The organism is Novosphingobium sp. 63-713, assembly GCF_001898925.1.
Taxonomy (GTDB): domain Bacteria; phylum Pseudomonadota; class Alphaproteobacteria; order Sphingomonadales; family Sphingomonadaceae; genus Novosphingobium.
This window is the reverse complement of the sequence record NZ_MKVS01000008.1, coordinates 1-115343: the sequence shown is the minus strand read 5'-3', so window position 1 is coordinate 115343 and position 115343 is coordinate 1. Positions and strand designations below refer to the sequence as shown.

Genomic DNA, 115343 nt, shown 5'->3' with positions numbered 1-115343 from the left:
TGGATTATGTCGATGGCTTTGGCCTGACCCTGCATGAGTTCGAACTGGTGCGCGCGATGCCCGATGCGGCGCGATGCTTTCTGGTCAAGCAGGGCGGGGAAAGCGTGGTCCTGCGCCTTGCAATGAAGAATGGCGCGCGCTGGCTGACGGTGTTGTCGGGGCGTGAGGCGCATGTGCGGCGGCTGGATGCGATCCGGGCTGAGGTGGGGGATGATCCGGCCTGCTGGCTGCCGCGCCTGTTGGGGGATGGATGATGGCCGATTGCGGAGCGTTCGATCCTTCCGGGCCTTATGTGGGCGGGGTTTTGGCGCTGGCCGATTGCCGGGTACTGGGGCTGGCGCAGGATGGCTGGCGGGTGTTGGGCGGCGGCGCTTGGTTAACTGCCGCTTTGACGATTGCCGTGGCGTTGATCGGCTATCGGTTGATGCTGGGGCAGGCGCGCGGGCGCGACGGGCTGATGCTGGCGCTGCGCATCGGGGTTGTACTGGCGCTGACCACGCAATGGCCCGCGTGGGAGGCGGCGGCCTATCGCGTGGGGATCGAGGGGCCGGAGAGCCTGGCGCTCTCGGTGATCGGCGCGGATGGTGCGCGTTATGGTCTTGCGGCGCGGTTTGATGGAATCGCAGGCGATCTGGACGAGGCCCTGCGCGTGGATGCGGCCCAGACCGCCGAGGACAAGGTGCAACAGGGCGGCCATGTCCTTTCGAGCGAGGCGCGTGGCCAAGTGGCATGGGCCAGTGGCTGGCTGACGGGGGCGGCGCTGGCGGGGCTGATGGCGCCGCGTTTGGTGATCGCGCTGCTGCTGGGGCTGGGGCCGCTGTTTGTGGGGGCGCTGCTGCTGGTGGGCGCGCAGGGGCTGTTCGTGGGCTGGCTGCGGGCCGTTGCAGGGGCGATGCTGGCGGCGTTGGCGGGGGCGATGGTGCTCGGGCTGGAACTGGCGGTGATCGGGCCGCAGGTGGCGTCGCTGCTCGGCGCCTTGGGGGGCGATGGGGCCAATGCGATAGCGGGGCGGATCGCCTCGGGGGCGGGGCTGTTTGCGGCTTTGCTGGCGGTGGTGGCGCTGGGGGTGATGCGCGCGGCCTGGACGATCCGTTTGCCCGAAGGCGCGACGATTGAGGAGCGGGCGGTTTCGTCTCCCCTCCACCCCGCAGTATCAGCGCAGACGCCCGGTTCGCACCGGACCCGGCAGACCTACAGCACCACTCGCGCCCAACATATTGCGCAGGCCGCGATGCGCAGCCTGCGCCGCGAGGAAATGCACATTGAACGAAACAGCGAGCGAGGGAGAGCCGCATTGGCACCATTGGGCCAAACGGGCGGCGCGGCGGCGCGGCGGAGGGGCCGGATCTCCGGCGCGGCGCGGCAACGGGATACGCGAAACGGGAATGGGGCGGCATGAGCGAGGAAACGAGGATCGCCTATTATCAACAGGCCGACAGTTGGGCGCGGCAGCGTGATACGGCCTATGCCCGCTCGGCGCGGCGGGCGTGGATCGTGGCGGGCGTCGCGGTGGGCGTGGCGGGGCTGGAGGCGCTGGCCATGATCGCGCTGGCGCCGATGAAGACCGTGGTGCCCTATACGCTGCTGGTCGACAGCCACACCGGTTTTACCCAGACGCTGGAGGGCATCCATCCCCAGACGGTTCGCCCGGACGCGGCGCTGACGCAATCGCTGCTGGCGCAATATGTTATCGCGCGCGAAGGCTATGATGCCGCCACGGTAGAGGAGCAGTATCGCAAGGTCGCGCTGTGGTCGGCCGATGGGGCGCGGCGCGATTATCTGGCGCTGATGCAGGCGGGCAATCCGCAGGGGCCGATCAGCCTCTATGGCCGCGCCAAGGTGGTGCATGTGGGCGTGGAGAGCGTGACGCCGATGGGCGCCGGTCAGGCGATGGTGCGCTATTGGTCGGATCGGGCGGAGGGGCGCGATTATTGGGTGGCGCTGGTGCATTACCGCTTTTCCGGCGCGCCGCAGCGGATCGAGGACAGATGGGTTAATCCGCTGGGCTTTCAGGTGACCGCCTATCGCCGGGATCAGGAGGCGCCTCCGGCCGCGCCTGTCGCCCTGCCCGCCGCGCCGCGCCCCGTGGCCTTGGCCCCTGCGGAAACAGTGCGGGAGGTTGCGCCCACAGTGGTGCAGCCGCGCCCCTATCCTTTCCGCAATCCTCACCGGGCGCCCCAGATCGTGCAGCCGGGCGGAGGAGAGCCATGATGCGCCTGCTGCTCGCCTTTGCCTTGATGGGGGGCACGCCCGCCGTAGCCGAGATCACGCCGCGCGCGGGCGGCGGCGATCCGCATGTGCAGACGGTGGCCTATGACCCGGACGAGGTGGTGGCGCTGCGTGTGGCCAACGGCTTTGCGTTGACGGTGCGGTTCGGCGCGGATGAGCGGATCGAAACGGTGACGCTGGGCGATGGCGCGGGATGGGTGGTGCAGACCAACAAGCGCGCCGACAGCCTGATTATCAAGCCGGTTGGCTATGCGCCGACCACCAATCTGACGGTGCTGAGCGATGCGCGGGCTTATAATTTCACCCTCTATGGCGCCGCGCCGGGCGAAGGGGTTCAGCCCTATCTCCTGAGCTTTACCTATCCCGCGCCGGTGGCGGCGGGGCCGGTGGTTGTGGGGCGCTATCGGCTGGGTGGGGATCACGCGCTCTGGCCGGTGGAAATTGGCGATGATGGTGCGGTGACGCGGATGCGCTGGGCCGAAGGGGCGGCGATGCCTGCGGTCTATGGCGCGGGAGCAGGCGGGCGGGCGCTGGTCAATGGCGCTATGCGCGATGGGTTCTATGTGGTGGAGGGGGTTTATGCGCGGCTGACCTTCATCGCGGGCCATGCGCGGGCCGAGGGGCGGAGGATCGCGCCATGAGCGGCCGCGATATTCGCCCAAAGGTGACCCCGCCGCGCGATATGCTGCCCCTGCCGGTGATGCTGGGGGTGGCGGGCGCGCTGGGGTTGGGCCTGTTCGTCTGGATGCAGGGGCAGAGGAAGCCGCCGCCTAAACCGCAGGCGCAGGTCATGCTGAGCGTGCCGCCGCCGCCGCTGGTGCTGCCGGTTGAACGGACGTCGGTGGTGGCGCCGCATCCGGTCATGTTGCGACGGATTGCGCCGCCTGTTCCGCCGCCGGTGGCCTATATGCCTCCTGCGGTGGCTTTTGCCCCGCCAGCCTATGCGCCGCCTGCGCCGCTGCGTCCGGCGGCCAATCGCGAATCTGCGTTGGTGATCGACAATACGGCGGGCATGGGGGCGGCGGTTCAGGGCGCAAAGCCTGAAGGTTCCGCGCCGGTTGATGACACCGCCCATGCCACTCTGATCCGCAGCCGGGCCAGCACCATCCCGCAAGGGACGATCATGGCCGCGACGCTGGAAACGCCGCTCAATTCCGACCGGCCGGGCCTGGCCCGCGCGATCATCAGCGCCGATGTGCGCGGGTTTGACGGGACGCGTGTGCTGATCCCGCGCGGCAGCCGGTTGATCGGTGAGTTCAAGGCCGACAATAGCGCGGGCAAGCGGCGGGTGATGGTCTTGTGGAACCGCTTGATCCGGCCTGATGGGGTGGCGATCCGCATTGCCTCGCCCGCCAGCGACGCGATGGGCGGGGCCGGGATTGCGGGGCGGGTGGATACCCATGCGATTGAAAAGATCGGCAGCGCGGTTTTGCAATCGGCGCTGACGCTGGGCGTCAATGTCGCGACGGCGGAGGTCAGCCGGGGCGGGACTGCGGTCTATCTGGGCGGCGCGGGGCAAAGTCTGGGGCAGCAATTGGTGCCCTCGGTCAATCGCCCCGCCACGGTGAAGGTGAGCGAGGGGGCGGTGATCGCAGTGCTGGTTGCGCATGATCTCGATTTTGCCGGAACCCCGGGGGGGCGATGATGCTGATGGCATGGCTGGCTCCGTTTGCGCCCTTTCTGGCGCAGGGGGATGTGACCGATATTTTCGTCAACCGGCCCGGTGAAATCTGGGTGGAGCGGATGGGTGGAGGGATGGAGCGCCATGATGTGCCGGAAGTGGACGAGGTGCGGTTGTGGCTGATCGCGCGGGGCGTGGCCGGGATCAGCCATCAAGGCATCAGCCGCGAGCATCCGCTGATGGCGGCCACACTGCCCGACGGCGCGCGGGTTCAGGTGGTGGCCCCGCCCGCCGCGCGCGAAGGGATGGCGTTGGCGATCCGCAAACATGTGGTGGCCGATCTGGGGCTGGGCGATCTGGGCGCGCAGGGGATGTTTGACGGAGCGCAGTTTCGGCAGGGGATGGCGCCGTCTGCGCCTGTACCCGCGCCGGGGGATGGGCAGGGGATGGGCGATTATCTGGCCGCGATGGTGCGCGAACGGCGCAATATCCTGATTTCGGGGGGGACGTCGAGCGGCAAGACGACGCTGCTCAATGCCCTGATCCGTGAGATCCCGCATGGGGAAAGGTTGGTGACGATCGAGGATACGGCGGAGCTGAGTGTGCCCCATGCCAATGCGGTGGGGCTGCTGGCGGTGCGCGGGAGCATGGGCGAGGCGCAGGTGGGGGTGGAGGATCTGTTGCAGGCATCGCTGCGAATGCGGCCTGACCGGATCATGCTGGGCGAGTTGCGGGGGCGGGAAGCCTACAGTTTCCTGCGCGCGGTCAACACCGGCCATCCCGGTTCGATGACCACGATCCACGCCGACAGCCCGGAGGGGGCGATTGAGCAATTGGGGTTGATTGTCCTGCAGGCCGGGCTGGGGCTGGGGCGGGAGGATATTATGGATTATGCGCGATCGGTGGTCGATGTGGTGGTGCAGTTGGAGCGGCGCGACGGCGTGCGGCGGGTCAGCCGGATCATCACCACGCGGGGTGCGGCATGAGTGGTCGCGTGGGCCTGTTCATTGCCGGAGGGCAGAAATGCGGGACCACCAGCCTGCACGCCTATCTGGCGCAGCATCCCGAAATTTGCGCGGGGCCCAAGGAGTTGCATTTTTTCGACGATGAAGGCGTCGATTGGGCGCGGCCCGACTATGCCGCCTATGAGGCGCGGTTTGTCGGGCCGGGGATGCGCGTCGATGCCACGCCGATCTATGGCTTCTGGCCCGGCGCGATGGAGCGGATTGCGGCCTATAATCCGGCGGCGCGGCTGATTTTTCTGAGCCGCGATCCGGTGGAGCGGGCATGGTCGCAGTGGTGCATGGAATATGCGCGGGAGGATGAGGCCATGCCCTTTGCCTGCGCCATCCGCGAAGAACGCGGCCGGATCGCAGCGGGAGAGGTGGGCTTGCGCCATCACTCCTATATCCAGCGCAGCGCTTATGGGATGCAGGTGGCGCGGGCCATGGCGCTGTTTCCCCGGCGGCAATTGCTGTTCATTGAAAGCGCGGAACTGGCGCGCGATCATAAGGGCGTGTTGGCGCGCGTGGCGGCTTTTGCCGGGGTGTCGCCGTTTGGCGCGGTGGAGCCTTTGCGGCGTAATGCGCGGGCCCAGATGGATTATCCGGCCCCGCCGGACGCGGCGGATCGGGCCTATATTATGAAGAGGCTGGCCCATGATCGGGTGTTGTTTGAACGGTTGACCGGGATTGGCGGGGCGCGCGCGGTTTGATAGGGCTGGCCCGATATGACCGAGGATACGCCAGCCCAAACCCGCGCGCGCCTGTTGCTGGCGGCCGAAACGCTTGTTGTGGGCGAGGGTGTCCATGCGCTTTCCGTGAGACGGATTGCCGGGGCGGCGGGGGCTAATTCGGCGCTGATACGTTATCATTTTGGCGGCACGGACGGGTTGCTGCGCGAACTGGCGCTGCGCAATGGGGCGATGATTGCCGATGCCCGGGCCGACTGGCTGGCGCGCGGCGAGGGGTTTGAGGCCAGCGTCGATGCGCTGATCCAGCCCCTATGGGCGCAGGCGGCGATGAGCGGGGATTATCGCGCCATCGTGGTTTTGGACGAGATTTTTTCGCGCGCCGCGCCTGCGCTGCATGACGAGATATGGGCGATGTTTGCCGATGGCGTGGCGCAGGTGAAGGCGCAATTGGCCGCCGTACTGCCGGGGGTGGATGAGGCGACGCTGGGCTGGCGCATCCGGTTTGTTACGGCGGCCGCGTTGGATGTGCCACCCCGCGATGCACGGCGCGAGGGGCGCGAGAGCCGGGATGAAAGGCTGATGCAGTTTCGTCGCTTTGCGCTGCACGCCCTGGGGGATTTGTGAGCGGGGATTTATGAGCCAGACGACGATTTTTGAAGTGATGTCGGGGCTTTGCCGCGATCTGGGCGCGATCAATCTGGGGCAGGGATTTCCGGATATGGAGGAGCCGCCCGAGGTGATCGGCGCGGCCCAGCGGGCCTTGGTGGAACGCAGCAATCAGTATCCGCCGATGCGCGGCCTGCCCGAATTGCGCGGGGCGGTGGCGGGGCTGTATGGCGTTTCGGCGGCGGAGGTGATCGTGACTTCCGGCGCGACAGAGGCGCTGGCCAGCGCGATTCTGGCGCTGGTGCGGCCCGGTGACGAGGTGATCTGCGTTCAACCCTTATATGACGCCTATTTGCCGCTGGTGGCGCGGGCGGGGGGCGTGGCGCGGCTGGTCAATCTGCGGCCTCCGGCGTGGAGCCTTGATCTCGACGAACTGGCGGACGCGATTACCGACAAGACGCGGCTGATTATCCTCAACACGCCCAACAATCCCACCGGCACCGTGCTGGATCGCGCCACGCTGGAGGAGATTGGCGCTCTGGCGCAGCGGCATGGGATTTATGTGCTGTCGGACGAGGTGTGGGAGGCGACGGTGCTGGATGGCAGCAAGCCGCTTTCGGTGCTGGATATTCCCTCGCTGCGCGACCGGTCGGTCAAGGTCGGCTCGGCAGGCAAGATCTTCTCGCTGACTGGGTGGAAGATCGGTTGGGCGGTGGCCGCGCCCGAATTGGCCGAGCGCGTTGCGGCCAGTCATCAGTTCATCACCTTTACCACCCCCACCCCGTTGCAATGGGCCGTGGCCGAAGGGCTGGCGCTGGGCGAGGCTTGGTTTGCCGCGCATCGCGCCCGCTATGTCGAGAGCAAGGCGCGGCTGGTGAGCGGGTTGACGCAGGCCGGTTTTTGCGTGCTGCCCTGTGCGGGGACGTGGTTTGTGACGGTTGATCTGGCGGCTTCGGGTCTGCCTGCGCAGGATGAGGCTTTGGCTCAGCGCTTGGTCCGTGAGGCGGGCGTGGGGTCGATCCCGGTGTCGGCCTTCTATGCGGATCGGCCGGAGCGGGGTTATCTACGGCTGTGTCATGCCAAGCGGGGCGATACGCTGGATCAGGCGGTGGAGAGGTTGGCCGGGTTTAGGGCGGGGTTTGTTTAGGGTAAGGATGCCTCCGGCGGGCAAAGGGCGGGGGCCCTTTGCAATCCCATGACTGTCTAGGTTGAGCCAACGGATCAACATTGCGTGAGATCGCCGCGCCGCAGGCTATTAAACCGCTTCGCGGAATCAGCGCGATGCCCGCAAACCAAACGCCCCATTAAAGGGATTGCAAAGGGTCGAGACCCTTTGCCCGCCGGAGGCACAAAAAAAGACCGGCAAGGATATCTCCCCACCGGCCTCTTTTCGATAACTTAAGGAATATCAGCGCTTAGCCAGCCATTCCTCAAGCCACTTGATCGTGTAATTGCCGGTCTTGAAATCATCCACGTCCAGCAGCGCCTGATGGAGCGGGATGTTCGTTTTCGGCCCCGTAATCGCCATTTCCTCAAGCGCGCGCTTGAGGCGAAGGATCGCGCCCTCGCGGGTGCGGCCATAAACGATCAGCTTGGCGATCATCGAATCGTAGTAGGGCGGGATGCGATAACCGGCATAGAGCCCGCTATCGACGCGCACATGCAGGCCGCCCGCCGCGTGGAAATTCTCCACCAGCCCCGGCGAGGGAGCGAAGGTGAAGGGATCCTCGGCGTTGATGCGGCATTCGATGGCATGGCCACGGAATTCCAGCTCGTCCTGACGCACCGAGAGCGGCAGGCCATCGGCAATGCGGATCTGTTCGCGCACGAGGTCGACGCCGGTGATCGCTTCGGTAACGGGATGCTCCACCTGAAGACGGGTGTTCATCTCGATGAAGTAGAACTCACCGTTTTCCCAGAGGAATTCGATCGTCCCCGCGCCGCGATAGCCCATGTCGGCCATGGCCTTCGACACGATGCCGCCCATGCGTTCGCGTTCCTCCGCGCCGATCACCGGCGAGGGGGCTTCTTCCAGCACCTTCTGGTGGCGGCGCTGCAGCGAGCAGTCACGTTCGCCCAGATGGATGGCATTGCCATTGCCGTCGCCAAACACCTGGAATTCGATGTGGCGCGGGTTGCCGAGGTACTTCTCGATATAGACCGTGGCGTCGCCAAAGGCGGCCTTGGCCTCGCTGCCTGCCTGCTGCATCAGCGTTTCGAGTTCATCCGGCCCGGTGCAGACCTTCATGCCGCGACCGCCGCCGCCGCTGGCCGCCTTGATGATGACCGGATAGCCGACATCTTCCGCGATCAGCTTGGCGTCCTCGATCTCCGAGACCGCGCCGTCAGAACCCGGCACCAGCGGCAGACCCAGCGCGCCAGCGGTGCGCTTGGCCTCGACCTTGTCGCCCATCGTGCGGATATGTTCAGGCTTGGGCCCGATCCAGATCAGGCCATGCGCCTCGACGATTTCGGCAAAGCGGGCGTTCTCCGAAAGGAAGCCATAGCCCGGGTGGATCGCATCGGCGCCGGTGATTTCCGCCGCGCTGATGATCGCCGCCACGTTCAGATAGCTGTCCTTGGCCGCGGGCGGGCCGATGCAGACCGCATGGTCGGCCAGCCGCACATGCATCGCATCGGCATCCGCCGTCGAATGCACAGCCACCGTTTCGATGCCCATTTCCCGCGCCGCGCGATGGATGCGCAGAGCGATTTCGCCGCGATTGGCGATCAGGATGCGTTTGATGGCCATAATTCTATCAGCCGATCACAACCAGCGGCTGGTCAAATTCGACCGGCTGCCCGTTTTCGATGCTGATCGCCTTGATCGTGCCGGCCACAGGGGCGGTGATCGGGTTCATAACCTTCATCGCTTCCACGATCAGCAGGGTGTCGCCCGCCTTGACCGCCTTGCCGATGGAGATGAAATCGGGCGCGCCGGGTTCGGGCGCCAGATAGGCGGTGCCGACCATCGGCGATTTGACCTGCGTGCCTTCAACCACGGCAGGAGCGGCCGCAGCCGGGGCCGCAGCAGCAGGCGCAGCCGCCGCAACCGGCGCGGCGGCGGGCGCCATAGGCAGCGCGGGCGCATAGGCCGGAGCCGCCGCAGCAACGGTGACGTTGCGCGCGACGCGGATTTTGCGGCCGCCATCGGCCACTTCGATTTCGGTCAGGCCCGTATCGCCCAGCAGAACCGCCAGCTCGCGCACCAGCGCTGCATCGACGTTCATGCCGGATTGGATGTCGCGGCCCGTTTCAGTTTTGTCGCCCATGAAATCCCCTTGGCGATGGTTTATCAGGCTTGGCCCCTATCCCTACGGCCGTTGTCAGGCAAGGGGAAACCGGGCGTTTACCAAAGGCAAGCCACCCGCAGGGCCATATTCCGGGCGATTTTACAGGATAACCGCCGCATCCAGCGCGATCAGATAGGATTTCGCGCCAAAACCGGCGATGGTGCCCTTGGCGGCCATGCCGATATAGCTCTTATGACGAAATTCCTCGCGCGTGTGGGGATTGGAGAGATGGACCTCGATCACGGGCAACTGGATCGCCTTGATCGCGTCATGCAGCGCGACCGACGTATGCGTATACGCGCCTGCGTTCAACAGCACCGCCTTGGCGCCGGTGGCGCGGGCCTCGTGCAGCCAGTCGATCAGGTCGCCTTCGTGGTTCGACTGGCGGCAATCCACGGCAACGCCCAGTTCGGCCGCCCGCTTGGCCAGGCTGGCGTCAATATCGGCCAGCGTGTCATGGCCGTAAATCTGCGGCTCGCGCGTACCGAGCAGATTGAGATTGGGGCCGTTGAGGACGAAAATGGTCGTTGCCATGGAAAAGCCTGCCTGAAACTGTTTGCGTTGCAGGCGTCATACAATGTCGCGTCGAGCGGGCAAGGTTCAGCGGTCCGTTCCGGCCACTTTGCCCCATTGGCGCGCGGCGGTATAACCCAGATAACCGGTGCCGAACAAAGCGTAGAGCCCATCGGGCAAGCTGTTGAGCCACAATTTGACGCCATTGCTGATGGCCGCCGCCACCGGCGCACTGATCGCCGAGAGCAGGCCCATCGGCAGGCTGAGCAGGATCATGCCATACATAAGATAGAGAAAGCTGGGTCGCGCCCGGCTGACATAGCGGTCGGGGCAGGCGGCTTCGATCTGGGCCGGTCCAAGCTCGGGCAGGCCATTGGCGGGCGGATCGGCTGATTCGGGCATAGGGGTTCTCCTGTTGGGGAGAATGAAATAACCAAATCGGTTTGCGTAGGAAATCGAGCAACAAAAAAGGCGACCGCCGCCTGGGCAATCGCCTTTTTGAAACCAATTGGTCGGGACGAGAGGATTCGAACCTCCGACCCCCACACCCCCAGTGTGATGCGCTACCAGGCTGCGCTACGTCCCGACCTTGGTTGTTTCCGGTGGGGCGTTGCCCTGCCGGAGGCGCGCCTATAGGAGGGCTTTTTCGGCATGGCAATCATCTTTTTGCATTTTTCTGGCAATTTTTTTGCCTTGCTGATCAGGGCTTGGGTCAAAACCCAGGCATTTCGGGCATTACGCACGCCCATGCCCCGTCACATTGATATGATCCGGATAAGCTGCTAGGCGCACGGTCACTTCGGGGGAGGCGCGAGAAGGCGGATTTATCCTGCCTGATCGGCCAGATCCGGTTCCTGTTATTCCTGCGCAAGGGTGTTTTCCCGTGTCGATCCAAACGCTTTCGCTTCTTTCCGCCGCCGCCGCCGGTGGCCAGCCCCCCGCTTGGCTGCAATTCCTGCCGCTGGTGCTGATGGGCATTGTCATGTGGTTCCTGTTCCTGCGCCCGCAGATGGCCCAGCAAAAGGCCCAGAAGGCCAAGCTGGAAGGGATCAAGAAGAATGACATGGTGATTACCGCCGGTGGCCTGCTGGCCAAGGTGGTCAAGGCCGACGACGACTACCTCGAACTGGAAATCGCCCCTAACACGCGCGTGCGCGCCGTGCGGGCAACCATTTCGGACGTGGTGGTGCCCGGCACGGGCAAGCCCGCCAACGACTGATGACATAGACGCCCCCAGCTTGAACCGGCTGTGGGGCGTTCTTATGTGCGCTGCCTTGGCCCCTTTCCGGGCCGCTTCTCATTTCTAGAGCCGGATGAACCCATGCTCGATTTTCCCCGCTGGAAACAGCTTTGGTACTGGGCGCTTACGCTGCTTTGCGTGGCCGCCGCCGTGCCTTCGATAGTGTCATGGGCCGGGGGCAACTGGCCCTCCTCGCTGCCCAATCCCAAGATCAACCTTGGCCTCGACCTTGCCGGCGGCAGCCACCTGTTGCTCGAAGCCAATGCCGATCAGGTGGTTTCGCAGCGCCTTGAAGGCAAGGAAGAAGAAGTGCGCGCCGCCCTGAAGAAGGCCGGCAATGTGCATTACGGCGACATTTCCACCAAGGGCGGCGTGCTCTCCTTCATGGTGGCCAGCGCCGCCGAAGTGGACGCTGCGCGCGAAGTGCTGGTGCCGCTGACCAATGGCGCGGGGCTTTCGGGCAAGCGCGACTGGGATATTCAGGTGGTCGACACCACCCGCTTTGTCCTGACGCCGACCAAGGAAGGCATCGCCGACGCGATCGACAAGGCGATGGAAACCGCCACCGAGGTGGTGCGCAAGCGTATCGACGCCATGGGCACGCGCGAGCCGACCATCATCCGTCAGGGCGCCGACCGCATCGTGGTGCAGGTGCCCGGCCTGTCGGATCCGGCCGCGTTGAAGGCCCTGCTGGGCCAGACCGCCAAGCTGGAATTCAAGCTGGTCGATCAGAACGGCATGGCGGGCGGTGTTGCGGCCCCCGGCGATGAAATCGTGCCCTTTGCCAATGGGCAGGGCGCGATTGCGGTCAAGCGTCTGGGCGGCATCAAGGGCGACCGCCTGACCAATGCCACGCAAAGCTTCAGCCAGCACAATGAGGCGGTCGTCTCGATCACCTTCGACAATCAGGGCGGCGAACAATTCGCCCGCCTGACCAGCCAGAATGTCGGCAAGCCTTTCGCCATCATTCTGGACGGCAAGGTGCTCTCGGCCCCCAACATCAACGAACCGATCATGGGCGGCAGCGCCCAGATTTCGGGGAGCTTTACCGTGGAAAGCGCGAACCAGCTGGCGATTGCGCTGCGTTCGGGCGCGCTGCCGGTGGACCTGAAGGTGGTCGAGGAACGCACGGTCGGCCCCGACCTTGGCGCCGATTCGATCCACAAGGGCATGATCGCCATGGTGGTCGGCACCGCGCTGGTGGTGATCTTTATGGCCGTCACCTACGGCCGCTTCGGCATCTATGCCAACACGGCGGTCATCATCAACGTGCTGATGATTCTGGGCATCATGGCGGTGTTCAACACCACGCTGACGCTGCCCGGCATTGCCGGTTTCGTGCTGACCATCGGCGCGGCGGTTGACGCCAACGTGCTGATCAACGAGCGCATCCGCGAAGAGCGGCGGCGCGGGCGCAAGGTCGTGCAATCGGTCGAGCTGGGCTACAAGGAAGCGAGCCGCACCATCTTTGACGCCAACATTACCCACATCATCGCCGCTGTGCTGATGTTCGAATTCGGCTCCGGCCCGATCAAGGGTTTTGCCGTGGTGCTGATGATCGGTATCGCGACCTCGGTGTTCACCGCCGTTTTCCTCACCCGCATGTGGGTGGCGGGCTGGCTGCGCCGCGCGCGCCCGTCCGACCTGCATATCTGATAGGGGTGAATTTCCATGCGTTTGCTTAAACTCGTCCCTGACAACACCAATCTCCACTTTTTGAAGTGGCAGTGGCCGACCACGATCATCTCTGTCCTGCTGATGCTGGGCAGTTGGACGCTGATGTTCACCCATGGGCTGAACATGGGCGTGGACTTTGTGGGCGGCCAGATGATCCGCGTGACCTTTACGCAAAGCCCGACCGCACCGATCGCGCAATTGCGCAGCGAGGTCGAGACGCTGGGCTATGGCGAGCCGATCATCCAGACCTTTGGCAAGCCCAACGAGATCTCGATCCGCCTGCGCCTGCCCGAAGGGTCGGACAAGGATGCGGCTCTGGCCGATGCCATGGCCAAGAAGATCACGGCCAACATCAAGCAGAACCACGCCGATGCGCGCGTCGATGGCGTCGATTCGGTGTCGGGCAAGGTCTCGAAGGAATTGGGCTGGACCGCGTTTAAGGCGCTGGGCTTTGCCAGCCTCGCGATCTCGATCTTCATCTGGTATCGCTTTGAATGGCAATTCGGCGTCGGCGCGCTGGTCAGCCTAGTGCATGACGTCTCGCTGGTGCTGGGCCTGTTTGCGGTCACGCAGATGGAGTTCGACCTGACCATCGTGGCGGCGATCCTGACGGTGATCGGCTATTCGCTCAACGACACGATCGTGGTCTATGACCGTATCCGCGAGAATCTGAAGAAGTATCGCAAGATGCCGCTGGAGGAATTGCTCGACCTGTCGGTGAACGAAACGCTGGCGCGTACGGTGGTGACCTCGGGCACGATGCTGATCACGCTGATCGCGCTGCTGCTGCTGGGGCCGAAGGTGATTTTTGGTTTCTCGGCGGCGCTGATCCTCGGGATTTTCGTGTGCACCTATTCCTCGATCTACGCCGCAGCGCCGATGCTGATCTGGCTCAAGGTCAACCCGACCAGCTTCGTGCCGGGTGAAGGGGCGAAGGATGAGGCGCCTTAAGGTTTAGTGTGCCTCCGACGGGCCAAGGGACTTGTCCCTTGGCAATCCCGTTAATAGGTTTTAGGCGGCTTTGTTGCTTTATGCGGCGAAGCCGCTTTTATTTTATGGCCAGCGGCGCGGTGAGCTTTGGGATTTTACTCCGCCCAGTCATGGGATTGCAAAGGGTCGAGACCCTTTGCCCGCCGGAGGCTACCTTGCCTCCTGCCAAAATTCCTTCAGCCTCCCCGCATTGGCCTCCCAGCTAAACCCCGCCACCTGCGCGGCTACATCTGCCTGTTCCATCGGCGTGGCCAGCAATTCGGCCACCGCCGCCGCAATGGCCTGAGGACTGCGCTCCGCAATCCGGCCCGCCATGGGAGAGGTGACGACTTCACGCGCGCCGCCAATATCGGGGATGACCAAGGGCGCCCCGCAGGCCAGCGCCTCGATCCAGACATTGGCCAGCCCCTCGCGCTCGGAGGGCAGGATGACGGCATCGGCTGCGCTCATCAGCAGAGGCAGGGCGTCATGGCTGACCTGTCCAAGGAAATGAACGCGCGGGCCAAAGGGCGCGGCCTGTTGGCGCAGGGCGGCCTCGTCTGGCCCGGTCCCGGCCAGCGCCAAATGCGCGTCGGGCAGATCGGCCAGCGCGGCGATGGCCAGCGCCTGACCCTTGATAGCGATCAGCGCGCCAGGGCAAACCAGCAGCGGCGCGCCATCGGGTATTGTCAGACCAAGTCTTTCGGGAAGAGCGGCGCGGGCCTCGCCACGCGGCATGGGCTTGAAGCGCCCGCGATCCAGCCCGGTGTAATGCACGCGCAGCTTGGCCTGATCCATGCCCAGCGCCACCATATCGCGCCCCAAAGCACCGGAAACGGTCAGCAGCGCAGATGCTTGATCCGCCGCAGCCAGCATCTGTGCCAGCGCCGCCGGTCGACCGCCCCAATAGTGGATGTCCGACCCGCGCGCCTTGATCGTCAGCGGCAGACCCAGTTCACGCGCGATGATCGCGGCGGCGGGGCCATCGGGAAAGAAGAATTGCGCATCGACCAGATCGAACGGCTTTTCCGCATGAAGCCGCCGCACCAATGGCAGCACGGCGCGGGCGATCCGGTTCGGATTGCCATCACCGCCGATCATGGGAAGCAGCGTGAAGCGCGGATGGAGCACTGTCAGCCCGCCCAATTGCGATTGCGCAGGGCATCGCGCCCAATCCCGATAGGGCTGGCGCAGGCTGAGCGGAAAAGGGGGCAAGCCGACTGGGTTGATCATGGTCAGATCAACCCCGCCCAGCCGTTGAAGCGCCGCCATTTGATTGGCGACGAATTTGCCGAACCCCCCGCGAACGGGCGAGGGGAACAGGGTGGATAGGGAGAGGACGCGCATCATACGCGGGTGATTACAGCTTCCTCACTAACATTTCGGCAACAGCCAGCCATGGCGGGCTGTCGATCACCAACTGGCGATGGCCGATGCCGGGAGGCAGCAGCGCGATGCGATGCTCGTCCCGGTCGATCAGGCGGCCAAAAACGAATCGCCCTCCCGGACGCGGCGCGAGCACATCGCGGTTAACCAGCTTGGAGAAACTTTCCGGCTGCATCTGGCGTAACCAGATCTGGTCGCCGCTGCGATAGTCACCCGCGCCGGTTTCCACCGACATCGCCATCTGCGTGCCTTCACCCACCAGTTCGGAAGGCAGGATGGCATCGCGCGGCGTGGTCAAGGCCTCGGCCCCGACATCGGTCAGGCGAGCGACCATTTTGGCCTGTTCGGCCGTATCCCCGCGCACCAGAAGCTCCGGATCCACCTCAAGCGCAAGCGCAATCCGGTTCATCCAGATGAGCGAGAGATTGCGCGTGCCGGTTTCCAGCCTGCCAATCGTCTGCGCCGTTGTGGGCGGTGAGCAGCGCGCGGCCACATCTGCCAGCGTCATGCCCTTTTGTCTGCGAATATCACGTATGCGGTTAATCATGACTAGCCGACCCCTCGAACCAATCCGGTTTTTTCACTTTCCTACAATTTGCCCGGCTTGGCAAACTCTTTGCAAGGAATGGCAGAAGAAACCTAAGGGGATACTACTATGAATCGGCAACTTGTCGAACGGGAATTAACCGCAGAGGGGCCTGGACGCGGAAAACCTCGCCGATTGGGGCGCAGCGTGACGGTTAATTTGTGCGAATCGCCCCTGACATGGCTCCACGCGCGCGGCCATCTCACCGATCGCGAATATGATGCGGGCGAGCGGCTGCGCGCCGATTGGGAAACGGCGCAATTGGCCCCGAATATGTCGATGCGTTGGGAGCCTGTGGTCACCCGGGGCAGCCGCCACGACCGCGATCTCAATCCCACAGAGCGTCAGATCGCCGCCAAGGCCCGCTTTGACGGCGCGCTGGCCGTGGCCGGAAAAGGGCTGGCCGATATCCTCTGGCGCGTGGTCTGTGCGGGCGAGAGTCTGCCGGTTGCCGAAAAATCGCTCGAATGGCCGGCGCGCTCGGGAAAGCTGGTGCTGAAGCTGGCGCTTGATCGGGTGGCGGAGTTTTATCGGATCGAGTGAGGGGGGCGGCATTATGCCTCCCGCTTCTTACCCCTCCACCATCTCCGCCAATTCCAGCCAGCGTTCCTCAGAGGCATCCTTTTCCGCACGGGCCTTGTCCAGCGCCGCCGTCAATTGAGCAAAGCGGGCCGGGTTCTGCGTATAGAGGTCCCCATCCGCCAGCGCCGCCTCCAGCTTGGCAATCTCGCCGTCCAGCGCCTCGATCCGGGCGGGCAGGAGGTCGTAATCGCGCTGGTCCTTATAGCTCAGCTTGACCTTATTGCGCACGGGCATGGCCACGGGCGCGGCCTCGGCCTTATCCGCCACAGCCGCCTTTTTGGCTGCCGGAGCATTGCGCTGCTGGCGCTGCTTTTCCCAATCGGCATAGCCGCCCGCGACGATATCGACCCGCCCCGATCCGTCCAGCCCCAGTGTGACCGTGCAGGTGCGATCCAGAAAGTCGCGGTCATGCGATACGATCAGCACCGTGCCGTCGTAATCGGCGATCACTTCCTGCAGCAGGTCGAGCGTTTCCAGATCAAGATCGTTGGTCGGTTCGTCCAGCACCAACAGATTGGAAGTCCGCGCAAATTCGCGCGCCAGCAAAAGCCGCGACCGCTCCCCGCCCGACAGCGTGCCAACCCGCGCCTCGATCAGGCCCGGATCGAACAGGAAGTCCTTGAGATAGCCCTGAACATGCTTCTTCTCACCGCGCACATCCACCCAGTCGCCGCCCTCTGCCAGCACATCACGGATGCGCTTTTCGGGCGAAAGAAGGCTGCGCTGCTGGTCGATCATCACGCCCGAGAGTGTCTGCGCCAGCTTGACCGTCCCGGTGTCGGGCTCCAATTCCCCGGTCAGCATTTTGAGCAAGGTCGTCTTGCCCGCGCCATTGCCCCCGACAAGGCCGATCCGGTCGCCGCGCTGGATGCGCAGGTTAAAGTCGCGGATGATCGTGCGGTCGCCGAATTTCTTCGACACGCCCTCGGCCACGATCACCGATTTGGTTTTAACATCGTCACTGGCCAGTTTCATTTTGGCCGCGCCCTGGGGGCTGAGCATGGACGCCCGCTGTGCCCGCATCTGATAAAGCTTTTCCAGACGCCCCTGATTGCGCTTGCGCCGCGCCGTAACCCCGCGCGAAAGCCAGTGCGTTTCCAGCTTCAGCTTGGCGTCCAGCTTTTCGGCCGCGCGCGCCTCGTTGGCGTAAACTTCCTCTTCCCATGCCTCATAGCCGCCAAAGCCGACCTCGCGCCGCCGCAGCGATCCGCGATCCAGCCACAGCGTCGCCCGCGTCAGCCGCGTCAAAAAGGTGCGGTCATGGCTGATGACCACAAAGGCGCCGGTATAGCGCTGCAACCAGCTTTCCAGCCAGTCGATCGCGGCCAGATCCATATGGTTGGTCGGCTCGTCCAGCAGCAGCAGGTCCGGCTCGCTGGCCAGAGCGCGGCAGATCGCCGCCCGGCGACGCTCGCCGCCCGAGGCGCTGGCGGCCTCGCGGTTCAGGTCGATGCCCAACTGGCTGGCGATGGATTCGACCTCATGCTGGGGCGGGGCGTCCGGTCCCTTCAGGCAATAATCGAGCAGGCGCGGGCAACCGCCGAAATCCGGGTCCTGCTCCAGCACGACAACTTTGGTCCCCGGCTGGATTGAACGCTTGCCCTTGTCCGCATCCAGCGTGCCCGCGATCAGGCGCAGCAAGGTGGTCTTGCCCGCGCCATTGCGCCCGATCAGCGCAAGCCGATCGCGCGGGGCGATGAAAATGTCGAGGTCGCGAAAAAGCCAGCCCGATCCCTGGATCAGGCTCAGTCCTTCCCAGCTGAGAATAGGTGCAACTGCCATGGCCGCGCGTTAGGGGGCAACAGCGGCCATGGCAAGCCGCGTCAGTTGGTCAGTTCAAAGGCCATGGCCAGCGACACGGAAATGGTGACGGGGCGGGGAGTGAGGTCGAGGGGAACAGTCTCGCCCTCTCTGGGCATGAAGCGGGGGGCGGGGGGCGCAAACAGGGCCATACGCGCCTCGCTTTCGGTAACGCTCAACAATCGCACGGAGGAAAAACCGTTCGCCTGAGCGTGGATCATGGCCCTGCTGCGGCCCTGCGCGGTGGCGTTGGCGATCAGCCGGTCCATGATCGCGCTTTTGTTGGCAACGTCGAATTGCAGATTGCCGGTGCTGGTTGCCCCGGCGGCCACGGCCGCGCCCATGACGTCGTTCAGGCCATCCAGCTTGCGCAATTTCACCTGAATATAATTTTCGATCATGAAGCCTTTGCGATGGCGCGCGCCGCCTTCTCCTTCAAATTCGTCATGGGCCGAAAGGCCGCCCTGTTTGATGTCCGAGGCAAGCACGCCCTTTGCCATCAAGGCAGTTTTCAGCTTTGCCAATCCCGCATTGTTGGCCGCCACGGCGGCCGGGGTTTCGCGATTGCGGGTGATCAGACTGATATGGAGAATGGCGATGTCGGGGGCTTGCTCCACGCTGTCACCGACATTCAGGGAAACGACCGGCCCCTTTGGCGCAATCGTCAGCATGGGAGCCGAGGGGATCTGCGCCAAGGCCCCTTGAGGTGAGGCGCAAAAACATAGCGCCAGAAAATAACATCTTTTCATTTGGCCCCCTTGTCTTCCATTTCCGGCTGAACAATCGCTATGTTCTCTATTCACATCGTGTTCAATCGCAAACGGATAACCCAGACGCCATGTTCACACGGCTCACCTCTATGCTGATGATGGCCCCTCTGGCGCTTTGGGCGGTGGTTTCGGCGCTGGCTTTGCCGCCGGTGCCGATGGCCCATGCCGGGCCGGGCGAAGCGCAGGGCGAGGCCCGGCGCGAAATGCGCGCGGGCAATGTGCGATCCTTGCGCGAAATCGAAACGCATGTGCTGCCGATGATGGCGGGGGCCCAATATCTGGGGCCTGAATATGACCCGCTGGCCATGGCCTATCGCCTGAAATTCGTGAAAGACGGGCGTGTGGTCTTTGTCGATGTCGATGCGCGTTCGGGGGAAATCCTGCGCCAGCGGCGCTGATCCTTGCCCCGGCTGCTTGACGCAGGCGTGCCCCGCGCCCATCTCCCCTGTTAATCCGACCAATAATAAGGAAGTGCCAGATGCGGATCCTGATCGTCGAGGATGAACCCACGCTGGGCCGCCAGCTCAAGACAACGCTGGAGCAGACCGGCTATGCGGTTGACCTGTCCACCGATGGCGAGGATGGCCATTTTCTGGGCAGCACCGAAGATTACGATGCGGTGATCCTTGACCTTGGCCTGCCCGAAATCGATGGGCTGACGGTGCTGTCCATGTGGCGCAAGGAGGGGCGCAAGTTCCCCGTGCTGGTGCTGACGGCGCGCGATTCGTGGTCGGACAAGGTGGCCGGGCTGGATGGCGGCGCCGACGATTATCTGGCCAAGCCGTTTCAGACCGAGGAACTGATCGCCCGTCTGCGGGCGCTGATCCGCCGTGCTTCGGGCAATTCCTCGTCCGAACTGATCGCGGGCGATGTGCGTCTGGATACGCGCTCGGGCCGCGTCACGCTGGCCGGTGAGCCGGTGAAGCTGACGGCGCAGGAATACAAGCTGCTCTCCTATCTGCTCCATCACAAGGGCAAGGTGGTGAGCCGCACCGAATTGATCGAGCATATTTACGATCAGGATTTCGACCGCGATTCAAACACTATCGAGGTGTTTGTCACGCGCATTCGCAAGAAGCTGGGCGCCGATGTGATCACCACGATCCGCGGGCTTGGCTACAGCCTTGACGAGCCGGCGCGCGGATAAGCAACAATGGCCAGCGCCCAAGCGCCGGAAACAGCAAAGAGCGATACGGGCAGGGTTGACCAGGTGAAATACACCGGCAGCCTTGCGCGGCGCATGATGCTGATCGCGGTGGGCTGGATTTTGGTGCTGCTGCTGGCGGGCGGGCTGGCGCTGGATCGGGCGATGACCGCGATGGTCACGCGCAATTTCGACGAACAGCTCGGCTATATGCTGACCGGCATGATCGGCAGCGCCGAAATCGGCCCCGACGGCGAGGTGTTCTTCAACCGGCCCCTTGGCGACCAGCGTTTTCTTGAACCCAACAGCGGCCTCTATTGGCAGATCAGCGGCAAGGGACATGAGGATTTCCCCAGCCGCTCGCTCTGGGACCGCACGCTGAAAATCTCGGCCGATCATCAGGACACGCAGGCCCATATTTTCGATTCGAGCCAGTTTTCCGGCGAGCCCCTGCGCATCATGGAGCGTTCGATCATCCTGCCGGGCAGCAATACGACATGGTGGTTCGTGGTGGCCGAGAGCCGCCATGAGTTGGACGCGCAGATCCGCCGCATCCGCACGATCCTGATCGACAGCTTCCTTGTGCTGGGCCTTGGCCTTGTGCTGATGGCGGCGATCCAGAGCTGGTATGGCCTCTCGCCGCTGCGCCGCGTGCGTCTGGCCATCGCGCATATGCGCAGCACCGGGGCCAACCGGGTGAACGACCCTCTGCCGGTTGAGGTGCAGCCCTTGGTGCAGGAATTGAACGACCTGCTATCCCACAACGAGCGGCAGGCCGAGGAGGCGCGCACCCATGCGGGCAATCTGGCCCATGCGCTCAAAACGCCGCTGACGGTGCTGCTCAATGCGGCGCAGGCCAAGGAGCCCGATCTGGCCGAATCGGTGGCGCGCGAAACGGCGGTGATGCGCCGACAGGTCGAGCACCATCTTGCCCGCGCGCGAGCCGTTGGGCGGCGCGGGGCGGGGCAGGCGCGCACCGTGGTGTGGGATGCGGCCAAATCGGTGATGCGCGCGGTCGAGCGACTTTATGGCGATGCGCGCTTTGACCTTGATGGATCGCATGACGCACAGGTTGCCATCGAGCGGCAGGATCTGGACGACCTTCTGGGCAATCTGATCGAAAATGCGGCCAAATATGGCGGCGGCAGCGTCTTCGTCACCATTGATGCGGGCGACAAGGGTGAACTGGTCGAAATCTGGGTCGAGGACGACGGCATGGGCATCCCCGAGGCCGAGCGCACCCGTATCTTCGACCGTGGCGCGCGGCTGGATACGGGCAAACCGGGCACGGGGTTGGGGCTGGCTATCGTGCGCGATGTGGCGGAAATCTATGGCGGAAACGTTGAGCTGGACGAGAGTGAGGATCTGGGCGGGTTGCTGGTGAAGTTGCGATTGCCCAGGGCGCGGGGGATAGAGGTTAAAGGTTAAGGATGCCTCCGCCGGGCAAAGGGCGGGGGCCCTTTGCAATCCCCATATTTGTGAGTGTGCTATAAGATCAGCCTTGCCGCGCCGCAGGCTATTAAACCGCTTCGCGGAACAGCGCCCCGACGCGAATATGGCGCAACCCCATAACGGGATTGCAAAGGGACTGAGTCCCTTTGCCCGCCGGAGGCATCTTTACCCCTTAACCCTTACTCGCCCAATTTGGCCTTCTCATGATGCCGGATCACTTCATCAATGATGAAGCGCAGGAATTTTTCGCCAAAATCAGGATCAAGCTGCGCATCCTCGGCCAGTTTGCGCAGGCGTGCGATCTGGCGCTCTTCGCGGCCGGGGTCGCTGGCGGGCAGGGTGTGGGCGGCTTTATATTCGCCCACGGCCTTGGTGATGCGGAATCGCTCGGCCAGAATGTGAATCAGCGCGGCATCGATATTGTCGATGCTCGACCGGAAAGAGGCCAGAACCGGATCGGTGGTGGCAACAAGGCTGCCCTGATGTGACGTTTCAACCATAAAGCGCCGCTAGCATGAGACAATGGTCGATTCCAGCCTTGCCTTTGCGCGGGATGCGGCGCAATGCGAGCCCGATGACTGCCCAACCCGTTTCCTTGAATGAACTTGGGGCGCCCATGGATGCGCCTCAGCCCTCGATCGACCCTTTGCTGGCGCTGACGGCCAAGGGGATGGACGAGGTAAACGCCGTGATTCTGAGCCGGATGCAGAGCGACATCCCGCTGATCCCGCAGCTTGCCGGGCATCTGATTTCGAGCGGGGGCAAGCGTCTGCGCCCGATGCTGACGGTCGCGGCGGCGGAACTGGTGGGCTATACGGGCGGCGCGCAATATGCGCTGGCTGCGGCGGTTGAGTTTATCCATACCGCCACGCTGCTGCATGACGACGTGGTCGATGGCTCGGACCTGCGCCGGGGCAAGGCGGCGGCCAATATCATCTATGGCAACCCGGCCACGGTGCTGGTCGGCGACTATCTGTTCAGCCGGTCGTTTGAACTGATGGTTGAGGCCGGATCGCTGCGCGTGCTCGACATCCTGTCGCGCGCCAGCTCGATCATTGCCGAGGGCGAGGTTGATCAGTTGACCGCCCAGCGCAAGATCGAGACGAGCGAGGAACACTACCTCTCGATCATCGCCGCCAAGACCGCCGCGCTTTTCGCCGCCGCCTGCCGTATTTCGGCGGTTGTTGCCGGGCGCAGCGAGGCCGAGGAGCATGCGCTCGACGACTATGGCCGCTACCTTGGCGTGGCGTTCCAGTTGGTGGACGACGCCATCGATTACGACTCCGAAGCTGCCGAAATGGGCAAGGGCAAGGGCGACGATTTCCGCGACGGCAAAATGACCCTGCCGGTCATCCTCGCCTATGCCGCCGGCAATGAGGAAGAGCAGCAGTTCTGGCGCGACGCCATCGCCGGTTTCCGTGCCGAGGACGAAGATCTGGCCGAGGCCATCGCGATCATCGCCCGCCACGGGACGGTCGAGGCCACCCGTCAGCGCGCGGCGGATTATGCGCAGAAGGCGATTGATGCGCTGAGTATTTTCCCCGCTGGCGAGATGCGTTCGGCGCTGGAGGAAGCGGCGCTGTTTTCGGTGGCGCGGCGGTATTAAGAGGTAGTTGCCCGCCGGAGGCACCTGAAATCCCTCGCCGGAGGCCCACTTCCCTTTTCCCCTAAAATCCATATGACGCAAACCTGTGTCAGACCTGCCCATCCATACCGTCCTGCCTGAACTCCTGAAGGCCCTGCGTGATCGCCCCAATGCCGTGCTGATCGCGCCGCCCGGTGCGGGCAAGACGACCAGCGTGGCCCCCGCGCTGATCCGCGAGGCGTGGTGCAACGGCAAGGTGATCCTGCTTTCGCCCCGGCGCGTGGCGGCGCGCGCGGCGGCCGAGCGCATGGCCGAAATGATGGGTGAGAGCGCCGGGCAGACGGTGGGCTATCTGACCCGTTTGGACAGCAAGCAATCGGCCAAGACTCGCATTCTGGTGGTGACCGAGGCGATTTTTGTCGCCACCATTCTGGCTGATCCCGAACTGTCCGGTATTTCCGCAGTTCTGTTCGACGAGGCACATGAGCGCAATCTTGACAGTGACTTAGGTCTGGCTCTTGCGGTGGAGTGTCAGCAGGTCCTGCGCGAAGATCTGCGCATCATCCCGATGTCGGCCACGATTGACGGCGAGCGTTTTGCCGCCTTGCTCGGCCCCGATACGCCGGTGATCGAGAGCGAGGGGCGGGCCTGGCCTTTGACCATCCGCTGGCTGGGCGCGCGGGCCGAGGCGCGGATCGAAGAACAGATGGTGAGCGCGATCCTGACCGCATGGCGCGAGGAGGAGGGCGATATTCTGGCCTTCCTGCCCGGCGTGGGCGAGATCACCCGCGTGGCGGAAAAACTGGAGGAGCAGCTAAAAAGTACGCCGATCCTGCCCCTGCACGGCCAATGCGAGCCGCAGGCCCAGCGCGCCGCGATTCGCCGCGATCCCGAAGGTCGCCGCCGTATCGTGCTGGCCACTAGCATTGCCGAGACTTCGCTGACGCTGGACGGCGTGTCGGTGGTGGTCGATTGCGGCCTGTCGCGTCGCCCGGAATATGACAAGGCAGCGGGTGTCACGCGCCTCATTACCACGCGATCCTCGCAGGCCGCCGCCGCCCAGCGTGCGGGCCGCGCTGCGCGTCAGGGGCCGGGCGTCGCTTATCGCTTGTGGGAGGAGGCCGCTCATGCCGGTCGCCCCGCCTTTGATCCGCCCGAAATGCTGACCAGCGATCTGGCGCCTTTTACCTTGGCGCTGGCGCAATGGGGGGCGCTTGATCCGGGCGCAATGGCGTGGATTGATCCTCCTCCGGCGGCGGCCCTGTCGGCCGCGCGGGCCAAACTGGTCAGCCTTGGCGCGCTGGATGGTGATCGGATCACCGACCATGGCCGCGCGATGGCAAGTCTGCCGATGGGGCCGGAGCAGGCGCATATTCTGCTCTATGGCGCGGCGCGCGGGGCGGGGGAGGCGGCGGCAATGCTGGCCTTTCTGTTGCAGGAGCGCGCGCTGGGCGGGCGGGGCGAAGACCTTTTGGCGCGGCTTGATCGCTGGCGGAGCGACCGTTCGGCCAAGGCCGAAGCGGCGCGGCAAATGGCCAAGCAATGGGCGCGGCGGGCCGAAAAGCTGGTCGCGCGCATCCCCGGCGAGGCCCCGCCCGCGGGCGTTTTGCTGGCCGAAGGTTTCCCGGACAATCTGGCCAAGCGGCGCGATGCCAGCGGTGAGGAATGGCTGGCGGCGGGGGGCAGGGGGCTGGTGCTCGATGGCCTGTCCTCGCTGGCCCGCGCCGAATATCTGGCCGTGGGCGAGGCCCAAGGGTCGGCCAAGGGCGCGCGGATTACCGGGGCGATTGCCCTTTCCGAGGCCGAGGTGCTCGAACATCTGGCGCACCGGATCGAGCGGCGTTCCACCTTGCGCTGGGTGGCGGATGAGCGGCGGGTTGAGGCACTGCTCGAGCGGCGGCTGGGGGCCTTTGTGTTCATGCGGGGCAGCGATCCCAAGCCCGATCCCGCCGCGATCACGGCTTTCCTGTGCGAGCGGATCCGGGCCGAGGGGCTGGGCCTGCTGCCTTTGGGGCGCTCGAGTCTGGGCCTGCTCAAACGCGCACGCTTTGCCGGGGTGGAGGCACTGAGCGAGGCGGCCTTGCTGGCTGATCTGGAGGATTGGGCGGGGCCGCATCTCAAACGGCGGCTTGATTCGGTGGAGGCCGGGGCGTTGCATCAGGCTTTGCTCGACCGGCTGGGCTGGGATGGGAAGCAGACGCTCGACCGGCTGGTGCCCGGCGAGTTTCGCAGCCCGGCGGGCAGCACGCATCCCATCGATTATGACGATGCGGGCGGGCCATCGGTCGAGGTGCGCGTGCAGGCGCTGTTCGGCCTTGAGCGCCACCCCACCTTTGGCAATCCGCCCCAGCCTTTGCGACTTTTGCTTACTTCGCCGGGCGGAAAGCCGATCCAGACCACGATGGATCTGCCCGGATTTTGGCGCGGATCGTGGCGCGATGTGGTCAAAGACATGAAGGGCCGGTACCCCAAACACCGCTGGCCCGACGAGCCATGGGCCGAAGACCCCAGTTTGAAGACGAAAAACGCGTTTCATGCCCAACGTCGCTCTTGATTTATGGCGCGATTCGCTGGCATGGCAGCGCCTATGACCGCACGTATCTTTCAGCGCCCGAAGAACGCCATGCAGTCCGGCAAGGCCCTGCTGGACCAGTGGATCCTCGAATTCGCCCCCAATGAAGCCCGCCGTCCCGACCCCCTGATGGGCTGGCCCGGCAGCGCCGACACGCAAAATCAGGTGAGCCTCAAGTTCGCCTCGCTGGATGAAGCGAAAGCCTATGCCGACAAGCATGGCATCCTCGCCACTATCCACGCCACCCCGCCGCGCCGCCTTAAGCTGCAGGCTTACGCGGATAATTTCCGCTAAGCATCAAAGGGGCTTGCCTTTCGCGGCAAGCCTCGCCATAGGCCGCTCCGGGAGTCGGTCGGACGTTGCGTCCGCCAACCTGGTCAGGTCCGGAAGGAAGCAGCCACAACGGAATTGCCGCGGGTCGGCCGGCTCCTACGTTACAAAGAACCAGCTTTCGGGCTGGTTTTTTTGTTTGTGCGGTGGGTGGTTTATGCCTCCGGCGGGCAAGGGTCTCGACCCTTTGCAATCCCATGACTGGGGTGGTGTGAAAACACCGGCATTCCGCGAAGCGGCTTAATTTATAGCCTCCGGCGGTGCGGCGTTGCGCTCCGTTACATTGGGGCGCAACGCAGACAGTAATGGGAGCGCGAGGGTCTAGACCCTCGCATTTATCCCTTCTTCTTTCCCTGCAACCCATTCGACAAACCTTTCCCCAAGCCCTAGTTAGACATTCATGATGACTGATTCCTCGGACATGTTCGGCGGCGACGATGACGGCGATGATCTGCCGTGGGACGATGACGCGCCAGAAGATCAGCCCAGCGCGGCCGAACTGGAAGAGGCGGGGCAGGAGAGCATGTTCGGCGCGCCCGATCCGGCGCCCACCCCCGCGCCCGTAGTTTCGGCGCAGCCCTATCGCGTGCTCGCCCGCAAATATCGTTCGCAGACTTTTGCCGAGCTGATCGGTCAGGACGCGATGGTCCAGACGCTGGCCAATGCGATCAAGCGTGATCGTCTGGCCCATGCGTTTTTGATGACCGGCATTCGCGGCGTGGGAAAGACCTCCACCGCGCGCCTGATTGCCAAGGCGCTCAACTGCGTGGGCGCGGATGGCAAGGGCGGTCCGACCATCAGCCCTTGCGGCGTATGCGAGCCTTGCGTGGCGATTGCCGAGGGGCGGCATATCGACGTGATCGAGATGGACGCGGCCAGCCATACCGGCGTGGACGACGTGCGCGAGATCATCGAAGCGGTGCGCTATGCGGCGGTTTCGGCGCGCTACAAGATCTATATCATCGACGAAGTTCACATGCTTTCGCGCAATGCTTTCAATGCGTTGCTCAAGACTCTTGAGGAACCGCCTGCGCATGTGAAATTCCTTTTCGCGACCACCGAGGTCGACAAGCTGCCGATCACCGTCCTGTCGCGGTGTCAGCGGTTTGACCTGAAACGCATCCCGGCCAAATTGCTGGCCGAGCATTTCGGCGCGATCTGCGAAAAGGAAGGCGTGGCCATCGAGGCCGAGGCGCTGGGCATGATTGCCGAGGCGGCCGAAGGTTCGGCGCGTGACGGGCTGTCGATCCTCGATCAGGCGATTGCCCATGCCGATCTGGCCAGCGATTCCGACCATACCAATGTCACCGCCGAGAGCGTGCGCGAGATGTTGGGGCTGGCCGACAAGAGTGTGCAGCGCAAGCTGTTCGCCGCCTTGCTGAATGGCGATGGCACGGCTCTGCTCGATCTGGTGTCGGCGCAATTTGCGCTGGGGGTTGAGCCTATCGCCCTGATGCGCAGCGCGATGGAAATCACTCACCGCATCACCGTGGCCCAGGTCGGGCGCGGCGAGGTCAAGGCCGTTTCCGAGGATGAGCGCAAGGCCATCGAGGATTGGGCCAAGCGTTTGCAGCCGGGGCAATTGCATCGTCTTTGGCAGATGCTGATCAAGGGGCATGACGAGGTCAAGACCGCGCCCGCGCCTTTGGTAGCGGCGGAAATGGCGTTGCTGCGTTGCCTCCATGCCGCAGATATGCCCGATCCGGGGCAATTGGTGAAAAAGCTTGAAGGGCTGGCCGCGCAGGCTGTGGCCATGCCGCCTTCTGCGCCCGGCGAACCGGCGCAGGCGCCTGCCGCCCCCGCTATGGATTGGCGGCAATTGGTCGAGCATGTCGAGCATTATTCGATCCCCATGGGGGCGATGATGCGCGGACAGGTCCGCGTGGTGGAACTTTCCCCCGCACGGCTGGTTTTCGAGCAGGCTCCGGGCTTTGCGATGAATATCGTCGAGGATCTGCGCAAGATCCTGCGTGAGGTGACCGGCGATCTGTGGGAGGTCGAGCAGCGCAGCGAAGGCGGCCAACCGACTTTGATGGAGGTTGAAGCCAAGGCCCGTGAGGCGCAGGTCAGCCAGCGCCAGCAGTCGCCCCTGATGCAGGCCGCATTGGCCGCATTCCCCGGGGCGCAGGATATTACCGATGAAGGACAGTCTGGCGGTTTTGCTCGCCGCCAGTCCTATGGGAGCCGTTAAATGAAGTCGATGGAAGAAATGATCAAGGCCGCCCAGCAGGCCGCCGAAACGATCCAGAAGCAGATGAACGAAACCCAGTCGAAGCTGGATTCGCTCGAGGTTGAAGGCAGCGCGGGCGGCGGTCTTGTCAAGATCCGGGCCAGCGCCAAGGGCCGCGTTATCGGCGTTGCGGTCGATGACAGCCTGCTGGTGCCCGCCGACAAGGGCATTCTGGAAGACCTGATCGCGGCCGCCTTCAACGATGCGCGCGCCAAGGCCGATGAAGTTGCCGGGGCCGAACTGGCCAAGGCGCAGAGCGGCATGGGCCTGCCGCCGGGCTTTAAGCTGCCGTTCTGATCCCTCCATGACGGGAATGCATCAAGGGCTGTGGCGTGGCGCCATGGCCCTCATGCTGGCCTGCGCGGCCCCAGTGGCCGTGGCCGTCGAGAGCGACAAAGCGACCGATCCGACCGCCGCGACCTGTCATCCCAGCTTTTCGGTTGATGACAGCGCCATGTCGGCCGGAACCGCCTTTTTGCTCGACATGACCGAGCCCCCCAGCCCGAGCAATCCGCTGGCGCCGCGCCCTCCTGCGCTTTTTCTGGTGACGGCGCTGCATCTGTTCGGGCCGAATGGCGGGTTGGCGGCGCAGATCGCATCCGAAAACCTGCCCGAGCATGTGAAGATGACCGGCTGCACCAATGGCGATGGTCAGCATTGGGCCGCGCGGCGTACGCTGGCGATTCCAGGCGCGGTGCCGATGGCCACGCCCTTTCGCGATGTGGCCGCCTTTGCCGCCGATCCGGCCAGTCTGAATGGCGCCACCCGCCTGCAACTGGCCGACAAGGCGGCGGCGGTGGGCGATGAGGTATGGGTCGTGGCCTCGATGGGGGGCGATGGGCGGATCCGGCGCTATGGCGCGCGGGTGATCTATAACGGCCCCGATGCGCTGCAATATGCCTTTGTCGACGGCACGCTGGCCTTGCAGGCCAGCAGCGGGGCCGCCGTGGTGGATGGGGCGGGCCGTGTGCTGGGTCTGCATCTGGGCGGGGGCAAGGATCGCGGCGATCTCTTGGGCATGGCGGTTCCGCTTGACCGTCTGCGCGCCCTGATCGGCGCGGCGAAATAGGAAAACCGCGCCGCTGCCTTCTGTGGGCAAATTGCCAACATGGGCGATTGCGGCCCTTTTCCCCATTGCACCACGCGCATCCGCTCCCCATATCCTCAAAAACAATGCGGGGCTGCCGTTCTGAGGCGCAGCCTGAATGGAAGATTATGACCGACGAGAACACTCCCTCGAATGTGATTGCGCCGCTGCCGATGCTGCCGCTGCGCGATATTGTGGTTTTTCCCGGCATGGTGGTGCCGCTGTTTGTGGGTCGCGAAAAATCGGTGGCCGCATTGGAAGCGGCCATGGCGGGCGACAAGGATATCTTCCTGCTGGCCCAGCTGGACCCGGGTTGCGATGATCCCCATGCCGATGACCTCTATGATGTGGGCGTGGTGGCCACGGTGCTGCAACTGCTGAAACTGCCCGACGGCACGGTGCGCGTGCTGGTCGAAGGCACGCGGCGCGCGCGCATGGTCGCCCTGACCGAGGAAGAGGAGATGCTGCGCGCCGAACTGGCGCCGGTGGAAAGCGGCGAGGCCGAAGGGCCCGAAGTCGCGGCCATGATGCGCAGCGTGGTGGATCAGTTCGGCGAATATGCCAAGCTGAACAAGAAGCTCTCGCAGGATGCGGGCGACCAGCTTTCCGAAATCGAGGACGCATCGGCTCTGGCCGATCAGATCGCCAGCCATATCAGCGCCAAGGTGGCCGACAAGCAGGCATTGCTGTCGGAAACCGATCCGTTGAAGCGGCTGGAAATGGTCTATGGCTTCATGGAAGGCGAACTGGGCGTTCTGCAGGTGGAGCGCCGGATCCGTGGCCGCGTGAAGCGCCAGATGGAAAAGACCCAGCGCGAATATTACCTCAACGAACAGTTGAAGGCGATTCAGAGCGAGCTGGGCGGCGGCGATGAAAACGGCGCCAATGAAATTGCCGAGCTGCAGGAGCGCATCAACAAGCTCAAGCTGAGCAAGGAAGCGCGGACCAAGGCCGAGACGGAGCTGAAGAAGCTCAAGACGATGCAGCCGATGAGCGCCGAGGCGACCGTCGTGCGCAATTATCTCGACGTGCTGCTGGGTCTGCCCTGGGGCAAGAAGAGCAAGCTGAAGAAGGACATCGGCGCGGCGCAGGCGGTGCTCGATGCCGATCACTATGCTCTGGACAAGGTCAAGGACCGGATCATCGAATATCTGGCGGTGCAGGCGCGGACCAACAAGTTGAAGGGGCCGATCCTGTGCCTCGTCGGCCCGCCGGGCGTGGGCAAGACCTCGCTGGGCAAGAGCATTGCCAAGGCAACCGGGCGCGAATTCATCCGGCAATCGCTGGGCGGCGTGCGTGATGAGGCCGAAATTCGCGGCCACCGTCGCACCTATATCGGCTCCATGCCGGGCAAGATCGTGTCGAACCTGAAAAAGGCGGGCACGAGCAATCCGCTGTTCCTGCTCGACGAGATCGACAAGCTGGGTCAGGATTTCCGCGGCGATCCGGCCTCGGCGCTGCTCGAAGTGCTGGACCCGGAACAGAATGCCAAGTTCCAGGACCACTATCTGGAGCTGGACATCGATCTGTCGGACATCATGTTCGTCTGCACGGCCAACAGCCTGAACCTGCCCCAGCCTTTGCTGGACCGCATGGAGATCATCCGTCTGGAGGGGTACACCGAGGACGAGAAGGTCGAGATCGCCGAGCGCCATCTGGTGGCCAAGCAGGTCGAGGCGCATGGGTTGAAGAAGGGCGAGTTCACCCTGACGCAGCCGGCGCTGCGCGATCTGATCCGCTATTACACCCGCGAGGCGGGCGTGCGTACGCTGGAGCGCGAGATCGCCAGGCTGGCGCGCAAGAGCCTGCGCAAGATCCTTGAGGGCAAGGAAAAGGGCGTGACGATCACGCCCGAAAACCTGGCCGATTTCGCCGGTGTCCGCAAATTCCGTCATGGCGTTTCGGATGAGGAAAATCAGATCGGTTCGGTGACCGGGCTGGCTTGGACCGAGGTGGGCGGCGAATTGCTGACCATCGAAAGCGTGACCGTGCCGGGCAAGGGCGCGGTCAAGACCACGGGCAAGCTGGGCGAGGTGATGAGCGAGAGCGTGCAGATGGCGTTTTCGTTCGTGAAGGCCCGCGCGCCTGCCTATGGGATCAAGCCTTCGATCTTCAACCGCAAGGATCTGCACATCCACCTGCCCGAAGGCGCCGTGCCCAAGGATGGGCCGAGTGCGGGCATCGGCATGGTGACGGCGATGGTTTCCACGCTGACCGGCATCCCCGTGCGCGCCGATGTGGCGATGACCGGCGAGGTCACGCTGCGGGGGCGTGTGCTGGCGATCGGGGGGCTGAAGGAAAAGCTGCTCGCTGCGCTGCGTGGCGGCATCAAGACCGTGCTGATCCCCGAGGAGAATGCCAAGGATCTGGCCGAGATTCCGGCCAATATCCGCGAGGGTCTGGAAATCGTGCCCGTCAGCCATGTGGATCAGGTGCTGGCGCGCGCGCTGGTTGAGGTGCCGCAGGCCATCGAGTGGACCGAGGCCGATGATCTGGCCAGCCAGCCCGGCGCTGCGCCTGCGGGCGCGCCGCCGGCTTCTTCGGCCACGGCGCACTGATCTGCTGCACCAATTTTGCTGCAATGCGGCGACTCGGGTTTACCCCCGGGTCGCCGCATTGCGGTTTGGCCACGACAGGCCGAGTTTAGCCATCCATTCGTCGAAAACCCCCGATTTTCGGGGATAATTGCGGGTTTTTAACCGCATTTCGCTTTGACAGCGCCATTAAAAGTCGCTCAATTCCGCCCGCTGTCGAGGCGACTCAAACAGATATTCTCAACGTCCTTTCCGGGGGTACCCAAATGAATAAGAACGAACTGATCGGCGCGGTTGCCGAAGCCAGCGGCCTTACCCGCAATGATGCGACCAAGGCCGTCGAAGGCGTGTTCGAAGCGATTACCGCTGCTCTGAAGGCTGGCGATGAAGTCCGTCTGGTCGGCTTTGGCACTTTCTCGGTGGCCAAGCGCAAGGCCTCGACCGGTCGCAACCCCCGCACCGGCGAACCTCTGGCGATCTCGGCTTCGGCTCAGCCCAAGTTCAAGGCCGGCAAGGGCCTGAAGGACGCGGTGAACTGATCACCCGTTTTTGACTGCTGAATGGCTGAAACGCCTCGCAGCCATAAGCAGAAAGAAAAACGCCGCCTCGGATCATCCGGGCGGCGTTTTTGTTTGAGGCATGGGAAGGGGCTTATTCGGCCTCTTCGCGCGTGGCCACGGCATAGAGCGCGATGGCGGCGGCATTCGACACGTTGAGCGATTCCATCGCCTCGCTGATCGGCAGACGGGCAAGAACATCGCAATGCTGGGTGATATTGTGGCGCATGCCTTCACCCTCTGCGCCCAGCACCAGCGCGACAGGACCCGCGCTCATCGCCTGCGACAGAGTCACCTCGGCCTCGCCCGCCAGACCGATGCGCCAGTAACCGGCCTCGGCGATTTCTTCGAGCGCGCGGGCCAGATTGACCACGCGGACCCAGGGAACGACCTCCAGCGCCCCGCTGGCCGATTTGGCGAGCACACCCGATTCGGGCGGAGCATGGCGGTCCTGGGTGATGATCGCGGCCGCATTGAAGGCCGCAGCCGAGCGCAGGATCGCGCCGACATTATGCGGATCAGTCACCTGATCAAGCACGACGAGCGGGCGCGAGGGATCGCCGTCCAGCACCTCATCGAGGAAAATATCCTCAAGCGCGTCGCATTCCAGCACCAGCCCCTGATGCGGCGCATCGCGCGCGACAAGGCGGCCAAGATCGGCGGCCTGCGCATATTCGATCGTGAAATCAGCGGGAAGCTCGCCATCCAGATTCGCGATGGCTTCGCGTGTGGCCCACAATTTGCGGTGGCGGCGGTCGGGGTTCTTCAACGCGGCCTCGACCGCGTGGTGGCCCCACAGGCGCACCGCGCCCTTGCTGGCGCGGCCCGAACCGCGTCCGCCCTGCATGCGGCCCGCGCGGCCCCGCAGAGCCTTGCCCTTTCCGCGTCCGCCCTGTTGGCTGTCGTCGTCGCTGTGGCGGCTCATGAAATTGTCCTTTCTGGAAAAAATTTCCCCGCCTTTGCCAATTCGAGTGTTGACAGGCAAGGGCAAGATCCTCATAGGCGCGGTCCTCGGCTGAACGGCTCCACATAAAAGGGGCCATTCGGGGGGAGACCCCCAAGCTGGATAGCCTCGCAAGAGGCCTGACGGTGTGGACAGGTGGCCGAGTGGTTAATGGCAGCAGACTGTAAATCTGCCCGCGAGAGCGTACGCTAGTTCGAATCTAGCCCTGTCCACCACCGTTGCAGTTTTCCCAGACAATTCATCGTGATCCGGCCCCAAGGGCCATTGTGTCGGCACGCGCCGGGGCTTTTGCGACAGAATTTGTGCGCAATGATTTCTGCCAGTTGACAGATGCGAACAACATCCGCATAGGCGCGGACCTCGGCTGAACGGCTCCATGCAAATGGGGTCATTCGGGGGGAGACCCCCAGCTCGATGCCTCTGTCAAAGAGGCCTGACGGTGTGGACAGGTGGCCGAGTGGTTAAAGGCAGCAGACTGTAAATCTGCCCGCGCAAGCGTACGCTAGTTCGAATCTAGCCCTGTCCACCACCGTTTCTTCAAAGTTCAGCATGAACAGGGCGAACCGCCTATGACGCTGCGCCAGGCGCTTGGCCCGGCGCAGCGTCTGGTCTTATTGCTGAGGCGTGCCAGCAGGTGCCGGATTGGGCGCAGGCGTGGTCGCAGGGGCGGTTTCGGCCGGGGCCGTTGCCGCCGCGCGAGCCTTGCGCATGGTTTCGATCTCGGCGCCGGTCTTGTAGTCGATCAGCTCAACCTGAAACACCAGATCCGAATTGGCGGGGATGGGGCCTGCGGCCTGCGCGCCATAGCCCATGGCCGCCGGAATGCAGAAACGCGCGATGCCGCCCTTGGGCACCATCTGAAGCCCCTGCGAAAAGCCGGGGATCACGCCCGCAACGGGAAAGGTTGCGTGCATGCCCTGATCGAAGACCGCGCCCGTGGCGGCCAGATAGCCGATGTAATTGACCAGCACATAATCCTCTTCGGCGGGCACAGGGCCGGTGGCAGGACGCAGCATGGTGAAGCTGACGCCCGAGGCGGTCTTGGTGCCGCATACACGCTGAGAGGCCGGGAGGATGGGATTGAGCGGCAAAGGAATGATGTCATTGCCCGCTTTGGGCGCGGGCTTGGTCGCGGCAGGTTTTGCCGCAGCGGCTTTGTGCGCCGGGGCGGCGGCCTGGGCGGTGCCGATCATCAGCGACAGGGCCGCCAGAGAAAACAGGGACGGGGCGAGGGGCGACAGAGCGCGAGACAGTTGCTTCATGGCCGCGAGGTATAGGCAGGATGGCCCGCCCCGATCAAGCCGATGGCAATTATACATCGGTTCAGCATTTTGCCTGATGCCAAATGCGTGAATTTTGGCATTGTGTGAAACGAACAGGGCCGGCGCAAGGCTCGCGGAATAAAGAGGATCTGCCATGTCAGACGCATTGCTGGGTCGGATTTCCGAAACGGTCGCAACCGCGCAGACGGTCGAACAGCTCACCCGCCCGTTGCTCACCATGCTTGAACTGGTCACAGGGCTGGAAAGCACCTATCTGACCCGGATCGATGAGGCGGCCGGGGTTCAGAGCATCCTCTATGCCCGCAACAGCAAGGTGATGCAGATCCCCGAAGGACTGACAGTGCCGTGGGGCGACACTTTGTGCAAACGCGCACTGGATGCCGGACAACCCTTTACCGATGATGTGGCGGGCTGCTGGGGCGATTCGGATGCGGCGCGCGCGCTGGGCATATGCACCTATGCCTCCACCCCTGTGCGGATGGAGGATGGCAGCCTGTTCGGTACATTATGCGCCGCCAGTTCGGAAAAGCGCCCGATCACCTCCGAAGGGCGTCAGGTGCTGGTGCTGTTCGGCGCGCTGATCCAGCAGCATATCCAGCGCGAGAACCTGCTCGAAAAGCTTCAGCGGGCCAATCGCGAGCTTGAGGGCTTTTCCTTTACCGACACTTTGACCGGGCTGCCCAATCGCCGCTTCATCTTTCAGGAATTGAGCCGCCTGTTCAGTCTGGCCCTGCGCGAAGGGCGGCGCGTGACTCTGGCTTTCATCGATCTGGACGGGTTCAAACAGATCAATGACACCTATGGCCATGAAACCGGCGATGCTTTCCTGATCGAGGTCGGGCGGCGGCTGGCCCTGGGTATGCGGGGCAGCGATCTGCTGGGCCGCCTTGGGGGCGACGAATTCGTGCTGGCGGGGCTTGGCCCGGCGCAGGGGCAGGACAGCGAATTGACGGTATCGGCGATGCGGCGGCGGCTCTCCTCGGTGATCGAGGGGCATTATGATCTGCCCTGCTGCTCGATGCACTATCCCGGCGCCAGCCTTGGCATCATCAGCGCCGATCCGCGCGAGACGACCGTGGATCAGGCGCTTCAGAATGCCGATGCGGCCATGTATCTGGAAAAGCGTCAGCGCCGCGAGGCCCGCGCCCAAATGGCCTGATTTCGGCCTACCCGTATATTTCCGCCTGTATTCATCGCTTCGTTAAGTGTTTCTGTTGGGTTTCTGGAACCGAAACCGCCCTTCAGGCATTGGTTGGCGACGGAATGAAAGGATGAGATATGTGGCTGCTTGACCGCTTCCTCCGCCGTGCGATCCGCACCGGCCCTTTGCAGATCACCGATGCGGACGGGAAGGTCCATCTTTACGGCTCGGGCAAGGGCGACCCGCTCCGCCTGCGCTTTACCGACAGGCGCACCGCCGGGCATATTGCCCGCAACCCCTCGCTGGGCGCGGGTGAGGCCTATATGCGCGGCTGGATGGTGGTCGAGCCGCCCCATGACATCCGCGATCTGGTGCTGATGATCGGCGCCGAGGCCAAGGCGGCCAAGACCCATATGGACGCACCGGGGCGGCTGAGCCGGATGATCGACCGCGCGGCATGGTATTTCGACCAGTTCAACGACCGCCGCCGTTCCAGCCGCAATGTACGCCACCATTATGACCTGACACGGCAATTCTACGAAATGTTCCTCGACGAAGACCGGCAATATACGATGGCCTATTTCTCCGGCCCGCAGGTGGGGCTGGAACAGGCACAACTGGAGAAGAAAGCGCTGATCGCGGCCAAATTGCGCCTACCGCCCGATGCGCGCGGGATGCGGGTGCTCGATATCGGCTGCGGCTGGGGCGGGCTGGGGCTGTTTCTCAACCGCCATTACGGTTGCGAGGTGCTGGGCATTTCGCTGGCCCCCGATCAGGTCGCCTTTGCGCAGGAACGCGCACAGGCCGCAGGCGTGGCCGACCGGGTGCAGTTCCGCCTCGTCGATTACCGCGATCTGACCGAGACATTCGACCGGATCACCAGCGTGGGCATGATCGAGCATGTCGGCGCGCGCCATTTCGACGAATATTTCGGCCATACGTTCGACCGGCTGGCCGATGACGGCATCATGCTGACCCACACGATCGGGCGCGCGGGCGGGCCGGGCTTCACCGATGCGTGGACGCGCAAATATATCTTCCCCGGCGGCTATATTCCGGCGATGAGCGAGCTGGTGGGGGCCATCGAGCGGACGGGATGGAAAACCGGCGATATCGAGGTGCTGCGCTATCATTATGCCGAAACGCTGGCCGAATGGTATCGGCGCACCACGCTGCATGCCGACCGCATCATCGCCATGTATGACGAGGAATTGCTGCGCATGTGGCAATTCTATCTGGTCGGGGCCGAACAGGCGTTCCGTCAGGGCAATATGGTCAATTTCCATATCCAGAACGTGAAGCAGCAGAGCGCCCTGCCGATGACGCGCGATTATATTGCCGCCGAAATGCAGCGCCTTTTGTCCAAGGAGGCCCCGCCGGTCTGGCATCTGGCGCCCAAGGTGGCGTGAGGAGCCGCGCCATATAACAAAAAGCGCCGGGCGACGTATTGGAGAGGGGCCGCCCGGCCAGTCCAGGGTCTTGGATAGTTTGGGGGGCGAGGTTCTATTCCTCGCCCTGAGGCATGTTTTTGCATCCCGCCTCTATGGCTGGGCGTGCAGGATCGCTTGACGGCTGCCCGGCGCACCACGGGTATTTCACCTTGCTCAGCGCGCCGTCCTTGATGGAATCCAGTACCTTTTGCAGCCCGGCCTTGCGTAGGGCGGCTTCGCCCTTGGGCGCGGCGATCGGGGTTTCGCTGCCCGCCATGTCGTCCAGCGCGACGAAACGCCCATCGCCATAGAGCTTGTAATGGGCATCAAAAACATAACGCGCCGGGTCGAATTGCCATTGCGGGGCATAATGCTGGAAGATCCAGTCGCGTGCCGCGGGCTTCTCGCCCTTGGCCACGGCCCATTGGCTGACCCCGTCGATGCCTGCGGGGGCCTGCGCGCCGCTGGCCTCGGCGATGGTGGGCATGATGTCGGCAAAATCGAACAGGCCATCACGCGTGACCCCGGCGGGCAATTTGCCCGGCGCGCGGATGATCATCGGCACATGGGTGCCCGACAGGGTGGGCGTGCCCTTGCCCCCGCGCACTGAATAGCCCGCGCGGGTCGAGGTGATCTGGCGGTTGGTGCCATTGTCGCCCGAAAAGATCACCACCGTGTTCTCATCAAGTCCCTCGGCCTTGAGGCGGTCCATCAAGGCGCCCACCAGCTTGTCCATATAGGTGACCATCGCGGCAAAGCGGGTCTTGGCGCCCTGCGCGCTCATGCTGTCGGGCGTGGGCACAAAGGGATTATGCACCAGCACCATCGGGTAATAGAGGAAGAAGGGCTGGTCCTTGTGGCGGCTGATGAAATCCAGCGCATATTGGCTGTCGAAATCGGGGCCGAAGCCCTCCTCGTTGATCTTTGTCCGGCCATTGCCGACGCGGGTCGGCCCCCAATAGCGCGACCCCTTGGCGTCGAGCGCCTTCAGCTGCCAGAGATAGCTTTCATCGAACCCGGCCTGCTGCGGGGTGATACCCACGCGCCCGTCAAAACCGTTCCCCATCAATTGCCATTTGCCGACGATCCCGGTGGTATAGCCCGAGGCCTTCATCATATTGCCGAAGGTGAACTGGCCCGGCGCCAGATAGCCGAAGGCATCGTAATTGCGGTGGCTTTCCATGCCTGTCATCAGGCGAACCCGCGAGGGGCTGCACAAAGGCGTGGCATGAGCCTGCGTAAAGCGGACGCCTTCCTTGGCGAGGCGGTCGATGTTGGGCGTGTAATATTCGCCGTCATAGGCGTTGAACGCCTCGATCCCGATGTCATCGGCCAGAATGAAGATGACATTGGGCGATCCGGCCCGGCGCGGGGCCAGGGCGGGGGCGGGTGAGGCCGCCGGACCATGGCTGTATTCTGGTGCGGGGCGGCTCTGCGCCATCGCGCCGCCGGGCATCAACATCGCCGCGATGGCGGCCAGAGCGACATATTTCCGCAGTTTCATGGCGTCTCTCCGTTAATCCTGCCACATGGCGGGCAGGTTGGTATGGCCGCGCGCGGCGGCCTGGGCCTTGGCCTGCGCCGCGATCGGGTCTTCGGGCGTGCGGCGATAGGGGGCGAAACGCGCCGCCGCCTGCTGCATCCGCGCCTGCATCGCGCGCGTCACATCCGGGTGCAGCGAGGCCACGCTATACTGCTCGGTCGGGTCGCGCATGTCATAGAGCTGGGGATAGCCGCGGCCGTCAAGCGGCATCAGAAAGTTCATATAGAAATCGGCGCGGACATATTTCCAGCGCTGGGTGCGGATGCCCACGACATTCTCGTCCTGAAACAACAGCAGCTCCTCATGGGGCGAGGCCCCGCCGCGCATCAGCACAGCGCTGATGTCGCGCCCGTCGATCTCCACCCCCGGCGGCAGCGGCAGGCCCGCCAGTGCGCAGGCCGTGGGCAGCACATCAATGCCCATGGCCATGGCATTGCTGCGTCGCCCGGCCGGGATATGGCCGGGCCAGCGCGCGATAAAGGGCACCCGATAGGCCCCGTCATAGGCCCCGCCGCCCTTGCGCTGGCGCAGGCCCCCGGTCGATCCTTCGAACCACGGCCCATTGTCCGAAGTGAAGATCACCAGCGTGTCGCGCTCCAACCCCAGCCGGACCAGCGTAGCGTTCAACCGGCCCACGATGCTGTCGATTTCGATGATCGTGTCGCCATAGGCGCCCGCGCCCTGCGACTTGCCGCCAAAACCGGGCGCGGGGAAATTGGGCAGATGGGGCGAGGACAGCGCCAGTTCGAGGAAGAAGGGCCGATGCGCGTTTTCCTCGATAAAACCTCGGGCGCGGCTGTAGAATTTTTGCTGGAGGCGGGGGAAATCCACCTCCTCGTCGCGCATCGCCTCGCCCGCCTTGCGTTCATACAGGCGCAGCGGGTTGATGTCATGGCTGTATGGAATACCGTAGAACAGGTCGAAGCCGTAATTGGTCGGGTCCCACGCATCGCCCTTGTGGCCCAGATGCCATTTGCCGATCAGCGCGCTTTTATACGCCGGTTTCAACGCATGGGCGATGGTGCGCTCGGTCTTGGGCAATTGCTGGGTGTCGGCCTCCAGCAGCACGCGCGAGAGCGTGGTGCGCACCGGATAGCGCCCGGTCAGGATCCCCGCGCGCGAGGGAGTGCAGACATTGGCCGGGGCGTAATAATCGGTCAGCGTGATGCCCTGGGCCGCCATCCGGTCGAGATGGGGCGTGGGCACGCGCCGCCCGCCGGTGGGGCCGACATCGCCATAGCCCAGATCGTCGCACAGGATCACGATGATGTTGGGCGGGCGCGATCCCGCCGCCTGCGCCGCCCCGCCAAGCGCCAGCCCCGCAGCCAGCAGGCCCGATCCGGCCAGCAGTTTGCGCCGGTTGATATGTGTCATGTCATGCCCTCTTTCGGGATCAGACGGCGGAAGGGAGATCCTCCCACCGTCCGGGGATGGGTCAGAACGAATAGCCCACGCTCAGGCCAAAATAGCGCGAGGCCGCCTTGGGCACGAAAGCAGTGAGGTTGTTGGGCGTCAGCGTCTGCGAGGTCAGCTCGCTGCCATGGCCCATGGCGGAATAGAAACGCTGGTCGGTCAGGTTCTTGGCAAAGATCGAGACGCTGATCCCCTTGTCCGCCGGGCGCGCGCCCAGCGAGAGGTCAAAGGTGGTGTAGGCGCGCTGCACCAGCAGCGGGTCCTGTTCCAGCGCGAAAAGCACGCTGCTCTGATAGGCCATGGCCAGGTCGACATAGGCGATCATCGAGCCCACATTGCGTTCATAGCGCGGGTTGATCGTAAAGCGCCATTCGGGCGTGTTGGGCAGGATGCCGCCGCGCACATTCTGGTTCGCGCCCGACAGGACATTGTTCACGCTATACTGCTTGTAGCAGGCATTGGTGGGCGGCGTTGCGCCATAGGCGATGGTGGCAAAACTGGCCTGATTTTGCAGCGGACAGGCAAGGCCATCGGCATCAAAGCGGGCATGGGTATAGGCCAGCGAGGAATTGATCGATAGCCCATCGATCGGGCGCAGGGTCAGCTCGATTTCGACGCCCTTGGTCGTGGCCGCGCCCGCATTGGTGACGGTGAAAAGGAAATTGCCGGTCGATTGGTCCGACTTGTTGGCCTGAACCTGCAGATCCTTGTATTTGGCGATAAAGGCCGACACCGCGATGCTCAGCTTGCGATCGATGGTCGTGCCCTTGAAGCCGACCTCGAAGGCGTTGACGGTTTCGGGGCGCACCACGGCATTATTGTTGAACGTCTGATTGTATTCGGTGCCCAGCGACTGGCCCTTATAGCCGCGCGTATAGGTGGCATAGGCCTGCGCATTGCGGTTGAATTCATATTGCAGGCCCGCCTTGCCGGTCAGCACCTCGTCCGAGGCGGCGGTGAAACCGCGCGTGACCGGGACATTGAGCGAATCCCCGGCAAAGGGCGCGTTGGGATACTGGAAACCATAGACCGAGATATATTCATGCTGCCAGCGCATGCCGCCGATTGCCTTCAGCCCGCCGACCAGATTGTAATCGACCTGACCAAACCCGGCATATTGATAGGAGCGCAGATGGGCCAGGCTGGCCCCCGAGGAGCCCACGACATTGGCCGCAGGGCAGGGCGCCCCGATGGCCAGCCCCGATGAGGCAGGCGCCGAGCAGGTAACGATGCGGCGTGTGAAGTCGCGGTCAATCGTCAGGTCCGAGAAATAGATCCCGCCGACATAATTGAGCCGCCCCTTCTTGGCATTGGACAGGCGCAGTTCCTGCGAGAAATTGTCCAGTTGATAGCCGCCGCCATTCACGTCGAACTGGGCATAGGCGGGGGCCGCCGTGCCGCCGCTGTAGATGGGAACATCGGTGTTGACGGCATCAACATCCTGATTGTTATAGAACTTATACTTCTGATAGGCGCTGATCGAGGTCAGCGACAATGCGCCAAGGTCCAGCTTGGCCTCCAGCGAATAGGTCTGCTGCGTGGTCAGCGTGACGGTATCGAGGTTTGAATTGGCCTGCATGTTCGACGGGCTGGCGATCACCGGGGCCTGAAGCAGGGCCAGATTGGCATTGTCGGTGCGGATGGCCACCGTCTGGCAGCATTGCGATTGATTATGGCCATAATTGAACCCGGCCAGCAGGTTCAGGCGCCCAATGTCCATCTCCAGCTTGCCGCGCAGGCCATAGCCTTCGCCGCCATTGGTCTTGGCCTTGCGGACGACGTTGTAGATATAGCCGTCATCCTTGTTGTAGTAACCGCTCAGGCGCAGGCGGACATGCTCGCTCAACGGGCCCGAGACGGTGCCGTTCAGGTGGTATTCGCCCTTTTCGGCAATCGTGGCATTGACCTTGCCCGAGAATTCGCTGGTCGGGCGGGCGGTGACCACGTTGATCGCGCCGCCGGTGGCGTTCTTGCCGAACAGCGTGCCCTGGGGCCCGCGCAGCACTTCGATCCGTTCAATATCGGCCAGATCGGAAAAGCCCTGCGCCGCGCGGGCCATGACCACGCCGTCCATCACCACCGAGACCGAGGATTCATTGCCCACGCCAAACACGGCGGTGCCGATGCCGCGGATGCGGAAGTTCGAATTGTTCGGATTGGTGCCCTGCGTATAGGTGAGCGAGGGCGAGATCTGGCCGAGGCTGGTGGTGTCGGTGATGTTGCGGGTGGCCAATGCCTGCGCGCTGAGCGCGGTGACGGCGAGAGGCACATCCTGAAGGCGTTCGGCGCGCTTTTGTGCGGTGACGACAATGTCTCCGGGCGCGGTGTCGGTCGCCGGGGCCTGTTGCGCATGGGCCGTCTGCGTCAGCGCTGTCGTTGCCAAGCCCAGCAAAAGGGCTGTGCGGATTGATTTCATGGCGATGTCTCTCCCTGTTTTTGATTCTTGCGCCACGAATTGGCGGGTATGAACACGCGCGAATTCGGGGGTAAATTCCATATCCAGCGCTCTCGACGAATCAACGTCAGCGCTGACGTATTGCCTATGCCGCTGTGACAGGGCTGTCAAGAAAGGCCTCGCACCGTCACCTGCGTGGACAGGCACCGGCCTGTTGGCTTATGCAACGCTCATGTCGAACCGCAGACCCACGCTAGATGATGTTGCCCGGATCACCGGAGTGTCCGCCAAAACCGTGGCGCGCACGCTCAATGGTGAGAAAGGGGTGGGGGCGGAAACGCGCGAGCGGGTGATGGAGGCGGTCCGGCAACTGGGCTATCAGATGAACGTCTCGGCCCGCGCGCTGGCCAGCGCCAAGACATTGAGAATATGCATCGTTTCCAATTGGATGACGGCGTTTTTCATGTCGCAGATCTATCGCGGCGCCGCGCGCGCCTGCCAGGAGCGCGGCTATCATCTGATCATCCGCGAATTCGATCCCGATCAGAGCGATGCCATCGACTCCTTCCGCCAGCAGTTGCAACTGGCCCCGGTCGACGGGATCTTCGTCACCGCCCCGCTCAGCAGCAATGAGCAATTGCTCGATATGTTTGACGAACTGGGCCTGCGCTATGTCCGCCATTCCCCGATGGGCGATTTTGACCGTTCCGATGTGGTTCAGGCCGATGAGATGCATGGCGGGGCGCTGATTGCCCGGCATTTGTGGGAAAAGGGACACCGGCATTTCGGCCTGATCATGAACATCGTCGGGCATGTCGCCGCGACCCAGCGTTATCAGGGTTTTGTCGAGGAAATCGCCCGCCTTGGGGGCAAGCCGGAGAAGATCCGCAATGTCGGCTATCCCGTGGGCAGCCGGGCAAAGGAGGGCGACGATCCGATCGGCTATAATGAGGCTGCCGAATTGCTGGCCCACAAGGACCGGCCCACGGCGATCTTTGCCTTCAATGACGAGGTGGCCGCAGGCGTGCTGGCGCGCGGCCATGCCACAGGCTTTGCGCTGCCGCAGGATCTGGCGGTGGCGGGCTATGGCAATGCCGATTTCGGGCGGCTGACCTGGCCCGCGCTGACCACCGTGCGCCAGCCCAATTCCGAAATGGCCTATCAGGCGGTCTGCTGGCTGACCGAACCGGCCCCGGCGCGCGCGCGGGCCATGACCTTTCCGGTCGAACTGATCCCGCGCGCCAGCACCGGCGAGACGTGATTCAAGTGCGGGTGGGGAAAAGCGGCCGGGGGAAACTGGCCGCCAGCACCACCGCCGTGGCCAGCACGAAAAGCAGCACCAGCAGGTAGGACGGCGGCCCCGCGCCCACCACGGGCTGCTGGGAAAGGTAGAAATAGGGCCGCATGATCATCGCCCCGCCCAGCGCGAGGCCGATCTGTTGTCCCAGCCTCAGCGCCGCCGCGCCTGCTCCTGCATTGGCCGGGGCAATGCGCGCCATGCTGGCCGGGCCGATACAGCCCGATGTCATGCCCACCCCCATGCCCGCCAGCGCCAGAATGGGCAGCAGCGCCCAGACCGGCCAGTTCGGATTTTGCCCGGCCCACATGATCAGCGGCGCAGCAAGCGCGAGGATCGCCGCCCCCGTGGCAATGACAAACCGCCCGTCCTTTTTCAGCAGAAAGCGGCCGAAGAACAGGATCGAAAGAAACACGCCCACGCCATAGGGGATCTGGATCGCGCCCGAGACATAGGGCGAATGGCCGCGCCCGTTCTGAAGAATATGGTTGATGATGATGATCAGGCTGTTGCTGCTGGCGCTGAAACAGATGGTGAGCATCGCGCCTGTGGCCAGTTGCGACAGAGCGGTGGGATCGGCGGACATGCTCCATGGGCGGCGCAGGGAAAATGACCCGCGCCTGATCCGCCACAGGGCAACAAGGGGCAGCACGGCCAGCGCCGCCATCCACGGATGCAGGCCGGCCTTGTCGCGCCCCAGCCATTCCAGCACCACCATGATCGCGCCCACCGCCATCACCAGCGGAATGCGGCGATGCAGAAAGCCCTGATCCTGTTGCTCACGGCTGTGCGTGTCGCGCGGAAGCAGCCAGTAGCCCAGCAAGAGCGCCGTCACTCCGATCGAGGCGCCCGCCAGAAACACCATGCGCCAGCCCAGATCGGCAAAATTGCCCGACATCAGCAGCCCGGCCACCAAAGGCCCGAACGTGCCCGCCGAGGCCGAGGCAAAGCCGAGCGCGGGCAGCAGCCGGACCCTGTCCTCCGGGGCATAGAGGATATGGAGCAGCCCCATGATCTGGGGCGCGGTCAGCGCGAAAGCGGCCCCCTGCGCCAGACGCGAGAGCAGGAAGGCGACAATCCCGCCCGACAGCGCACAGGACAGCGAGGCCCCGACATACAGCCCCGCCCCGGCCAGAAACACCCGCCGATGCCCCACCCGGTCCGCCATCGGCCCGGTCATCACCAGCGTCAGCGCAAACCCGAGCGCATAAGAGCTGTAGAACCAATGGGTTATATGGCTTGATGCGTGAAGGTCGCGCGCCACCACCGGCATCGAGACATTCACGAACATCGCGTTCAAAACTTCCATGAAGTTTGCAAGCAACAGCGCAGCAAAAGGGAAATAGCGCTTGGCGCGCAAGATATCGCCCACATCCTCTCCCCTGCGCCGCCCCGTTCGTCGGGATTCTGGCCAATCCGTCACACCACGGCATAGCCATGATCCGGCAGGCTGGCCAGTCGAACGGTTGGTCTGCGCTAACTTGCGGCAAACCGTGGTGAAAAAGCATCATTTGCATTTTGCGGGGCGCCCTGCGATCTTGCCTGCGGGTATTTTGCCAATATGAACAAAATTGCGCGCAAACGGCGCGACGGGCCAGACGGGGATCCTTTCATCAGTGGCGACAATCAAGGATGTGGCCAAGGCCGCCGGTGTTTCGTTCAAGACCGTTTCGCGCGTGGTCAATGGCGAGAAGCGCGTCGGCAATGAGGCGCGCGAAAGGGTCAATCAGGCGATCCGTGAACTGGGCTACAAGCCCACGCTGGCCGCGCGGCAATTGGCGGGACAGCGCAGCTATCTGATCGGGTTGCTCGTGCCGCGCCTCGGGGCCAGTTATATTGCGCGCATGTTGATCGCGATGGGCGCGGCCTGCCGGGCCTCGGGCTATAATCTCATTACCGAGATGCTGGATTATCACGAATATCGCCGCTCCGACTTTTTCTCGATCAACTTTTCCGCCCGTCCCGACAGCGTGATCCTGACCCCGCCCTTCAGCAATGAGGAGCGGATTTTGGATTATTTCGAGCGGGAGAAAGTGTCCATCGTGCGGGTGGCTCCGGCCTTTGAAGGCTATGGTCTGCGTGTGCCGGTGGATGAAGAACCCATTGTCATGGAATTGATGCGCCATCTCATTGCCCAGGGCCACAGGCGGATCGGCATCATCGGCCCGCCGCAACGCCGTCTGGCTTCCGAGGCGCGTGTGGTGGGCTATCGCAAGGCGCTGGCCGAGGCGGGGATCGAGGAAGACCCCGCGCTGATATTGCGCGGCGATTTCACCTTCGCCTCGGGCGTGGCGGCCACCACCAGCCTGCTGGCCTTGCCCCAGCGGCCAACCGCGATCTTTGCCACGGGCGATGAACTGGCCGCAGGCGCCATGGCCGAGGCGGCGCGGCTGGGATACCGGGTGCCCGATGATCTGGCGGTGGCGGGCTTTGACGATTCGCCCATCGCCCGCATGGTGTTTCCGCCCATCACCACCGTGCATCAGCCCGTGCGCGAAATTGCGCGGGCGGCGGTCGAAGCCGCGATCAACCCCGACTTCAAACCGCAACCCTTTGAATATCAACTGATGATTCGAGGCTCTACCGACGGCAGCCGTCAGCATTGCCTCGAACCCTATCCGTTTTAGACCTTCATGCGGCGGATCAGCCGTTCAAAATCCATGATCGGCATCGAAGGCGTATATTTCCCTTCCAGAACCGCGCTGAGATAGCGCCCGGCGTTGCGGACGTATTCCTGCTCGCTCTGCGCCGCCTGCTGCACAACGGGCAGGGCGGGGCGGGCATGGTCCCCGATATAGGTCAGCGCGTTGAGCGCCTGCAATTGCACCGGCCACACCTTGTCCTGCGCGGCCAGGGCGGTCAGGACACGGACGGGTTCGTCGATCTCGCCCAGACGCACCAGCGCCTCGGCGGCCACCACGCGGACCTGATCGGCGCTGTCCTTGGCCAGCGCGGCCAGCAGGGCGGGCTTGGCCCCTTGCTGGCCACCGATGAGCAGGCCCGTTGCCGCCCAGTAGCGCATGACGGGCAGGGGATGGTTCAGTCCCGCGACCAGTTGCGCCTCGCTGCCCTTGCCGCCCGCCGCCAGACGCGCCATGGCCATCACTTCGGGCAGGGGATAGGCCTTGCGGTCGCGGCTCTCGAAATAACCTTCGCCCGCCATGCCTTCGGGGATGAAGCCATTGTCGTGGATGGCCAGCATATGCGCATCAAGTTCTTTGCTCAGCCGCGCCAGTTCCGCGTCCGCCTCGGGCTTGTCGGCCAGATTGTGCAACTCATGCGGGTCCTGGCTCAGGTCATAGAGTTCCTCGAAGGGCTTGGTGTGAAAGAACCGGTCCTGATCGGCGTTGAGCGTCCCGGCGCGGTGCGCCGCTTCCCAATCCTGATAGCCCTTGGCCAGCCATTCGAACGCCTGATGCTGGCCCCATGGGCGATGCGGCATGTAATTGCGGATATAGCGCCAGCGACCATCGGTGACGGTGCGCTGAAAATCATAGCGTTCGTCCATGCGGTTGCGCATGCCGAAGGCATAGGTCTTGCGCGCGGCGCGCGGGCCAAGGAAGGGTTGGCCCACCATCTGGGCCGGTTGGGCCACACCCGCCAGCGCCAGCACCGTGGGCGCCAGATCGATGAAGGAGACCGGGCTGGTCACTTCCTGCCCCGGTGCGACGGGCAGCAGGTGGCGCCATTTGGGCGGGGCATAGACGACCATCTCGCAGGACAGCCCCTCTTCATAGCAATAGCGCTTGGAGCGGGGCAGCACGCCGCCATTGTCGGAATAGTGGAAGATGATCGTATCCTCGGCCAGCCCGTCCGCCTCCAGCTCGGCGAGGCGTTCGGCCAATTGTCCGTCCATCTGCTCCATCAGGTTGTAATAGCTGGCGAAATCCTGATGCATGGCCGGCGTGTCGGGCAGGAACGGCGGAATGCTCACCATATCGGGCGTTACGCGGCCCTGCGTGGGGTGGAACAGGCGCGATTCATGCGTGGTTTCATAATTGAACACAGCCATGAAAGGCTTGCCCGCCGGGCGCGTGCGCCAATGGCCCTTGGGGCCCTGAACGTCCCAGATCTGTTCGGGGTTCACATCGCAATTGTAATCGGTCTTGGAATTGTTGGTGCAATGATAGCCTGCGCCGCGCAGCAATTCGGGATAGGTGCGGAATTGTTTGGGAAAGCGCGCATTGGCCCGCATGTGATTGGCCGGTGCGCAGCTTTCGGGATAAACGCCCGTCAGGATGCCAAAGCGCGAGGGCGCGCAGACCGGCGCATTGGAATAGATATGGCGGAACAGCACGCCCTTGCGCGCCAGTCCGTCGATCGTGGGCGTATGGGCCAGCTTGTCGCCATAGGCGCCGACATAGGGATTGTTGTCTTCCGACACGATCCACAAAATATTGGGGCGCTCGCCTGAAGAGGGTTTGGCAAGCGCCCCCTGAGCCGCAGTCGCTGCCAGAGAAGCGGCTGCGCCCAGAACAGTGCGACGGTTGAAATGAGGTTGTTTCACGGTGTCTCTCGCTTTTTAACGGGTCAGGCGGGGTTGGCGGCGGGTCAATAAACCCACTCGGTCTCGCGCCCGTCGATCATGACCTTGCGGGTGAAATGCAGTTTCCAGAGCGGAGCGGGCAGGGATTTGGCGAAGCTCTCGACCGCACGGTTCAGCTTCTCGGTCTCGGCCTTGTGATCGGCCGATACATCGGTCTTTTCCCATGGGTCCTGCGCCAGATTGTGCAGCTTGGTCTGATGCCAGTCATCCGAGCGCCACAGTCGCCATTCGCCCTGCCGCGCAGCATAGACCGGCGCCTGCCCCCAGACGAGCAGGCGGTTGTCGGGGCCCTTGCCGCTGGCCGAGGCGATCAGGTCCTGCCCTTCCAGTTCGCGCGGCAGGGCCTGTTTGGGCGCGGCGGCGTGCAGAATGGTGGGCAGCACATCGAGCGAGGAAACCGACCTATCGACGACCCCCTTGGGCTTCATCGCGCGCGGCCATGAAAACAGGAACGGCACCCGCACCCCGCCTTCCAGATAAGTGAACTTGCCCGCCCCCCACGGATGGGCGTCGTTGCAAAAGCCGAATTGCACCGGGCATCCATTGTCCGACAGGAACACGACCATCGTGTTGTCGCGGATCCCACGCTCTTCCAGCTTGTCGAGAATGCGGCCGACGCCCGCATCCATCGCTGCAATCATCGCCACATAGGTGCGCCGCACCGGATCCTTGATATGGGCAAAGCGGTCATACCATTCCTGCGGCACCTGTAGCGGCCAGTGCGGCGCATTATAGGCGACATAGGAGAAGAAGGGCTGTTTGCCCCGCGATGCGCGGTCGATGAAATCCACCGCATGATCGGTGATCTCGGTGGTGAGATAGCGGTTGAAATTATCGACCTTGCGGCGCTCTGGCCCTTCGACCACCACCCCATTGCCGCGCCGGGTTTCAAAGGGCGGCTTGCCCGCATCCGCCTTGGTGGGGGTGGTGACGATGCCGGGGGTTTTCGGATCGACATAGACTGTCTCCCCGGCCAGAAAGCCGAAGAATTCGTCAAAGCCCCGGTTGGTGGGATAGAACCTGTCCTGCGCGCCCACATGCCATTTGCCAAAGGCGCCGGTGTGATAGCCCAGCGGTTTCAGCCTTTCGGCAATGGTCTTTTCCGATGTCGGCAGGCCCGCGCCTTCATCGCCTTCATCGTTGATATTATAGGTAAAGCCAAAGCGCATCGGCATTCGGCCCGTCAACAGCCCCGCGCGCGACACCGCGCAGACCGAGGCCGCGACATAGCCATTGGAAAATGCCGCTCCCGAAGCCGCGATGCGGTCGATATTGGGCGTCGGCACATCCTTGCCGCCATAGGCCGAGACATCGGGCCAGCCCAGATCGTCGACCAGAATGACCACGACATTGGGCGCCTGCGCCGCGCGGGCCGGGGCCGATGGCGGAGCGACTCGCGCCGAGGAGGCCGGGGCGCAGAGCAGGGCCGCCGTGCCCAGCAGCAGGCTTGTCAAAACGCGCTTCATTGTGCGGCCTCCTTGATGCGCGCATCGGGGCGATCGGCCGAATCGTCGAATTGCTCACGCGTGCGGAAACGTTCGGGCGCCTCGGCCAGAGCCGGGGTGGAATAGCGCCGCGCCTCGCTCCACCAGAGCTTCTTCAGTTCCTCCAGCTTGGCCGGATATTGCGCGGAAAGGTCGGTGCTTTCGGAAAAATCCTTGTCCGTGTTGAACAAGGCCCATTTGTCGGCGGCGAAATCGCTGCCCTGTTTGTGGATGGTGACGGCGCGCCATGGGCCTTGGGTGATCGCCCGATTGCCGCGCAGTTCGAAATATTGCACCGAGCGGGCCGCAGGCGCCCTCGCCGACAGGATCGTGGGCAGGATCGAGCGCCCCGCCACCGGAATTTCGGCCACGCCATGCAGCGTTTTGGGGAATTGCGCATGGCCCACCTGCGCCAATGTCGGGGCAAGGTCGATCACATCGACATATTGATGCCGGATCGCGCCGCCATCCTTGATGGCCTTGGGCCATGACACGATCAAAGGCGTGCGGATGCCGCCCAGATAGGGCCACAATTTATACCGCCGCAGCGGCGTGACGCCCGCCATGGCCCATGGGCGCTGATATTCGCTTTGGGTCTTGTCCGTGCCCAATTCGTCGATCCGCGCCAGCATCTGTTCCGCGCTCAATTTGTTGGGTGCATAAAGCCGTTCAAACGATCCGCGCTGGCCCGCTTCGGAGGCTGCGCCATTGTCGCTCATCACCATGATGACCGTGTTGTCATACTGGCCGGTGGCTTTGAGATGGGCGATCAACCTCCCGATCTGCTCATCCGTATGGGTCAGGAAACCGGCATAGGTGGCCATGAAGCGGGCATAGACCTGCTGCTCGGTCGGGGTCAGGTCCGCCCAAGCCCGGTCGCCCGGATTGCGCGGGGGCAGGATGGTGTTGGCCGGCACGATGCCCATCGCCTTCATCCGCGCCAGACGGCTTTCGCGCAAGGCGTCCCAGCCCTTGGCATAGGTGTCGCGATAGGCGTCGATATAGGGCCGCGGCACCTGAATGGGCGCATGGCCCGCGCCATAGGCTAGATAGACAAATTGCGGCTTGGCCTGACCCGGTTTCAGCGCGGCAATAGCGTGATCGGTGATGTCATTCGAGAAATGATAGCCCGGCGTTTCGGGCGAGGGGATGCGCTTGTTCCCCTCAATCAGCTTGGGATGATATTGATCGGTCCAGCCGAGGAAAAAGCCATAGAACTGATCGAAGCCGCGCTGCAGCGGCCAGGATCCGTTATGGCCGGGCGATCCGTCGTGATCCTCGGGCGCCAGATGCCATTTGCCAAAGCCCGATGTGGCATAACCCGCGCGGGACAGGACCTGGGCGATGGTCTGGGCATTGTCGGGCATTTCGCCGCGGTCGCGGGTCATGTCGGCCGGATCGACCTTGTTGGCGGGCAGATCGGCCATGCGCACCGTTTGCGGATTGCGCCCGGTCAGCAGCGCGGCGCGGGTGGGGGTGCAGACCGCCTTGGTGTCAAAGCGGTTATAACGCAGCCCGCGCGCCGCCAGCGCATCGAGATTGGGCGTGCGGATTTCCGAACCGAAAGGGCCAAGGTCGGAAAAGCCCACATCGTCCAGCACGATCAGCACAATATTGGGGCGTTGGGGCGCGGCGACAGGGGCTGCGGCTGTGGCGGCCCCCGCGATCGTCATACCCATGACGGAGGCGAGGGCGAGCTTGGCGGGCCGGGCGTTGGCAAGGCGGCGTGCCCATCGGCTTGAGGGTCTATTCATGCATCCACTCCGGCTTCTTGTTGGATGGCCCCGCGTGCGTCGGAAACACTGTTCGGGAATTTGGGCCATCGTTGTCACAGTAGGAAATGCATAAGATCATCGGTCCTGTCAATTTCGAAGTGACAACGTTGACGCATTTTGTCATAAGCCCGCCATCCGCCGCAACAAGGCGGCGAGAATCGAAATGGGGGATGAGATGATGAAACGTGGCTTTGCCGCGCTGCTTGGTGGTGGCGCGATGCTTGCTCTGGCCCAACCTGCTCTGGCCCAACCGGCCCTTGCCCAACAGACACCCGCCGCCGCAGGACAGAGTGAACTGGCGCCCGGCGAAATCGTGGTCACCGCACAAAAGCGCGCCGAACGCCTGCAGGATGTGCCGCTGGCCGTCACCGCGATCGCGGGCGAGGCGCTGGCCACGCGCGGGATCACCGACACCAAGAGCCTGACCCAGATTTCGCCCACGCTGTCCTATCAACAGGGCAACAATCCGTCGAACTCCAGCTTCCGCATCCGCGGCATCGGCACGGCGGTCTTTGGGCAGGGCACGGAAAGCTCGGTTTCCACCGTGCTGGACGGCGTGGTCATGGCGCGTCAGGCGCAGGGTTTTTCCGATCTGGCCGATATTGAGCGGATCGAAGTGCTGCGCGGGCCCCAGGGCACGCTGTTCGGCAAGAATGCCACGGGCGGCGTGATCAACATTGTTACCGCCCGGCCCAGCAAAACCCTGACCGGCAAGATGAATGCGAGCATTGCCGAAAAGGGCGAATATCACCTGAACGGCACGGTGTCGGGGCCGCTCAGCGACAAGCTGGGCGTGCGCGTTTCCGGTTTCTACAACAAGGATGACGGCTACATCTATAACGTCACCCTGCGCCGCAAGACCAATGGCTATGAATCCTTTGGCCTGCGCGGCAAGATGGAGCTGGATCTGGGGCGGCTCAACCTGCTGGCGACCATCGATTATTCGAAGAACAACGCGCTCTGCTGTCAGTCGGTGCTGATCCGTTCGGACAATGCCAGCCTGACCACGCTGGTTGCGCCCGTCGTGCCGGGGCCAAACAATGTGCAGGTCGGATCGAATGCCGACACCACCTCGCGCACCTCGCAGCAGACCTATTCGCTCGAGGCCAAATACGATCTGGATTTCGCCACGATCACCTCGGTCACCGCGTGGCAGCACTACAGCTTTGATAATACGGTCGATGTCGATGGCATCAACACCGCCGTGCCGATCTTTACCGGCACCAATGCGGTGGCGCAGTATGACGTCAATGGCGGGCCCTTCACGCTGGGCGGGTTCACCCAGGAATTGCGCATGTCCAATTCGGGCAAGCAGAAGCTGAATTACACCATCGGCGGATTCTTTTCTGACACCACGCTGGACCGTGAATTCACCCGCCGCTTCGTCAATTGCACGGCCTCGGGTCTGACACTGGGCGCGACTTGTCCCTCGACCAATCTGGCCGGTTTCTCGGGCCACCACCGCGCTCATCTGCGCCAGAGCCAGATCGCCGGTTTCGCCCAGTTCGACTACAATATCACCGGCGGCCTGAAGGCGCTGGGCGGGCTGCGCTGGCAGCATGAGACGATCTCGGTCTGGGGCAAGCAGGACACGACACCTCCCTTTGCGGGCGATACGATCCTCCAGAGCGGCTATCCGCTGACCGAGGGCACCTCGGCCGCCTCGGACGATGTGCTGACCGGCAAGATGGGTCTGCAATATGAATTCAACCGCCGCGCACAGGTCTATGCCTCCTATACGCGCGGCTATAAAGGGCAGTCGCTGGGCACGGAATTCACCCAGACCTTCAACAACAACCCGGTGGTCCAGCCCGAAACGGTGAACGCCTTCGAGGTCGGCTTCAAGGGCAGCACCGCCGACCGCAAGATCAGCATCGCGGTCGCGCTGTTCCTGGCCAAATACAAGAACCTTCAGGTTCAGGCCAACCGTTCGGACCCCTCGACCAACACGTTCACTTTCGTGACCACCAATGCCGGGGCCTCCGAAACCAAGGGTGTGGAAGTGGAAATGACGCTGCGCCCGTTTGAAGGGCTCAGCGTGGCGCTCTCGGGCAGCTATGTGAAGACCCGCTTCGATGCCGACGGCATTGGCTGCCCGCTGCAAAACCAGGCGGCCTTCACCACCGTGGCCACCGGATCGGCGGCGCCCGTCAACACCTGTTTCCGCTACAAGACGGGATCGAGTTTTGTGTCGAGCGCGGCGCAAAACATCGTTGGCGGCATCCTGCCCAACACGCCGACCTGGCGCCTTGGCGTCAACCCGCGCTATGAACATCCGCTGGCGGGCAAAATCGCCTATGCCGATCTCAATGTGGCCTATCAGAGCAGCGTCAATTTCGCGCTGGAACAGGACCCGCTGCAATGGCAACCGGCCTATACCACCGTGGACGCCACAATCGGTCTGCGCGCCGAGGAGAAGGGGCTCTCCTTCTCGCTCTTCGTCAAGAACCTGACCGACCAGCGTTATTACACCGCGATGGGCACGCCGGGCCTGTTCACCACTCAGACGGTGACGCCGACCAACCGCATGGGCTTCCTGCCCAAGGGCGCGTTCCGCTATTTCGGGGCGACGGTGGGCTATAAGTTCTAAAATGGCCAAGGTTGGGGAGATTGGAGGGGGATACCCCTGCAATCTCCCCACCGGCCAAATGGCGCATCGGGCTTTGCCCTGTTGATTACCGCGTTCAGGCCCCTATTAGCGCATGCCCATTTTACCGCGTTTGCGCCGCCATCACCTTCTGCCCATCCTGCTCGGCCTTGCCTGTCTGGGCGCCGGACCGGTGCTTGGCGGAGAGAGTTTGCCGGTCTCGGCCGTGGTTCATACAGACAGCACAAACGGGGCACGCTTCGATCCGGCCGAGGCCCTTGGGGCTGGGATTGATGGTGGCGCGGGCGGCGCGGCGGGGCGGCTTCTCACCCGGCACAACGTCTCCGCCATGCGCAGCGCCCGTCTGACCCGGCTGACCTATCGGCTGCGCACAGAGCTGGGCATCGAGAACTGGCACTGGAACCCGGAGGGGCAGTGGAGCGATCCGGCCCACCAACAAGGCTATTGGACATCCAGCGACCGCGCGAAAAAGCCGATCCGCGTCTCATGGGGTTACAAGCTGCCGCGGCGGGGCGATACGATCGACAATGCCAATGACCGGGATTATTCACGGCTGACCGACGGCGACGAGACGAGCTTCTGGAAATCCAATCCCTATCTCGACGCCGCCTTTCTCAAGGATGGGCGGCCGCATGAGCAATGGCTGCTGCTGCGGTTCGACAATCCGGTTGATATTGATGCCGTCAGGATCGCCTGGGGCACGCCTTATGCCGCCGCCTACAAGGTCCAGTATTGGTCGAGCGACAATGACTATGGGCCGGGCGCGCATTGGATCACCTTTGACCATGGCGTCCTGACCGGCGGAAAGGGCGGCGATGTGCTGCTGAAACTGGCCGAGCGGCCGGTCAGCGTGAAATATCTGCGCGTGCTGCTTGAGGAAGGGTCGCAAACCGCGCCGCCGGGGGCCAGGGACTGGCGCGACCGGGCCGGTTTTGCCGTGCGCGAGATCGGGGCGGGACGGATCGGGCCGGATGGCAGGCTGGTTGATCTTGTCCGCCATGCCGCCGACAAGACGGGGCAGACATTCACCCATGTCTCCTCCACCGATCCGTGGCACCGCTCCATTGATCGCGACCCGAACTTGGAGCAGCCCGGCCTTGACCGCGTGTTCCGCAGCGGGCTCGGCAATGTGCGGCCGATCATGCTGCCGGTGGGCGTGCTGTTTGATACGCCCGAGAATGCGGCGGCGGCTTTGCGCTATGTCCGCTGGCGGCATTATCCGGTCACGCAGGTGGAATTGGGAGAGGAGCCGGACGGGCAATTCGGCAATGCCGATGATTATGCCGCGCTCTACCTCGCCTGGGTGGACCGGCTGCGCCCTATCGCCCCCGCCATCCATTTCGGCGGCCCCAGTTCGCAAAGCGCGCTGAGCGAGACATGGCTCAATTCCGACCCGGATCGCTCATGGAACCATCACTTTATCCGCGCCCTGCAGGAGCGCGGTCGCCTGTCGGACCTTCAGTTCTACTCTTTCGAATTCTATCCCTTCGATGACATTTGCGGCGACATTCCCGCCAAGCTGATCGAGGAGGACCGCCTGATGGAGCGGCTGATGGCGCGGTTGACGGCCGAGGGAGTGGGGCCGGATATTCCCCGGATCATTACCGAATATGGCTTTTCCGCCTATTCCGGCCGCGCCATGGCCGAAATGCCCAGCGCCCTGCTGATGGCCAATATCATCGGCCAATTCTTGAACGAAGGGGGCAGCGCGGCCTATCTGTTCGGCTATGGCCCGAATGTGCCGGTCAATCAGAACATGGGCTGCGCCGGTTATGGCAACATGGCTCTGCACATGGCCGACCGCAACGGGCAGGCGGGCACGCCGCTGCCCAGCTATCACACTGCCCGCCTGTTGACCCGGGACTGGCTGATGTCCAAGGGCATGCATCAATTTCTGCCGGTTGAGATGAAGGATGGCGCCGACCCTGCGGTTCGCCTTTTTGCCATCCGGCGGCCCGATGGTAAGCTGGGCCTGATGGCCATCAACCGCAGCCCGGATCGGACGGTTGATCTGCATGTCACGGCTCAGGGCGCTCATGGAGCGGCCCGCCCGATCGCGGGCCGCGTGAAGCTCAGCCTTTTTGGCCCGGACCAATATGCCTGGATCGATCAGGGCCCGGCGAGCCGCCCCGCCCGCTCCGCCCCTCCGGCAAGGACGTCCGCTCCTATGGGCGAGCTGAATATCGTGCTGAAGCCGATGAGTTTGGCGGCGGTGATTGCACCTTGATAAGTCATCGACAAAGGCTTTTTCTGCGCTGAAAAATAAGCATCAAGACCGATTTGTAATGGTTTTAAATAGCTTCATGGCTAAGCATGTCCGAAATTGGCGGTCCGAGGGGGTATTGATGCGAAGGAATAGTCTTGTTCTGGCGCTGGCATTCGGCTTTTCGGCGATGTTTGCCGCAACGGCCGCGCAGGCGGAACTGAAGCCCATTCCTTCCAAGGCCGGAAAGGACTGGCGCCATGCGTTGAGCGGCACCACTTTTCCGCCGCAGATCGGCGAGCTGCCGCGCAGGAACATTGCCGATTACGGCAACCAGCAACTCGACATCGCCGCGATTTATGAGCAACCGGAAACCGGGACCGTGGCAACGGTCTATGTCTATCGGGCCGGATTGCCGGATGCTTCGATTTGGCATGATCGCATCCTCAAGGTGATGGGCGGCGCAGGGCTGGGCGAGGTCGATCAGAGCAAGAAGGTCACCACCATCTTCACCCCCAAGGGGCAGGGCGAAAACAGCGGCATCCGCTCGGTGGTTCCGCTGTCGGGCAAAGCGCAGGCGGCGAGCGGGGTGGCTGTGTTTGCGCATGATGACTGGCTGATTGTGGTCCGCATGACGAGTGCGAGCCTTGCGCCTGCCGATCTGGATCCGGCCCTCGCCACCTTTGTCGATGCTCTGGGCATTGGGGCGGCAAAAAATCCTGCGACGGCGGCCTATGGCATCACCCCTTGCGCCCAGCCTTTCCCGACCCAGACTGTTGAGCGCGGCGCGCGCGACATGACCGGGGGTCTGTTGGCAGGCGCTCTGATGCAGGTGGTCGAGGAAGGCAAGGTCAAGCCGGACAAGGGCGAGGGAGCGTCCGAAATCCCGCATTATTGCTCTGATCCCGGCGCCGTTGTCGATTACGGCGCCTATCGCAACGAGAAGGATGCCGGTAACTATCTGATAGCGGTGGGGGATGATGGCAATGTGATCTGGCTGGCCCCCGACACCATGGCCGCGCTTCTGGATGAGAAAAAGAGCGGTCAATATGCGATGACGCTGACAACTGTGGCCAATCGGGTCAGCTATGCGCCCTTCACCGCCATGCCGGGCCCGGCGCAGGTGATGAAGGTGCTGCAAAGCGAAAGGCCGATTTCGGTGGTAAACCGGGCGATCGGCAAATCGAAGAACAAGACCATCACCATCGCTCCCGATTAGGTCCTGCTCAGCCCGATCACAGGAATATCGGGCCATCTTCCGTTCACTCAACCAGCATTATGAGACCATGCTCTTAGCCCTCCTCTCATGCCGGTATCCATGCGCGGGGTTTGGGATCTGCCCGGCCATTGCCGGTTATCATCAGACGTCAGCGATAGCCGGGCCATCGTCCGGGAGATCGACGTGGTTTTCTGAGAAACAGTCTTTACCCCGAGACTTATTTTGATTTCCGATGTGTCGAACTGGACGGCTGCCGGGGCGTTCGACGAAGAGGGGGAAGTTCCCTTTAGCGAGATGAAGCCATTCCCGGCTCAGCGCTTTGCGCCGATCCACATGGAGAGTTCGATATCCTCGGCAAAGGGCAGGGAGAGGTAGCCCTGACCGGGCGCGCGTACTTTGGCCAGATAGTGCGGGCAATAATCGGCATTGTCGGCAAGGATGAGGGCGCCGGGGCGCAGATGCGGCTCGACCAGGGCCAGAACGTCGGGATAAAGCGCCTTGGCCCCGTCGAGCAGCACGAGATCGATGCCATCGGGCAGGCCATGGGCCAATGTTTCCAGCGCATCGCCCGCGCGGATTTCTACCAGATCGGCAAGGCCAGCCTGCGCCAGATGGTCGGCGGCGCGGGCGATCTTGGAAGGTTCGAATTCGGCGGTGATGATCCGGGCGTCAGACGCGCCATTGTCGCGCAGCGCCGCAGCCAGATGCAGCGTCGACAGGCCGAACGAGGTGCCAAACTCAACAATATGGCGCGCGTTCATAGACCGCGCCAGCATGTAGAGCAGCCGCCCCGCCTCACGCGAGACGGGCAGGGCAATGTCTTTGAGATGGGTGTAAAGCTCACGCCATTCGGCCTTGCTTTGCATCAGCCGGTCGATCTCTTCGGGCGAAGTCTGGGCAAAGATGGGCAGGTTTTCCGGGCGCAAGGCATCGGCCTGGGCAAACAGGCGGGTCAGCAGCGGGGCAACAGGGGCGGTGGTCAGGGTGGTCATGATCGTCTCCGGGGATGGGGAGTTGTCCTGAGCGCAAAAATATGAGCAATTACTCATCTTTTCTAATCGCATTGGCAGGATCAGCGATGGATACGCCCGCAACCCCCCGTCTTTCCTCGCGCAAACAGCCGCAGCAACAGCGTTCGGCACAGGCCGTGACGGCGATTCTTCAGGCCGCTGCTCAGGTTTTGACCACCCATGGCGCGGCGCGTTTTACCACTGCGCGCGTGGCCGAAAGGGCGGGGATCAGCATCGGCTCGCTCTATCAATATTTCCCGAACAAGGCCGCGATCTTGTTCCGCCTGCAAAGCGACGAATGGCGCGAGACGCGCGGGATGCTGAATGCCATGCTGGCCGATACTGCTGTGCCGCCGCCCGAGCGGCTGCGCGCGGTGGTGCGCGCCTTTATCGCCTCCGAGGCCGAGGAGGCGCAGATGCGTCAGGCGCTGGAAGATGCCGCACCACTCTATCGCGACGAGCCCGAGGCGCAGGCGGCGCAAGGCGAGGGGAGCGGGGCGCTGCTCGGCCTGCTGCGTGAAGCCGCGCCGGGCGTGTCGGACGATGCGCTGCGCGTTGCTGCCGACACGATGCTGGCCGCCTTCAAGGCGCTGGGCAAACCGCTGTCCCTGCGTGATGAGGGCGAACGTCTGGTCCGGACGGAGGCACTGGCCGATATGCTCTGTGCCTATCTGGCGTGGTTGGGCGCCGACGGGACCGCGACTTAATTATATCGGCCCGCAGTATCCGGCACCAAGCCGTCAAAGCCGAGATGGTCGCGCATGGCAAAACACAGCCCGGCGGCGATGATGCAAGCCGATGCACAGACCAGCAGCACAAGATGCATTGCGGAGCCAAGCACATTCTGGTGACTGGCCTGCATCGCCAGCAGGGTGATGAGGATCGCGGGCAAGGTGTTGGCAAGGTTCATATAACCCAACCAACGCCCCTTCTTGCGCGAGGAGGTGATGATCTCGGCAACAAAGGCCGCCTCGACGGAGAAAAAGGCCGCCTGCGCCAGATGAAACAGCGCATAGGCCACGGCCAGCATCCACCATCCCGGCGCCGTGGCAAAACCCGTCAGCGCCAGCGCGGCCAAGAGCGCGCTGCCGATCATCAGGCTGCGCCGGTCAGCCAGCATGTCGGACAAGCGGCCAAAGGCCACCGCGCCGCAGCAGGCCGCAAGCGCGGCCCAGAGCGACAGCCAGCCCACCGCCGTATCGGCCGTCAACCGGCTGGCCGCCATCGGCCTCTGCATCACAAACGCGATATAGGGATAGAGATAATTGGTCAGCAAGGCCGCGCCCAGTTGCAGCAAGAAGCGCGCCCACCAGGCCAGCGCAAGATTGCGCAGGAGGAGCGGCGTCCGACCACCCGCATCGCCGCCCACCGGCATGGGCGCAGGCTGCGGTTTCAAAGGCGATCCAAAGGGCCAGAAGACCAGCAGCGGCAAGACGCAGGCGGCGACAAGCGCGATTGTGAAGGCAAACCCGGTCGATCCATCAACCGGCGCGGCCCATGCGATGACGGCCACCGAACCATTCGCCACCGGCACGCCGCAATTGAGGAAACCGGCGATGTTTCCCTTGCGCTCATCGGGAATATAATCCGCGATCAACGGCCCTATCGGCCCCAGCAGCAGGTTGACCGCGATCTGAAAAGCGATGACGCCCAGGGCAAGCACCGGCGGGCTGTATGAAAAAGCCAGCACGCCGTAGCTGGCGAAAAGGCAGGCCAGGCCGCCCGCGATGGCCCTTCGACGGTTGCCGCGACGGGTCATCGCGCGGTCGCTGATCTGTCCCGCCGCAATATTGGCCAGACTGGCGGTGATCCCGCCCGCCAGCACCAACAGGGCGAGCAGATGTTCGCCGCCCGCCGCAACCCCGATCGAGGCCACCCGGCGCGGCAGGAGCAGCACCAGAAAGGGCATAAAGGCGATATTGGCGCCCATATAGGCCAGAACATAGAAGGCCTCGCCCACCGAAAGGGGTCTTTTGCCCACCATCGGTTTAGCCGCGCGGCGCTTTGGTGGTGGCGCGCACGACGAATTCATACGGGAGTTCGAAAGCGCCCATGCCTTCCTCACCCTTGGAGAGGGCGATCAATTGGGCACAGGCTTTGCCGATCATCGCCGCCGTGGGCTGGCGGATCGCGGTAAGGGGTGGCACACTGAAACGCACGCCCGGCGTGTCCTCAAAGCTGATGACGGAGAGATCATCAGGGACTTTAAGGCCAAGATCGGCCGCCACATGGAGCGCGGCAAAGGCCATCTTGTCATTGTCGGCAATGATCGCAGTGGGCGGGCTTGGCGCGGCCAGCATGGTTTCCAGCACGCTGACCGCCATGTCGAAATAGAAATTGCCCGCCCCGATCGGCCCGGCTTCGGGCGGAATCCCGGCCTCGGCCAGAGCCTCGCGAAAAGCCTTGCGGCGCTTTTGCGAGGGACCGTAATTGAGAGGCCCGGCAAGGAAGCCGATGGAGCGGTGCCCCAGTTCCAGCAGGTGGCGGGTGACTTCGCGCATGGCGCCTTCGTCATCCATATAGACATCGACAAAATTGCCGCCTTCGTAATGGCCCACGCGGGCGCAGGGAATTCCCTGCCGCTCCAGCCAGTCGACCAGTTCCAGATTGTCGCAATGCGGCGGGGTCAGGATCACGCCATCGGGGCGCAGGGAACCGACCGCGCGCGCGATCTGCGGGATGGTCGTGCCCGCATCGGTGTCGATCAATTCCAGCACCATATGGTAATTGTGGCGTTCGCATTCGCTCATGCCGCCATAGAGCATCTGATCGACCCAGTCATTGCCGCGGCCTGATGTCCAGTTTTCAAAGGTGCGCGCGCGGTCATTGATCGAGAGGATCAGATAGGAGCGCGCGCCCCCCATCCGCCGCGCCGACAGGTTGGGCACATAGCCCAGTTGTTCCACCATTGCCTCGACCCGCTGGCGCACGGCGGGTTTTACATTGGGGCCATTGTTGATGACCCGCGACACCGTTTGGCGCGAGACACCGGCGGCGGCGGCAACATCTTCGATCGTGACTTTGGCAGGTTTGTGCATCGTGATCCCTTTGGGCGGTTATCCCCACAAAGGGCCATCATCGCAAGCCAATTGAGAGCGTTCACAAAATATGTTGTGAACGCTCTCAATCTTGGCTATTCGCTCTCTCGCACAATGAGTCGGCCGCCAATGCGGCGGCAAGGGAGAGCGCGATGAACCGGCAATGGGCCCGTCAGGGGCTGATCTGCGGCCTGAGTCTGGCTGCTATGGCGATGGGGATGCCCGTCGCGGCGCAGGCACAGGAGCAAAACCAGCAAACGCAGCGCATTGCCGATCTGCTCGCCCATATGAGCGTCGAGCATAAGGTGGCGCAGCTTGTTGAGCCCGACATCGGCTCGATCACGCCCGAGGATATGCGCCGCTATCGCTTCGGCACGATCCTGAACGGCGGCAATTCCGGCCCCGGCGGCAATGACAAGGCTCTGGCTCCGGCATGGCTGGCGCTGGCCGATACGATGTATCGCGCAGGCACCGAGCCGCTGCCGTCAGGCGAGCCGGTCATCCCGCCCTTTTGGGGCACGGATGCGGTGCATGGGCACAATAACATCATTGGCGCGACGCTGTTTCCGCACAATATCGGGCTGGGCGCGGCGCATGATCCGGCTCTGGTGCAGCGCATCGGCGCGGCCACGGCGCAAGAGATCGCGGTTACCGGCATCGACTGGGCCTTTGCGCCGACGCTTGCGGTGGTGAAGGACACGCGCTGGGGCCGCTCCTACGAGAGCTATTCCGAGGATCCCGCGCTGGTGGCCCGCATGGGCGTGGCCGAGGTCGAGGGCCTGCAGGGCAAGCTGGGCACCAAGGATTTCCTTAATCAGCGCCATGTGTTGGCCAGCATCAAGCATTTCTTTGCCGATGGCGGCACGGGCGGTGTCGATCAGGGCGATACGCGCGGCGATCTGGACACAATCATCGCCACCCATGCCAGCGCCTATATCCCCGCGATCAAGGCTGGGGCGCAGACGGTCATGGCCTCTTTTTCCAGCATCAATGGCGAAAAGATGCATGGCAACAAGGCGCTGCTGACCGATCTGCTGCGCGGCAAGATGGGTTTTGACGGGCTGTTGGTGGGCGACTGGAATGCTCATGGGCAGGTGCCCGGATGCAGCAACGGCGATTGCCCGAAATCGCTGCTGGCCGGGCTGGACGTGTTCATGGTGCCCAATGACTGGCACGCTCTGTATGACAATCTGCTGCGCGAGGTGCGCGACGGCACCATCCCCATGGCGCGGCTGGATGAGGCGGTGGGGCGCGTGCTGCGCGTTAAATTGCGCGATGGCCTGTTTGAAAAGCCCGCGCCCGCACAGCGTGAACTGGCGGGCAAGTGGGAGCTTCTGGGTTCGCCCGATCACCGCGCCGTGGCCCGCGAGGCGGTGGCCAAGTCGCTGGTCCTGCTCAAGAACAATGGTGTTTTGCCTATTAAATCCTCGGCCCGCATTCTGGTGGCCGGACACGCGGCGGACAATATCGCGCAGGCGGCTGGCGGCTGGACCATCACCTGGCAGGGCGGCGGCGATCTGACCAATGCCGATTTCCCCGGCGCGACCTCGATTTATGGCGGCATCGCCAAGGCCGCGGCCAAGACCACGCTTTCAAACGACGGCAGCTATTCCGCGCGGTCCGATGTCGCCATCGTCGTGTTTGGCGAGCAGCCCTATGCCGAATTTGTCGGCGACCGGCCCGATCATGCGCTGCATGACGAGGAAGGTCTGAACCTGCTGCGCAAGTTCAAGGCCGCGCATATTCCGACCGTGGCCGTGCTGCTGTCCGGGCGCCCCTTGTGGGTCAATCGTGAATTGGCGCTGGCCGATGCCTTTGTCGCGGCGTGGTTGCCGGGCAGCGAGGGCGAGGGGATTGCCGATGTGCTGATCGGCGGCAAGACCGACTTTACCGGACGTCTGCCGTTTCATTGGCCCGCTACCTGCGATGACAGCGGCAAGCCTTTGTTCGGCGTGAATTATGGCGGTAGCTATCGCCAACCCGCGCCGCGTCTGCCCGTGCTTGGCCAAACCTGCGCGGCGCTCAATGCCAGCGCCAGCGGCACGTTCGAGGTGTTTCACAAGCGTCTGGCCGCTGGCGTCGATGCCAGCATCCGTGAGGGCGCGGACGAAACGCTGCTGCATGGCTTTGTGGGCGCGGGCAAGCAATTGCGTGTGCTGGGCTTTGACTATTCCGCGCAGGAGGATGCGCGCGAATTGATCTGGAAAGGCCCCGCCGATCTGCGGCTGAGCTGGCCCGTTGCCAATATGAAGCCCTTTGCCGGGGCGACCTCGGGCGAGGTCGTGCTGCGCTACACCATCGACCAGGCGCCGGGCGGCCCCGTCACTCTGACCGGCATTACGGAAACCGGCGCGGGCGGGACCCAGGTTGACCTCGCGCCCACGCTGCGCGCGGCGGCGGGGCGCGGTTGGCAGACCGCCCGTATCCCGCTCGCCTGTCTGGCGGGCAAAGCCGGTGGCGCCATCGCCGGGGTCGATCTGAACGTGGGCGCGCCGCTTGGCATGAAAATCGCCACGATCGAGGTGCGCCCCGGCGGGGCCGCCACCAGCTGCACCGAAGCGAAGTTCTGAAGAAAAGCTCTGAAGAAAAACATCTATCAGGAGGATCGTCATGAGGAAGATACAAAAAACTGTGGTCTCGCTTGCCGGGGTCGCCATCGTTCTTGCCTGCGGGGCCAGCGCCGCGCAGGCCCAACAGGCCGCGACGGGCGCACAAACGCCCACCGCCGAAGAACCCGGCGCCATCGTCGTGACGGGTCTGCGCAAATCTCTGGCCGATGCCGTGGGCATCAAGCGCAACACCCAAGGTGTGGTCGATGCGATCACCTCGGAAGATATCGGCAAGATGCCCGATACCAACCTGGCCGAATCGATCCAGCGCATTCCGGGCGTTTCGATCGACCGCTCGAACAATGAAGGCTCGCGTGTTACCGTCCGCGGCTTTGGGCCGGAATTCAATCTGGTGACGCTCAACGGCCGCTCGATGCCGGGCAGCGGCACCGGCGGCACGCGCTCTTTTGACTTCGCCAATATCTCGGCCGATGGCGTGTCGGGCATCGATGTATTCAAAACCGGGCGCGCCGATGTGGCCTCGGGCGGCATTGGCTCGACCATCGACATTCACACCGCGCGTCCCTTCGACCACAATGGTCTGCGCGCGTCGGCGCAGGTCAAGGGCACGGATGACACGTCGCGCTCAGGCTTCCATGTGACGCCGGAATTCTCTGGTCTGGTCAGCGACACGTTTGCCGATGATCGCATCGGCGTGTTGCTCAACGGCTCCTATTCCGAACGCGACAGCCAGGTCCAGTCGGCCTATACGCGCGGGTGGCTCAATAATGTCGATCTGGGCACGGCCGCGATCACCGACAACCGCACGAACAAGAACGGCCCCACCTGGGCGCCACAGGACGCCAACTGGGCGGTGGAAAACCATCACCGCATCCGCGTCAACGGTCAGGCCGTGCTGCAGTTCAAGCCGACCGACACGATCGTGGGCACCATTGACTACACCTATGCGCTGTATAAGGACCACGCGCTCAAGAACAGCTTCGGCGCATGGTTCGGCTATGGCGGCGCCTTGACCAGCGCGACCATCGACAAGAACGGCACGATGACCAATCTGGTCGATGCCGGTTCCGACCTGTCCTATACCGGCACTGACGATCAGCAGCGCAACCAGCTCGGCTCGCTGGGCGGCAATGTGAAGTGGCAGGCGTTCGACAATCTGACCATTACAGCCGACGCCCATCATTCGGTGAACAATTCGACCGACGAGTCCCAGTTCTACATCGTGGGTCAGGACCAGAATTATTCGATCAACAAGATCTTTGATTCGACCAAGACCGCCATCCCCACGACGACCTGGACCTTCCAGTCGCCGTATAATGTGAACAATCTCAACACCTCGCTGATCACGCCGCTGTTTGGCCAGCACAATCTCAGCCGCCAGCGCACCGCTGTCGATGAGGCCAAGCTGGAAACCGAATGGCGCAACAATGGCGACAGCGGGTTGCGCGCCATCAAGGTGGGCGTGAACTACAAGCAGACCAAGACGGGCTTTACCGTTTACAACAGCGGCAATATCTCGAACGGCTATTATGATCCGCGTCTTGACGGCGCCTTGCCCTCGTCGCTGTTCACCAAGGTCAATTCATCTTCGCTGCTGAGCGGCATGTCGGGCGGCGGCAGCGACATTCTGGTGCCCTACTTCTACAGCTTCAATCCGTTCGCTGTGTCGCAGGCACTGGCGGGTCTGCCCAATTACAATGGCACCGGCCCGGCGCCCGCCTATCCTTCGGGCTATGGCTATGGCACCGTTCCCGCCACGGACAATCTGATCAAGGAGCGCACCTTCTCGGCCTATGCCCAGATGCAGTTTGATGCCGATTTCAACGGCATGCGCTTCCGGGCGCAGGCGGGTGTGCGCTATGAACATACCAGCGTCAACTCGGCCAGCCTTCAGCAGACGCCGGTGTCCGTCACCTGGAACAACCCCACCGAGTTCCAGACCCAGTTCCTGCCCGGCGCGCAGATCTATACCGCTGGCAGCAGCTATAATGACTTCCTGCCCGCCATCGACATGAGCCTGCAGATCACCAAGCGACTGGTGGCGCGTGCGTCCTACAGCACGACGATCACCCGTTCGGATCTGACCTCGCTTGTCTCGACGCAGGTGGTCAATGCCAACCCACATGTGGGCAACCGCACGATCTCGTCGGGCAATCCGGGCCTGCTGCCCTATACGTCGCAGAACTTCGACCTGTCGTTCGAATATTATATCAAGAATAACAGCTACTTCTCGGCGAACTATTTCGTCAAGCAGGTGTCGAACTTCATTACCCAGACCACCAGCAATGTCACCATCCCGGGGCTGACCGATTCCTCGGCAGGCGCGCTGGCGCAAAAGGCGACGGCCGAGGTTCTGGCCGCCGGTCAACAGGCCAGCCCGCAGAACATCTTTGCCCAGATGGTGGCCGATACCGGCAAGCAGGCCTTTGTCGGCCAGCCCAACGATCCGCTGATCACATGGCAATTGACCAAGCCCAGCAACGGGCCGACGGTCAACATCCATGGCTTTGAATTTGCGGGCCAGTATGTGTTTGGCGATACCGGCTTTGGCCTTCAGGCCAACGTGTCGTTGCCTGCGGGCGGCGCGCATTATGACAACACCAATATCCTTGAACAGTTCGCCTTGCCCGGTTTGAGCAAGTCGTACAACATCGTCGGCTTCTATGAAAAGAACGGGTTCCAGACCCGCGTTGCATGGAACCATCGCGATGCGTTCCTGGCCGCGCTGTCCCAGCCGCTCTATGCCAACCAGCCGACCTATACCGCAGCCTATGGCCAGCTTGATGCCAGCGCGAGCTATGACATCAACCCCCACGCCACGGTGTTCATCGATGCCGTCAATATCCTGGGCGCATCGCAGAACCAGTATGGGCGCTTCACCAACCAGTTCCTGTATGCCGCCAAGGGCTATGGGCGCTATCAGGTGGGCGTGCGCGTCAAGCTGTGAGGCCTGAGAGCTGAACCGGATCGGAGCCGCCTCAATGTCTGATTGGGGCGGCTCCCTTTCTTCACGCCAATGTCTGCAAAAGCATTTCGCGCAAATGCGCTGCGCTGTTCCGGGTGAGTGTGCCAAAGGGGCCGCGCGCCGCCTCGGGCAAATGGTCGAAGGCCGGACCGTTGGTTTCAAACACCAGATTGTCGAACACCACCTTCCACGCTGCGCGCTGATCTTCGGGCAAATCGCGCAGGGTGAGCAGGCCGGAGAGCAAGGCGGTCATCGGCGATCCAAAATAAGCTGGCACATCGCGCCACCATGTGTTGACCATGACATTGACACTATCGAGCGATTCAACGCCATGCCACCACAAGGTCGGAATATAGATCGCATCGCCCGGTTCGAGAATGGCGGTCAATCCATGCGCCTCCGCCTCGCGATAGCGGGGAAAGCGCTCGAAATCAGGCGCGCGTATATCGACCAGACTGATCGGTTGGCCAGCAGGCGTCAGGTCGAGCGGGCCCATATAGAGGTTGGGCAATTGCTCGATGGGAAACAGGGTGAATTTGCGCCGCCCCGCCACCACGCAGGCGATGTTTTCGACATTGTCATAATGGGGCGCGGTCATCGTCCGGTTGCCGATCCAGATGGATTGCAGAAACTGGCTGGCCGGGATGAAGGGCGTGATGTCGTGGCTCTGGGCAAAACCGGGGAAATAACCGGCCAGCGCCAGCGATCCTGCGAACAGGGCGGATGGCTCGGCAAGGGCCGCCTCGGCGCGCAGGCGCGCGACAAAATCGGTGATGGGGGTCAGTTCCTTGCGATAGTTGAAGCTGGTATAGCCGGGCTCGTAGAAAAATCGCCCGCGATGAACCGGATCGCAGACAAAGTGAGGGATGGGAAGACCGGAGCTGATGGCGCAAAGATGATCAAGCAGGCCGTCAGGACCGAGCGGAACAGAAGGCCATGACGATATCACACCCTTCAACACGGCAGGCTGTGCCATCGGCTTTATTTCTTCGAGGAAAACCTGAGGCGTTACGTCAAAGTATTGCGACATATTATTCATATGATTATCTTTTCAAAATATTTTCGTGAATAATATTATATTTTTGGGATGGGTCAATCAATTATGGCAAATTTCGTTCCACTGGACTTTGCAGAACATCGCTTGCTGCGCCTTGCCAATGGCTATGGTGCGTCTTGGGGCGATGGGCTGGGCATGGTGGGTGTGGTGCCCACGGAAATTCCGGCTTTGGTCAATTCCTATCCGCTGTTTTTCCGCGTCTCTCCTATCACGGGTGCGTTTGAATTGGGCGCGATGCTGGGTTTTGCGGCGGAGGAAAATCTGTTTCTGGCCGACGATGGCTGGGATGCGGCCTATGTCCCGCTCGTGCGCCGCTGCGAACCCTTTGCCGTGCAGCAAAGCCCCGCCAATCCCGACCGCAACAGCCTGATGATCGACCTCGACAGTCCGCGTCTGACCCGCGCGGGCGGCGATGTGCTGTTCTTCTCCGATGGGCGCCCATCCGAACGTTTGCAGGCGATCATCGACTCCCTCGAAGCCTTGGTAAAGGGCGCGCCGCAGGGCAGCGCCTATGCGGCGGCCCTTGATGCGCTGGGTCTGATTGAGCCGGTCGATGTGCGGATCGATCTGGGCGGCGGGGTCAGCCATAATCCATCGGGCCTCTTTGCCATTGCCGAGGCGCGTCTGGCACAATTGTCCGCCGAGGCCTTGGCCGATCTGCACCGACAGGGCTATCTGGGCTGGGTCTATCAACAGGCGGCCTCGGTCGGCCAGATCGCCAATCTCATCCTGCGCAAAAACCGGGGGAGGGCGCCCCATGTCCTCTGATCCCCGCTCGATCGTCATCGTGGGCGGCGGTACGGCGGGGTGGCTGACCGCGGGTATTCTGGCGGGGCGCCTTGGCCTGCCTTCGCGCCGTGATCTGAGCATTACGGTGGTGGAATCGCCCGGTGTGCCCATTCTGGGCGTGGGCGAGGGCACATGGCCGACGATCCGCCAGAGCCTTCAGGTCATGGGCATCGGCGAGGCCGAATTTCTGGCGGCGTGCGATGCGGCCTTCAAGCAAGGCTCGCAATTCGTCGGATGGCGACAGAAGGGCGCGACGGGCGAGCACAGCTATATCCACCCCTTCACCCCGCCTCACCGCTTTGGCGAGGTTGATCTGGCTTCTGCATGGCTCGCCGCGCGATCGACCGGTTTCGATGAGGCCGTCTGCTTCCAGACCGCCCTGTGCCGCGCGGGCCTTGCGCCCAAGACGCGCAGCAGTCCGGAGTTTGAGGGCATCGGCAATTACGCCTATCACTTTGACGCGGGCAAAGTGGCCGGTTTCCTCAAGGAACACTGCATCGCGCGATTGGGCGTGCGCTATCTCTGCGACGATGTGGAAGGCTGCCGGATGGATGACGAGGGGGCAATTCTGGCCCTGCACACCGCCCGTCATGGCGAATTGGCGGGCGATTTCTTCTTGGATTGCAGCGGTCAGCATGGCGTGCTGATCGACCGGGTTTACAAGGTGCCGCTGGTCAATTGCCGCGATGTGCTGTTCGTCGATACCGCTCTGGCTATTCAGGTGCCCTATCCCGAACCCGACAGCCCGATTGCCTCGGTCACGCTGGCCAGGGCGCAGGAGGCGGGCTGGATCTGGGATATCGGCCTCACCACAAGGCGCGGCGTGGGCTATGTCTATTCCAGCCGATACAGTTCGGACGACGAGGCGCGCGAGCGGCTTGATCGCTATGTCCGCGCGTTTTCGGGGCGGCCCTTGCCCGCAGAGCCGCGCCGTATCGCCATCAATTCCGGCTATCGTGAGCGGTTCTGGGTGGCCAATTGCGCGGCCATCGGCGTGTCATCGGGCTTTGTCGAGCCGCTCGAAGCGTCCAGCATCGCGATGATTGAGGTGTCGGCCAACCATCTGGCCGAGCACCTGAGTTTTGACCGCGAGGTCATGGCGATTGAGGCAGGGCGATTTAACCGCAAGCTCGATCAAATATGGCGCGATGCCATCGACTTTCTCAAGCTGCATTATGTGCTGAGCGATCGCAGCGAGCCCTTTTGGGTGGCCAATCGTGACCCGCGCTCGATCCCGGCTTCCCTGCGCGACAATTTGCGGATCTGGCAAAACCGCCCGCCGATCGGTGGCGACTTTCCACTGACCTGTCAGTTGTTTGGCCCGGCCAGCTATCAATATATCCTCTATGGCATGCGCGATCCCGCTCCGTCTGATGCCGCCGTGACGGGCGGGGCGGGGGCTGGAAGCCACCATCGCGATCTGGAGGAGGTGAGGGCGTTGGCCGCTCGGTTTGGGCGGGTTCTTGGGCCAAACCGCGATTGGCTTGGCCAAGTGCAATCAAACTGATCGACCCGACTGCATCCCACGCCCCAGACAGGTCAGCGCCTCATCCAGCGCGGAGAGGAAGCGCGACCGGTCCGCCTTCGAAAAAGGCGGCGGCCCGCCGATGGCATCGCCCATGGCCCCGGCGCGCAGATCGGCCATGATTGCGCGGGTGGCAATCGCCCCGCCAATCGAACTGGCGGTAAAAGGCTTGCCCGTCGGCGCCAGAACCATCGCGCCCGCCTTGATCGCGCGATCGGCCAGCAGGATATCGGCGGTGATCACCACGCTGCCCGGTCCGCTGGCCTGTGCGATCCAGTCGTCGGCGGCGTCGAAGGAATCGCTGACGACCACGCGGCGCACCAGCGGATGATCCGGCACGCGGATCGGGCGATTGCTGACGATGGTGACCGGTACCTGATGGCGCAGCGCGACCTTGTAGATCTCCTCCTTCACCGGGCAGGCATCGGCGTCAACCAGGACGTGGCGTGATCCTGTGGCGGGGCTGAAATTGGGCGCGGAAATGGGATGAAACTCCGGCAAAGGCGCTCGACAATCCACGATGCCTTGCAAAACAGGCCGCGTGGGGATGTCGGGCAAATTGGATGGTTTGGCGCCTAAATTATATAGCGCCAAGTTGCCACGATAATCGCGCAATCTATTTTGTTCCGCTTAAATTGACTTTTGCAAAAGGCCCACCTATATGGAGCATTGCTAACGTCGCCTGCGACGGAATTTGACTCCGATTCGTTCGGTTATCCTTCCTTTCACATGCTGCCAGCTCCATCCGCGCTTTTGCGGGTGGGTTCTCTTGTTTTCGTGAAAAGGAAACACCCATGCCCATCGGCACCGTCAAGTTCTTCAATACTGACAAAGGTTATGGCTTCATTGCGCCCGAAGATGGCGGCAATGACAGCTTTGTCCACATCAGCGCGGTTCAGCACGCCGGAATGGCCACGCTGAACAAGGACCAGCGTCTCAGCTATGAGGTCGAAACCGATCGTCGCGGCAAGCAGTCCGCGGTCAATCTGGTTGCTGCCTGATCCCAATGTTCGCCGGTGTCCGCAGGGGCGCCGGTGACTGTCCGCCGCGTTTCGACGCGGCGGCCCGTGTCTGGCCTGCTTGATCCGCTCTGCGTGATCGCGGCCGGGCACGGGAAATGCAGCCCATAATGCCCTCTGCCCCGCCTCGGGCCGGGGAGGGCCGCTGCCTATTCAACCCAACCCATCCTTACGCGGCCAAGAGGCCGCCGCTTACCTGAGTTTTTGACAATCCATATGCTTACTATTCTGAAATTTATCGCTTCTTTGAAATCTTCTTCCATGCACCGCTCTTTTGCCAACCCGCTGCCGTCGGGCGTCCTCACCCCCGCCGAAATGCAGAGATTGGTGGCCGATATGGTGGATTGATTGAGCAATTGTCCCCAAGGGTGCGATCCCGTGGGGACTATTGACCGGACAATTGGCCCGATTTGGGCATCGTCCCCATAATAATCCCTATTTTTCGAAATTACCGGCCACCAACCATGGATTGGTAATTGGCGGACAGGGTGCCCCGCTAGTCACTCTTTTTCAAGACTTTGCAAGATGTCTGAAAGGGGGCCTTAAATATGTTGAGTAGCACCGAGAATTGACCCGGGTGGGTTTGGATTATGTGCTGCCCATGTCGGGCACGGTCAAGAGTTGGGTTTATCCCTTTCCGGCTTTCTCAACCGGCATCTCAACTGGGCAATCTCGTTTCACACGCTCGGAATAGCGGTCTGCCAATTGGTCTGCGTGGGGGCGGAACAGGACCGTGAAGCACATCAGTTCTTCGAACACAACGACGATACGATCGTAATAGGACGTGGGCTTCATGCGGCCCGTCTGAACGAATTCCGCATAGGCTTTGGCCAAAGAGGACTGGTTTGGAATGGTGAACATGCGCATTCAGCGGCCCAATATGCGCAAGGTATTGGCCGAATTGAAGGGCTGCGACCCGGCGCAGACCTGCATCACGGCCATTGTCCGCCCTTGGGTGGGACGCATGCCCTCCACCACCAGCCGCGAATAGGACCGCTCGCGCAAGCTGCCGTAGGGCAGAAGGAGGCGCGGTGGCGGGGCCAACGCCCCCAGCCCCAATGCCGGGCTACGATGAGCATATTCGGGCCTAAGCGCGGGCCTATGTCAGAACGCGCAGGCGGGAAAAGGCAGTCTCGTCCATTCTTCAAGCCCCCATCGGCGCGGTATCAGCAAACCAGCGCCGACCAATCCACAACGCCACGTTGACCAGCGTGATCAGCACCGGCACTTCGACCAGCGGGCCGATCACGGCGGCAAAGGCCACCGGCGAGGCGAGACCGAAAGCCGCAATCGCCACCGCGATGGCCAATTCGAAATTATTCGACGAAGCCGTGAAAGACAGGGCCGCCGCGCGCGGATAATCCGCTCCAGCCAGCTTCGCCAAAGCAAAGCTCAACAGGAACATCACGACGAAAAAGATCACCAGCGGCACGCCAACCTTGACCGCATCCATCGGCAAGGCGAGGATTTCGCCGCCTTTCAGGCTGAACATGGCGACGATGGTGAATAGCAGTGCCACCAGAGTCAAAGGACTGATCGCGGGGATGAAATGGTGCTCGTACCAATCCTGCCCCTTGCGCGCGATCAGGCTGCGGCGCACCAGATAACCGGCGGCAAACGGCACTCCGAGATAGGTGAGCACCGCCCGCGCGATCATCGGAAATTCCACGTTGACCACATGCGCCTGCAACCCGAATGCGGGCGGCAAGACAGTCAGCAGCAGCCAAGCATAGGGTGTGTAGAAGAAGATCTGAAACAAGGAATTGAACGCTACCAGCCCTGTCACATATTGCGGGTCGCCATGCGCCAATTGGTTCCAGACCAGCACCATCGCGATGCAGGGAGCGATGCCGATCAGGATCAGCCCGGTCATATATTCAGGTGAATTGGGCAGGAATGTCACCGCCAGTGCAAACATCAGCGCCGGACCGACAATCCATGCCAGCACAAAGGACAGGCTCAAGATCCGCGTATCGCGAAACACCTGTCCCAATTCCTCATACCGGACCTTGGCCAGCGGCGGAAACATCATCAGGATCAGCCCGATCGCAATCGGTATGCTGGTGCTGCCCACCGACAGGGCGTTCAATCCGGCCGGAACCGCAGGCACAAAATGGCCAAGGCCGATGCCCACAGCCATGGCCAAAAAGATCCACAGGGTAAGGTAGCGATCGAGAAACGACAGGCGGCTCACAACTTGAGCCTTTGGCCATCGGCGCCAACCACCTGCTCGCCGTCTTCTTTGGCAAAAGTGCCACGCTGCCGGGCAGGGATGATATCAAGCACTTCTTCCGATGGGCGACACAGCTTCACGCCCAGCGGCGAGACCACCAACGGGCGGTTTATCAGGATGGGATGCTCCATCATGGCATCGATTAACTGGGCATCGGTGAGGTCAGGATTGCCTAGGCCAAGTTCGGCAAATGGCGTCCCCTTTTCCCGAAGCAGAGCGCGCGGCGTGATGCCCGCCCGCGCGATCAGACTTTCCAGCATTCCGCGCGAGGGCGGGGTCTTGAGATATTCGACCACATGGGGTTCGATTCCGGCATTGCGGATCATCGCCAGCGCATTGCGCGAGGTGCCGCATTCGGGATTGTGATAGATAATGATATCGGTGGTCATGCCACACTCTCCTCGGGATCGGGGGTGATGATGGCGCCAGACGGCGGGCAGCAGACGTCATCCACACAAGGCAGGCCGCCGCAGCAGTTTTCAGTCAGATAGCCCATCAGTCCGTTCATAGCCGGATAGTTGGCGCTGTAGATGATCTGACGGCTTTGGCGGCGTTGCGTAACGAGGCCAGCATTGGCGAGCGCGGCCAGATGGAAGCTCATCGAGGATGAGACCATCCCCAATTTTTCAGCAATCACACCAGCAGGCAAACCTTCTTCGCCTGCCTGCACCAGCAGCCGAAAGGCGGCGAGCCGATGCTCTTGAGCAAGTGCTCCTAGTGAGCGAATGACTTCGGCAGCGTCCACCGGATTCTCCATAATTCGATAGGCATGGAAATATGGATGTGGCGGAGGAGAGTCAATTGATGATCGTCATTCATTTCGGACCAATTCGGAGTCCGCTGTTGCGCGATAAACGAAAGGGAACTTTGGTCGATAAAGGATGCCGAAGAGACTGTGCCCCTTATAGCGGCGGGCCAAACCCACATCACAAAACTTCATGCCGGAGCAGAAGTGAAAACAGCGGAAGGTATCGCGGCGCGCAGTGATATGCGGCTGTGTATCCCGGAGCGCAGTAGATAGCTTTGTCGGGCTTGGGGAAGCATCGACATGGCTGATATCGACATGGCTGATGCGGTGTGCCCGGCGCAAAAATAAAACCAGAATCATTCCCGGGAGGGTTCCAAACCATGAAGCTTCATCTCCTTTCGAGCACCGCCTTTGTTCTGTGCGCGGCAGCCCCGGCCTATGCGGCCGATGCAGCAAACCCGCCGCCTGCCGCAGACATCATCGTGACGGGGACGCGCCTGACCGGGATGCGCGCGCAGGATAGCGCGGCGCCGGTTCAGGTGGTCGGGGTGCAGGCCCTGCAAAATGTAGGTCCGCCTGATCTTGGACCGGCGCTTTCGGCATCGCTGCCTTCGCTGAATTTTCAGGGCTTTGGCAATGATACGGCCAATCTCACGCTTTCTGCGGCGCTGCGCGGCATCAGCCCGAACGAAACGCTGGTGCTGATCAACGGCAAGCGTCGCCATACCACGGCCAACCTCGCTGTTGCGGGGGGCAGCCCCTATTCCGGCAGCGCCACGACCGACCTGAGCTTCGTTCCGGTGGCATCGATCCAGCGGGTCGAAGTGTTGCAGGATGGCGCGGCGGCCCAATACGGGTCGGATGCGATCGCGGGCGTGGTCAATATCATCACCAAGACGGCGGATCATGGCGGCATGGTGACCGCCTCGGGCGGGAAAAACTACGAAAACGGCGGCGCCACCGCTTCGGCCGCGATCAATGCGGGCATGAAGCTGGGCGAAAACGGCTTCATCAACCTGACCGGCGAGTACAAGTTTCACGACTTCACCCAGCACGGCACCTGCGACCGCCGTTATTTCGACCCGCAGTGCAATATCACCGCGACCAATCCGGTTATCGTCGCCGGTCTCAAGGCGTCGGATGGGTTCCCCCGGGTCAACCGCATCAATGGCGATGCGCGCTACACCATCTACAACGTGAGCTTCAGCGCGGGCTATGATCTGGGCAGCGCGCAGCTTTATGCTTTCGGCAGCTATGGCAACCGCAGCGCGCGCTCGAACCAGAACTATCGCGTCGGTAACCGCGTCTCCGGCACGACGACCACGGGGACGACCGTCTATCCCTTGCCCAATGGTTTTACCCCGCAGGAAGGCGTGCGTGAGGAAGACTTCTCGCTGACCGCCGGCATCAAGGGCCAGACAGCCGGGTGGAACTATGACCTCTCGGGCACCTATGGCCGCGACACGGTCAAGCTCTACACGCTGAACTCGGCCAACCGTGGCCTGTTTTCGGCCCTCCAGTCGACCAGCGCCACGCCGCTTACCGGGTTGCAGCGCGATTTCTATGACGGTCAGTTGTCGAACAGCGAATGGGCGGCCAACCTCGACCTCAACCGTGAATTCGAAGTGGGCTTTGCCAAGCCGATCACGCTGGCTCTGGGCGCCGAGTATCGCCGCGACACCTATGCCATCGGTGAGGGCGAGTGGGCCGCCAATGCCTATGGCGGCGGTCAGGGCTATCAGGGTTTTGCCGAAACCGACGCGGGGGTGTTCAGCCGCACCGGCTATGCCCTTTATGCCGACCTTGCCGCCGATCCGGTGGCGGGCCTGCATACCGACCTTGCGGGGCGCTATGAGCATTTCTCCGACTTCGGATCGGTCACGACGGGTAAACTGACCGCCCGCTATGACTTCTCGCCCGCCTTCGCCCTGCGCGGCACTGTCGCCAACGGGTTCCGCGCGCCCAGCCTGGCCGAAGAGCATTATTCGTCGGTCAATGTCGGGCCGGGCTATGTCTACGGCCAGTTCCCGGCCAATTCGGCCTCCTCGCAACTGCTGGGCTTCTCGCAGCTCAAGCCCGAGCGGTCGACCAACCTGTCGCTCGGAATCGTCGCCCATCCAGCGCCCAAGCTGCAATTGACGCTCGATGCCTATCAGATCAGCATCAAGCATCGCATCGTCGGATCGGGCGACATCTTCGGCTCCAACGGATCGACGGTGGTGTCTCAGGCCGTGCTTGATGCCCTGTCGGCACGCAAGATTTCGGTGGCGGATGCAACGTCCTATGCCGGTATCGACATCTTCACCAACGGGGCCGACACCCGCACCTGCGGGGTTGAGGCAACCGCCAATTATGCCAGCGATTTTGGCGAGGCCAATCACGTCGACTGGTCGCTGGGGGTGAACTATAACAAGACCGAGATCACCAACATCATCGATCTGCCTGCGGCGGTCTATAACGCCAGCCAGGGTCAGACCAAGCTGATGACGCAATATGCGATGGATGCGCTGACCACGGCCTCGCCTCGGGTCAAGGCGATTGCCAACGCATTGTGGAGCCACGGTCCGCTCAAGGTGAACCTGCGCGAGACGATGTATGGCGTCACCAGCCAGCACTTCAGCCCCGATGGCTCCGGGCAGTGCAGCAGCGCGCAATTGGTCCGGATCGGCACGACCTTCATTACCGATCTCGACATCGGCTATGCGTTGACGCCAAAGCTTCGGTTCAATGCGGGCGCGAACAACCTGTTCAACAAGCAGGCGCCAACGATGCCGACCGTCACCGTCAATGGCACGCAGCGGCCGCTGCTCAACAATATCTACAATGCCGCGATCGCCTTTACGCCCTGGGGCATCAACGGCGGTTACTATTACGGGCGGGTTACCTACAACTTCTGAGGCTGGGCGGGGCCGTTCCGCAAGATGTTGCGGGGCGGCCCTTGCGCTGCCAGACTATGGACATGTGGGGGAATTGACCCCGCCCGGAGAGCGGCATGACCGATCCTGTTGAGCAAGCGGCCGCAGCCCTCGCCGACAATCCCGCGCAGGCAAGCCGACTGGCGCAGGCGCTGGTCATGCAAAACGCGGCCGATCCGCGACCCCGGTTGATCCTCGCTTCGGCCTTGCGCCGTCTGGGCAAGCCGGGCGAGGCGCTGCCGCTGCTTGTCGCGCTGGCGGCGAAGTGGCCCCGTGCCGCCCGCACGCGTTATGAACTGGGCCTGTCGCTCTCGCTGCTGGGGCGCGAAGAGGAGGGCATAGCGCATCTGGAGGCGGCGGTTGCCATCGAGCCGGGGCTGGTGGAGGCGTGGGAAGCCCTGTCGAACACGGCCTTTGCGCTAGGGCGCTATGCAACCGAAGCGCAGGCGCAAGCGAGGCTGGCGCGGCTGTCCATTGCCGACCCCCGGCTTGCCGCAGCGGCCGAGGCGGTGGCGCTGGGCCGCTATGCGGATGCCGAGCCGGTTTTGCGGGACTATCTGGCAAGTCATCCCGATCACATCGAAGCCTTGCGCCTGCTCTCCGACTGCCTCTCTGTCGCCGGGGCGCATGAACAGGCCGAAGCGCTCCTGCGCCATGCCCTGACGATTCAGCCCGAGCTCGCCCCGCTGCGGTTTGCTCTCGCGCGGGCCTTGTTTGCGGCGCAGCGGGCCGAAGCGGCCCTGCTCGAACTGGCGCCGCTGGAGCGAGAGGATCCGGGCAACCCGGCCTATCGCAACCTGCGGGGGGCCTGTCTTGCGCTGCTGGGCGATGAGGCGGGCGCGGCGACGATTCAGGGCGAGCTGGCGGCGTGCTATCCTGCCAACCCGCGCATTGCGGTGAACCTCGGGCACGCGTTGCGCACGCGCGGCGATCGCGACGGCGCGATTGCCGCATACCGTCGCGCCGCCGCGCTGCAGCCGACGAACGGCGAGGCGTGGTGGAGTCTGGCCAACCTCAAGATCGGCGTACTGGGCGATGCGGATGAAAGCGAGATGCGCCGTATTCTGCAGAGGCCGGATCTGGATGAGAGGGATCGCATGCGATTGTCCTATGCGCTGGGCCGGTTGCTTGAGGATGCGGGGCGTTTTGCCGAGAGTTTCAAACATTATGCAGCAGGAGCAGCATTCGCCCTTCGGCAGCGCCAGGCACTCACGCCTGACTATGGGCAATTGGCCGCCGAAATCGGCGCGCTCTTTTCCGAGGAGTTCTTCGCCTTCCGATCGGGCTGGGGAGCAGCGAGCGCCGCGCCGATTTTCGTCCTCGGCCTGCCTCGGTCGGGCTCGACGCTGGTGGAGCAGATCCTCGCTACGCACCCGGATATCGAAGGCACGATGGAATTGCCCTATATGGGAAGCATCGCCGGTCGTCTGGCGGCCACAGGCCCGGATGCCGTCTCCCGCCTGACCGAGCCGGAGGTGCGGGCGCTGGGTGAGGAATATCTGGCGCAGGCGGAGATTCACCGCCGATTGGGGCGGCCACACTTTATTGACAAGATGCCGAATAACTTCCGCCACGTGGGGCTGATCCGGTTGATCTGGCCGAATGCGAGGATCATCGATGTGCGGCGCCATCCGATGGCAGCGGGATTTTCGTGTTTCAAGCAGCTCTTCGCCAAAGGCCACGACTATTCCTACGATCTGGCCGAGGTAGGTATGTACTATCGGTTCTATCTGTTCGCGATGCAGCACTTTGCCAGGGTCCAGCCGGGCAAGATCTATACGCAGGTCTACGAGGACCTCGTCGCAGAACCCGAGACACAGATTGCCGCGCTGCTCGATGCGGCAGGAGTGGACTTCGCGCCGGAATGCCTACGCTTTCACGAGAACCGGCGGGCCGTGCGAACCGTCAGTTCGGAACAGGTGCGACAACCGATCTATCGTTCCGCCCTTGAGCATTGGCGCCATTACGAGGCATTTCTTGGGCCACTAAAGCAGGCCTTAGGGGATGTTGGTTCAAACTGGCACTGAACGCCATTGAGGAACGAGCATCGGCTTGGACCGAACGCCCATGCGCGCACGGAGGTTTTGTCAAAGCAGCCTCGGCGCTGGACTATTTCAACCCTATCCTTTGGAACGGCAGGCTGAAGCTGCGCCAGATGGATCAGCGCCTCATGGGCGGCGACAAAGACCTCCATGATGCCCGCCGCCTCGACCAGATCCAGATTGTCGGGCAGGGGCAGCGCCATACGATAATCAAGGCGGGCCAGTTCGGCATAGGCCCCGCCGCCGGCAATGCCCATCACCCGGTCGCCTACCTTATAGCCGGGCACATTGCGGATCTGGAGAACATCGGCATCGCCAAATGCGTCGAATTGAATGGCTTTCATTGGCCCCCTCCCGTCTGGCGCCCAGTGTTGCGGCCGCGATCGCCGAGGCCGTGATCGCGGCGGGGAAACCGACGTAGAACGGAAGATGCGTGATCAGCGCCCCCAGTTCCGCTCTGGTCACGCCATTTGGGCAAGCACTATGTTATCCCCATTGCCCATGCGCTGATGGAGCAGCACCCGGATTTCAGCATCGAACTGGACCTGACCGAGCGGTTGGCTGCCCCTGTGCTGGAGCGGCTGGATGCGGTGAGCCGGTTCCGACAGCCCGGTCAGCGACCGGGAAAGTCCGATCTGGCGGCGCAAGCGAACAGAACTATTCTCCGTCAAAACCTTGAGCTATCGTGTGCCTCATGATCACCCGTCTTGCCGTTGCCGGCTATCGATCCTTGCGCGATGTGGTTCTGGAACTGGGCCAGTTGACGCTGATCACCGGCGGCAATGGGAGTGGCAAATCCAGCCTCTATCGATCATTGCGTTTGTTGTCTGAAGCCGCCCAAGGGCGCCTGATCGCCACGCTGGCTGGCGAGGGCGGCTTGTCATCGACAATGTGGGCCGGGCCGGAAAAGTTCAGTCGCGAGATGCTGAGCGGCCGGCAACGCATAACCGGCACGGTGCGGTCCGGCCCGGTAAGCCTGCGCCTTGGCTTCTCCGGCGAGGATTTCGGCTATGCCATTGATCTTGGCCGCCCCGAACCGATGCACCCATTCCAGCATGACCCGGAGATCAAGGTCGAGGCAATGTGGACCGGCGAGGTGCTGGGGCGGGCGAACCTGTTTGCCGAGAGGCGGGGGCCCGCGGTCAGCCTGCGTTCCTCCGCCACCGGGGAATGGCGCAGCGCCTTCGCCAATCTGTCCGCATTTGACAGCATGGTCACCCATTGCGCCGATCCGGTCGATGGGCTGGAATTGCTGCTGATGCGTGAGCGGATGCGCAACTGGCGCTTTTACGACAGCCTGCGCACTGATGCCGAAGCCCCAGCTCGACGCCCGCATGTGATGACTTACACGCCGGTGTTGGGCGCGGATGGGGCGGATTTAGCCCCCGCCATCGCCACAATTCAGGCTATCGGGGATGGCGATACCTTTGCCGAAGCCATTGACGATGCCTTCCCCGGATCGCGGATCGAGATTGATGGCGATGAATATGGCATGACGGTGATGCACCAGCGCGGCCTGTTGCGCCCGTTCGAGGCCAAGGAACTGTCGGATGGCACCTTGCGCTATCTGCTGTTGGTCACCGCGCTGCTTTCTCCGCGCCCGCCCGAGATTATGATCCTCAATGAGCCGGAGGCCAGCCTGCATCCCTCCCTGCTCGACGCGCTGGCCCGCCTTTTGATCGAGGCATCGCGCCGCAGCCAGATTGTGCTGGTGTCGCACAGTGATCGGCTGATTGCTGGCCTGCGCAGGGCAGGGGAGCTTCAGGAAATCCGTTTGTCAAAAACCATGGGCGAAACTCATGTCGAGGATCACGATGCCCCGCGCTGGACATGGCCAAAGCGCTGAGATTGCATGCAGGAGCATGGGATGACTGTCCGCTACCACCCCCTTGGCAAGGAACGCTTCACGGTGGAGCGCACGTTCGAAGGGGAGCAGATCCGGATCAAGGCCAAACGTCAGATTGTTCCGATGCTTTTCCTTCCAGTTTGGCTGGCTGGATGGACGGCGGGGGGTATCGCAGCCATCACCCAACTCATCCAACATTTCGAGCCGTTTCTGGTTTTCTGGCTCTGCGGATCGGTGTTCTCTATCCCGTGCCGCGCGGTACCGACCAGCCGCACCAATCAGGCCTGATAGAAGCGCGCTCTCGACCATTCCAGCAGATCAGAATCATCTTGCAGTACGGGTGGCAGCCATAGAAAGTGTCCAGATTATCCTGAACTGACCATTCAAGACGGAGAAATGGGTTGTTCAAGGGCGTTGAGGCGTAACCGCAATCATGACGATAGGTTGGTGCCCGCTTCAGCTTCTCTCAGCTTGCGCTGTTTTGTTTCTGTTTGCCTGTTGGCAGCGCCTGGTCAATGAGGTGCCGGAAATTGCGGATCGTTTCCGCCTCGAAAGACTGGTCGGGCATGGCATAGCCGTGGACTGAATTGAGGCCGAGTGTCCTGTAGGCCAGCAGGCCGTAGAGCCACACGAAGGCGAAGTAGACCCGCTCCGCTTCGGCTGCGTCCAGAGGGCGGCCAACGAATGCCGCAGCGCGCTCTAGATAGAGGACAACGATCCGGCGGGACATCTTGCTGATCCGGTTCCAGCAATCGTCACCGGCGATGTGACGGCGAATGGCCGAGCGCAACAGACCCGCATGGCGCTGGAAATTGGCCATGGCGCTGCGGGCCAGGATTTCGGACAAAGCATCGAAAGCTATCGACGGATCGTTGAGCTGCTGTACCGCACCGCTTTCGCGCCGTTCCAGCATGTCATCAATCAAATAATTGAAAAAATTCTCTTTTGTTCCGAATCGGTGGTAAAAGCTGCCGTTGGACGTGCCGGATGCCCCCACGATGTCGCGGATCGAGATCTGGTCAATATCCCTTTCGTCGAGGAGGCGCAGGGCCACATCAACCATCTGCCGATGACTGGTCAGGCTGCGCTGCTGGACGGGTGGCCTGGGAGGGAGCGGAGCGCTGACTGTGGCGGACATGACACCATAGTCCATCCTTCCAAAAGATAGTCAAGCATCCGGCGAACTTTCCGCTTGCGCAAAAATAGACCCCGTGCTCTAGTTTTTCCAATCAAAAATGAAACAGAACCTTGTGGAGAGGTGCATTATGGCGGCCACGCAGTCCGCAGTCGGCAATCCGCCGCGCCAAGGCGCGCTGGGGCTTGCGCTCGTCATCCTCGCCCTGATGGTGGAGGGTTTCGACCTCCAGACAGCCAATCTGGCCGGTCCCTCGATCATGGCGGCCTTCGACATCACCCGCGCCCAGCTTGGCCCTCTGCTCAGCGCCAGCCTGTTCGGCATCCTCGTCGGCGCCACGCTGGTCGCCCCGCTCGGCGATAAATTTGGGCGCAAGCGCCTCCTGGTGATCGCCAGCGCAACCTATGGCCTGCTCTCGCTGCTCGCGGCCGCTGCAGTATCTCTTGAACAGCTCGCGGTGCTGCGTTTCTTCATCGGTGTCGGCCTTGGTGTTGTAATGCCCAATGGTCTGGCCATGGCCGGAGCCCTCTATGCGGGGCCGCGCCATGCCAGCGCGACAGCCTTCGCCGGCATCGGCATCACGCTCGGCGGTGTGGTGGCTGGCACGACGGCGGCGCATGTTCTGCCGATTTATCACTGGCAGGGCCTGTTCGTCGTCGGCGGCGTGCTGCCGCTCGTCATCGCCGCCATCATCGCGGTAGCGCTGCGCGAAGTCCCGCCTGCCGCAGATCAGGCGCCGCGCCATCCACGCGGGATGATCGGCACGATCCTCGCCCCGTCGATGCGCGCCACCACGCTGATGGTGTGGCTCATGTTCGTCTTCATTGCGCTCAACATTCATCTGCTCGCGAGCTGGATTCCATTGCTTATGAAAGGCTCGGGCCTGTCGACCTCCGCTGCCGCGCTGGTCACTTCCGGTTTTCACGCAGGAGGGGTTGTAGGCGGCATTGTCGCGAGCCTGTGGCTGCGACGCGCGGGCTGGCATGCGGTAGCCATCTTCGCCGGCGGCGCGGCGCTTACCATGACCGCTCTGGCCTTGCTGCCGGTCGGCGGGGTGATCACGGTTCTGCTCATCGCCTGCGCGGGCTTCTTTGTCACGGGCATCCAGAACGGCGTGAACGGCACGGCAAGCGCGCTCTATCCGCCGGAGAGCCGGGCAACCGGTCTTGGCTGGGCGCTGGGCGTTGCGCGCATCGGGGCGATCATGGGGCCGATGGTCGGCTCGCTCGCCTCGCTTGCCGGGCTTGATCGGGGCGGCCATTTTTTCCTGATCCCGGCAGCCGCTCTGCTCATTGTGCTGGTGCTCGCCACCTTCGTGGCCCGTCGGGTCGGGCAGGAGCTCGACCACGCCTGAGCTGTCACGGAGACCAAGCCTGAAAAAATGCAGTCGGAAAGGGAGTGGAGCTACATGAAGACCACCAGATCCATATTGCTCAAGTCTGCCGGATGGCTGGCCATGGCATTCGCGGCGGCGCCCGCGGCTTTCGCGCAGCAGGCAGGCGGCAGTGACGCGGCGGCACAGGCTGTCCCGGCCGTCCCAGATCGCAAGGTAGAGGAAATCATCGTCACCGCGCAGTTCCGCCGCCAGAACCTGCAACGCACCCCGATTGCCATCACCGCCGTTTCGGGCGAGATGATGCAGGCCCGCAGCCAGGTTTCCATCGCCGATGTTGCGGCGCAGACCCCGTCCGTCACGCTCAAGCCCAATTCGGCCAATTACGGCTCGTCGCTCGCCGCCAACATCCGCGGTGTCGGCCAGTTTGACTTCCACCCTGCGCTTGAGCCGGGCGTGGGTCTCTATGTCGACGATGTTTATTATGCGACGCTGACCGGCTCGGTCCTCGATTTGCTCGATCTTGATCGCGTTGAGGTGTTGCGCGGCCCTCAGGGCACGCTCGCAGGCAAGAACTCGATCGGCGGCGCCATCAAACTTTATTCCAAGCGGCCGACCGGGGACAACAGCGGTTATGTTTCCGGTACTTATGGCTCGCGCAACCGTTTCGACCTGCGCGCCATGGCCGACATCGGAATCGCTCAAGACCTCTCCTTCCGCCTGACCGGCGTCACCCGCTCGCAGGACGGCTATATCGAGCGTCGCGACTATGGCTGCGACCATCCGGGGCAGGGCATCCCGGCCACCCGTGATGCGCCCAACTGCGTTCTGTCCCGTCAGGGAGAGGTGGGTTACTGGGCGACGCGCGCTGCGCTGCGCTACAAGCCGTCGAGCAACCTCGAGGTCAACATCATCGGTGACTATACGGCCGAGAAGCACGAGATTGCCGGTGGTGTTCTGACTTACGCCAACTACAAGGGCGCGGGCGATGTGAACCCGTTTGCCACGCCCATCCCGTTCGATTCCCGCTTCATCTGCGGCCGCTACTGCAATTATTCCACCTATACTTCGCCCGCCGACGGCGCGCTTGCCGCCTCGACGATCCCCGGCCGCCTCGATTACACCGGCTGGGGCCTCTCCGGGCAGGTCGAATGGAAGCTTGCCGACAATATCCAGCTTGTGGGCATCACCGCCTATCGCAAATATGACGAGACTTTCTCCAATGAGGACGACCTGTCGCCGATGTCGGTGGTGCTGGGCGGTCCGAACAACGTCAAGTTTCACGCCTGGAGCAATGAGCTGCGCCTGACGGGCGACACGCTCGGCCATCGCCTGCATTACACGTTGGGCGGCTATATGATCGACCAGGAGAGCTTTTACGTCTCGCGTCAGGACATCCGCTATGCGGTCCCCGCGCTGGTCTTCGTCTCGGGCGATCCGGTTCCGGCCAAAAGCCGCGCCGTCTTTGCCCACGCCGCCTATGACCTTACCGACAAGCTCACCCTGACCGGCGGCATCCGCTATACCAAGGAAGAGAAGAATTACACCTTCCGCCGCCGGGACCGTGACGGCAATCTGCTCGGCGGCCAATATACAACGCTGGACGGCAAGACCGGCAATTACAGCGGCGACAATGTCGATTATCGCGCCAACATTTCCTATCAGATCACCCCGCGCATCAACACCTATGTACAGTGGTCGACGGGCTTCAAGGGAGGCGGTGTCAACCCACGGCCTTATTCGGCCTCGCAGGTCGTGAACTTCAATCCGGAGAAGCTTTCGACATGGGAAGTGGGCCTGAAGAGCGATCTGTTTGATCGCCGCGTCCGTCTGAACCTTGCCGCCTATACCTCGGACTACAAGGACATCCAGCTCACGCTGAACAGTTGCCCGCAGTATAACCCGCCCGGCGTCACCTTGCCCTGCGCCATGCCCGCCAACGTCGGCACCGCGCGCATCAAGGGCTTCGAGGCGGAAAGTTCGATACGCCTGTTCGGCGGCCTCATGTATGACGGCGCGATCAGTTATACCGACTTCGCCTATAAGACCATCGCCCCCCAGGCCGGGGGCGCGGGCAATCCCAATGGCGTGCAGTTCGGCATGGTGCCGCCCTATACGCCGAAGTGGAAATGGAGCTCGGGCATCCAGTATGAGATCGATGCGCATTCTATCGGTTCGTTTACGCCGCGCTTCGACATCTCGCACCAGTCCACGATCTGGGGTGTCGCGGTCAATTCGCCGCGCACGCAGATCAACGCCTATACGCTCGCCAATGCGCGGCTGACCTGGCGCAACCCCAAACGCGATCTTGAGGCTTCGCTGGAAGTCACCAATCTCTTCAACCAATATTATTACCTCACCGCCTCGGAAGTCTCGGTGACGACCGGCGTCGCCAATGCGCAGCCGGGCAGGCCGCGCGAATGGGCGATCACCGTCAGGAAAAGCTTCTGATCCGAGCGCCGGAGGAAACGCCCGCGCGCTTCCCCCGGTTCTTTCTCCCCCGGTTCTTTCTCTAACGCCTTAAGGACAGCATCCCCCATGAGCCATGAATTGAAGACGGGCGGTGATCGCGGCTATCTGCGCATCGCCACCGAGGAGGCCTTCGCCACGAGAGAGCAGGTCGATGCCTATCTGCGGATGTTGCGCGACGGCACAGCGGATAAGGGCATGACATCGCTCTGGGGCTTTTATGGTCAGTCGCCCTCGGCGCGCACTGTACAGGTTATGGAGCGCCTGCTTGATGTGGGTGAGCGCCGCATCGCCGACATGGATGCCCACGGCATTGACAAGGCGATCCTCGCGCTCACCGCGCCCGGTGTTCAACCGCTGCATGATCTCGATGAGGCAAAGGGCATCGCGCGACGCGCTAATGATTTCCTCGCCGAACGCTGCGCCGCCTATCCTGACCGGTTCATCGGCATGACCGCCGTTGCGCCGCAGGATCCCCATTGGTCAGCCGAGGAAATCCGTCGCGGCGCGCGCGAACTGGACTTCAAGGGCGTTCAGATCAACAGCCACACCCAGGGCGAATATCTCGACGAGGCCAAGTTCGACCCGATCTTCCGTGCCCTCGCCGAGACCGGTCAGCCTCTTTATATCCATCCCTCGACGCCGCCGGATTCGATGATCGGCCCCATGCTGGAGGCTGGCCTCGACGGCGCCGTCTTCGGCTTCGGCGTCGATACCGGCATGCATCTTCTGCGCCTCATCACCACCGGTATCTTTGACCGCTATCCCGATCTCCAGATCATGGTCGGTCACATGGGCGAAGCGCTGCCTTATTGGCTCTATCGTCTCGACTACATGCATCAGGCGGGCGTGCGGTCGCAGCGTTACGAGCGGCTGAAGCCACTCAAGAAAACCATCGCCGAATATATGCGCTCCAACGTGCTGATCACGAACAGCGGCGTGGCTTGGGAACCTGCTGTGCGTTTCGCCCAGCAGGTCGTGGGCGAGGACCGCATTATGTATGCGATGGACTATCCCTATCAGGTGGAAGAGGCCGAGGTCCGGGCCATGGACAATCTCGACATCGCGCCCGAGGTCAAAAAGAAGTTTTTCCAGACCAACGCCGAGCGCTGGTTCAAGCTTTAGGAAAAGCCGATGCCCACTGCCATCTCCACCGTGCGTGATGCGGCCTATGCGATCTTTCGCCACTTTGGCGTGGACGCCCTGTTCGGCAATCCAGGCTCGACCGAACTGCCGATGCTTCAGGCAATGCCGGACGACATTACCTATGTGCTCGGTCTCAACGAGGCGGTGGTGGTGGCCATGGCCGATGGCTACGCGCAGGCGACGCGCCGCCCTGCGCTCGTCAATCTTCATTCGGCGGCAGGCACCGGCAATGGCTTGGGGAGTCTTTTTACGGCCTATCGCGGCTGTGTGCCGCTGGTCGTCACGGCGGGGCAGCAGGCTCGCTCGCTGCTGCCACAGGACCCGTTCCTCGGCGCAGAGCGGGCGACAGAGTTCCCCCGACCTTACGTGAAGTGGGCGGCCGAACCATTGCGTGCGCAGGATGTGCCTGCCGCGCTCGTCCGCGCTTTCCAGATCGCGCTGACGCCGCCCATGGGGCCAGTGTTCGTTTCCATTCCGGTCGACGACTGGGACCGGGAATGTGTGATGCCGACCTTGCCGCAATTATCGCTGCGCACTCTGCCCGATCCCTCGGGCATCGCCGATATGGCAGCAATGCTTGACGGCGCCCGGCGGCCTGCACTGGTGCTTGGTGCAGGCATCGCCCGGTCGGGTGCGTGGGGGGAATGCATCGCCTTTGCCGAGAAAATCCGCGCCGATGTCTGGGTTGCGCCGCTCACCGGGCGCGAGATTTTTCCCGAGACACATCCGCGCTTTGCCGGCTTCTTGCCGGGGTATGAGGAGCGGCTGGTGAAGATGTTGGAGAACCATGACATCGTCGCTGTGCTCGGCGCTCCCGCCTTCACCTGGCACGCCGAGAGTGATGCTGTCGCGTGGCCGGAGGGAGTTTCTCTCGCGCTGCTGAGTGACGACCCGCAGCATCTTGCCACACTGCGCGCAGGCATCGGTGTGCTTGGTGATGTCCGGGCAGGGATAGCCGCGCTAACCGAGAAGGTCGCGCAGCGGGATACGCCGCGCGCTCCTGCCCGGGCGCCCACCGCTCCTGCAGCGCCCGCGCTGACCCCTGCCTTTGTCATGGCACGCATTGCAGCGTTGAGGCCTGCGGGCACGATTATCGTCGAGGAAGCACCGACAGCACGCGACGCGCTGCACGATCATCTGCCGATCACCGAAGAGGGTGGCTTTTACACCACGTCGGCCGGGGGGCTTGGTTACGGCCTGTCTGCCGCAGTCGGCATTGCTCGCGCGCAACCCGATCGCAAGCTCGTCTGCCTGCTCGGTGACGGATCGGCCATGTACACCAGTCAGGGCCTGTGGAGTGCGGCAAACCAAGGCGCCAACATCAGCTTCATCATCCTCAACAATGTCGGCTATGAAGCGCTCAATAACTTCGCCCGCCGCTTTGGGCTCGATCAGCTTCCAGGCACGGTGGTCGAGGGGCTTGATTTCGTTGCACTTGCCGCTGCGCACGGCGTCTCGGCCCATCGCGTTACCCAAACGGAGGAGCTAGATGCGGCCTTGCTTTGGTCGTTACAGATGCAGGGGCCGACCCTGGTGGAGATACGACTGACTTGAAACGATCAAGGCCGGGGTTGAACAATACGCATGATCACGAAACGTATGTTCGATTTTTGGACCGGCAAGTGATGCAAACAGCGCTGATATAATTCCCGGTGAGCCATAGATGCCGGATCGTAATTACGGTTGTGCTATCACCTCACAAACTTCCCTGCATTGTCCGTGCTTTCGCGCGGAAGGCGGCGAGTTCGGCCTGATCGACATATCCGTCATGATTGGTGTCAGCCTTGTCGAACATTGTGGTCGGCGCATTCACCATCTCGGCGCGCGTTACCGCGCCGTCATGATTGACATCGTCTGACGCAACCATCGCGTCGATCTTTGCTTTCGCCGCCGGGAAGCGCGCAGCGCGCGGGAAATCGGCGGCACTCACGACGCCGTCGCCATTGCGGTCGAGCTGGGCGAAATGAGCGTTGCGCGCAGCAACGAATTCCGTCCGGCTGATGCGGCCGTCATGGTCGGTATCGGCACCCGCGAACAGGTCTGCCATCCGGCCGCCCGTTTGCGCATGGGCGGCGACCGGCACGAGAAGCGCTGCGGCGACCGGGATCATATATGTCTTCATGATGCTGTCCTTGAAATGCCGGCTCACCGCGCGGGGGCGGGAGGCCTGTAGGGAGGGGCGCGAGCTGGTTATTGCTGTCCGGTCGAGCCCGAGACGGTTGCGTGGCCACCGGCGGGGCCGGTGACGGTCGAGTTGAAGCTGCCGCCGCCGTTCGGATTGGCGGTTGCGCTGGTGGAGCGGCCCCAGGTCGTGCCGTTGTTGGTGGTGTGCGTGGCGCCGCCCGAATAGACGCCGTTCGACCAGCTGCCGCCGCGCGTTGTCGTCACGCCATGGCCGCCATTGGTCTGGATGCTCCGGGTAGCAGCGACACTGCCGGGCTGGCGGTTGATGCTGCGGGAGACGTTCAAGCCGCGACCGCCTGAACCCTGGACCGAAAAATGACCGCCGCGCGCCCGTGCGTCGGCGGCCGAGGCACCGACTGCGATCATGCAGGTGCTGGCCGCGATCATGATGAAAGTCTTCATGTCGATACTCCTTGTACGAGGCGGACGGGGGCTGTCCGACGCCGCGCAATGTGGAGACCGGGCGTAAGCCGCAGATGAGCGGCACATGAGCGTTTGTGAAGAAATGTAAGCGGGGCCGATCGCTGCTTTCCCTCGCGCCTGCGGGCAAGCATGATGGCGAGCATGGACAGCCAGACCGTCATTGCCGTCGTGGAAGATGATCCCGAGATTGGTCCGCTCGTTGCCGGCCTGTTGCGCCGCGAAGGGTTTGAGGCCGAACTCTGCCCGACTGGGGACGCCTTCGACCGCCTGCGGGCGCGCCGGCGCATCGATCTTGCCGTGCTCGACGTCATGCTGCCGGGCGAAGATGGCCTTTCCATCTGCCGCAGGCTGAGCGCTGAAGGCGAGATACCGGTGCTGATGGTCACCGCGCGCGGCGATGATATCGACCGCATCGTCGGCCTGGAGATCGGCGCCGACGACTATCTCCCTAAGCCGTTCAACCCGCGCGAGCTGGTCGCGCGCGTCCGGGCGGTCCTGCGGCGCACACGCGATCGGCATCGTGTGGCGCCTGCATCGGTCCCGGAGGAGCGCTGGCGCTTCAGGGGCTTTGTCATGGATATGAGCCGGCGGAGCTTGGCGGACCCTGCCGGTGCCGATGTCGAGCTGACCGGCGGCGAGTTCGACCTGCTCGCAGCCTTCGTTCGTCACCCGCGGCGTGTGCTCTCACGGGATCAGTTGCTCGACTGGACACGAGGGCGCGACGCCCAACCCTTCGACCGCGCGATCGACGTTCAGGTGGGCAAGCTGCGCCGTAAGCTCGAAACCCATCCGGCGGGTGACGGACTGATCAAGACGGTGCGCGGCGGGGGCTATTGCCTTGCCGCCCATGTCGAGGAGAATTGAACGCCATGCAGCGGGGTACGCTTGCTTTCCGGATCACCGTCATCCTGGTCGGCAGCTTCGTCCTGCTGCAGCTCGCGATGTTCGCGCTGACCAGCGAGGCCAGCCGCGCGCCGCGCTCTGGCGCCGCCGGCCTGCCCAGTGTTGGACAGATGCGCGCCACAGTCGATCTGATCGAGGCGATGCCGCCCGAGCGGCGAGCCGCCGAAGTCATCGCGTTCGATGGCGCTCTCTATCACGTCCGCGTTGAGTCAGGCTCTCTCCCTCCATCGGTCGAAAGCGCCCAAGGAATGAGCATCGGCCGCATCTACAGCAGCGGGATGCCAGGGCGTCGTCTTTCCGTGACGGGCCGCGTCGCACGATTCCCGAGGCTCGCCCGCCTCAACCCATGGCCGGGGTGGATTGCCGACCCATTGGCCGTGCATGTCGCGTTGTCGGGCGACAGTCCCACCATGTTGTCCATTGAAAGCCAGCCGTCCGAATCGGTCCTCGTCGTACTGCGCCGACGCGCAACCCTGCTGGGTCTGGGCGGCATTGCCGCGCTGGTGGCGCTCGCCTTTGCAGTGCGCGCCACCACCCGTCCGATCGTCCGCCTCGCCCGCGACATCCGAACCTATCGCGGCGAGCCGGCTTCTCCCGATCTTGTAGTCGCCGGATCGCCCGAGCTGCGTGATCTCGCCCAGGCCTATAACGAGATGAAGGGCCGTATCGCCGAACTGATCGCCGAACGCACCCGCGTTCTGGCCGCAATCGCGCACGACATGCGCACCTACATCACGCGCATCCGCCTGCGCGCCGAGTTCATCGACGATGCAGAGCAGCGCGAGCGGGCGGCCCGTGACCTCGACGAGATGGCGGCGCTGCTGGACGATACGCTGCTCCTGGCGCGCGCCGAGGCCAGGGTGGACGAAAGCAGGCGACGCCTCGATCTCGCCGCCGAACTTCGTCGCATGGTCGAGATACGACAGGAGATGGGCGACACGGTCTCGCTGTCGCTCGCGGTCGAGCAGGCGCCTGTGGTCGCGGCCCCGCTCGCGATCCGCCGGATATTGTCCAATCTGGTCGACAATGCCCTGCGGCATGGGACGCAGGTCGTTCTGACGCTTTGTGAAGATGACGGTCGCTGGCGGATCGATGTTAAGGATGATGGCCCCGGTGTTCCCGACGACAGGCTGGGCGCATTGGGCGAGCCGTTTGGCCGGATCGATCCTTCACGAGACCGCAGCGCCGGCGCGGGTGCGGGGCTTGGGCTTGCGATCGTCCGGGCGCTGGTCGCAGCGCAAGAAGGCAAGATTTTGTTCGCCAACCGCGTCGATGGGGGCTTCGTGGTGAGCATTTGGATGCTGCCGCCCATGTCGGAGGCTTCCATGTGAGGTTGGGGGCGTTCGGGAATATGATGCGGTAAAGCCCCCAATATCCACTCTTATCCGAACCCGATCTACGTTGCAGCGGCTACGAAAGGCGGCTACGTCGCAGGCCGCACGACCAGCAGCCATAGGGCGAAGGCCGCGTTCGCAGAGCGCCCTCCGCTAGTTCGATGTCGGATTGGCGCGGGGGAGCAGACTCAGCTTAAAAGGCTTCTGCGGCGCTGACTTGTACGCATCCAGGCGAACGTACCAGCCTGAGCGGGGAGCAGCATCATCAGAAAGGCAATGAAGCTGTATAACAGGCAGGTCCCGGTCATCTTGCAGGAAGCCCCTCCCGCTATGAACGCGTAAAATCCCGCGGACGGCGTTTGTCGTCTGAATATGGTGAGAAGCTGGCGTTCCACTTTCACCCGCAAATGCCAGTCCTGGGACATTCCCACAGAGAGATCACGCGATCTACGATTATCTCCTGGCCAGACATTCCGAAGTGACCATAGGAGCCCGGATACATTGTCTTCCGGCCTATAAACTCGATGATCCATCTTGCTCCGTTTCGACGGGTCAGTCCGTCAAAGTGGACTCGATTTGCGTTCATCCAAATCGTCGCAAGCCGGGCCTGCTCGGCCTTCTCTTTCCATTCCGAGGATTTAAGACCGGTGCGCGGCCATTCGGGAGGGCTGGTGCCTTCCGGTATGAACCTTTGCCCCTCAAACACATCCACCCACACGCCCCGATATCGCTGCTGTGTCTCCATCTTATAGCACTGGTCTGTCGGCAACGATCCCCTTGTCTGCGCGTCGATCTGGTAACTGCATGGCTCTTCCCGAAATGCATGGCCATCGTAGCGGTAGCACCCACGTCCAATGTCCGCCTTCGCGCATGGCTTCATCATCAGTCGTGCACGCTCTTGATCTTTTGCACGTGCAAATACTTTGGGGTCAGGACGGTCGAGTGGCCCAGATTGTGCCTTTGCAACACCGAGTGTTGCAAGGGTCAGCGTTAATGCAAGTCGCAGTTGCACAATGGGCTCGCTTTCTTGATCGTTATCTATTGTAGCAAGCTGCACTATCTGCCGGATGTCCGCTAGGGGGCGCCTCAGGACGACAGAGCTGACAACAGCTGGAAGCTCGCGACCAGCTGAAATCGCTCCGGTGCATCTTGCTGAACGTCAGCATGGCCCAAAATCCGGCCGTTAGCCGCTTCCGATAAGGCCATCGCAAAGGCAATCAGGAGGGATTCGCGGGCATCCCGGATCAGCCGGCAATGCGCGGGCGGTCCTCATCTCTCAGTGCAAACCAACGTGAGGCAAATGCGACAAACACTTTTGAATTCAGCGGATAGCTGAAGAGATAGCCCTGCATCAGGTCACAGCCGATGTTTTGCAACTTGATGGCCTGTGAAGCGGTCTCAACCCCCTCGACAATACAAACCAGTCCGAGCGAATGGCAAAGGTTGACGACTGCGTCGATGATCGACACGCTGTAACTGTTGTCTAAATTAAGGGCGAAGCTGCGATCGATCTTCACCTTGTCGAGCGGCAGGCGATGAAGATTGCTAAGGCTGGAGTAGCCAGTACCAAAATCGTCCAGCGCCACCTGCATGCCAATCGCGCGAAATCGGCGGAGTGCATCAATGGCAGCGTCAAGGTTTCGCATCACCGCCGTCTCAGTCACCTCGATACAGAGGCGGCATGGATCAGCAGGCGAATTGCGGACCATGTCGAGAATCACATCCACCGTATCAGCAGAATGCAGATCGCAGGCAGATACGTTGACGGAGAGCGTTTTGCCAGGCGGCAGAACTTCCAGCAGTTCCAGCGCGCGACGCATGGCGTTTCGCGTGATCACATGGATAAGGGTGCTGCGTTCCGCTATTTTGACAAAGCGCTGGGCCTCGACCACCCCCAGTCGCGTACTCGTCCAGCGCGCCAAGAGCTCGCCGCCCACCACCGCGCCTGATTTCACCGAAACGATTGGCTGCACATCAAAATACAATTCGGTTTCGAATTCACTCGTATGCAGTTCCCCCTCAATGACGTGATCGTCCAGCAGTTGACGTTCCAGTTCCAGGTTGAATTGAACGGCTTGTCCGGACTTCTCCCGCTTTGCATGGTAGAGCGCGTGGTCGGCACGCTTGGCAAGATCGACCGGAGTGAGTTCGGGATCGACAAATGCACCAAGCCCGATTGACACACCCAAGCTCACCTGTCGGTCGCAAATTCGCATCGGAGCAGCCACAACCGCGCATATCTTTTCCGCAAGCTGCAGTGCGGCTTTTCCATCAAGCCATACGATCATCGCGAACTCGTCCCCGCCCACGCGATAGAGCGTGGCGATGGGGCCGGCCGTGTCGCGAAGCAGACGGGCGACTTCCACGAGCACCCGGTCTCCAACCAGGTGGCCGAACGTATCATTGATCGGTTTGAAGCGGTCGAGATCAATCCATCCCACCGTCATGGCGTTGAGGTTTGCCGGGATGACCGCACTTTCCAAATCGGCATAGAAACGCCGCCGGTTGTACAGCCCTGTGAGTTCGTCGCTGTCGGCAAGCAGGCGTGCCTCCCGCTCCTGCCGACCTGCTTCGATGGCGCTGTGGGATTGAACCGTCAGCTCTCGACTAAGACTTTGAACACGGCGCGCGATAACGGCGGCGACCGCCAGAAACGATACGATACACAAGCAGATTACCGGCAGCAATTCGCGAACTGCCAAAGAACCGGGAGCAAGGCGTTTCCAGGCAATTGTGCCGATCAGCGCACCCGACCAATCGCGTACCCCGGTTGAGGCTTCGTCCTCGGAGGGAGCGCTGTCCCGGGACCACCGAAGATGCCGCAAACCAAAGCCTTTCCCCCATTCTTCGAGCAGTTTGTCATCAAGCAAGCGTATATCGACAAAAATGCGATAGGAGGACTTGTCGAGTGTTGCCGGGCCATTTTCCCGGACGATCGGCGAAAACGCTATCAAAGCCGGCGTCGTGCCGGCCTTTCCGAGCAGCACCACTGCGTCGCCGCGTTGCCTTACTGCTGTCTCGCTTGCAGGGACACGGGCAAGTAAAGTTTTCAGCGTGCTTGGCCCGATCAAGTCAGCAAGAGGGGACTTCCTTCCGGATGGAAGATGCGCGAACAACGTTCGTCCTTTTGCGTCAATTACATAACTCAAGGCTATGGGCGTTCCCCATTGCGACATGATCCATGGATCGTCCAAGGAACCGTAAGCATGAGCGAAGGCATCATTCCAATGTGCATTGATGTACGTTTCATTGCTGATACGCGAACGTTCGCGATCAATTGCCCCGGAAATCGAGACGGCCGACAGCTGATCGGCATGCTCGTCTGCATTCCAGACGAGGAAATTGACAATGAGCACAGAGGTCAAGACGGAAAGACATATCAGTACGGTCAGCAATGCTGCGTTAGACGTGCTGCCCGCTCGCGAGACACGCAACGCCACGCGGTACACCTTCCCTAGCGCGGCGTAGAAATTTGCCATTGGAGGAAACTGCTCGAAATAGTTTAAAGTGGGGTAAATCCTCCCACTGGAATGCATACTTGAAGATACAGCTGCTCCGGGCCAACACACGCTTTACTTTGTGTCAAACATCGCCCTTCGACCTTGATTATTGGGAATACGGAAACTGCCCGTAATGGGCCAAAGATGCAGGCGCGCGGGTAAGAGACCGCACGCCTGCCTGGCAAAGACTGTTCATGGCCGGAACAGCCTTGCTCATGGTTCGATGGTGCTTATCCTGCCTCGTTCATCCACTGCACCGCATCATCCCCGGCCGCGATCTTGAGCGGCGCGCCCGGATCAGTGGCGGCCTGCCACACCGCCTCGGCCACGTCACTCGCATGGGTAACCGGGCCGCTCTCCTCGCGGAAGTTGGCGATCATACCTTCGATCATCGGCTTGTAATCGGGATTATCGAGCCCGCGCAGGTGCGGCAGGGCGTTGTTGCCGAAGCTCGTCTCGGGCGAGCGTCCGGGCAGGACGATATGCACGCGCACACCAAACGGCTGCATTTCAATCGCCAGGCTTTCGGTAAGCGCGTTCACGGCTGCCTTGCTCGCGCGGTAGACGCTGACCAGAGGAAGCGGTTTGAGTGTGACCGTTGATGTGACATTAATGATGGTGCCGCTGCGGCGCTCGCGAAATAGGGGCAAAATCGCCTGCACCATCGCCAGCGTGCCCAAGGTGTTGGTCTCGAACAGTTGGCGCGCGGTATCGGGCTCGATCAACTCGATCGGCACAGCAGCGCCGAAGCCCGCATTGTTGACCAACACATCGATATCGCCCGCCTGCGCCAGCGCTTTTGCGATGCTTGCAGGATCGGTGACATCGAGCGGCAGGATGGTAAGCCGATCGGACGCGGGCAGGATGTCGACCGTGGGTTGGCGCATCGTGGCAACGACGTTCCAGCCTTTCGCCAGGAAGTGCCTGGCGGTTTCGAGGCCAAAGCCCGAGGAACAGCCGGTGATGAGAATGGTGGGCATGAGATTACTCCGCAAGTGTGAACGGTCATCTCAATGTGGCCATGGCTTGCAGGATCAGCTATGGTCAGCTGTCTCGAATTCATTGGCGATAGTCCTGTTATGTCCGTTGACCCGCTTGCCGAGATCGTGACCCTGCTCCAGCCCTCGGCCAGCTATTCCAAGCTCGTCGAATATGGCGGGCGGTGGCGTATTCGCCGCGACATCGAAGGTAAGCCGGTCTTTTTCGCGGTGCTGGAGGGGGAGTGCCGGGTCGTGTCATCGGGTCGCCCGCCGATCATCGTGCGTCAGGGCGACTTCGTGCTTTCGCCATCAACCAGCGATCACATCGTGGAAAGCATCGAGGCGCCGCCGCACGGCATCGCGATGATGCCGGTGGATATTGGCGAGGGACGATTTCGGGTCGGGCCGCCTGCAGAGCAGGTCAATCTGCGGATGCAGGTGGGACTGTGCAGCTTTTCCTCGCCTGATGCCGCTTTGCTCGTGTCGCTGTTGCCAGCGATGATTGTGGCGCGTGGGGCGCCCCGGCTTGCGCTGTTGCTGCAACTGGTGGGCGATGAAACCCGCCATACGAGGCCGGGGCGCGAATTGGTGCTGGAACGCCTGCTGGAAGTGTTGCTGATCGAGGCGCTGCGCTTTGGCGCCGATATCATGTCAGTACCAAGTGTCGCGCGTGGGCTGTCGGATGACCGACTGGTTTCTGCCTTGCGCGCCATGCACGGCTGGCCTGCGCGTGGCTGGACAGTTGCCGATCTCGCCGCGGAAGCGGCCATGTCGCGTTCGGCTTTTTGTGCGCGCTTTCATCGCGTTGTCGGGCTGCCGCCGATGGAGTACCTGCTGGCGTGGCGCATGGCGCTGGCCAAGCGGCTGTTGCGCACGCATGAACTTGCTATCGAGCATGTCGCCGCCCAGGTCGGCTATGGTTCGGCGAGCACGTTCAGCACCGCTTTTGCCCGCCACGTTGGCATGCCGCCGATGCGCTATGTTCGGACAATGCGTGCGGTTTAGCAAGGATGGCTGGTTTCCCCGCACGTTATGTGCGGTTGGGTGGGATCGCAATGTCCCAAAATCGCTCATTCATGGACATCATGCACGAGATGAACGACCATCAGTTATAAGGGAGGTCAATCGGTCCCGTGGACGTCGGCTTTCGCGGCGTCTCGGGATGAAGTGCTCGGCGGCCCTTGAACCGGTCGGTCCCGCCCAACTTGAGCCATTTGGCTGATCGGCTGTGAACGGCGGATTTCAGGCAAACCCGCCGTTCGCCGTTGCTTGGTTCGTTTACCCCAACTTGCTCGCCAGCGCTGCCAGACCTTCGTCATAGATGCCTTTGAACAGGCTTACGATCTCGTCTTCCGTCACGCCCACGGGGTCAAACTGCCCGAACCATTCGACGCGGGCGGCGCGGCCACCATCGACGTCCAAGACGCGCAAGGTTGCCAGATAGTTCGCCTGCGGAAATGGCGCCTTCAGGATGTGATAGCTGTAGCTGCGGGCCTCTTCGTCGAACGCCATGAGGCGTTCCACAATTTCCTCGCCATCAAGATTGCGGATCCGGCGAACACGGCCGCCTTCCTCAAGCTGTGATGAAGGAATGTAGGGAAGCCAATCGGGGAGCGCGTTGAAACCGCCGATGAGTTGCCAGACTTCGGCCGCGCTGCGGGCGATATCGATGCTTGCGTATGCTTTTGCCATGATAAGTTTCCTTTCAACGTTGGTTCTGGAGGATGGGAGGTCAGATGACCCGGGCGGCAGGGCGCTGGCTCACAAGGGTGAGGCCGAACAGGATGAGGCCGACGAGCGTGAGGCCGAAGCCGGCCCATACTGCCGACAACAGGCCAAAGCGGGCGCCGATGCTCAGGCCCCCGGTCCAGGCACCCAAAGCATTGGCAGCGTTGAGCGCCGCGAGGTTCATAGCGCCCGCAAGGCTGGGGGCTTCGGGCGCGAAACGCGTCAGGCGCACCTGAATTGTCGGGATCGCCATCATCATGGCCGCGCCGATACCGAACAGGCCGGGGAAGAGCAGGAGGGGATTGGCGCCATAGGTGGCAAGAACAGCCATCACTGCCAGCGCGCTGCCATAGCCCAAGGCTATCCCGCGTGCCGGGTGGCGGTCTGCGATCCTGCCGCCAAGCAGATTGCCGACCGTCATGCCGATGCCGAAAACACCCAGAGCCAGCGGAATGACGGAGGCGGGCAGGCGCGCAGCGTCGGTGACGACAGGACCGATAAATGTATAGACCGCGAATATGCTGCCCACGCCGACTGCGGCGACCAGCATCACGCCCCAGATCGCAGGCTTGCGTAGCGCCGACAGCTCCTGAACCACAGGCACGCCATCAAGGGCCGTCGTGTCCGGCACCCAGCGCCCGATCGCGGCGAAGGCTAGGCCGGCGAGGAGGGCAACAGCACCATAGGTCTCACGCCAGCCCAGCGTTTGCCCCAAGAAAGTGGCAAGAGGAGAGCCGACAATCGTGGCGACCGTCAGGCCAGTCATTACAATGGCGAAAGCGCGGCCCGCACGGCCCGGCCCTGTGACATGGGCGGCCACGACCGCCCCGGCTCCAAAGTAGGCGCCCTGGGGCAAGCCGCTGATGAAGCGGGCGGCGATCAAACTGCCAAAACTGTCGGCCACGGCGGAAGCCAGATTGCCGACAAGGAACAGCGCCATCAGCCACAACAACAGCTTACGCCGATTGAGCCGCGCCGCCGCGAGCGTGACCAGCGGCGCGCCGATCACCACACCGAAGGCATAGGCGGTAATGGCGCTGGTGGCTAGGGGGGTGCTCAGGCCCAGATCCCGGGCAAAGAGCTGGATGATCCCCATGCTGGCGAATTCCGATGTGCCGATTACGAAACTGCCCAAGGCCAGCGCCAGAAGTGTCGTGGTGCCGCCGCGCCCGGCGCTTTCATCGCGGTTTTCGATTGTGAGAGCGACCGGGTGTGCGCCTTGCAGGCACTGCTCTCCCGTCGCCAGCGATGCTGACGTGTTCATAATGTTCTCCTGCGATTTTGGGCTGGTTTCAGTCGGCCAATGTCGGGAAGTCGGTGTAACCTTCCGCTCCGCCGCCATTGTCGCGTTCCTTTTCGTCTTGAACCGTGGTGATTGCCGGTGAATTCGAGCGGTCCGGCAATCCTTCGCCAATGGAGATCGCACATCGCGGGGCACTTGATTAGACAGCGGCTTTTCAAGGGATTTGATAGTCAGGTTCACAGATCGGGCGACAAGAGTGCCCGTTTGCATTAGACATGAACCGCTTGGGGGAAATGAGATCACAGGTGTTGCATGGATAATCGTGCCGGCGAGATGATGGTGTTTGTTCGGGTCGTCGAGGCGGGCAGCTTTTCCGAGGCGGCGCGGCTGATGCTGATGACGCCCTCCACCGTGTCCAAGCTCATCGCGAGGCTGGAGGCGAGGCTCGGCGTGCGGCTGATCGAACGCTCCACGCGGCGTCTGGCGCTGACCGGCGAGGGGCAGTTCTACTATGAGCGCAGCCAGGCCTTGCTGGGGCAGTTGGACGAGACCGAGCAGCAGATCGCGCAGGGCGGCGCAGTGGCCGAGGGGATCGTGCGCGTCACCTCATCGGTGACCTTTGGCACCGCTGCGCTGGAGCCGATCCTGCCCGCCTTCTTCGAAGCCTATCCCAGGGTCGTCGTCGATCTGTCGCTGTCGGATGAGGTCGCGGATCTCTATATGGAGCGCACCGACATAGCGATCCGCGTCGGCAAACTGGCGGATTCCAATCTGATGGCCCGCAAGATCGGCGAAACGCGCCGCCGAATCGTCGCATCGCCCGCCTATCTTGCCCGCCATGGCACCCCGCGCAGTCCGGAGGACTTGGTCCATCACAACTGTCTGGGCTTCAATTTCCGCCGCGCGATGCCGGTATGGCCGATGCGGGAGGGCGGGCGCATTGTCGAGCGGATGCTCAGCGGTTCGCTGTTGGCCAACAATGGTGAGACGTTGCGCCGTATGGCGCTGGCGGGTGTCGGCATCATCAGGCTTGCCGACTATCACCTGCGCGAACCGATTGCGCGCGGGGAACTGGTCGAACTGCTGGTCGACAGCGATCTGGGCGAGGCGGATGATATCCACGCCCTGTTCAAGGGATCGCAGTTTCTGCCCGCACGGGTCCGTGCGTTCTTGGACTTCACGGTGCCGCGCATGCAGGCGTTTCTGGAGCAAAAATAGGCGTGGCCGATCCGCCGCAATGACGAACCGGCCACGCCTGTTCAGGGTGATTAGTGGCCCAATACTTCCATGCGCATGACCTTTACGCCGCCTTGCGCAAGGTCGGGCAGTCTGGCGAACCATGCCTGAACATAGGGCATGGCATTGTGCGCCTCGAAATCCTCGCGCGATGCGAAGACCTCGTAGAAGATGAAGTGGCCCGGCTCGGCACGGTCCTCCTGAAGGAAATAGACAAGGTTCTTAGGGTCGCTGCGCACCAGAGCCACAAGCGGCAGCGTCGCTTCGCGCAACTGCGTTTCCTTGCCCGGTTTGGCGCGAACCTCGGCGATGATGGACCAGGCTCCTTGCGGGATTTGCGCGTATTGGATGCCGGATTTGGGTGGCAAGAGCGGCTGTGCATGGGCCAGAGCGGGAGCGGTCGTCAGCATCAGGGCGGCCAATCTCAGCGTTTTGAAAACATTATGCATGATCAATTCCTCCTGGTCGGCGGCGATTACAGTCCCGCCCGCTTGCGTTGATGCGTGGCAAGGGCATTGGCGAAGCGCTGCTTCACCGGGCCGAGCGCCTTCACAAATTCAAGCTGCTCGCCTTCCGGGCCTTTGCAGTAGATCAGCTCCCAGCCGTCCGATGGCGCGACGGTTACCTTGTTGGTGTTCGTGCTTTGAGGCGCGGCGCGGCGCTCGGCTTCGCTGTGCAGACGGATGGTGCGATTGGCGCGCACCTGCGTCATGCCGCGCCGGGCGGACTCGGCTTCGAGGTCGGTGATGAACTTGTTGAAGTCCACATCGTCGCGCACGTAAAAGCAAATGTGCATCATGCGCGGGAAGGCCGGGCTCATGTTCTCCAGCGGCGGGGCAAAGCTGTTGGGGCCGCCCAGCGGTTCATCGGCATTGCGATATTGCAGCAGTTCGATCACCACATTGTCGAACTGGATAAAGCGCACGTCGAGCCGCTGATCGCCTTCACGCAGGTTCGGCACGCCGATGGCGGCGGGGCTGACGTGGAGCTCGTTGGCGCGGATTTCCTGATCGGCCAGCAGCGTATTTTGGACCGAATCGCCCTGAAAATCGCCGTGGCGGAACACCTCGGTGCCGCCGAGCACCTCTGTGTAGAATTCGTAGGCGCGCTCCATGTTCTGGACGGTCAGCCCGAAATGCTGCACGCCTTGCAGCCGCGCGCCGAGCGGGGCCATATTGCGCGCTGCGGGCGACAGGCGATCGATCGATTGCGCGGGTGCAGGCGCCGCAAGACCCGTTCCAGCCACCAGCGCCGCACCCGAGGCGCGGAGCATATTGCGGCGGTCAAGGGCGGTTTCATGGATTGTCTTGGCTTCGGACATGATGATTTCCTTCCTTCCTGAACGGCGCGCGTATCAACAGCGCGCGGGGGACCCTCCGGCCGAGGCGCAACCTCGACCGGGGTGTGCTGGGATTTTTTGGGGATGCAGCCGGGGGAGGGGGCCGCGTCAGTCCGCGATGGGGAGCGGAGCCGCCGGGTTGACGAGGCCTTCGCTGCGCAGCGCGCGCCAGAAGTCGGCGGGCACGATCTCGGCAAGCGCGGCGCTGTCCTCGGCGATGCGGCCGGGGCGGCTCGCGCCCGGGATCACTGCGGCGACGGCGGGATTGGCCAGCGCAAACTGCAGGCCCGCGGCCTTCATGGTGATGCGATGGCTGTCGGCAATCGCCTTGATGCGCGCCACCTTGTTGAGAATCGCAGGCGTGGCAGGCGCATATTCAAAATTCGGCCCACCCACGAGCGCCCCGGAACTGTAAGGACCCCCCACCACGATGCCCAACCCGCGCTCGGCCACTTTCGGCATGACGCGCTGAAGCGAACGATCATGGTCGAGCAGGGTGTATCGACCGGCCAACAGGAAGCCGTCAGGGCGCGGCCCGTCGAGATCGAGCAGCAGTTCGATAGGTTCGACCCGGTTGACGCCAAGACCCCAGGCCTTGATCACACCTTCGTCGCGCATCCGGTCGAGCGCCTTGAACGCGCCGCGCCGCGCCTGTTCGAACATGGCTAACCATTCATCGCCATAGAAATCCTGCGCGATGTCATGGACCCAGGCGATGTCGATGTGATCGGTCTTCAGGCGCTTGAGGCTGTCCTCGATCGAGCGGTAGGTGGCCTCTTCGGAATAATCGTTAACGATCTTGTTCGGGCGGCCATATTTAAAGACATCGCCCTTCTCGCCTAGGTCACGGGCGCTGACGTCCTCGACTTCATCGAGAATGATGCGGCCGACCTTGGTGCTGATCACGAACTCATCGCGCGGTTTCTCGGCAAGGGCCGCGCCCATGCGGATCTCGGCCAGACCCGCGCCATAAAAGGGCGCATTGTCATAATAACGGATGCCGTCATTCCACGCAGCCTCAACCGTTGCCAGCGCTTCGTCTTCGGGAATATCGCGAAACATATTGCCCAGCGGCGCCGCGCCAAAGCCGAGTTGCCCGGGCAGAATATCCTTGAGTGCCATGGTTCTAACCTTTCATTTCCGTTCCGAACCCCATGTTCGGCGTTGAAGAAAGGAATATGTCCTTGGCGCGATGACGAGTAGCCGGGCCGAGATCGCAGCACTTTGGAAGCGCGTTCACAGATTGCTATGGAACTTGAGATAGCGAGGTTGTGAGGCCGGTAGCGAGCCGGAATGGTCACGCGCTGGGATGTGGTTCATCCGGCGCGCGCTTGGGCTGTTAAATGCAAGCCCCGTCCAGAGACGGCGGAACAGTTGCAGGGTGAGGTTGCGGCTGATCTTGCCAACGCCTCAGTTCCTGCGCATCCGCGCTTCCTTTCGCGCTGAGCGTCCGCTCCATCACCCGCTTAACCCCCGTGGGCGTCCATGCGCCGCCCCTCGGTGCCTCCACACGATCAGCGGTCAGGCGCTCAGCGATGGTCGCATAGGACCACCCAGCGGCGCGCAGGGTCTGCACCATCGGCCCGACCTTGGCAGCGTGGCCTCGCCCTGCCCATAGGCGGCTCTTACGTCCTTGGGGATCACCTTGCGGGAGGCCCAGCGGCCCGATTGAGTGCGATAAAGCTTTGCCATTCTAAGTGCCATTTGGATCGCTCATTTGGACCTGAGCGATTCTGAAAGCCTTGGAATATCGCCATTTCTAAGCCAATCAAGGCGTTAGTAGTGGTCTTGGCGGACAGGGTGGGATTCGAACCCACGGTGAGCTTCCACCCACGGCGGTTTTCAAGACCGCTGCCTTAAACCACTCGGCCACCTGTCCTTGCGTTGCGGCGCATAGCCCCGATTCCCGGCCAAGCGCAAGGGCTGGCGGGTTTTTTTGCGCGGATGCCTGTGCCATAAGCGACCGCATGACGATCCGCCCCACGCGCCACCGCTGCATGACTGCCTTGTTTTCTCTGGCTTTGGGGATGGCGGCCACGATGATGCCGCCCTCCCGCCTGTGGGCGCAGGAGGACGCCAGTCCGGCCGGATTTGACGCTTATATGCAGTTGCTGGCGGCGCGGGCGCGGGGCGAGGGGGTCAGCGAGGCGACCATTCAGGCGATGACCACCGGGCTGACCTATAATGCCCGCGTGATCCAGCTTGACCGCAGCCAGCCCGGCGCCAGCACGACCACCACGCCGCCCGCCTATGCGCCCTATCGGATCAAACATGTCGATGCCTCGCGTATCGCGCGGGGGCGGGCGGTTTACGGCAATGTGGCGGGCGATGCCGGGCGGATCGAGGCGCGCTATGGTGTGCCTTTGCCGATCCTGCTGGCGATCTGGGGCGCGGAAACCGACTATGGCGCGGCCAAGGGCGGGTTCGATCTGGCCGGTTCGCTGGCCACGCTGGCCTATGAAGGGCGGCGGCGCGAATTGTTTGCCGCCGAATTCATCGCGCTGCTCAAAATGGTGGATCGCGGCGTTCCGAAGGATCGCCTCAAAGGCAGTTGGGCAGGGGCCTTTGGCAACCCGCAATTCCTGCCCTCAGTCTATCTGCGGATCGCGCAGGATGGCGATGGCGACGGTTTTGCCGACATCTGGACCAGCCGGGTCGACACGCTTTCCTCGATCGGCGCCTATTTCCGCGATGCCGGGTGGAAGCCGGGGGTGCCATGGGGTGTGCCGGCATCTGTGCCGGACGGTTTTAACCGGGCCGGTGTCGCCTCGCGACTCGATTCGCCAGTTTGTCCGCGCGTCCATGCGCGCATGAGCCAATGGAAAACCGTGGCCGAATGGCGCGCATTAGGGGTCAATGCGGAGGGAAATATCAGGGATTCTGAACTCACTACGCTGATCGAGCCGGATGGCGCAGGAAAACCTGCTTTCCTCTTAACCGGTAATTATCGGGTTATCCTCGATTATAACTGCTCGAACTATTACGCCTTGAGTGTGGGATTGCTGGCCAATGAGATTGCCCGTTGAACGTCGAGTAGCGCGCCTGATGCTGGGATTGGCCGCTTCGGGGGCCGCGCTGGGGGCTGGAATGCCCGCCATGGCAGGGCTGAAGATCCCCTTCGTTTCGGGCGGCGGCAAATTGCCCCCCGCGCCCGCCACGCCCGACACGCCGCGCGCGGTTTCGGGTCCGGCGGCCGATTATCCGGTGGTGCTGGGTGAGCCCTATAAGGTGGGCGACACGGTATTTTCGCCCGCCAATGCGATGAATTATGACGCGGTGGGCTATGCTTCCGTGGGCGGGCCATCGACCGGCGTTTCGGCGGCGCATCACACGCTGCCGCTGCCTTCCTATGTCGAGGTGACGTCGCTGACCAATGGCCGCACGATTTTGGTGCGGGTCGAAAGGCGCGGGCCGATGGACAGCAATCATACGATCGAACTCTCGCCCGCCGCGCTGTCCCAACTGGGGGCGAGCGCTGACGGTCAGGCGCCGGTGCGCGTGCGCCGGGTCAATCCACTGGAAAATGAGCGTGCCCTGCTGCGCGCCGGGATGAATGCGCCCGAGCGGATGGCCACGCCCAAGCCCTTGCTGGCGGTGCTGCAACGCCGTCTGGCCACCGATCCCAATGCCAATCACGCGGGCGCCTCGCTGGCGACCAGCGTGCTGGTGGGCGCGGCCCATGACGACGACGACGATACCCCCGCCGCCAAGCCCGCGTCGAAACTGGCAACAGCGGCCCCGGTGGCGGCAAAGCCGGTAAAGGCAGCCATCACGCCCATGCCCGTGGCCCCCACGCCGCGCCAGCCCATTGCGCCGCCGGTTACGGGTGCATCCTACGCCACGCCGCGTTTTACCGCGCTTGCGCCGGTGAAGACGCCCACTGAACTGCCCTATGCCCCGCCGGGGCAACCGGCGCAGAGCTTTGTTCCGGCCAAGCCCGTGACCAAGCCGCTCGCCGTCGCAAAACCCGTCGCGATTGCCAAACCGACCGCCAAGGCAAAGCTTGCCGCCCCCATCGCTCTGGAGGCGCGTGTCAGCGCCGCGCCCGCCCCGGCTGCGGGCGGTTTCGTGGTGCAATATGGCGCTTTTTCGGACAAAAGCCGCGCCCAGTCGCTGGCCCGCGCCGCAGGGGCGCAGATCGTGGGCGGCGGCGCGCTCTGGCGTGTGCGCTCAACCGCTTACCCTTCGCGCTCGGCCGCCGAAGCCGCGCTGGCTAAAGCCAAGGCTGCTGGTTATACCGAAGCGCGAATCCAGCGCGGGGATTAAAGGTCGTTCCCCGCGTCTGGCGGCCTCCATCCAAAACGGAGGGGGACCGGACAGGTTGCGGGAACGGGTTTGAAAATTTCTCGAATGAAAAAGCTGCTGATTGCGGGCGTTACGGTTTCGGTCGCGGGGCTGGCGGCGCTGGCTGCGCATGGCGGGGTGAATTCGGGTCAGGTGGTTGTGCCGCTGGCCCCGCCTCTGCCTGCGCCCACATCGAATGCGGCCAATGTGGCGCTGGCCGCGCGGGCTGACGATCCCTTGCCGCCGCCCGAGGTGGGGGCGGCGCCGGTGGCTTTGCTTTATGATCTGGGCTCGGGGCGCACGCTTTATGCGCATAATGCCGACACGCCTTTCCTGCCTGCCTCGGTAACGAAGACCATGACCGCCTTTGTTGCCTTCGAAATGCTGGCCAAGGGCGAATTGCGCGAGGATCAGACCTTTACCGTCAGCCGCGAGGCGTGGCGCGAATGGCACTCCAAGGGCAGCCGCATGTTCCTGTCCGAGGGCAGCAAGCCGACGGTGCATGATCTGTTGATGGGCATCATGAATGTTTCGGCCAATGACGGCGCGGTGGTTCTGGCCGAAGGGGCCGGGGGCAGCGTGGCGGGCTGGGTCGAGAAGATGAATGCTACCGCCCGCAGCCTTGGCATGACGCACAGCCATTTCGGCACGCCCAACGGCTGGATGGACAAGGGCAACACCTATGTCTCAGCCAATGATCTGGTGAAACTGGCCAGCGCGATGCTGACTCGCTATCCCGATTATTACCGCCGTTTTGTGGGCCGGTCCGGCATGACATGGAACGGCATAACCCAGCCTAACCATGACCCCACGCTGGGCGTGGTGCCCGGCGCGGACGGGATCAAGACCGGCTTTACCGGTGAAGCGCATTACAATTTCCTCGGCTCGGCCCAGCGCGACGGGCGGCGCCTGCTGATGGTGCTGGCGGGCGTGCCGACCCCGCGCGAACGCACGGCGGCGGCCAAAGCCTTGCTGGAATGGGGCTTTTCCGCATGGGAGGACAAGCCGCTGGTGGCCGCCGGGACCAAGCTGGCAAGCGCGCAGGTGCAGGGGGGCAAGGTCGGCTCGGTCGATCTGGTTGCGCCGCGCGATATGTTTGCCACCATGCCTGCCGGGGCCTCGGCTCCGGCCAATTTGCGGGTGATTTATAACGGACCGCTGGTGGCGCCCATTGCCAAGGGAACGCCGGTGGCCGAACTGGAAGTGCGGCTTGGGGGAGCCGCGCCTGTGCGTTTGCCATTGACGGCAGCGCAGGAGGTCGAAAAAGGCGTGGTCATGGATCGGGTAAAGTTTGGTTTTTCAAGGTTGATTTCCTGATGGAGGAACAGGTCAGGGCACCGGGGCGCTTCATCGCGCTCGAAGGGGGCGAGGGCGTTGGCAAGTCGACCCAGAGCAAGTTGCTGGCCGAAGCCTTGCGGGCGGGCGGTTATGAGGTGGTGCTGACGCGCGAGCCGGGCGGCACGGCGGGCGCCGAGGCCATCCGCGCGCTGCTGCTGAACATCGAAGGCGAGGGATGGGGGGCGCGGGCCGAGGCTTTGCTGTTCGCTGCCGCGCGGGCCGATCATGTCGAGCGATTGATCCGTCCGGCGCTGGAACGCGGGGCATGGGTGATCTGCGACCGTTTCATCGATTCCAGCCGCGCCTATCAGGGCGGCGGCAGCGGATTGTCGGACGAGGATGTACTCACCCTTCACCGGATCGGCAGTGAAGGGCTGTTGCCCGACCTGACCCTGCTGTTCGAAGTGCCGGTTGATGTGTCATCGGCCAGGCTGGCGGCGCGCGACGCGGATGGCTCGGACCGGATCGGCGGGCGCGCGGCGGAATATCACGCCCGCGTCAGTTCGGCCTTCGAACGCTTTGCCGAGGCCGAGCCTGAGCGTTTCGTCCATATCGACGGGGCCGAGGATGTCTATGTCGTGCATGACGCCGTGATGTCGGCGATTGGCCCGCTGTTGTGACGCGCCTGCTGGGCCATGATGCGCCCTGGCGCGAATGGCATGCGGCGCTGGGCAGCGCGCGGATGCATCATGCGTGGATTCTGGCCGGGCCGCAGGGCGTGGGCAAGGGCAGCTTTGCCCGGATCGCGGCGGCCGAACTGGTGGCGCAGCCCGGCGTGGCCCAGCCTCCGGTTGAGGCGCATCCCGACATTCTGATCCCCGAATATCCGCCCGCCACAAAGGAAGACGAGAAAAAGCGCGAGGCGGGCGAGGATTATAATCGCAAGCGCTCGATCCCCATCGACGAGATCCGCCGGATGCAGCACCGGCTGAACACAAGGCCCACGCTGGGCAATCGACGCGTGGTCATTCTGGACACGGCCGATGATCTGGAAAAGAACGCGGTTAATGCGCTCCTGAAATCCCTGGAGGAACCGCCGGCGGGAACCTATTTCCTGCTGGTGGCGCATCGCATCGGGCGTTTGCTGCCCACGATCCGCTCGCGTTGCCGCATCCTGCGCTTTGCGCCGCTGGAGGATGGGCAGGTCGATCTGGTGCTGAGCCGGGCCGCGCCCCATACCGATGCGGCGACGCGGGCGGCGGCGATTGCGGCGGCGCAGGGTTCGCCCGGCGTCGCGCTGGAATTTGTCGAGGAGGATCTGGCCCCGGTCCATGCGCTGATGCAAAGGCTGGCGGTCGAAGGCGATCCCGATCTGGCGCTGCGGGGCGCTCTGGCCACGGTGATGGGGGCGCGGCCCAGCAGGGCGCGGGTGCAGGCGGCGTTCGAACTGGCGCGTGCGGTGCTGGCCGATAATCTGCGCGCGGCAAGTCCTGAGCGGCAGGCCCGGATGATCGAGGCCCATGCCGCGCTGGTGCGGCTGGGGGCCGAAGCGCCGATCTTCAATTATGAGCCGCCCATGCTGGCGATGGAGATGGGGGCCTTGCTGGCCTCCGCATCCGGGCGATAATCGGACACCGTAAATCGGAGATAGGCAAAAAAGCGGTTTGCAGCGGGCGGATGCTTGCCTAGAGAGGCGCAAATCTCTTTTATTGCAGGTGCCGCAGGCTCATGGCCGAACCATTCTATATCACCACCGCCATCGCCTATCCCAATGGCAAGCCGCATATCGGCCATGCCTATGAGGCGATTGCCGCCGATGTCATCGCCCGCTTTCAGCGCGCCTCCGGCCGCGATGTGCGGTTTCAGACGGGCACGGACGAACATGGGCTGAAAATGGCGCAGAAGGCGCGCGAGTTGGGCATCACGCCCCGCGCGCTCTGCGATGAAATGTCGGCCCATTTTCAGGCGATGTGCGACACGCTGAACATCAGCTATGACAAGTTTCAGCGCACCACTGACGAGGCGCATTACCGCGCCAGCCAGGCAATCTGGCAGGCGATGGAGGCCAAGGGCGACCTGTACCTCGACCGCTATGAGGGCTGGTATTCGGTGCGTGACGAGGCTTTCTATGACGAAAGCGAACTGGTCGCGGGCGAGGATGGCGTTAAGCTCTCGCCTCAGGGTACGCCGGTGGAATGGACGGTGGAGGAAAGCTGGTTCTTCCGCCTCTTGGCCTATGGCGATAAGCTGTTGGCGCTCTATCGCGACCATCCCGAATTCATCCAGCCCGAAAGCCGCCGCAACGAAGTGATCCGCTTTGTCGAGGGCGGCCTGCGCGATCTCTCGATCAGCCGGACCTCGTTTGACTGGGGCGTGCCGGTGCCGGGTTCGCCGGGGCATGTGATGTATGTGTGGGTGGATGCGCTCACTAATTATCTGACGGGTCTGGGCTATCCGGAAAAGACGCCGGAGATGGAAAAATGGTGGCCCGCCGATATCCACCTGATCGGCAAGGACATTGTCCGCTTCCACACCGTCTATTGGCCCGCCTTCCTAATGAGCGCGGATCTGGCCCTGCCCAAGCAGGTGTTCGGCCATGGTTTCCTGCTGCACCGCGGCGAGAAGATGTCGAAGTCGCTGGGCAATGTGGTTGATCCGCTCGAACTGGCCGAACGGTTCGGGGTCGACAGCCTGCGCTATTTCCTCCTGCGCGAGGTCAGCTTTGGCAATGACGGTTCGTACAGCGCCGAGGCGATTGTCACGCGGTGCAACGCGGAGCTGGCCAACAGTTTCGGCAATCTGGCGCAGCGCACCTTGTCTATGATTTTCAAGAATATGGGCGGGGTTTTGAAGGCCGATTGTGCGGTGGCCGAGGCCGATGTGGCGCTGCATGATGCGGTTGCCGCCGGCATTGCCGAAATGCGCAAGGCCTTTGCCGATTATGATTTCAGCGCAGGCCTTGATGGCTGGATGCGCGCTGTTTTCGCCTGCAACGCTTATGTCGATGAACAGGCGCCATGGACCCTGCGCAAAACCGATCCGGCGCGGATGGAGGCGGTGTTAATGACACTGCTGCGCTGCGTGCGCGATCTGGCGCTGGCGGTGCGGCCGGTGGTGCCGACGGCAATTGACCGTCTGCTCGACCAGATGGGCGTTGAAGCGCGCGATTATGATGCGCTCGACACCGATTGGCTCTCGGCGCTGGCGGGGCAATTCACCCTGTCGCAGCCGGTCGGCGTATTCCCCCGTCTCGAACTGCCTGCGGAGGACTGATGCTGATCGATTCGCATTGTCACCTCAATTACAAGGGGTTGGTCGAGGATCAGGACGAGGTTCTGGCCCGCGCTCGCGCGGCCGGGATCGGCGGTTTCCTCAACATCTCGACCCGGCAAAGCGAATGGGACGCGGTGATCGCCACGGCGGATCGCAACCCCGATGTCTGGGCCACGGTGGGCATCCATCCGCATGAGGCCGATGAACATGCCGATCTGGGCGAGGGGGCCTTGCTGGAGGCGACGCTCCATCCCAAGGTGATCGGGATCGGGGAAACGGGCCTCGATTATTATTACGACCATTCCGACCGCGCGGTACAGCAGGCCCTATTCCGCACCCATATTCGCGTGTCGCGCGAAACGGGTCTGCCGCTGGTCATTCACACCCGCGATGCCGAGGAGGACACCACGCGCATCATCGAGGAAGAGATGGGAGAGGGGACCTTTCCGGCGCTGATCCATTGCTTCACTGCCTCGGCTGGATTTGGGGCGCGGATGGTGGAACTTGGGCTGACCATCTCGCTTTCAGGCATTGTGACCTTCAAGAACGCGCGCGAGTTGCAGGCATTTGCGGCGGAAGTTCCGGCGGATCACCTTTTGGTGGAAACGGATTCGCCTTTCCTGGCGCCGGTGCCGCATCGGGGCAAGACTTGCGAGCCTGCCTATACCGCCGACACCGCGCGCTTTGTGGCGGGCCTGCGGGGCGTTGGCGTTGAGGAACTGGCCGCGCAAACTACGGCGAATTTCCGCAAGCTGTTTGGAAAAGCGGCATGAAGGCGATCATTCTGGGCAGCGGCACCTCGACGGGCGTTCCGCGCATCGGCGGCGAATTCGGGCTGGATTGGGGCGATTGCGATCCCGAAGAGCCGCGCAACCGCCGCACGCGCGCCTCGATCATCATCGAAAACGATGCCGGAACGCGTCTGCTGGTGGACACGTCCACCGATCTGCGCCAGCAATTTATCGCCAATAATATCCATAAGATAGACGCTGTTTTCTGGACTCACGATCATGCTGACCATGCCCATGGCATCGATGATCTGCGCCCTTTGCGCTATGGTCGTGGAGGTCCGATCCCCGGCTATGGCGTGGATGAAACCGTGCGGCGACTGCGTCAGCGCTTTGGCTATGTTTTTGCAGGACAATTTGGCTATCATACGATTGTCCAGCTCGAAACGCTGAACCAGTTGCGGATGTGCGCCGGGATCGGCATCGGTTGGACGGTGATGCCGCATGGTCCGGCCAAGAGCACCGGGTTTCGCTTTGATTGTGACGGCAAGACAATCAGTTACGCCACAGACTTCAGCGAAATTACCGATGAGATGGTCTCGCTGTTCTACGGATCGGATGTGCTGATCACCGACTGTCTGCGGCGCGAGGCGCATCCGACCCACGCTAATCTGACCATGGCGCTGGAACTGGCCAACCTGACCAAGGCCAAGAAGGTCGCGTTGATCCATCTGGACAAGAGCATGGATTACGCCACGCTGAGCCGTGAAATACCGGCCCATGCCGATGTCGGCTTTGACGGGATGATCATCACGGCATGAACCCGGCCGCGATCAGCATGGACCAGATTGTCGCGCTGATCGCGGTGGCTTTGATGCTGATGCTGGCTTGGCGCAATCTGTCGAGCTATCGGCTGGGCGCGGGTCGCAAGCTGGGCATGGCGCTGTTGTGGCTGGTGGCTTTTGGGCTGATTGCTTTGCTGGCGGCGCAGTTTGGAATGTAGGAGCGTGCAGGGTCAGAGCCCCATGCGCGGAGAGATCCACGAATCTCTTTTTACATAATTACCATTATGCTAAAACCTCTATGGGCGAGGTGGATTCTAATTGGAAGTGCGAATTTTGAGGATTTCCGGGCATTTTATGCCCCACTCGAAAGGATGCACGATGTATGGCCGAGCGAAACACGATCATGCAACGCCGCGATGCACGGGTACCTGTTGGCCGAATTGCGCATGAACTGGGCCGTCATCCATCGACGATCTATCGAGAAATCAGCCGCAATTTCCTGTATGGTGAAGATCCTTGGTACCGTGGCTATTATAGCCGTGTGGCGCATCGCAAGGCTGGTCACCAGAACAGATTATGAGACATTTCCGTTTCGCGCATGATGACCTGACCAAGGTCTGCCATGAGACGATCTACCAATTCATACATGGTCCCGAAGGCAGAAGGCTCGGCCTCTGGCACTATTTGCCCAGGCAACGCAAGGTGCGCCGTCGACGGTATGCGCGCAAGCCTCGTGGTCTGAATATTCCGCTCAGAAATACCATCGAACAGCACCCTGCGATCATCGCAGATCGCGTCCAGTTCGGACATTGGGAAGGTGATCTCATTGCTTTCAAAAAGGATTTCGGGAAATCGAACCTAACCTTACTGGTCGAGCGATGCAGTCGCTACCTTCTACTGGCTCGGAACCCCAGTCGATATTCCAGTGGTTTTATGGAGGGCATCGAGCAGTATCTTCGGCCCCTTCCCCAACCACTCCGTCGGAGCATTACCTTCGACCGGGGGACAGAATTTGCCGCTTTTTCCACTCTGGAGTGTAAGTTGGGCATGACAGCCTATTTCTGTCGGCCGTCAGCGCCTTGGCGAAAGGGCAGTGTCGAGAACAGCAACGGCAGGATCCGTCGCTTCCTCCCACCCGACACGGACATCAACCGGATATTCGATGCCGATTTGGCAGCACTCACCCATCGACTGAACAATATACCCCGAAAATGCCTCGGCTTCAGAACTCCGGCCGCAGTTTTCAAAGAGCAGATTGTCGCCTGCTTGTAGGCATAACGTAGGATCGCCGTGGGTGGGACGAGCCCCACCCACGGCGATCTGATAACCAATCCCTCGACTTTCGCGCTTCAAATGGAAATCACACGACCAGCGATGAAGCCAGCCATCGGCTTCTTGCAACCGCTCTTGCCGGGCATCTCCTGCGTGATAACCCTGGTCTTCTTGTCAATCAGGATCGGCATTCAAGATCCCCGATGACGGATCGGATGAAATCAGCGCGTGGGCGTGGGCTTTTCGCCTGAATAATCATAGAAACCACGCCCGCTCTTGCGACCGAACCAGCCTGCCTCGGCATATTTCTGAAGCAAGGGCGCGGGCCGATACTTGCTGTCGCCCGTAGTCCGCAGATAGACCATCATGATTTCGTAAAGCGTGTCCAACCCGATGAAATCAGCCAGTTCCAGCGGCCCCATCGGATGCGCCAGCCCTAATTTCACACCGGCGTCGATATCGACAATACTGCCCGTGCCATTGCCCAGCACGAAAATAGCCTCATTGATAAAAGGCACAAAGATGCGATTGACGACAAAGCCAGGATCATCCTGCGCCAGCACCACCGTCTTGCCCAGCTTTTCGCCAAAAGCCTTGGTGCGGGCGGTGACATCATCGCTGGTCGCAAGACCGGGGATCACCTCCACCAAAGGCATAACGGGGACCGGATTGAAAAAATGCATGCCGATAAAGCGGCTCTGGTCCGGCGCGGAACGCGACATTCGAGTGATCGAGAGCGAGCTGGTGTTGGTCGCCAGAATCGCGGAAGGGGCAAGGATACTTGCCGTACTCTCGAAAATCTTGAGTTTGATTTCCTCGCGCTCGGTCGCGGCCTCAATGATGATATCGGCCTCGGCCATGGCGGCCAGTTCGCCCACAGGCGTGATCGCCGCAAGGATGGCTTGCGCCTGATCCTCGCTCAACTTTTCCTTGGCAACCAGCCGTGCAAGCGACTTGCCGATGCCCGCCTTGCCCTTTTCAGCCAGCTCCAGGCTGATGTCCGAGAGCCGCACGCTATGTCCGGTTTGCGCGGCAGTCTGGGCAATGCCCACGCCCATCTGGCCCGCGCCGATTACACCAACGATTTTCATGATTTCTGCCTTTCAAATCCCTCAGGCGACAGCCTTAGATCTTCCCCGTCAGTTCAGGCACGGCCTGGAACAGATCCGCGACCAGCCCGATGTCGGCCACCTGGAAGATCGGCGCGTCCTCGTCCTTGTTGATGGCGATGATGGTCTTGCTGTCCTTCATCCCCG

99 protein-coding genes, 4 tRNA genes, 1 other RNA gene and 4 pseudogenes (1 of these 108 running past the window's edge) are annotated in these 115343 nt (G+C 62.7%); 63 read left to right on the top strand and 45 right to left on the bottom strand.

All coding sequences use genetic code 11. From position 1 onward, the window contains the following. The 9 genes in view from BGP00_RS05735 to BGP00_RS05695 are tightly spaced (at most 15 nt apart) and all read left to right on the top strand, a layout consistent with a single transcriptional unit that may run on beyond the window. Positions 1 to 254 carry the final stretch of a VirB4 family type IV secretion/conjugal transfer ATPase gene (locus tag BGP00_RS05735; RefSeq protein ID WP_292690137.1) on the top strand. It extends 2071 nt beyond the left edge of the window, so only the last 254 of its 2325 coding nucleotides appear in the window; its start codon lies off the left edge, out of view; it ends in the stop codon at positions 252 to 254. Beyond that, entirely contained in the window at positions 254 to 1399 is a 1146-nt protein-coding gene (locus tag BGP00_RS05730; RefSeq protein WP_292922918.1) for a type IV secretion system protein, read from the top strand. The genes BGP00_RS05735 and BGP00_RS05730 overlap by 1 nt, the downstream gene beginning before the upstream one ends. Next, on the top strand, positions 1396 to 2211 hold the full coding sequence (locus BGP00_RS05725; RefSeq protein ID WP_292690141.1) for a VirB8/TrbF family protein: 816 nt from the start codon (positions 1396 to 1398) through the stop codon (positions 2209 to 2211). The genes BGP00_RS05730 and BGP00_RS05725 overlap by 4 nt, the downstream gene beginning before the upstream one ends. Beyond that, entirely contained in the window at positions 2208 to 2870 is a 663-nt protein-coding gene (locus BGP00_RS05720; RefSeq protein WP_292690143.1) for a TrbG/VirB9 family P-type conjugative transfer protein, read from the top strand. The genes BGP00_RS05725 and BGP00_RS05720 overlap by 4 nt, the downstream gene beginning before the upstream one ends. Next, positions 2867 to 3874: a TrbI/VirB10 family protein gene (locus BGP00_RS05715; protein WP_292690144.1), complete on the top strand. Its 1008-nt coding sequence runs from the start codon at positions 2867 to 2869 to the stop codon at positions 3872 to 3874. The genes BGP00_RS05720 and BGP00_RS05715 overlap by 4 nt, the downstream gene beginning before the upstream one ends. Beyond that, on the top strand, positions 3871 to 4836 hold the full coding sequence (gene virB11 / locus BGP00_RS05710; protein WP_292690146.1) for a P-type DNA transfer ATPase VirB11: 966 nt from the start codon (positions 3871 to 3873) through the stop codon (positions 4834 to 4836). Before BGP00_RS05715 ends, virB11 begins: the two co-directional genes overlap by 4 nt. Next, positions 4833 to 5564 (top strand): sulfotransferase, encoded by a 732-nt coding sequence (locus BGP00_RS05705; protein ID WP_292690148.1) that lies wholly within the window; start codon positions 4833 to 4835, stop codon positions 5562 to 5564. The genes virB11 and BGP00_RS05705 overlap by 4 nt, the downstream gene beginning before the upstream one ends. A 15-nt stretch (positions 5565 to 5579) precedes the next feature. Further along, complete coding sequence (locus BGP00_RS05700; protein ID WP_292690150.1) at positions 5580 to 6167, top strand: TetR/AcrR family transcriptional regulator; 588 nt, start codon at positions 5580 to 5582, stop codon at positions 6165 to 6167. 10 nt (positions 6168 to 6177) lie between these two features. Continuing rightward, a complete protein-coding gene (locus BGP00_RS05695; RefSeq protein ID WP_292690152.1) occupies positions 6178 to 7296 on the top strand; it encodes an aminotransferase in 1119 nt (372 codons plus the stop codon). A 261-nt stretch (positions 7297 to 7557) separates the two neighbouring features. On the opposite strand, the gene accC is transcribed toward BGP00_RS05695, so the two are convergent. From accC to BGP00_RS05670, 5 genes and pseudogenes are all read right to left on the bottom strand, one after another. Continuing rightward, complete coding sequence (accC, locus tag BGP00_RS05690) at positions 7558 to 8901, bottom strand: acetyl-CoA carboxylase biotin carboxylase subunit (RefSeq protein ID WP_292690153.1); 1344 nt, start codon at positions 8899 to 8901, stop codon at positions 7558 to 7560. A gap of 7 nt (positions 8902 to 8908) precedes the next feature. Next, positions 8909 to 9421, bottom strand: coding sequence for an acetyl-CoA carboxylase biotin carboxyl carrier protein (gene accB, locus BGP00_RS05685; protein ID WP_292690155.1), 513 nt, complete (start codon positions 9419 to 9421; stop codon positions 8909 to 8911). A 120-nt stretch (positions 9422 to 9541) separates the two neighbouring features. Next, complete coding sequence (gene aroQ / locus BGP00_RS05680; RefSeq protein ID WP_292690157.1) at positions 9542 to 9976, bottom strand: type II 3-dehydroquinate dehydratase; 435 nt, start codon at positions 9974 to 9976, stop codon at positions 9542 to 9544. A 66-nt stretch (positions 9977 to 10042) separates the two neighbouring features. Continuing rightward, positions 10043 to 10297, bottom strand: a pseudogene (locus tag BGP00_RS05675) (3TM-type holin); the annotation flags it as partial. A 167-nt stretch (positions 10298 to 10464) separates the two neighbouring features. Further along, positions 10465 to 10541 (bottom strand) — tRNA-Pro (locus tag BGP00_RS05670). A 297-nt stretch (positions 10542 to 10838) separates the two neighbouring features. Here BGP00_RS05670 and yajC point away from each other — a divergent pair. The 3 genes from yajC to secF all read left to right on the top strand — a co-directional run bounded on the left by yajC (position 10839) and on the right by secF (position 13823). Beyond that, on the top strand, positions 10839 to 11174 hold the full coding sequence (yajC, locus tag BGP00_RS05665; protein ID WP_273616424.1) for a preprotein translocase subunit YajC: 336 nt from the start codon (positions 10839 to 10841) through the stop codon (positions 11172 to 11174). Between the two features lie 102 nt (positions 11175 to 11276). After that, complete coding sequence (gene secD, locus BGP00_RS05660; RefSeq protein ID WP_168604616.1) at positions 11277 to 12851, top strand: protein translocase subunit SecD; 1575 nt, start codon at positions 11277 to 11279, stop codon at positions 12849 to 12851. 15 nt (positions 12852 to 12866) lie between these two features. Continuing rightward, positions 12867 to 13823: a protein translocase subunit SecF gene (gene secF / locus BGP00_RS05655; RefSeq protein WP_168604617.1), complete on the top strand. Its 957-nt coding sequence runs from the start codon at positions 12867 to 12869 to the stop codon at positions 13821 to 13823. A 189-nt stretch (positions 13824 to 14012) separates the two neighbouring features. On the opposite strand, the gene BGP00_RS05650 is transcribed toward secF, so the two are convergent. Both BGP00_RS05650 and BGP00_RS05645 read right to left on the bottom strand, forming a co-directional pair. After that, the gene (locus BGP00_RS05650) at positions 14013 to 15188 is read right to left on the bottom strand and encodes a glycosyltransferase (RefSeq protein WP_292690231.1); all 1176 of its coding nucleotides are present in this window, start codon (positions 15186 to 15188) and stop codon (positions 14013 to 14015) included. A gap of 13 nt (positions 15189 to 15201) precedes the next feature. Next, positions 15202 to 15774 (bottom strand): helix-turn-helix transcriptional regulator, encoded by a 573-nt coding sequence (locus tag BGP00_RS05645; RefSeq protein WP_168604618.1) that lies wholly within the window; start codon positions 15772 to 15774, stop codon positions 15202 to 15204. A 108-nt stretch (positions 15775 to 15882) separates the two neighbouring features. On the opposite strand from BGP00_RS05645, the gene BGP00_RS05640 reads away from it, so the two are divergent. Next, on the top strand, positions 15883 to 16356 hold the full coding sequence (locus BGP00_RS05640; RefSeq protein WP_292690161.1) for a DUF6456 domain-containing protein: 474 nt from the start codon (positions 15883 to 15885) through the stop codon (positions 16354 to 16356). Positions 16357 to 16383: 27 nt separating this feature from the next. On the opposite strand, the gene BGP00_RS05635 is transcribed toward BGP00_RS05640, so the two are convergent. Beyond that, complete coding sequence (locus tag BGP00_RS05635; RefSeq protein ID WP_292690163.1) at positions 16384 to 18177, bottom strand: ATP-binding cassette domain-containing protein; 1794 nt, start codon at positions 18175 to 18177, stop codon at positions 16384 to 16386. Between the two features lie 41 nt (positions 18178 to 18218). Next, positions 18219 to 18890 (bottom strand): SIMPL domain-containing protein, encoded by a 672-nt coding sequence (locus tag BGP00_RS05630; RefSeq protein WP_273616418.1) that lies wholly within the window; start codon positions 18888 to 18890, stop codon positions 18219 to 18221. Between the two features lie 230 nt (positions 18891 to 19120). Here BGP00_RS05630 and BGP00_RS05625 point away from each other — a divergent pair, with 230 nt between their 5' ends. From BGP00_RS05625 to BGP00_RS05615, 3 genes are all read left to right on the top strand, one after another. Then, the gene (locus BGP00_RS05625) at positions 19121 to 19363 is read left to right on the top strand and encodes a PepSY domain-containing protein (protein ID WP_246405060.1); all 243 of its coding nucleotides are present in this window, start codon (positions 19121 to 19123) and stop codon (positions 19361 to 19363) included. Between the two features lie 80 nt (positions 19364 to 19443). Next, positions 19444 to 20112, top strand: a complete 669-nt coding sequence (locus BGP00_RS05620; protein WP_168604622.1) for a response regulator transcription factor — start codon at positions 19444 to 19446, stop codon at positions 20110 to 20112. A gap of 93 nt (positions 20113 to 20205) precedes the next feature. Beyond that, positions 20206 to 21537, top strand: a complete 1332-nt coding sequence (locus BGP00_RS05615; RefSeq protein WP_168604722.1) for a HAMP domain-containing sensor histidine kinase — start codon at positions 20206 to 20208, stop codon at positions 21535 to 21537. A gap of 203 nt (positions 21538 to 21740) precedes the next feature. Here BGP00_RS05615 and BGP00_RS05610 read toward each other — a convergent pair whose 3' ends face one another. Beyond that, complete coding sequence (locus BGP00_RS05610) at positions 21741 to 22061, bottom strand: chorismate mutase (protein ID WP_168604623.1); 321 nt, start codon at positions 22059 to 22061, stop codon at positions 21741 to 21743. A 74-nt stretch (positions 22062 to 22135) separates the two neighbouring features. Here BGP00_RS05610 and BGP00_RS05605 point away from each other — a divergent pair, with 74 nt between their 5' ends. From BGP00_RS05605 to BGP00_RS05565, 9 genes are all read left to right on the top strand, one after another. Then, the gene (locus BGP00_RS05605) at positions 22136 to 23167 is read left to right on the top strand and encodes a polyprenyl synthetase family protein (RefSeq protein WP_292690166.1); all 1032 of its coding nucleotides are present in this window, start codon (positions 22136 to 22138) and stop codon (positions 23165 to 23167) included. A gap of 85 nt (positions 23168 to 23252) precedes the next feature. Further along, positions 23253 to 25700: an ATP-dependent helicase HrpB gene (gene hrpB, locus BGP00_RS05600; RefSeq protein WP_292690168.1), complete on the top strand. Its 2448-nt coding sequence runs from the start codon at positions 23253 to 23255 to the stop codon at positions 25698 to 25700. A 33-nt stretch (positions 25701 to 25733) separates the two neighbouring features. Further along, the gene (locus BGP00_RS05595; protein WP_168604626.1) at positions 25734 to 26012 is read left to right on the top strand and encodes an ETC complex I subunit; all 279 of its coding nucleotides are present in this window, start codon (positions 25734 to 25736) and stop codon (positions 26010 to 26012) included. Positions 26013 to 26059: 47 nt separating this feature from the next. Beyond that, positions 26060 to 26154: signal recognition particle sRNA small type (gene ffs / locus BGP00_RS05590), an RNA gene on the top strand. Positions 26155 to 26451: 297 nt separating this feature from the next. Further along, entirely contained in the window at positions 26452 to 28239 is a 1788-nt protein-coding gene (locus BGP00_RS05585; RefSeq protein ID WP_292690237.1) for a DNA polymerase III subunit gamma/tau, read from the top strand. After that, on the top strand, positions 28240 to 28575 hold the full coding sequence (locus BGP00_RS05580) for a YbaB/EbfC family nucleoid-associated protein (RefSeq protein WP_292690169.1): 336 nt from the start codon (positions 28240 to 28242) through the stop codon (positions 28573 to 28575). 43 nt (positions 28576 to 28618) lie between these two features. Then, entirely contained in the window at positions 28619 to 29347 is a 729-nt protein-coding gene (locus BGP00_RS05575) for a trypsin-like peptidase domain-containing protein (protein ID WP_292922909.1), read from the top strand. Between the two features lie 146 nt (positions 29348 to 29493). Next, positions 29494 to 31923: an endopeptidase La gene (lon, locus tag BGP00_RS05570; RefSeq protein ID WP_292690173.1), complete on the top strand. Its 2430-nt coding sequence runs from the start codon at positions 29494 to 29496 to the stop codon at positions 31921 to 31923. 242 nt (positions 31924 to 32165) lie between these two features. Further along, complete coding sequence (locus BGP00_RS05565) at positions 32166 to 32438, top strand: HU family DNA-binding protein (RefSeq protein ID WP_168604631.1); 273 nt, start codon at positions 32166 to 32168, stop codon at positions 32436 to 32438. Positions 32439 to 32550: 112 nt separating this feature from the next. Here BGP00_RS05565 and rlmB read toward each other — a convergent pair whose 3' ends face one another. Beyond that, on the bottom strand, positions 32551 to 33381 hold the full coding sequence (rlmB, locus tag BGP00_RS05560) for a 23S rRNA (guanosine(2251)-2'-O)-methyltransferase RlmB (RefSeq protein WP_292690175.1): 831 nt from the start codon (positions 33379 to 33381) through the stop codon (positions 32551 to 32553). Positions 33382 to 33549: 168 nt separating this feature from the next. On the opposite strand from rlmB, the gene BGP00_RS05555 reads away from it, so the two are divergent. Together BGP00_RS05555 and BGP00_RS05550 are read left to right on the top strand one after the other, a co-directional pair. Beyond that, positions 33550 to 33635 (top strand) — tRNA-Tyr (locus BGP00_RS05555). Between the two features lie 228 nt (positions 33636 to 33863). Next, positions 33864 to 33949: transfer RNA gene (locus BGP00_RS05550), tRNA-Tyr, on the top strand. 82 nt (positions 33950 to 34031) lie between these two features. Here the strand turns inward: BGP00_RS05550 and BGP00_RS05545 are convergent. Beyond that, complete coding sequence (locus BGP00_RS05545) at positions 34032 to 34682, bottom strand: FKBP-type peptidyl-prolyl cis-trans isomerase (RefSeq protein WP_246870246.1); 651 nt, start codon at positions 34680 to 34682, stop codon at positions 34032 to 34034. A 154-nt stretch (positions 34683 to 34836) separates the two neighbouring features. On the opposite strand from BGP00_RS05545, the gene BGP00_RS05540 reads away from it, so the two are divergent. Beyond that, positions 34837 to 35862 carry a sensor domain-containing diguanylate cyclase gene (locus BGP00_RS05540; RefSeq protein WP_168604633.1) on the top strand — a complete coding sequence of 342 codons (1026 nt, stop codon included), beginning with the start codon at positions 34837 to 34839 and terminating at the stop codon, positions 35860 to 35862. 119 nt (positions 35863 to 35981) lie between these two features. Continuing rightward, entirely contained in the window at positions 35982 to 37253 is a 1272-nt protein-coding gene (locus BGP00_RS05535; RefSeq protein WP_292690176.1) for a cyclopropane-fatty-acyl-phospholipid synthase family protein, read from the top strand. Positions 37254 to 37347: 94 nt separating this feature from the next. On the opposite strand, the gene BGP00_RS05530 is transcribed toward BGP00_RS05535, so the two are convergent. The 3 genes from BGP00_RS05530 to BGP00_RS05520 form a co-directional block, all read right to left on the bottom strand. Next, positions 37348 to 38778, bottom strand: a complete 1431-nt coding sequence (locus BGP00_RS05530; RefSeq protein WP_292690177.1) for a sulfatase-like hydrolase/transferase — start codon at positions 38776 to 38778, stop codon at positions 37348 to 37350. Between the two features lie 12 nt (positions 38779 to 38790). Further along, entirely contained in the window at positions 38791 to 40191 is a 1401-nt protein-coding gene (locus BGP00_RS05525; RefSeq protein WP_292690178.1) for a sulfatase-like hydrolase/transferase, read from the bottom strand. A 61-nt stretch (positions 40192 to 40252) separates the two neighbouring features. Continuing rightward, positions 40253 to 42646, bottom strand: coding sequence for a TonB-dependent receptor (locus tag BGP00_RS05520; protein ID WP_292690179.1), 2394 nt, complete (start codon positions 42644 to 42646; stop codon positions 40253 to 40255). Positions 42647 to 42857: 211 nt separating this feature from the next. Between BGP00_RS05520 and BGP00_RS05515 the strand changes: the two genes are divergently transcribed. Next, on the top strand, positions 42858 to 43886 hold the full coding sequence (locus BGP00_RS05515; protein ID WP_292690180.1) for a LacI family DNA-binding transcriptional regulator: 1029 nt from the start codon (positions 42858 to 42860) through the stop codon (positions 43884 to 43886). A gap of 1 nt (position 43887) precedes the next feature. On the opposite strand, the gene BGP00_RS05510 is transcribed toward BGP00_RS05515, so the two are convergent. After that, positions 43888 to 45294, bottom strand: a complete 1407-nt coding sequence (locus tag BGP00_RS05510) for an MFS transporter (RefSeq protein WP_292690181.1) — start codon at positions 45292 to 45294, stop codon at positions 43888 to 43890. Positions 45295 to 45538: 244 nt separating this feature from the next. Between BGP00_RS05510 and BGP00_RS05505 the strand changes: the two genes are divergently transcribed. Continuing rightward, positions 45539 to 46549: a LacI family DNA-binding transcriptional regulator gene (locus tag BGP00_RS05505; protein WP_168604640.1), complete on the top strand. Its 1011-nt coding sequence runs from the start codon at positions 45539 to 45541 to the stop codon at positions 46547 to 46549. On the opposite strand, the gene BGP00_RS05500 is transcribed toward BGP00_RS05505, so the two are convergent. Genes BGP00_RS05500 through BGP00_RS05490 form a run of 3 tightly spaced genes read right to left on the bottom strand, consistent with a single transcriptional unit; the run spans position 46546 to position 51631 of the window. After that, positions 46546 to 48429 (bottom strand): sulfatase-like hydrolase/transferase, encoded by a 1884-nt coding sequence (locus BGP00_RS05500; protein ID WP_292690183.1) that lies wholly within the window; start codon positions 48427 to 48429, stop codon positions 46546 to 46548. The genes BGP00_RS05505 and BGP00_RS05500 overlap by 4 nt on opposite strands. Before the next feature lie 44 nt (positions 48430 to 48473). Continuing rightward, positions 48474 to 49934: a sulfatase-like hydrolase/transferase gene (locus BGP00_RS05495; protein ID WP_292690184.1), complete on the bottom strand. Its 1461-nt coding sequence runs from the start codon at positions 49932 to 49934 to the stop codon at positions 48474 to 48476. After that, on the bottom strand, positions 49931 to 51631 hold the full coding sequence (locus tag BGP00_RS05490) for an arylsulfatase (RefSeq protein ID WP_292690185.1): 1701 nt from the start codon (positions 51629 to 51631) through the stop codon (positions 49931 to 49933). The genes BGP00_RS05495 and BGP00_RS05490 overlap by 4 nt, the downstream gene beginning before the upstream one ends. A 271-nt stretch (positions 51632 to 51902) precedes the next feature. Here BGP00_RS05490 and BGP00_RS05485 point away from each other — a divergent pair, with 271 nt between their 5' ends. The 3 genes from BGP00_RS05485 to BGP00_RS05475 all read left to right on the top strand — a co-directional run bounded on the left by BGP00_RS05485 (position 51903) and on the right by BGP00_RS05475 (position 57757). Beyond that, positions 51903 to 54317, top strand: coding sequence for a TonB-dependent receptor (locus BGP00_RS05485; RefSeq protein WP_292690187.1), 2415 nt, complete (start codon positions 51903 to 51905; stop codon positions 54315 to 54317). A gap of 130 nt (positions 54318 to 54447) precedes the next feature. Continuing rightward, positions 54448 to 56562, top strand: coding sequence for a discoidin domain-containing protein (locus BGP00_RS05480; RefSeq protein WP_292925721.1), 2115 nt, complete (start codon positions 54448 to 54450; stop codon positions 56560 to 56562). A 118-nt stretch (positions 56563 to 56680) separates the two neighbouring features. Continuing rightward, complete coding sequence (locus BGP00_RS05475) at positions 56681 to 57757, top strand: hypothetical protein (RefSeq protein WP_292690190.1); 1077 nt, start codon at positions 56681 to 56683, stop codon at positions 57755 to 57757. Between the two features lie 311 nt (positions 57758 to 58068). Here BGP00_RS05475 and BGP00_RS05470 read toward each other — a convergent pair whose 3' ends face one another. Further along, positions 58069 to 58749, bottom strand: coding sequence for a class I SAM-dependent methyltransferase (locus BGP00_RS05470; protein ID WP_292690192.1), 681 nt, complete (start codon positions 58747 to 58749; stop codon positions 58069 to 58071). A gap of 86 nt (positions 58750 to 58835) precedes the next feature. On the opposite strand from BGP00_RS05470, the gene BGP00_RS05465 reads away from it, so the two are divergent. Continuing rightward, complete coding sequence (locus BGP00_RS05465) at positions 58836 to 59474, top strand: TetR family transcriptional regulator (protein ID WP_292690194.1); 639 nt, start codon at positions 58836 to 58838, stop codon at positions 59472 to 59474. On the opposite strand, the gene BGP00_RS05460 is transcribed toward BGP00_RS05465, so the two are convergent. Next, positions 59471 to 60751, bottom strand: coding sequence for an MFS transporter (locus tag BGP00_RS05460; protein WP_292924520.1), 1281 nt, complete (start codon positions 60749 to 60751; stop codon positions 59471 to 59473). The genes BGP00_RS05465 and BGP00_RS05460 overlap by 4 nt on opposite strands. A 4-nt stretch (positions 60752 to 60755) precedes the next feature. Further along, positions 60756 to 61805, bottom strand: a complete 1050-nt coding sequence (locus BGP00_RS05455) for a LacI family DNA-binding transcriptional regulator (protein WP_246870248.1) — start codon at positions 61803 to 61805, stop codon at positions 60756 to 60758. A 152-nt stretch (positions 61806 to 61957) separates the two neighbouring features. Between BGP00_RS05455 and BGP00_RS05450 the strand changes: the two genes are divergently transcribed. Both BGP00_RS05450 and BGP00_RS05445 read left to right on the top strand, forming a co-directional pair. Further along, positions 61958 to 64375: a glycoside hydrolase family 3 protein gene (locus tag BGP00_RS05450; RefSeq protein ID WP_292690198.1), complete on the top strand. Its 2418-nt coding sequence runs from the start codon at positions 61958 to 61960 to the stop codon at positions 64373 to 64375. 40 nt (positions 64376 to 64415) lie between these two features. Then, positions 64416 to 67322 (top strand): TonB-dependent receptor, encoded by a 2907-nt coding sequence (locus BGP00_RS05445; RefSeq protein WP_292690200.1) that lies wholly within the window; start codon positions 64416 to 64418, stop codon positions 67320 to 67322. 61 nt (positions 67323 to 67383) lie between these two features. Here BGP00_RS05445 and BGP00_RS05440 read toward each other — a convergent pair whose 3' ends face one another. Further along, entirely contained in the window at positions 67384 to 68370 is a 987-nt protein-coding gene (locus BGP00_RS05440; protein ID WP_292924526.1) for a cupin-like domain-containing protein, read from the bottom strand. 72 nt (positions 68371 to 68442) lie between these two features. Between BGP00_RS05440 and BGP00_RS05435 the strand changes: the two genes are divergently transcribed. Next, on the top strand, positions 68443 to 69165 hold the full coding sequence (locus tag BGP00_RS05435) for a SapC family protein (protein WP_292690204.1): 723 nt from the start codon (positions 68443 to 68445) through the stop codon (positions 69163 to 69165). Beyond that, positions 69155 to 70693, top strand: coding sequence for a tryptophan halogenase family protein (locus tag BGP00_RS05430; protein WP_292690206.1), 1539 nt, complete (start codon positions 69155 to 69157; stop codon positions 70691 to 70693). Before BGP00_RS05435 ends, BGP00_RS05430 begins: the two co-directional genes overlap by 11 nt. Here BGP00_RS05430 and BGP00_RS05425 read toward each other — a convergent pair. After that, positions 70685 to 71194: a YaiI/YqxD family protein gene (locus BGP00_RS05425; RefSeq protein ID WP_292690240.1), complete on the bottom strand. Its 510-nt coding sequence runs from the start codon at positions 71192 to 71194 to the stop codon at positions 70685 to 70687. The two genes, BGP00_RS05430 and BGP00_RS05425, sit on opposite strands and share 9 nt — an antisense overlap. A gap of 311 nt (positions 71195 to 71505) precedes the next feature. Between BGP00_RS05425 and BGP00_RS05420 the strand changes: the two genes are divergently transcribed. Together BGP00_RS05420 and BGP00_RS05415 are read left to right on the top strand one after the other, a co-directional pair. Then, positions 71506 to 71712: a cold-shock protein gene (locus BGP00_RS05420; RefSeq protein WP_292925720.1), complete on the top strand. Its 207-nt coding sequence runs from the start codon at positions 71506 to 71508 to the stop codon at positions 71710 to 71712. Between the two features lie 234 nt (positions 71713 to 71946). Then, on the top strand, positions 71947 to 72078 hold the full coding sequence (locus tag BGP00_RS05415) for a hypothetical protein (protein WP_282599798.1): 132 nt from the start codon (positions 71947 to 71949) through the stop codon (positions 72076 to 72078). 279 nt (positions 72079 to 72357) lie between these two features. Here BGP00_RS05415 and BGP00_RS05410 read toward each other — a convergent pair. From BGP00_RS05410 to BGP00_RS05390, 5 genes and pseudogenes are all read right to left on the bottom strand, one after another. Further along, positions 72358 to 72789, bottom strand: a pseudogene (locus tag BGP00_RS05410) (hypothetical protein). An 85-nt stretch (positions 72790 to 72874) separates the two neighbouring features. Then, positions 72875 to 73924, bottom strand: a complete 1050-nt coding sequence (arsB, locus tag BGP00_RS05405) for an ACR3 family arsenite efflux transporter (RefSeq protein WP_168604653.1) — start codon at positions 73922 to 73924, stop codon at positions 72875 to 72877. Further along, positions 73921 to 74352: an arsenate reductase (glutaredoxin) gene (gene arsC, locus BGP00_RS05400; protein ID WP_292694084.1), complete on the bottom strand. Its 432-nt coding sequence runs from the start codon at positions 74350 to 74352 to the stop codon at positions 73921 to 73923. The genes arsB and arsC overlap by 4 nt, the downstream gene beginning before the upstream one ends. Next, positions 74349 to 74708 (bottom strand): metalloregulator ArsR/SmtB family transcription factor, encoded by a 360-nt coding sequence (locus tag BGP00_RS05395; RefSeq protein ID WP_172249319.1) that lies wholly within the window; start codon positions 74706 to 74708, stop codon positions 74349 to 74351. Before BGP00_RS05395 ends, arsC begins: the two co-directional genes overlap by 4 nt. A 66-nt stretch (positions 74709 to 74774) precedes the next feature. Continuing rightward, positions 74775 to 75071 carry a hypothetical protein gene (locus tag BGP00_RS05390; RefSeq protein WP_292694079.1) on the bottom strand — a complete coding sequence of 99 codons (297 nt, stop codon included), beginning with the start codon at positions 75069 to 75071 and terminating at the stop codon, positions 74775 to 74777. Between the two features lie 20 nt (positions 75072 to 75091). Here BGP00_RS05390 and BGP00_RS05385 point away from each other — a divergent pair, with 20 nt between their 5' ends. Next, on the top strand, positions 75092 to 77608 hold the full coding sequence (locus BGP00_RS05385) for a TonB-dependent receptor (RefSeq protein ID WP_292694076.1): 2517 nt from the start codon (positions 75092 to 75094) through the stop codon (positions 77606 to 77608). Between the two features lie 95 nt (positions 77609 to 77703). Beyond that, the gene (locus BGP00_RS05380; RefSeq protein WP_292694073.1) at positions 77704 to 79653 is read left to right on the top strand and encodes a tetratricopeptide repeat-containing sulfotransferase family protein; all 1950 of its coding nucleotides are present in this window, start codon (positions 77704 to 77706) and stop codon (positions 79651 to 79653) included. On the opposite strand, the gene BGP00_RS05375 is transcribed toward BGP00_RS05380, so the two are convergent. Further along, positions 79590 to 80012 (bottom strand): hypothetical protein, encoded by a 423-nt coding sequence (locus tag BGP00_RS05375; protein WP_292694070.1) that lies wholly within the window; start codon positions 80010 to 80012, stop codon positions 79590 to 79592. The genes BGP00_RS05380 and BGP00_RS05375 overlap by 64 nt on opposite strands. Before the next feature lie 117 nt (positions 80013 to 80129). Further along, entirely contained in the window at positions 80130 to 80315 is a 186-nt protein-coding gene (locus BGP00_RS05370; protein WP_292925719.1) for a hypothetical protein, read from the bottom strand. Positions 80316 to 80362: 47 nt separating this feature from the next. Between BGP00_RS05370 and BGP00_RS05365 the strand changes: the two genes are divergently transcribed. Next, positions 80363 to 81514, top strand: a complete 1152-nt coding sequence (locus BGP00_RS05365) for an AAA family ATPase (RefSeq protein WP_292694068.1) — start codon at positions 80363 to 80365, stop codon at positions 81512 to 81514. Between the two features lie 21 nt (positions 81515 to 81535). After that, on the top strand, positions 81536 to 81802 hold the full coding sequence (locus tag BGP00_RS05360; protein ID WP_292694065.1) for a hypothetical protein: 267 nt from the start codon (positions 81536 to 81538) through the stop codon (positions 81800 to 81802). Positions 81803 to 81980: 178 nt separating this feature from the next. On the opposite strand, the gene BGP00_RS05355 is transcribed toward BGP00_RS05360, so the two are convergent. Further along, positions 81981 to 82652 (bottom strand): TetR/AcrR family transcriptional regulator, encoded by a 672-nt coding sequence (locus tag BGP00_RS05355; RefSeq protein ID WP_292694062.1) that lies wholly within the window; start codon positions 82650 to 82652, stop codon positions 81981 to 81983. A gap of 127 nt (positions 82653 to 82779) precedes the next feature. Between BGP00_RS05355 and BGP00_RS05350 the strand changes: the two genes are divergently transcribed. The 4 genes from BGP00_RS05350 to mdlC all read left to right on the top strand — a co-directional run bounded on the left by BGP00_RS05350 (position 82780) and on the right by mdlC (position 89151). Then, the gene (locus BGP00_RS05350) at positions 82780 to 84003 is read left to right on the top strand and encodes an MFS transporter (RefSeq protein WP_292694059.1); all 1224 of its coding nucleotides are present in this window, start codon (positions 82780 to 82782) and stop codon (positions 84001 to 84003) included. A 54-nt stretch (positions 84004 to 84057) separates the two neighbouring features. Further along, the gene (locus BGP00_RS05345) at positions 84058 to 86433 is read left to right on the top strand and encodes a TonB-dependent receptor (protein ID WP_292694056.1); all 2376 of its coding nucleotides are present in this window, start codon (positions 84058 to 84060) and stop codon (positions 86431 to 86433) included. 99 nt (positions 86434 to 86532) lie between these two features. After that, a complete protein-coding gene (locus BGP00_RS05340; RefSeq protein WP_292925718.1) occupies positions 86533 to 87576 on the top strand; it encodes an amidohydrolase family protein in 1044 nt (347 codons plus the stop codon). Positions 87577 to 87585: 9 nt separating this feature from the next. Beyond that, positions 87586 to 89151 (top strand): benzoylformate decarboxylase, encoded by a 1566-nt coding sequence (gene mdlC, locus BGP00_RS05335; RefSeq protein ID WP_292694051.1) that lies wholly within the window; start codon positions 87586 to 87588, stop codon positions 89149 to 89151. A 142-nt stretch (positions 89152 to 89293) separates the two neighbouring features. On the opposite strand, the gene BGP00_RS05330 is transcribed toward mdlC, so the two are convergent. Both BGP00_RS05330 and BGP00_RS05325 read right to left on the bottom strand, forming a co-directional pair. Continuing rightward, complete coding sequence (locus BGP00_RS05330; RefSeq protein ID WP_168604667.1) at positions 89294 to 89719, bottom strand: EF-hand domain-containing protein; 426 nt, start codon at positions 89717 to 89719, stop codon at positions 89294 to 89296. Between the two features lie 68 nt (positions 89720 to 89787). Further along, positions 89788 to 90183, bottom strand: a complete 396-nt coding sequence (locus BGP00_RS05325; protein WP_292694047.1) for a hypothetical protein — start codon at positions 90181 to 90183, stop codon at positions 89788 to 89790. A 162-nt stretch (positions 90184 to 90345) separates the two neighbouring features. Here BGP00_RS05325 and BGP00_RS05320 point away from each other — a divergent pair, with 162 nt between their 5' ends. After that, positions 90346 to 91068 (top strand): response regulator, encoded by a 723-nt coding sequence (locus BGP00_RS05320; RefSeq protein WP_292694044.1) that lies wholly within the window; start codon positions 90346 to 90348, stop codon positions 91066 to 91068. A 5-nt stretch (positions 91069 to 91073) separates the two neighbouring features. Next, a complete protein-coding gene (locus tag BGP00_RS05315) occupies positions 91074 to 92438 on the top strand; it encodes an ATP-binding protein (protein ID WP_292694091.1) in 1365 nt (454 codons plus the stop codon). Positions 92439 to 93685: 1247 nt separating this feature from the next. Here the strand turns inward: BGP00_RS05315 and BGP00_RS05310 are convergent. Further along, the gene (locus BGP00_RS05310) at positions 93686 to 95920 is read right to left on the bottom strand and encodes an EAL domain-containing protein (protein WP_292694042.1); all 2235 of its coding nucleotides are present in this window, start codon (positions 95918 to 95920) and stop codon (positions 93686 to 93688) included. A gap of 251 nt (positions 95921 to 96171) precedes the next feature. Next, positions 96172 to 96921 (bottom strand): SDR family oxidoreductase, encoded by a 750-nt coding sequence (locus BGP00_RS05305; RefSeq protein WP_292694039.1) that lies wholly within the window; start codon positions 96919 to 96921, stop codon positions 96172 to 96174. Between the two features lie 99 nt (positions 96922 to 97020). On the opposite strand from BGP00_RS05305, the gene BGP00_RS05300 reads away from it, so the two are divergent. Next, a complete protein-coding gene (locus BGP00_RS05300; RefSeq protein WP_292694036.1) occupies positions 97021 to 97926 on the top strand; it encodes an AraC family transcriptional regulator in 906 nt (301 codons plus the stop codon). Between the two features lie 273 nt (positions 97927 to 98199). Here the strand turns inward: BGP00_RS05300 and BGP00_RS05295 are convergent, their stop codons facing one another. Beyond that, positions 98200 to 98613 (bottom strand): SRPBCC family protein, encoded by a 414-nt coding sequence (locus BGP00_RS05295; protein ID WP_292694034.1) that lies wholly within the window; start codon positions 98611 to 98613, stop codon positions 98200 to 98202. A 40-nt stretch (positions 98614 to 98653) separates the two neighbouring features. After that, positions 98654 to 99913 carry an MFS transporter gene (locus BGP00_RS05290; RefSeq protein WP_292694031.1) on the bottom strand — a complete coding sequence of 420 codons (1260 nt, stop codon included), beginning with the start codon at positions 99911 to 99913 and terminating at the stop codon, positions 98654 to 98656. A 291-nt stretch (positions 99914 to 100204) separates the two neighbouring features. Here BGP00_RS05290 and BGP00_RS05285 point away from each other — a divergent pair, with 291 nt between their 5' ends. Next, the gene (locus BGP00_RS05285) at positions 100205 to 101110 is read left to right on the top strand and encodes a LysR family transcriptional regulator (RefSeq protein ID WP_292694028.1); all 906 of its coding nucleotides are present in this window, start codon (positions 100205 to 100207) and stop codon (positions 101108 to 101110) included. 50 nt (positions 101111 to 101160) lie between these two features. Here the strand turns inward: BGP00_RS05285 and BGP00_RS05280 are convergent, their stop codons facing one another. The 5 genes from BGP00_RS05280 to BGP00_RS05265 all read right to left on the bottom strand — a co-directional run bounded on the left by BGP00_RS05280 (position 101161) and on the right by BGP00_RS05265 (position 104346). Then, on the bottom strand, positions 101161 to 101550 hold the full coding sequence (locus tag BGP00_RS05280) for a putative quinol monooxygenase (RefSeq protein WP_292925717.1): 390 nt from the start codon (positions 101548 to 101550) through the stop codon (positions 101161 to 101163). 53 nt (positions 101551 to 101603) lie between these two features. Then, positions 101604 to 102449, bottom strand: coding sequence for a VOC family protein (locus BGP00_RS05275; RefSeq protein WP_292694022.1), 846 nt, complete (start codon positions 102447 to 102449; stop codon positions 101604 to 101606). A gap of 126 nt (positions 102450 to 102575) precedes the next feature. Then, a complete protein-coding gene (locus BGP00_RS05270) occupies positions 102576 to 103589 on the bottom strand; it encodes an aldo/keto reductase (protein WP_292694021.1) in 1014 nt (337 codons plus the stop codon). Between the two features lie 217 nt (positions 103590 to 103806). Continuing rightward, a complete protein-coding gene (locus BGP00_RS25370; RefSeq protein ID WP_366522356.1) occupies positions 103807 to 104046 on the bottom strand; it encodes a recombinase family protein in 240 nt (79 codons plus the stop codon). A gap of 210 nt (positions 104047 to 104256) precedes the next feature. Beyond that, positions 104257 to 104346, bottom strand: a tRNA-Ser gene (locus BGP00_RS05265). 160 nt (positions 104347 to 104506) lie between these two features. On the opposite strand from BGP00_RS05265, the gene BGP00_RS05260 reads away from it, so the two are divergent. The 10 genes and pseudogenes from BGP00_RS05260 to BGP00_RS05215 all read left to right on the top strand — a co-directional run bounded on the left by BGP00_RS05260 (position 104507) and on the right by BGP00_RS05215 (position 114087). Beyond that, on the top strand, positions 104507 to 105493 hold the full coding sequence (locus BGP00_RS05260) for a lytic transglycosylase domain-containing protein (RefSeq protein WP_292694089.1): 987 nt from the start codon (positions 104507 to 104509) through the stop codon (positions 105491 to 105493). Then, complete coding sequence (locus BGP00_RS05255) at positions 105477 to 106733, top strand: SPOR domain-containing protein (RefSeq protein WP_292694019.1); 1257 nt, start codon at positions 105477 to 105479, stop codon at positions 106731 to 106733. Before BGP00_RS05260 ends, BGP00_RS05255 begins: the two co-directional genes overlap by 17 nt. A gap of 84 nt (positions 106734 to 106817) precedes the next feature. Then, positions 106818 to 108068, top strand: coding sequence for a D-alanyl-D-alanine carboxypeptidase family protein (locus BGP00_RS05250; protein WP_292694017.1), 1251 nt, complete (start codon positions 106818 to 106820; stop codon positions 108066 to 108068). Further along, positions 108068 to 108709: a dTMP kinase gene (gene tmk, locus BGP00_RS05245; protein ID WP_292694015.1), complete on the top strand. Its 642-nt coding sequence runs from the start codon at positions 108068 to 108070 to the stop codon at positions 108707 to 108709. Before BGP00_RS05250 ends, tmk begins: the two co-directional genes overlap by 1 nt. Next, positions 108706 to 109656: an AAA family ATPase gene (locus tag BGP00_RS05240; RefSeq protein WP_292694013.1), complete on the top strand. Its 951-nt coding sequence runs from the start codon at positions 108706 to 108708 to the stop codon at positions 109654 to 109656. The genes tmk and BGP00_RS05240 overlap by 4 nt, the downstream gene beginning before the upstream one ends. A 101-nt stretch (positions 109657 to 109757) precedes the next feature. Further along, positions 109758 to 111302, top strand: a complete 1545-nt coding sequence (metG, locus tag BGP00_RS05235; protein WP_292694011.1) for a methionine--tRNA ligase — start codon at positions 109758 to 109760, stop codon at positions 111300 to 111302. Beyond that, on the top strand, positions 111302 to 112075 hold the full coding sequence (locus BGP00_RS05230) for a TatD family hydrolase (RefSeq protein WP_292694010.1): 774 nt from the start codon (positions 111302 to 111304) through the stop codon (positions 112073 to 112075). Before metG ends, BGP00_RS05230 begins: the two co-directional genes overlap by 1 nt. Beyond that, positions 112072 to 112851, top strand: coding sequence for an MBL fold metallo-hydrolase (locus tag BGP00_RS05225; protein WP_292694008.1), 780 nt, complete (start codon positions 112072 to 112074; stop codon positions 112849 to 112851). The genes BGP00_RS05230 and BGP00_RS05225 overlap by 4 nt, the downstream gene beginning before the upstream one ends. Beyond that, positions 112848 to 113033, top strand: coding sequence for a hypothetical protein (locus BGP00_RS05220; RefSeq protein WP_168604686.1), 186 nt, complete (start codon positions 112848 to 112850; stop codon positions 113031 to 113033). Before BGP00_RS05225 ends, BGP00_RS05220 begins: the two co-directional genes overlap by 4 nt. A 164-nt stretch (positions 113034 to 113197) precedes the next feature. Further along, positions 113198 to 114087 (top strand): annotated as a pseudogene (locus tag BGP00_RS05215) (IS30 family transposase). 221 nt (positions 114088 to 114308) lie between these two features. Here the strand turns inward: BGP00_RS05215 and BGP00_RS05210 are convergent. After that, the gene (locus BGP00_RS05210; protein ID WP_292694005.1) at positions 114309 to 115178 is read right to left on the bottom strand and encodes a 3-hydroxyacyl-CoA dehydrogenase NAD-binding domain-containing protein; all 870 of its coding nucleotides are present in this window, start codon (positions 115176 to 115178) and stop codon (positions 114309 to 114311) included. A gap of 34 nt (positions 115179 to 115212) precedes the next feature. Continuing rightward, positions 115213 to 115343: pseudogene (locus BGP00_RS05205) on the bottom strand (electron transfer flavoprotein subunit alpha/FixB family protein); the annotation flags it as partial.

Bases quoted from the DNA above. Each gene is read 5' to 3' on its own strand.
- BGP00_RS05730 (WP_292922918.1), top strand. From the start codon at position 254: ATGGCCGATTGCGGAGCGTTCGATCCTTCCGGGCCTTATGTGGGCGGG.
- BGP00_RS05725 (WP_292690141.1), top strand. From the start codon at position 1,396: ATGAGCGAGGAAACGAGGATCGCCTATTATCAACAGGCCGACAGTTGG.
- BGP00_RS05720 (WP_292690143.1), top strand. From the start codon at position 2,208: ATGATGCGCCTGCTGCTCGCCTTTGCCTTGATGGGGGGCACGCCCGCC.
- BGP00_RS05715 (WP_292690144.1), top strand. From the start codon at position 2,867: ATGAGCGGCCGCGATATTCGCCCAAAGGTGACCCCGCCGCGCGATATG.
- virB11 (WP_292690146.1), top strand. From the start codon at position 3,871: ATGATGCTGATGGCATGGCTGGCTCCGTTTGCGCCCTTTCTGGCGCAG.
- BGP00_RS05705 (WP_292690148.1), top strand. From the start codon at position 4,833: ATGAGTGGTCGCGTGGGCCTGTTCATTGCCGGAGGGCAGAAATGCGGG.
- BGP00_RS05700 (WP_292690150.1), top strand. From the start codon at position 5,580: ATGACCGAGGATACGCCAGCCCAAACCCGCGCGCGCCTGTTGCTGGCG.
- BGP00_RS05695 (WP_292690152.1), top strand. From the start codon at position 6,178: ATGAGCCAGACGACGATTTTTGAAGTGATGTCGGGGCTTTGCCGCGAT.
- accC (WP_292690153.1), bottom strand. From the start codon at position 8,901: ATGGCCATCAAACGCATCCTGATCGCCAATCGCGGCGAAATCGCTCTG.
- accB (WP_292690155.1), bottom strand. From the start codon at position 9,421: ATGGGCGACAAAACTGAAACGGGCCGCGACATCCAATCCGGCATGAAC.
- aroQ (WP_292690157.1), bottom strand. From the start codon at position 9,976: ATGGCAACGACCATTTTCGTCCTCAACGGCCCCAATCTCAATCTGCTC.
- secD (WP_168604616.1), top strand. From the start codon at position 11,277: ATGCTCGATTTTCCCCGCTGGAAACAGCTTTGGTACTGGGCGCTTACG.
- secF (WP_168604617.1), top strand. From the start codon at position 12,867: ATGCGTTTGCTTAAACTCGTCCCTGACAACACCAATCTCCACTTTTTG.
- BGP00_RS05650 (WP_292690231.1), bottom strand. From the start codon at position 15,188: ATGCGCGTCCTCTCCCTATCCACCCTGTTCCCCTCGCCCGTTCGCGGG.
- BGP00_RS05645 (WP_168604618.1), bottom strand. From the start codon at position 15,774: ATGATTAACCGCATACGTGATATTCGCAGACAAAAGGGCATGACGCTG.
- BGP00_RS05640 (WP_292690161.1), top strand. From the start codon at position 15,883: ATGAATCGGCAACTTGTCGAACGGGAATTAACCGCAGAGGGGCCTGGA.
- BGP00_RS05635 (WP_292690163.1), bottom strand. From the start codon at position 18,177: ATGGCAGTTGCACCTATTCTCAGCTGGGAAGGACTGAGCCTGATCCAG.
- BGP00_RS05625 (WP_246405060.1), top strand. From the start codon at position 19,121: ATGGCCCATGCCGGGCCGGGCGAAGCGCAGGGCGAGGCCCGGCGCGAA.
- BGP00_RS05620 (WP_168604622.1), top strand. From the start codon at position 19,444: ATGCGGATCCTGATCGTCGAGGATGAACCCACGCTGGGCCGCCAGCTC.
- BGP00_RS05615 (WP_168604722.1), top strand. From the start codon at position 20,206: ATGATGCTGATCGCGGTGGGCTGGATTTTGGTGCTGCTGCTGGCGGGC.
- BGP00_RS05610 (WP_168604623.1), bottom strand. From the start codon at position 22,061: ATGGTTGAAACGTCACATCAGGGCAGCCTTGTTGCCACCACCGATCCG.
- BGP00_RS05605 (WP_292690166.1), top strand. From the start codon at position 22,136: ATGACTGCCCAACCCGTTTCCTTGAATGAACTTGGGGCGCCCATGGAT.
- BGP00_RS05595 (WP_168604626.1), top strand. From the start codon at position 25,734: ATGACCGCACGTATCTTTCAGCGCCCGAAGAACGCCATGCAGTCCGGC.
- BGP00_RS05585 (WP_292690237.1), top strand. From the start codon at position 26,452: ATGACTGATTCCTCGGACATGTTCGGCGGCGACGATGACGGCGATGAT.
- BGP00_RS05580 (WP_292690169.1), top strand. From the start codon at position 28,240: ATGAAGTCGATGGAAGAAATGATCAAGGCCGCCCAGCAGGCCGCCGAA.
- BGP00_RS05575 (WP_292922909.1), top strand. From the start codon at position 28,619: ATGGCCCTCATGCTGGCCTGCGCGGCCCCAGTGGCCGTGGCCGTCGAG.
- lon (WP_292690173.1), top strand. From the start codon at position 29,494: ATGACCGACGAGAACACTCCCTCGAATGTGATTGCGCCGCTGCCGATG.
- BGP00_RS05565 (WP_168604631.1), top strand. From the start codon at position 32,166: ATGAATAAGAACGAACTGATCGGCGCGGTTGCCGAAGCCAGCGGCCTT.
- rlmB (WP_292690175.1), bottom strand. From the start codon at position 33,381: ATGAGCCGCCACAGCGACGACGACAGCCAACAGGGCGGACGCGGAAAG.
- BGP00_RS05545 (WP_246870246.1), bottom strand. From the start codon at position 34,682: ATGAAGCAACTGTCTCGCGCTCTGTCGCCCCTCGCCCCGTCCCTGTTT.
- BGP00_RS05540 (WP_168604633.1), top strand. From the start codon at position 34,837: ATGTCAGACGCATTGCTGGGTCGGATTTCCGAAACGGTCGCAACCGCG.
- BGP00_RS05535 (WP_292690176.1), top strand. From the start codon at position 35,982: ATGTGGCTGCTTGACCGCTTCCTCCGCCGTGCGATCCGCACCGGCCCT.
- BGP00_RS05530 (WP_292690177.1), bottom strand. From the start codon at position 38,778: ATGAAACTGCGGAAATATGTCGCTCTGGCCGCCATCGCGGCGATGTTG.
- BGP00_RS05525 (WP_292690178.1), bottom strand. From the start codon at position 40,191: ATGACACATATCAACCGGCGCAAACTGCTGGCCGGATCGGGCCTGCTG.
- BGP00_RS05520 (WP_292690179.1), bottom strand. From the start codon at position 42,646: ATGAAATCAATCCGCACAGCCCTTTTGCTGGGCTTGGCAACGACAGCG.
- BGP00_RS05515 (WP_292690180.1), top strand. From the start codon at position 42,858: ATGTCGAACCGCAGACCCACGCTAGATGATGTTGCCCGGATCACCGGA.
- BGP00_RS05495 (WP_292690184.1), bottom strand. From the start codon at position 49,934: ATGAAGCGCGTTTTGACAAGCCTGCTGCTGGGCACGGCGGCCCTGCTC.
- BGP00_RS05490 (WP_292690185.1), bottom strand. From the start codon at position 51,631: ATGGGTATGACGATCGCGGGGGCCGCCACAGCCGCAGCCCCTGTCGCC.
- BGP00_RS05485 (WP_292690187.1), top strand. From the start codon at position 51,903: ATGATGAAACGTGGCTTTGCCGCGCTGCTTGGTGGTGGCGCGATGCTT.
- BGP00_RS05475 (WP_292690190.1), top strand. From the start codon at position 56,681: ATGCGAAGGAATAGTCTTGTTCTGGCGCTGGCATTCGGCTTTTCGGCG.
- BGP00_RS05470 (WP_292690192.1), bottom strand. From the start codon at position 58,749: ATGACCACCCTGACCACCGCCCCTGTTGCCCCGCTGCTGACCCGCCTG.
- BGP00_RS05465 (WP_292690194.1), top strand. From the start codon at position 58,836: ATGGATACGCCCGCAACCCCCCGTCTTTCCTCGCGCAAACAGCCGCAG.
- BGP00_RS05460 (WP_292924520.1), bottom strand. From the start codon at position 60,751: ATGGTGGGCAAAAGACCCCTTTCGGTGGGCGAGGCCTTCTATGTTCTG.
- BGP00_RS05455 (WP_246870248.1), bottom strand. From the start codon at position 61,805: ATGCACAAACCTGCCAAAGTCACGATCGAAGATGTTGCCGCCGCCGCC.
- BGP00_RS05450 (WP_292690198.1), top strand. From the start codon at position 61,958: ATGAACCGGCAATGGGCCCGTCAGGGGCTGATCTGCGGCCTGAGTCTG.
- BGP00_RS05445 (WP_292690200.1), top strand. From the start codon at position 64,416: ATGAGGAAGATACAAAAAACTGTGGTCTCGCTTGCCGGGGTCGCCATC.
- BGP00_RS05440 (WP_292924526.1), bottom strand. From the start codon at position 68,370: ATGTCGCAATACTTTGACGTAACGCCTCAGGTTTTCCTCGAAGAAATA.
- BGP00_RS05435 (WP_292690204.1), top strand. From the start codon at position 68,443: ATGGCAAATTTCGTTCCACTGGACTTTGCAGAACATCGCTTGCTGCGC.
- BGP00_RS05430 (WP_292690206.1), top strand. From the start codon at position 69,155: ATGTCCTCTGATCCCCGCTCGATCGTCATCGTGGGCGGCGGTACGGCG.
- BGP00_RS05420 (WP_292925720.1), top strand. From the start codon at position 71,506: ATGCCCATCGGCACCGTCAAGTTCTTCAATACTGACAAAGGTTATGGC.
- BGP00_RS05415 (WP_282599798.1), top strand. From the start codon at position 71,947: ATGCTTACTATTCTGAAATTTATCGCTTCTTTGAAATCTTCTTCCATG.
- arsC (WP_292694084.1), bottom strand. From the start codon at position 74,352: ATGACCACCGATATCATTATCTATCACAATCCCGAATGCGGCACCTCG.
- BGP00_RS05390 (WP_292694079.1), bottom strand. From the start codon at position 75,071: ATGATTCTGGTTTTATTTTTGCGCCGGGCACACCGCATCAGCCATGTC.
- BGP00_RS05385 (WP_292694076.1), top strand. From the start codon at position 75,092: ATGAAGCTTCATCTCCTTTCGAGCACCGCCTTTGTTCTGTGCGCGGCA.
- BGP00_RS05380 (WP_292694073.1), top strand. From the start codon at position 77,704: ATGACCGATCCTGTTGAGCAAGCGGCCGCAGCCCTCGCCGACAATCCC.
- BGP00_RS05375 (WP_292694070.1), bottom strand. From the start codon at position 80,012: ATGAAAGCCATTCAATTCGACGCATTTGGCGATGCCGATGTTCTCCAG.
- BGP00_RS05365 (WP_292694068.1), top strand. From the start codon at position 80,363: ATGATCACCCGTCTTGCCGTTGCCGGCTATCGATCCTTGCGCGATGTG.
- BGP00_RS05360 (WP_292694065.1), top strand. From the start codon at position 81,536: ATGACTGTCCGCTACCACCCCCTTGGCAAGGAACGCTTCACGGTGGAG.
- BGP00_RS05355 (WP_292694062.1), bottom strand. From the start codon at position 82,652: ATGTCCGCCACAGTCAGCGCTCCGCTCCCTCCCAGGCCACCCGTCCAG.
- BGP00_RS05350 (WP_292694059.1), top strand. From the start codon at position 82,780: ATGGCGGCCACGCAGTCCGCAGTCGGCAATCCGCCGCGCCAAGGCGCG.
- BGP00_RS05345 (WP_292694056.1), top strand. From the start codon at position 84,058: ATGAAGACCACCAGATCCATATTGCTCAAGTCTGCCGGATGGCTGGCC.
- mdlC (WP_292694051.1), top strand. From the start codon at position 87,586: ATGCCCACTGCCATCTCCACCGTGCGTGATGCGGCCTATGCGATCTTT.
- BGP00_RS05330 (WP_168604667.1), bottom strand. From the start codon at position 89,719: ATGAAGACATATATGATCCCGGTCGCCGCAGCGCTTCTCGTGCCGGTC.
- BGP00_RS05325 (WP_292694047.1), bottom strand. From the start codon at position 90,183: ATGAAGACTTTCATCATGATCGCGGCCAGCACCTGCATGATCGCAGTC.
- BGP00_RS05320 (WP_292694044.1), top strand. From the start codon at position 90,346: ATGGACAGCCAGACCGTCATTGCCGTCGTGGAAGATGATCCCGAGATT.
- BGP00_RS05315 (WP_292694091.1), top strand. From the start codon at position 91,074: ATGCAGCGGGGTACGCTTGCTTTCCGGATCACCGTCATCCTGGTCGGC.
- BGP00_RS05310 (WP_292694042.1), bottom strand. From the start codon at position 95,920: ATGGCAAATTTCTACGCCGCGCTAGGGAAGGTGTACCGCGTGGCGTTG.
- BGP00_RS05305 (WP_292694039.1), bottom strand. From the start codon at position 96,921: ATGCCCACCATTCTCATCACCGGCTGTTCCTCGGGCTTTGGCCTCGAA.
- BGP00_RS05300 (WP_292694036.1), top strand. From the start codon at position 97,021: ATGTCCGTTGACCCGCTTGCCGAGATCGTGACCCTGCTCCAGCCCTCG.
- BGP00_RS05295 (WP_292694034.1), bottom strand. From the start codon at position 98,613: ATGGCAAAAGCATACGCAAGCATCGATATCGCCCGCAGCGCGGCCGAA.
- BGP00_RS05290 (WP_292694031.1), bottom strand. From the start codon at position 99,913: ATGAACACGTCAGCATCGCTGGCGACGGGAGAGCAGTGCCTGCAAGGC.
- BGP00_RS05285 (WP_292694028.1), top strand. From the start codon at position 100,205: ATGGATAATCGTGCCGGCGAGATGATGGTGTTTGTTCGGGTCGTCGAG.
- BGP00_RS05275 (WP_292694022.1), bottom strand. From the start codon at position 102,449: ATGTCCGAAGCCAAGACAATCCATGAAACCGCCCTTGACCGCCGCAAT.
- BGP00_RS05270 (WP_292694021.1), bottom strand. From the start codon at position 103,589: ATGGCACTCAAGGATATTCTGCCCGGGCAACTCGGCTTTGGCGCGGCG.
- BGP00_RS25370 (WP_366522356.1), bottom strand. From the start codon at position 104,046: ATGGTGCAGACCCTGCGCGCCGCTGGGTGGTCCTATGCGACCATCGCT.
- BGP00_RS05260 (WP_292694089.1), top strand. From the start codon at position 104,507: ATGATGCCGCCCTCCCGCCTGTGGGCGCAGGAGGACGCCAGTCCGGCC.
- BGP00_RS05255 (WP_292694019.1), top strand. From the start codon at position 105,477: ATGAGATTGCCCGTTGAACGTCGAGTAGCGCGCCTGATGCTGGGATTG.
- BGP00_RS05250 (WP_292694017.1), top strand. From the start codon at position 106,818: ATGAAAAAGCTGCTGATTGCGGGCGTTACGGTTTCGGTCGCGGGGCTG.
- tmk (WP_292694015.1), top strand. From the start codon at position 108,068: ATGGAGGAACAGGTCAGGGCACCGGGGCGCTTCATCGCGCTCGAAGGG.
- metG (WP_292694011.1), top strand. From the start codon at position 109,758: ATGGCCGAACCATTCTATATCACCACCGCCATCGCCTATCCCAATGGC.
- BGP00_RS05230 (WP_292694010.1), top strand. From the start codon at position 111,302: ATGCTGATCGATTCGCATTGTCACCTCAATTACAAGGGGTTGGTCGAG.
- BGP00_RS05225 (WP_292694008.1), top strand. From the start codon at position 112,072: ATGAAGGCGATCATTCTGGGCAGCGGCACCTCGACGGGCGTTCCGCGC.
- BGP00_RS05220 (WP_168604686.1), top strand. From the start codon at position 112,848: ATGAACCCGGCCGCGATCAGCATGGACCAGATTGTCGCGCTGATCGCG.
- BGP00_RS05210 (WP_292694005.1), bottom strand. From the start codon at position 115,178: ATGAAAATCGTTGGTGTAATCGGCGCGGGCCAGATGGGCGTGGGCATT.